At 60.0% G+C, this 111,389-nt stretch carries 127 protein-coding genes, 2 tRNA genes and 2 pseudogenes (1 of these 131 running past the window's edge); 50 read left to right on the top strand and 81 right to left on the bottom strand.

From position 1 onward, the window contains the following. From HMPREF1219_RS01095 to HMPREF1219_RS01085, 3 genes are all read left to right on the top strand, one after another. Positions 1-224, top strand: partial view of an Rv1157c family protein gene (locus tag HMPREF1219_RS01095; RefSeq protein ID WP_016457158.1) — the end only. 421 nt of this gene lie to the left of the window's left edge; the window shows 224 of its 645 coding nt (coding positions 422-645); the start codon falls outside the window, past its left edge; it ends in the stop codon at positions 222-224. A 6-nt stretch (positions 225-230) separates the two neighbouring features. Beyond that, on the top strand, positions 231-773 hold the full coding sequence (locus HMPREF1219_RS01090) for a ribonuclease FAU-1 family protein (RefSeq protein WP_016457157.1): 543 nt from the start codon (positions 231-233) through the stop codon (positions 771-773). A 138-nt stretch (positions 774-911) separates the two neighbouring features. Then, complete coding sequence (locus tag HMPREF1219_RS01085) at positions 912-1,970, top strand: DUF808 domain-containing protein (protein ID WP_016457156.1); 1,059 nt, start codon at positions 912-914, stop codon at positions 1,968-1,970. Between the two features lie 44 nt (positions 1,971-2,014). On the opposite strand, the gene HMPREF1219_RS01080 is transcribed toward HMPREF1219_RS01085, so the two are convergent. The 4 genes from HMPREF1219_RS01080 to HMPREF1219_RS01070 all read right to left on the bottom strand — a co-directional run bounded on the left by HMPREF1219_RS01080 (position 2,015) and on the right by HMPREF1219_RS01070 (position 4,740). Further along, positions 2,015-2,764, bottom strand: coding sequence for an ABC transporter permease (locus HMPREF1219_RS01080; RefSeq protein ID WP_016457155.1), 750 nt, complete (start codon positions 2,762-2,764; stop codon positions 2,015-2,017). Next, positions 2,749-3,168, bottom strand: coding sequence for an ATP-binding cassette domain-containing protein (locus HMPREF1219_RS01075; protein WP_016457154.1), 420 nt, complete (start codon positions 3,166-3,168; stop codon positions 2,749-2,751). Before HMPREF1219_RS01075 ends, HMPREF1219_RS01080 begins: the two co-directional genes overlap by 16 nt. Then, complete coding sequence (locus HMPREF1219_RS13345) at positions 3,140-3,337, bottom strand: ATP-binding cassette domain-containing protein (RefSeq protein WP_281166640.1); 198 nt, start codon at positions 3,335-3,337, stop codon at positions 3,140-3,142. The genes HMPREF1219_RS01075 and HMPREF1219_RS13345 overlap by 29 nt, the downstream gene beginning before the upstream one ends. Before the next feature lie 629 nt (positions 3,338-3,966). Beyond that, positions 3,967-4,740, bottom strand: coding sequence for a MerR family transcriptional regulator (locus tag HMPREF1219_RS01070; RefSeq protein WP_016457152.1), 774 nt, complete (start codon positions 4,738-4,740; stop codon positions 3,967-3,969). Between the two features lie 51 nt (positions 4,741-4,791). On the opposite strand from HMPREF1219_RS01070, the gene HMPREF1219_RS01065 reads away from it, so the two are divergent. Beyond that, the gene (locus HMPREF1219_RS01065; RefSeq protein ID WP_016457151.1) at positions 4,792-5,286 is read left to right on the top strand and encodes a DUF1707 SHOCT-like domain-containing protein; all 495 of its coding nucleotides are present in this window, start codon (positions 4,792-4,794) and stop codon (positions 5,284-5,286) included. A 315-nt stretch (positions 5,287-5,601) separates the two neighbouring features. Here the strand turns inward: HMPREF1219_RS01065 and HMPREF1219_RS01060 are convergent. Further along, a pseudogene (locus HMPREF1219_RS01060) lies at positions 5,602-5,835 on the bottom strand (chromate transporter); the annotation flags it as partial. Between the two features lie 627 nt (positions 5,836-6,462). On the opposite strand from HMPREF1219_RS01060, the gene HMPREF1219_RS01055 reads away from it, so the two are divergent. The 10 genes and pseudogenes from HMPREF1219_RS01055 to HMPREF1219_RS01030 all read left to right on the top strand — a co-directional run bounded on the left by HMPREF1219_RS01055 (position 6,463) and on the right by HMPREF1219_RS01030 (position 14,124). Beyond that, positions 6,463-6,798, top strand: a complete 336-nt coding sequence (locus HMPREF1219_RS01055) for a hypothetical protein (protein ID WP_040426710.1) — start codon at positions 6,463-6,465, stop codon at positions 6,796-6,798. Between the two features lie 233 nt (positions 6,799-7,031). Further along, positions 7,032-7,454, top strand: a complete 423-nt coding sequence (locus tag HMPREF1219_RS01050) for an FUSC family protein (RefSeq protein WP_016457147.1) — start codon at positions 7,032-7,034, stop codon at positions 7,452-7,454. A 53-nt stretch (positions 7,455-7,507) separates the two neighbouring features. Further along, positions 7,508-8,086, top strand: coding sequence for a hypothetical protein (locus HMPREF1219_RS13120; protein ID WP_016457146.1), 579 nt, complete (start codon positions 7,508-7,510; stop codon positions 8,084-8,086). A 198-nt stretch (positions 8,087-8,284) separates the two neighbouring features. Next, the gene (locus tag HMPREF1219_RS13115) at positions 8,285-8,851 is read left to right on the top strand and encodes a hypothetical protein (RefSeq protein ID WP_245554361.1); all 567 of its coding nucleotides are present in this window, start codon (positions 8,285-8,287) and stop codon (positions 8,849-8,851) included. Between the two features lie 276 nt (positions 8,852-9,127). Continuing rightward, positions 9,128-9,277: pseudogene (locus HMPREF1219_RS13110) on the top strand (alternative ribosome rescue aminoacyl-tRNA hydrolase ArfB); the annotation flags it as partial. Positions 9,278-9,548: 271 nt separating this feature from the next. After that, the gene (locus tag HMPREF1219_RS13105) at positions 9,549-9,695 is read left to right on the top strand and encodes a VOC family protein (RefSeq protein WP_245554360.1); all 147 of its coding nucleotides are present in this window, start codon (positions 9,549-9,551) and stop codon (positions 9,693-9,695) included. Continuing rightward, on the top strand, positions 9,638-9,895 hold the full coding sequence (locus tag HMPREF1219_RS12385; RefSeq protein WP_245554359.1) for a VOC family protein: 258 nt from the start codon (positions 9,638-9,640) through the stop codon (positions 9,893-9,895). Before HMPREF1219_RS13105 ends, HMPREF1219_RS12385 begins: the two co-directional genes overlap by 58 nt. A 216-nt stretch (positions 9,896-10,111) precedes the next feature. Next, a complete protein-coding gene (cmtR, locus tag HMPREF1219_RS01040; protein WP_016457144.1) occupies positions 10,112-10,471 on the top strand; it encodes a Cd(II)/Pb(II)-sensing metalloregulatory transcriptional regulator CmtR in 360 nt (119 codons plus the stop codon). Next, positions 10,468-12,360 carry a heavy metal translocating P-type ATPase gene (locus HMPREF1219_RS01035; RefSeq protein WP_016457143.1) on the top strand — a complete coding sequence of 631 codons (1,893 nt, stop codon included), beginning with the start codon at positions 10,468-10,470 and terminating at the stop codon, positions 12,358-12,360. The genes cmtR and HMPREF1219_RS01035 overlap by 4 nt, the downstream gene beginning before the upstream one ends. 564 nt (positions 12,361-12,924) lie before the next feature. Beyond that, a complete protein-coding gene (locus HMPREF1219_RS01030) occupies positions 12,925-14,124 on the top strand; it encodes an IS110 family RNA-guided transposase (RefSeq protein WP_016457142.1) in 1,200 nt (399 codons plus the stop codon). Between the two features lie 163 nt (positions 14,125-14,287). On the opposite strand, the gene ychF is transcribed toward HMPREF1219_RS01030, so the two are convergent. Beyond that, positions 14,288-15,367: a redox-regulated ATPase YchF gene (gene ychF / locus HMPREF1219_RS01025; RefSeq protein WP_016457141.1), complete on the bottom strand. Its 1,080-nt coding sequence runs from the start codon at positions 15,365-15,367 to the stop codon at positions 14,288-14,290. Positions 15,368-15,410: 43 nt separating this feature from the next. On the opposite strand from ychF, the gene HMPREF1219_RS01020 reads away from it, so the two are divergent. Genes HMPREF1219_RS01020 through HMPREF1219_RS13100 form a run of 3 tightly spaced genes read left to right on the top strand, consistent with a single transcriptional unit; the run spans position 15,411 to position 19,326 of the window. Further along, on the top strand, positions 15,411-16,856 hold the full coding sequence (locus tag HMPREF1219_RS01020; protein ID WP_016457140.1) for an AI-2E family transporter: 1,446 nt from the start codon (positions 15,411-15,413) through the stop codon (positions 16,854-16,856). A gap of 50 nt (positions 16,857-16,906) precedes the next feature. After that, the gene (locus HMPREF1219_RS01015) at positions 16,907-18,034 is read left to right on the top strand and encodes a DNA recombination protein RmuC (protein WP_016457139.1); all 1,128 of its coding nucleotides are present in this window, start codon (positions 16,907-16,909) and stop codon (positions 18,032-18,034) included. 59 nt (positions 18,035-18,093) lie between these two features. Then, positions 18,094-19,326, top strand: coding sequence for a DUF6542 domain-containing protein (locus HMPREF1219_RS13100; RefSeq protein WP_245554358.1), 1,233 nt, complete (start codon positions 18,094-18,096; stop codon positions 19,324-19,326). 150 nt (positions 19,327-19,476) lie between these two features. On the opposite strand, the gene HMPREF1219_RS01005 is transcribed toward HMPREF1219_RS13100, so the two are convergent. Then, positions 19,477-20,454 carry a 4-hydroxy-3-methylbut-2-enyl diphosphate reductase gene (locus HMPREF1219_RS01005; RefSeq protein ID WP_016457136.1) on the bottom strand — a complete coding sequence of 326 codons (978 nt, stop codon included), beginning with the start codon at positions 20,452-20,454 and terminating at the stop codon, positions 19,477-19,479. 133 nt (positions 20,455-20,587) lie between these two features. Between HMPREF1219_RS01005 and xseA the strand changes: the two genes are divergently transcribed. Together xseA and HMPREF1219_RS00995 are read left to right on the top strand one after the other, a co-directional pair. Continuing rightward, on the top strand, positions 20,588-21,823 hold the full coding sequence (gene xseA / locus HMPREF1219_RS01000; protein WP_016457135.1) for an exodeoxyribonuclease VII large subunit: 1,236 nt from the start codon (positions 20,588-20,590) through the stop codon (positions 21,821-21,823). A 122-nt stretch (positions 21,824-21,945) separates the two neighbouring features. Next, on the top strand, positions 21,946-22,245 hold the full coding sequence (locus tag HMPREF1219_RS00995; protein WP_016457134.1) for an exodeoxyribonuclease VII small subunit: 300 nt from the start codon (positions 21,946-21,948) through the stop codon (positions 22,243-22,245). Between the two features lie 8 nt (positions 22,246-22,253). Here the strand turns inward: HMPREF1219_RS00995 and HMPREF1219_RS00990 are convergent, their stop codons facing one another. Beyond that, positions 22,254-22,805 carry a DUF4245 domain-containing protein gene (locus HMPREF1219_RS00990; protein WP_211212591.1) on the bottom strand — a complete coding sequence of 184 codons (552 nt, stop codon included), beginning with the start codon at positions 22,803-22,805 and terminating at the stop codon, positions 22,254-22,256. Positions 22,806-23,208: 403 nt separating this feature from the next. Between HMPREF1219_RS00990 and glpX the strand changes: the two genes are divergently transcribed. Together glpX and HMPREF1219_RS00980 are read left to right on the top strand one after the other, a co-directional pair. Continuing rightward, positions 23,209-24,225 (top strand): class II fructose-bisphosphatase, encoded by a 1,017-nt coding sequence (glpX, locus tag HMPREF1219_RS00985; RefSeq protein WP_016457132.1) that lies wholly within the window; start codon positions 23,209-23,211, stop codon positions 24,223-24,225. Between the two features lie 133 nt (positions 24,226-24,358). After that, positions 24,359-25,765, top strand: coding sequence for a class II fumarate hydratase (locus HMPREF1219_RS00980; RefSeq protein ID WP_016457131.1), 1,407 nt, complete (start codon positions 24,359-24,361; stop codon positions 25,763-25,765). Between the two features lie 133 nt (positions 25,766-25,898). On the opposite strand, the gene HMPREF1219_RS00975 is transcribed toward HMPREF1219_RS00980, so the two are convergent. Beyond that, positions 25,899-26,594, bottom strand: coding sequence for a GntR family transcriptional regulator (locus tag HMPREF1219_RS00975; RefSeq protein WP_245554357.1), 696 nt, complete (start codon positions 26,592-26,594; stop codon positions 25,899-25,901). Positions 26,595-27,019: 425 nt separating this feature from the next. Between HMPREF1219_RS00975 and HMPREF1219_RS00970 the strand changes: the two genes are divergently transcribed. From HMPREF1219_RS00970 to HMPREF1219_RS00950, 5 genes are all read left to right on the top strand, one after another. Beyond that, complete coding sequence (locus HMPREF1219_RS00970; protein ID WP_016457129.1) at positions 27,020-28,318, top strand: NRAMP family divalent metal transporter; 1,299 nt, start codon at positions 27,020-27,022, stop codon at positions 28,316-28,318. Positions 28,319-28,468: 150 nt separating this feature from the next. Further along, positions 28,469-29,221 (top strand): LamB/YcsF family protein, encoded by a 753-nt coding sequence (locus tag HMPREF1219_RS00965; protein WP_016457128.1) that lies wholly within the window; start codon positions 28,469-28,471, stop codon positions 29,219-29,221. A gap of 1 nt (position 29,222) precedes the next feature. Further along, on the top strand, positions 29,223-29,888 hold the full coding sequence (locus HMPREF1219_RS00960) for a 5-oxoprolinase subunit B family protein (protein ID WP_016457127.1): 666 nt from the start codon (positions 29,223-29,225) through the stop codon (positions 29,886-29,888). Continuing rightward, a complete protein-coding gene (locus tag HMPREF1219_RS00955; protein ID WP_016457126.1) occupies positions 29,881-30,846 on the top strand; it encodes a 5-oxoprolinase subunit C family protein in 966 nt (321 codons plus the stop codon). Before HMPREF1219_RS00960 ends, HMPREF1219_RS00955 begins: the two co-directional genes overlap by 8 nt. A 182-nt stretch (positions 30,847-31,028) precedes the next feature. Further along, on the top strand, positions 31,029-32,657 hold the full coding sequence (locus tag HMPREF1219_RS00950; protein WP_016457125.1) for an MDR family MFS transporter: 1,629 nt from the start codon (positions 31,029-31,031) through the stop codon (positions 32,655-32,657). A 13-nt stretch (positions 32,658-32,670) separates the two neighbouring features. On the opposite strand, the gene phoH2 is transcribed toward HMPREF1219_RS00950, so the two are convergent. The 3 genes from phoH2 to HMPREF1219_RS00935 all read right to left on the bottom strand — a co-directional run bounded on the left by phoH2 (position 32,671) and on the right by HMPREF1219_RS00935 (position 35,963). Then, positions 32,671-34,059 carry an RNA 5'-3' helicase PhoH2 gene (gene phoH2, locus HMPREF1219_RS00945; RefSeq protein ID WP_016457124.1) on the bottom strand — a complete coding sequence of 463 codons (1,389 nt, stop codon included), beginning with the start codon at positions 34,057-34,059 and terminating at the stop codon, positions 32,671-32,673. A 333-nt stretch (positions 34,060-34,392) separates the two neighbouring features. Continuing rightward, complete coding sequence (locus HMPREF1219_RS00940) at positions 34,393-35,037, bottom strand: LGFP repeat-containing protein (protein WP_016457123.1); 645 nt, start codon at positions 35,035-35,037, stop codon at positions 34,393-34,395. 152 nt (positions 35,038-35,189) lie between these two features. Further along, positions 35,190-35,963 (bottom strand): hypothetical protein, encoded by a 774-nt coding sequence (locus HMPREF1219_RS00935; RefSeq protein WP_016457122.1) that lies wholly within the window; start codon positions 35,961-35,963, stop codon positions 35,190-35,192. Between the two features lie 18 nt (positions 35,964-35,981). On the opposite strand from HMPREF1219_RS00935, the gene HMPREF1219_RS00930 reads away from it, so the two are divergent. Both HMPREF1219_RS00930 and HMPREF1219_RS00925 read left to right on the top strand, forming a co-directional pair. Further along, the gene (locus HMPREF1219_RS00930) at positions 35,982-36,380 is read left to right on the top strand and encodes a DUF5997 family protein (protein ID WP_016457121.1); all 399 of its coding nucleotides are present in this window, start codon (positions 35,982-35,984) and stop codon (positions 36,378-36,380) included. Then, a complete protein-coding gene (locus tag HMPREF1219_RS00925; protein WP_016457120.1) occupies positions 36,377-36,646 on the top strand; it encodes a hypothetical protein in 270 nt (89 codons plus the stop codon). The genes HMPREF1219_RS00930 and HMPREF1219_RS00925 overlap by 4 nt, the downstream gene beginning before the upstream one ends. A gap of 158 nt (positions 36,647-36,804) precedes the next feature. On the opposite strand, the gene glyA is transcribed toward HMPREF1219_RS00925, so the two are convergent. Further along, on the bottom strand, positions 36,805-38,106 hold the full coding sequence (glyA, locus tag HMPREF1219_RS00920) for a serine hydroxymethyltransferase (protein ID WP_016457119.1): 1,302 nt from the start codon (positions 38,104-38,106) through the stop codon (positions 36,805-36,807). Between the two features lie 366 nt (positions 38,107-38,472). Between glyA and coaA the strand changes: the two genes are divergently transcribed. After that, positions 38,473-39,402 (top strand): type I pantothenate kinase, encoded by a 930-nt coding sequence (gene coaA, locus HMPREF1219_RS00915; protein ID WP_016457118.1) that lies wholly within the window; start codon positions 38,473-38,475, stop codon positions 39,400-39,402. Positions 39,403-39,415: 13 nt separating this feature from the next. Here coaA and HMPREF1219_RS00910 read toward each other — a convergent pair whose 3' ends face one another. The 4 genes from HMPREF1219_RS00910 to mca all read right to left on the bottom strand — a co-directional run bounded on the left by HMPREF1219_RS00910 (position 39,416) and on the right by mca (position 42,538). Next, positions 39,416-39,973: a flavodoxin domain-containing protein gene (locus tag HMPREF1219_RS00910; protein ID WP_016457117.1), complete on the bottom strand. Its 558-nt coding sequence runs from the start codon at positions 39,971-39,973 to the stop codon at positions 39,416-39,418. Positions 39,974-40,150: 177 nt separating this feature from the next. Next, positions 40,151-40,921, bottom strand: a complete 771-nt coding sequence (locus HMPREF1219_RS00905; RefSeq protein ID WP_040426701.1) for an isoprenyl transferase — start codon at positions 40,919-40,921, stop codon at positions 40,151-40,153. Positions 40,922-41,087: 166 nt separating this feature from the next. Further along, positions 41,088-41,414 (bottom strand): hypothetical protein, encoded by a 327-nt coding sequence (locus tag HMPREF1219_RS00900; protein WP_016457115.1) that lies wholly within the window; start codon positions 41,412-41,414, stop codon positions 41,088-41,090. A 260-nt stretch (positions 41,415-41,674) separates the two neighbouring features. Then, entirely contained in the window at positions 41,675-42,538 is an 864-nt protein-coding gene (mca, locus tag HMPREF1219_RS00895) for a mycothiol conjugate amidase Mca (protein ID WP_016457114.1), read from the bottom strand. A 448-nt stretch (positions 42,539-42,986) separates the two neighbouring features. Here mca and HMPREF1219_RS00890 point away from each other — a divergent pair, with 448 nt between their 5' ends. Both HMPREF1219_RS00890 and greA read left to right on the top strand, forming a co-directional pair. Next, positions 42,987-43,460, top strand: coding sequence for a DUF4307 domain-containing protein (locus HMPREF1219_RS00890; protein WP_040426699.1), 474 nt, complete (start codon positions 42,987-42,989; stop codon positions 43,458-43,460). A gap of 147 nt (positions 43,461-43,607) precedes the next feature. Further along, positions 43,608-44,147 (top strand): transcription elongation factor GreA, encoded by a 540-nt coding sequence (gene greA / locus HMPREF1219_RS00885; RefSeq protein WP_016457112.1) that lies wholly within the window; start codon positions 43,608-43,610, stop codon positions 44,145-44,147. A gap of 204 nt (positions 44,148-44,351) precedes the next feature. Here greA and HMPREF1219_RS00880 read toward each other — a convergent pair whose 3' ends face one another. Next, complete coding sequence (locus HMPREF1219_RS00880; RefSeq protein WP_016457111.1) at positions 44,352-45,158, bottom strand: Bax inhibitor-1/YccA family protein; 807 nt, start codon at positions 45,156-45,158, stop codon at positions 44,352-44,354. 747 nt (positions 45,159-45,905) lie between these two features. Between HMPREF1219_RS00880 and HMPREF1219_RS00875 the strand changes: the two genes are divergently transcribed. The 8 genes from HMPREF1219_RS00875 (at position 45,906) to HMPREF1219_RS00840 (ending at position 50,201) form a co-directional block, all read left to right on the top strand. Continuing rightward, entirely contained in the window at positions 45,906-46,097 is a 192-nt protein-coding gene (locus HMPREF1219_RS00875) for a hypothetical protein (protein ID WP_016457110.1), read from the top strand. Positions 46,098-46,209: 112 nt separating this feature from the next. Next, a complete protein-coding gene (locus HMPREF1219_RS00870) occupies positions 46,210-46,554 on the top strand; it encodes a GNAT family N-acetyltransferase (RefSeq protein WP_016457109.1) in 345 nt (114 codons plus the stop codon). Positions 46,555-46,672: 118 nt separating this feature from the next. Next, the gene (locus tag HMPREF1219_RS00865) at positions 46,673-46,885 is read left to right on the top strand and encodes a hypothetical protein (RefSeq protein ID WP_156823189.1); all 213 of its coding nucleotides are present in this window, start codon (positions 46,673-46,675) and stop codon (positions 46,883-46,885) included. Between the two features lie 85 nt (positions 46,886-46,970). Then, positions 46,971-47,252, top strand: coding sequence for a hypothetical protein (locus HMPREF1219_RS00860; RefSeq protein WP_016457107.1), 282 nt, complete (start codon positions 46,971-46,973; stop codon positions 47,250-47,252). Beyond that, entirely contained in the window at positions 47,253-47,660 is a 408-nt protein-coding gene (locus HMPREF1219_RS00855; protein ID WP_016457106.1) for a hypothetical protein, read from the top strand. A gap of 104 nt (positions 47,661-47,764) precedes the next feature. Then, positions 47,765-48,400, top strand: coding sequence for a hypothetical protein (locus HMPREF1219_RS00850; protein ID WP_016457105.1), 636 nt, complete (start codon positions 47,765-47,767; stop codon positions 48,398-48,400). Positions 48,401-48,603: 203 nt separating this feature from the next. Further along, the gene (locus tag HMPREF1219_RS00845; protein WP_156823188.1) at positions 48,604-49,329 is read left to right on the top strand and encodes a hypothetical protein; all 726 of its coding nucleotides are present in this window, start codon (positions 48,604-48,606) and stop codon (positions 49,327-49,329) included. Beyond that, positions 49,317-50,201 carry a tyrosine-type recombinase/integrase gene (locus HMPREF1219_RS00840; protein WP_016457103.1) on the top strand — a complete coding sequence of 295 codons (885 nt, stop codon included), beginning with the start codon at positions 49,317-49,319 and terminating at the stop codon, positions 50,199-50,201. Before HMPREF1219_RS00845 ends, HMPREF1219_RS00840 begins: the two co-directional genes overlap by 13 nt. Before the next feature lie 73 nt (positions 50,202-50,274). Here HMPREF1219_RS00840 and HMPREF1219_RS00835 read toward each other — a convergent pair whose 3' ends face one another. The 51 genes from HMPREF1219_RS00835 to HMPREF1219_RS00590 form a co-directional block, all read right to left on the bottom strand. After that, positions 50,275-50,631 carry a hypothetical protein gene (locus HMPREF1219_RS00835; RefSeq protein ID WP_016457102.1) on the bottom strand — a complete coding sequence of 119 codons (357 nt, stop codon included), beginning with the start codon at positions 50,629-50,631 and terminating at the stop codon, positions 50,275-50,277. Continuing rightward, complete coding sequence (locus HMPREF1219_RS00830) at positions 50,615-51,028, bottom strand: hypothetical protein (RefSeq protein ID WP_016457101.1); 414 nt, start codon at positions 51,026-51,028, stop codon at positions 50,615-50,617. Before HMPREF1219_RS00830 ends, HMPREF1219_RS00835 begins: the two co-directional genes overlap by 17 nt. Before the next feature lie 10 nt (positions 51,029-51,038). Beyond that, positions 51,039-51,434, bottom strand: coding sequence for a hypothetical protein (locus HMPREF1219_RS12120; RefSeq protein WP_016457100.1), 396 nt, complete (start codon positions 51,432-51,434; stop codon positions 51,039-51,041). Then, the gene (locus HMPREF1219_RS00820) at positions 51,427-52,854 is read right to left on the bottom strand and encodes a peptidoglycan DD-metalloendopeptidase family protein (protein ID WP_016457099.1); all 1,428 of its coding nucleotides are present in this window, start codon (positions 52,852-52,854) and stop codon (positions 51,427-51,429) included. Before HMPREF1219_RS00820 ends, HMPREF1219_RS12120 begins: the two co-directional genes overlap by 8 nt. A gap of 4 nt (positions 52,855-52,858) precedes the next feature. Continuing rightward, complete coding sequence (locus HMPREF1219_RS00815) at positions 52,859-53,218, bottom strand: hypothetical protein (protein WP_040426696.1); 360 nt, start codon at positions 53,216-53,218, stop codon at positions 52,859-52,861. 200 nt (positions 53,219-53,418) lie between these two features. Next, a complete protein-coding gene (locus HMPREF1219_RS00810; protein WP_016457097.1) occupies positions 53,419-53,751 on the bottom strand; it encodes a hypothetical protein in 333 nt (110 codons plus the stop codon). 19 nt (positions 53,752-53,770) lie between these two features. Further along, a complete protein-coding gene (locus tag HMPREF1219_RS00805) occupies positions 53,771-54,106 on the bottom strand; it encodes a hypothetical protein (RefSeq protein ID WP_016457096.1) in 336 nt (111 codons plus the stop codon). 432 nt (positions 54,107-54,538) lie between these two features. After that, positions 54,539-57,022, bottom strand: coding sequence for a hypothetical protein (locus HMPREF1219_RS00800; protein ID WP_156823187.1), 2,484 nt, complete (start codon positions 57,020-57,022; stop codon positions 54,539-54,541). An 80-nt stretch (positions 57,023-57,102) separates the two neighbouring features. Continuing rightward, entirely contained in the window at positions 57,103-57,936 is an 834-nt protein-coding gene (locus HMPREF1219_RS00795; RefSeq protein WP_016457093.1) for a hypothetical protein, read from the bottom strand. A gap of 53 nt (positions 57,937-57,989) precedes the next feature. Continuing rightward, positions 57,990-58,772 (bottom strand): hypothetical protein, encoded by a 783-nt coding sequence (locus tag HMPREF1219_RS00790; protein ID WP_016457092.1) that lies wholly within the window; start codon positions 58,770-58,772, stop codon positions 57,990-57,992. Beyond that, a complete protein-coding gene (locus HMPREF1219_RS12710; RefSeq protein WP_016457091.1) occupies positions 58,773-65,198 on the bottom strand; it encodes a transglycosylase SLT domain-containing protein in 6,426 nt (2,141 codons plus the stop codon). It lies immediately after the preceding gene. A 17-nt stretch (positions 65,199-65,215) separates the two neighbouring features. Then, on the bottom strand, positions 65,216-65,569 hold the full coding sequence (locus HMPREF1219_RS00775) for a hypothetical protein (protein ID WP_016457090.1): 354 nt from the start codon (positions 65,567-65,569) through the stop codon (positions 65,216-65,218). Positions 65,570-65,586: 17 nt separating this feature from the next. After that, a complete protein-coding gene (locus HMPREF1219_RS00770; protein WP_016457089.1) occupies positions 65,587-65,877 on the bottom strand; it encodes a hypothetical protein in 291 nt (96 codons plus the stop codon). Between the two features lie 152 nt (positions 65,878-66,029). Then, positions 66,030-66,767 (bottom strand): hypothetical protein, encoded by a 738-nt coding sequence (locus tag HMPREF1219_RS00765; protein ID WP_016457088.1) that lies wholly within the window; start codon positions 66,765-66,767, stop codon positions 66,030-66,032. Between the two features lie 15 nt (positions 66,768-66,782). Next, positions 66,783-67,190, bottom strand: coding sequence for a hypothetical protein (locus tag HMPREF1219_RS00760; RefSeq protein ID WP_016457087.1), 408 nt, complete (start codon positions 67,188-67,190; stop codon positions 66,783-66,785). Further along, positions 67,190-67,489: a hypothetical protein gene (locus HMPREF1219_RS00755; protein ID WP_016457086.1), complete on the bottom strand. Its 300-nt coding sequence runs from the start codon at positions 67,487-67,489 to the stop codon at positions 67,190-67,192. The genes HMPREF1219_RS00760 and HMPREF1219_RS00755 overlap by 1 nt, the downstream gene beginning before the upstream one ends. Further along, the gene (locus tag HMPREF1219_RS00750; protein ID WP_016457085.1) at positions 67,490-67,825 is read right to left on the bottom strand and encodes a hypothetical protein; all 336 of its coding nucleotides are present in this window, start codon (positions 67,823-67,825) and stop codon (positions 67,490-67,492) included. After that, a complete protein-coding gene (locus HMPREF1219_RS00745) occupies positions 67,822-68,259 on the bottom strand; it encodes a Gp19/Gp15/Gp42 family protein (RefSeq protein WP_425387081.1) in 438 nt (145 codons plus the stop codon). Before HMPREF1219_RS00745 ends, HMPREF1219_RS00750 begins: the two co-directional genes overlap by 4 nt. A 6-nt stretch (positions 68,260-68,265) precedes the next feature. Further along, positions 68,266-68,520, bottom strand: a complete 255-nt coding sequence (locus HMPREF1219_RS00740) for a hypothetical protein (RefSeq protein ID WP_156823186.1) — start codon at positions 68,518-68,520, stop codon at positions 68,266-68,268. Positions 68,521-68,588: 68 nt separating this feature from the next. Continuing rightward, positions 68,589-69,515, bottom strand: a complete 927-nt coding sequence (locus tag HMPREF1219_RS00735) for a phage major capsid protein (protein WP_016457082.1) — start codon at positions 69,513-69,515, stop codon at positions 68,589-68,591. A 22-nt stretch (positions 69,516-69,537) separates the two neighbouring features. Next, positions 69,538-69,918, bottom strand: coding sequence for a DUF2190 family protein (locus tag HMPREF1219_RS00730; protein ID WP_016457081.1), 381 nt, complete (start codon positions 69,916-69,918; stop codon positions 69,538-69,540). Positions 69,919-69,933: 15 nt separating this feature from the next. Further along, on the bottom strand, positions 69,934-71,334 hold the full coding sequence (locus HMPREF1219_RS12110) for a head maturation protease, ClpP-related (protein ID WP_016457080.1): 1,401 nt from the start codon (positions 71,332-71,334) through the stop codon (positions 69,934-69,936). Further along, positions 71,331-72,743 carry a phage portal protein family protein gene (locus HMPREF1219_RS00720; RefSeq protein WP_016457079.1) on the bottom strand — a complete coding sequence of 471 codons (1,413 nt, stop codon included), beginning with the start codon at positions 72,741-72,743 and terminating at the stop codon, positions 71,331-71,333. Before HMPREF1219_RS00720 ends, HMPREF1219_RS12110 begins: the two co-directional genes overlap by 4 nt. Positions 72,744-72,759: 16 nt before the next feature. Beyond that, the gene (locus tag HMPREF1219_RS00715) at positions 72,760-74,355 is read right to left on the bottom strand and encodes a hypothetical protein (RefSeq protein ID WP_016457078.1); all 1,596 of its coding nucleotides are present in this window, start codon (positions 74,353-74,355) and stop codon (positions 72,760-72,762) included. 17 nt (positions 74,356-74,372) lie between these two features. After that, positions 74,373-74,702 (bottom strand): hypothetical protein, encoded by a 330-nt coding sequence (locus HMPREF1219_RS00710; RefSeq protein WP_016457077.1) that lies wholly within the window; start codon positions 74,700-74,702, stop codon positions 74,373-74,375. A gap of 8 nt (positions 74,703-74,710) precedes the next feature. After that, positions 74,711-75,499, bottom strand: a complete 789-nt coding sequence (locus HMPREF1219_RS00705) for a hypothetical protein (RefSeq protein WP_016457076.1) — start codon at positions 75,497-75,499, stop codon at positions 74,711-74,713. Between the two features lie 270 nt (positions 75,500-75,769). Next, positions 75,770-76,147: an HNH endonuclease gene (locus tag HMPREF1219_RS12375; protein WP_211212589.1), complete on the bottom strand. Its 378-nt coding sequence runs from the start codon at positions 76,145-76,147 to the stop codon at positions 75,770-75,772. A 117-nt stretch (positions 76,148-76,264) separates the two neighbouring features. Beyond that, complete coding sequence (locus HMPREF1219_RS00700; RefSeq protein WP_016457075.1) at positions 76,265-76,903, bottom strand: hypothetical protein; 639 nt, start codon at positions 76,901-76,903, stop codon at positions 76,265-76,267. Beyond that, on the bottom strand, positions 76,900-77,064 hold the full coding sequence (locus HMPREF1219_RS12705; RefSeq protein WP_016457074.1) for a hypothetical protein: 165 nt from the start codon (positions 77,062-77,064) through the stop codon (positions 76,900-76,902). Before HMPREF1219_RS12705 ends, HMPREF1219_RS00700 begins: the two co-directional genes overlap by 4 nt. Further along, positions 77,061-77,456 (bottom strand): RusA family crossover junction endodeoxyribonuclease, encoded by a 396-nt coding sequence (locus HMPREF1219_RS00695; protein WP_016457073.1) that lies wholly within the window; start codon positions 77,454-77,456, stop codon positions 77,061-77,063. Before HMPREF1219_RS00695 ends, HMPREF1219_RS12705 begins: the two co-directional genes overlap by 4 nt. Continuing rightward, positions 77,453-77,791 (bottom strand): HNH endonuclease, encoded by a 339-nt coding sequence (locus tag HMPREF1219_RS00690; protein WP_016457072.1) that lies wholly within the window; start codon positions 77,789-77,791, stop codon positions 77,453-77,455. Before HMPREF1219_RS00690 ends, HMPREF1219_RS00695 begins: the two co-directional genes overlap by 4 nt. Before the next feature lie 78 nt (positions 77,792-77,869). Next, a complete protein-coding gene (locus HMPREF1219_RS00685; RefSeq protein ID WP_016457071.1) occupies positions 77,870-78,136 on the bottom strand; it encodes a hypothetical protein in 267 nt (88 codons plus the stop codon). A gap of 116 nt (positions 78,137-78,252) precedes the next feature. Then, positions 78,253-78,567 carry a hypothetical protein gene (locus tag HMPREF1219_RS00680; RefSeq protein WP_016457070.1) on the bottom strand — a complete coding sequence of 105 codons (315 nt, stop codon included), beginning with the start codon at positions 78,565-78,567 and terminating at the stop codon, positions 78,253-78,255. A gap of 902 nt (positions 78,568-79,469) precedes the next feature. Beyond that, positions 79,470-79,877 carry a single-stranded DNA-binding protein gene (locus tag HMPREF1219_RS00670; protein WP_016457068.1) on the bottom strand — a complete coding sequence of 136 codons (408 nt, stop codon included), beginning with the start codon at positions 79,875-79,877 and terminating at the stop codon, positions 79,470-79,472. Then, entirely contained in the window at positions 79,878-80,066 is a 189-nt protein-coding gene (locus HMPREF1219_RS00665) for a single-stranded DNA-binding protein (protein WP_016457067.1), read from the bottom strand. Then, positions 80,067-80,918 carry a recombinase family protein gene (locus HMPREF1219_RS00660; RefSeq protein WP_016457066.1) on the bottom strand — a complete coding sequence of 284 codons (852 nt, stop codon included), beginning with the start codon at positions 80,916-80,918 and terminating at the stop codon, positions 80,067-80,069. Then, positions 80,918-81,322, bottom strand: coding sequence for a hypothetical protein (locus tag HMPREF1219_RS00655; RefSeq protein ID WP_016457065.1), 405 nt, complete (start codon positions 81,320-81,322; stop codon positions 80,918-80,920). The genes HMPREF1219_RS00660 and HMPREF1219_RS00655 overlap by 1 nt, the downstream gene beginning before the upstream one ends. Further along, entirely contained in the window at positions 81,319-81,498 is a 180-nt protein-coding gene (locus HMPREF1219_RS00650; RefSeq protein ID WP_016457064.1) for a hypothetical protein, read from the bottom strand. The genes HMPREF1219_RS00655 and HMPREF1219_RS00650 overlap by 4 nt, the downstream gene beginning before the upstream one ends. Then, the gene (locus tag HMPREF1219_RS00645; RefSeq protein WP_016457063.1) at positions 81,495-81,842 is read right to left on the bottom strand and encodes a hypothetical protein; all 348 of its coding nucleotides are present in this window, start codon (positions 81,840-81,842) and stop codon (positions 81,495-81,497) included. Before HMPREF1219_RS00645 ends, HMPREF1219_RS00650 begins: the two co-directional genes overlap by 4 nt. Positions 81,843-81,852: 10 nt before the next feature. Beyond that, positions 81,853-82,854 carry a YqaJ viral recombinase family protein gene (locus HMPREF1219_RS12105; RefSeq protein ID WP_016457062.1) on the bottom strand — a complete coding sequence of 334 codons (1,002 nt, stop codon included), beginning with the start codon at positions 82,852-82,854 and terminating at the stop codon, positions 81,853-81,855. 97 nt (positions 82,855-82,951) lie between these two features. Next, positions 82,952-83,266, bottom strand: a complete 315-nt coding sequence (locus HMPREF1219_RS12700) for a hypothetical protein (protein ID WP_016457061.1) — start codon at positions 83,264-83,266, stop codon at positions 82,952-82,954. Positions 83,267-83,668: 402 nt separating this feature from the next. Beyond that, positions 83,669-84,055, bottom strand: a complete 387-nt coding sequence (locus tag HMPREF1219_RS00630; RefSeq protein ID WP_016457056.1) for a hypothetical protein — start codon at positions 84,053-84,055, stop codon at positions 83,669-83,671. A 10-nt stretch (positions 84,056-84,065) separates the two neighbouring features. Next, the gene (locus HMPREF1219_RS00625; RefSeq protein ID WP_016457055.1) at positions 84,066-84,323 is read right to left on the bottom strand and encodes a hypothetical protein; all 258 of its coding nucleotides are present in this window, start codon (positions 84,321-84,323) and stop codon (positions 84,066-84,068) included. A gap of 151 nt (positions 84,324-84,474) precedes the next feature. Beyond that, positions 84,475-84,864: a hypothetical protein gene (locus HMPREF1219_RS00620; RefSeq protein WP_016457053.1), complete on the bottom strand. Its 390-nt coding sequence runs from the start codon at positions 84,862-84,864 to the stop codon at positions 84,475-84,477. Next, positions 84,861-85,001: a hypothetical protein gene (locus tag HMPREF1219_RS12695; RefSeq protein ID WP_016457052.1), complete on the bottom strand. Its 141-nt coding sequence runs from the start codon at positions 84,999-85,001 to the stop codon at positions 84,861-84,863. Before HMPREF1219_RS12695 ends, HMPREF1219_RS00620 begins: the two co-directional genes overlap by 4 nt. A gap of 175 nt (positions 85,002-85,176) precedes the next feature. Then, positions 85,177-85,638, bottom strand: a complete 462-nt coding sequence (locus tag HMPREF1219_RS00615) for a hypothetical protein (protein ID WP_016457050.1) — start codon at positions 85,636-85,638, stop codon at positions 85,177-85,179. Further along, positions 85,635-85,826, bottom strand: a complete 192-nt coding sequence (locus HMPREF1219_RS00610) for a hypothetical protein (protein WP_016457049.1) — start codon at positions 85,824-85,826, stop codon at positions 85,635-85,637. Before HMPREF1219_RS00610 ends, HMPREF1219_RS00615 begins: the two co-directional genes overlap by 4 nt. Positions 85,827-85,867: 41 nt before the next feature. Next, positions 85,868-86,062, bottom strand: coding sequence for a hypothetical protein (locus tag HMPREF1219_RS00605; RefSeq protein ID WP_016457048.1), 195 nt, complete (start codon positions 86,060-86,062; stop codon positions 85,868-85,870). 84 nt (positions 86,063-86,146) lie between these two features. Continuing rightward, positions 86,147-86,326: a helix-turn-helix domain-containing protein gene (locus HMPREF1219_RS00600; RefSeq protein ID WP_169455877.1), complete on the bottom strand. Its 180-nt coding sequence runs from the start codon at positions 86,324-86,326 to the stop codon at positions 86,147-86,149. A gap of 14 nt (positions 86,327-86,340) precedes the next feature. Further along, positions 86,341-87,222: a phage antirepressor KilAC domain-containing protein gene (locus tag HMPREF1219_RS12100; RefSeq protein WP_016457045.1), complete on the bottom strand. Its 882-nt coding sequence runs from the start codon at positions 87,220-87,222 to the stop codon at positions 86,341-86,343. Positions 87,223-87,240: 18 nt separating this feature from the next. Next, positions 87,241-87,474: a helix-turn-helix domain-containing protein gene (locus HMPREF1219_RS00590; protein ID WP_016457044.1), complete on the bottom strand. Its 234-nt coding sequence runs from the start codon at positions 87,472-87,474 to the stop codon at positions 87,241-87,243. A gap of 160 nt (positions 87,475-87,634) precedes the next feature. Between HMPREF1219_RS00590 and HMPREF1219_RS12095 the strand changes: the two genes are divergently transcribed. From HMPREF1219_RS12095 to HMPREF1219_RS00570, 4 genes are all read left to right on the top strand, one after another. Beyond that, a complete protein-coding gene (locus HMPREF1219_RS12095) occupies positions 87,635-88,108 on the top strand; it encodes a hypothetical protein (protein ID WP_051120460.1) in 474 nt (157 codons plus the stop codon). Further along, positions 88,101-88,478, top strand: a complete 378-nt coding sequence (locus HMPREF1219_RS00580) for an ImmA/IrrE family metallo-endopeptidase (protein ID WP_016457042.1) — start codon at positions 88,101-88,103, stop codon at positions 88,476-88,478. The genes HMPREF1219_RS12095 and HMPREF1219_RS00580 overlap by 8 nt, the downstream gene beginning before the upstream one ends. Beyond that, positions 88,468-88,860: a hypothetical protein gene (locus HMPREF1219_RS00575; protein ID WP_016457041.1), complete on the top strand. Its 393-nt coding sequence runs from the start codon at positions 88,468-88,470 to the stop codon at positions 88,858-88,860. The genes HMPREF1219_RS00580 and HMPREF1219_RS00575 overlap by 11 nt, the downstream gene beginning before the upstream one ends. Before the next feature lie 95 nt (positions 88,861-88,955). Beyond that, a complete protein-coding gene (locus tag HMPREF1219_RS00570; RefSeq protein ID WP_040426996.1) occupies positions 88,956-90,056 on the top strand; it encodes a tyrosine-type recombinase/integrase in 1,101 nt (366 codons plus the stop codon). A 28-nt stretch (positions 90,057-90,084) separates the two neighbouring features. Here HMPREF1219_RS00570 and HMPREF1219_RS00565 read toward each other — a convergent pair. The 6 genes from HMPREF1219_RS00565 to HMPREF1219_RS00540 form a co-directional block, all read right to left on the bottom strand. Further along, positions 90,085-90,158 (bottom strand) — tRNA-Leu (locus tag HMPREF1219_RS00565). 67 nt (positions 90,159-90,225) lie between these two features. Continuing rightward, entirely contained in the window at positions 90,226-91,182 is a 957-nt protein-coding gene (locus tag HMPREF1219_RS00560; RefSeq protein WP_016457039.1) for a Ppx/GppA phosphatase family protein, read from the bottom strand. A 6-nt stretch (positions 91,183-91,188) separates the two neighbouring features. Further along, the gene (locus HMPREF1219_RS00555) at positions 91,189-91,749 is read right to left on the bottom strand and encodes a DUF501 domain-containing protein (protein WP_040426995.1); all 561 of its coding nucleotides are present in this window, start codon (positions 91,747-91,749) and stop codon (positions 91,189-91,191) included. 23 nt (positions 91,750-91,772) lie between these two features. Then, a complete protein-coding gene (locus HMPREF1219_RS00550; protein WP_016457037.1) occupies positions 91,773-92,249 on the bottom strand; it encodes a septum formation initiator family protein in 477 nt (158 codons plus the stop codon). A gap of 314 nt (positions 92,250-92,563) precedes the next feature. Next, positions 92,564-93,838, bottom strand: a complete 1,275-nt coding sequence (gene eno / locus HMPREF1219_RS00545) for a phosphopyruvate hydratase (RefSeq protein WP_016457036.1) — start codon at positions 93,836-93,838, stop codon at positions 92,564-92,566. A gap of 349 nt (positions 93,839-94,187) precedes the next feature. Then, on the bottom strand, positions 94,188-95,003 hold the full coding sequence (locus HMPREF1219_RS00540) for a lytic transglycosylase domain-containing protein (RefSeq protein WP_016457035.1): 816 nt from the start codon (positions 95,001-95,003) through the stop codon (positions 94,188-94,190). Positions 95,004-95,161: 158 nt separating this feature from the next. Here HMPREF1219_RS00540 and HMPREF1219_RS00535 point away from each other — a divergent pair, with 158 nt between their 5' ends. After that, entirely contained in the window at positions 95,162-95,548 is a 387-nt protein-coding gene (locus HMPREF1219_RS00535; protein WP_016457034.1) for a hypothetical protein, read from the top strand. Positions 95,549-95,821: 273 nt separating this feature from the next. Here HMPREF1219_RS00535 and HMPREF1219_RS00530 read toward each other — a convergent pair whose 3' ends face one another. Genes HMPREF1219_RS00530 through HMPREF1219_RS00520 form a run of 3 tightly spaced genes read right to left on the bottom strand, consistent with a single transcriptional unit; the run spans position 95,822 to position 100,940 of the window. Next, the gene (locus tag HMPREF1219_RS00530) at positions 95,822-96,565 is read right to left on the bottom strand and encodes a MazG nucleotide pyrophosphohydrolase domain-containing protein (RefSeq protein WP_040426684.1); all 744 of its coding nucleotides are present in this window, start codon (positions 96,563-96,565) and stop codon (positions 95,822-95,824) included. 20 nt (positions 96,566-96,585) lie between these two features. Then, on the bottom strand, positions 96,586-100,242 hold the full coding sequence (mfd, locus tag HMPREF1219_RS00525; RefSeq protein WP_016457032.1) for a transcription-repair coupling factor: 3,657 nt from the start codon (positions 100,240-100,242) through the stop codon (positions 96,586-96,588). A gap of 38 nt (positions 100,243-100,280) precedes the next feature. Then, positions 100,281-100,940 (bottom strand): TetR/AcrR family transcriptional regulator, encoded by a 660-nt coding sequence (locus HMPREF1219_RS00520; protein ID WP_016457031.1) that lies wholly within the window; start codon positions 100,938-100,940, stop codon positions 100,281-100,283. 96 nt (positions 100,941-101,036) lie between these two features. Here HMPREF1219_RS00520 and HMPREF1219_RS00515 point away from each other — a divergent pair. Next, positions 101,037-101,107, top strand: a tRNA-Gln gene (locus tag HMPREF1219_RS00515). A gap of 83 nt (positions 101,108-101,190) precedes the next feature. On the opposite strand, the gene HMPREF1219_RS00510 is transcribed toward HMPREF1219_RS00515, so the two are convergent. After that, complete coding sequence (locus HMPREF1219_RS00510; protein ID WP_245554356.1) at positions 101,191-102,780, bottom strand: multicopper oxidase family protein; 1,590 nt, start codon at positions 102,778-102,780, stop codon at positions 101,191-101,193. A 154-nt stretch (positions 102,781-102,934) separates the two neighbouring features. Between HMPREF1219_RS00510 and glmU the strand changes: the two genes are divergently transcribed. After that, a complete protein-coding gene (gene glmU, locus HMPREF1219_RS00505; RefSeq protein WP_016457029.1) occupies positions 102,935-104,347 on the top strand; it encodes a bifunctional UDP-N-acetylglucosamine diphosphorylase/glucosamine-1-phosphate N-acetyltransferase GlmU in 1,413 nt (470 codons plus the stop codon). A gap of 27 nt (positions 104,348-104,374) precedes the next feature. After that, positions 104,375-105,355: a ribose-phosphate diphosphokinase gene (locus HMPREF1219_RS00500; RefSeq protein ID WP_016457028.1), complete on the top strand. Its 981-nt coding sequence runs from the start codon at positions 104,375-104,377 to the stop codon at positions 105,353-105,355. An 86-nt stretch (positions 105,356-105,441) separates the two neighbouring features. Here the strand turns inward: HMPREF1219_RS00500 and HMPREF1219_RS00495 are convergent, their stop codons facing one another. Further along, the gene (locus HMPREF1219_RS00495) at positions 105,442-106,551 is read right to left on the bottom strand and encodes an HNH endonuclease (protein ID WP_051120459.1); all 1,110 of its coding nucleotides are present in this window, start codon (positions 106,549-106,551) and stop codon (positions 105,442-105,444) included. Positions 106,552-106,730: 179 nt separating this feature from the next. On the opposite strand from HMPREF1219_RS00495, the gene HMPREF1219_RS00490 reads away from it, so the two are divergent. Both HMPREF1219_RS00490 and HMPREF1219_RS00485 read left to right on the top strand, forming a co-directional pair. Then, entirely contained in the window at positions 106,731-108,380 is a 1,650-nt protein-coding gene (locus HMPREF1219_RS00490) for a phytoene desaturase family protein (RefSeq protein WP_016457026.1), read from the top strand. A 171-nt stretch (positions 108,381-108,551) separates the two neighbouring features. Further along, a complete protein-coding gene (locus tag HMPREF1219_RS00485) occupies positions 108,552-109,199 on the top strand; it encodes a 50S ribosomal protein L25/general stress protein Ctc (RefSeq protein ID WP_016457025.1) in 648 nt (215 codons plus the stop codon). Between the two features lie 261 nt (positions 109,200-109,460). Here HMPREF1219_RS00485 and HMPREF1219_RS00480 read toward each other — a convergent pair whose 3' ends face one another. Then, entirely contained in the window at positions 109,461-109,742 is a 282-nt protein-coding gene (locus tag HMPREF1219_RS00480) for a hypothetical protein (RefSeq protein ID WP_156823183.1), read from the bottom strand. A 657-nt stretch (positions 109,743-110,399) separates the two neighbouring features. On the opposite strand from HMPREF1219_RS00480, the gene HMPREF1219_RS00475 reads away from it, so the two are divergent. Next, entirely contained in the window at positions 110,400-111,257 is an 858-nt protein-coding gene (locus HMPREF1219_RS00475) for a S1 family peptidase (RefSeq protein WP_342662171.1), read from the top strand. Positions 111,258-111,389 lie beyond the last annotated feature (132 nt).

Here is a 111,389-nt window from a genome sequence, read left to right as displayed (position 1 = left end):
CGACGGATTCCGACATTACAGTCCGCTGGATTAACCTCTCCACCTTCGCGTCATCCACCACGCGGCTCGCCCCCTCGAAGCACCTCAATCCTTCCGGTCCCGCCACCGTGGTCGGTGACGCACCCACCGGCAGTGGCCCGGTTCTCGCGCTTATCGACGGTCACGTCAACGGCTGCTACTTCCCTCCCACTGTCGCCTCCTTCTCAGTACCGAACCAAGGATAAACAGCCATGACCGATTTGCACCCAGTTAAAACTGAAACGTTCGACCCCCATGCAGGGATCAACGTCGACCCCAAGGGTTTCACCCGTAAGGTAGACTCATACACGGATGCCGGCACCGCGCTCTACATGGCCCGCGGCGCCGACCACAAGAACTTTGGTTACCTGGAAAGCTGGCTGCTGCCGGAGCTGAACCTGCGCTTCAACGTCTTCCACTACCGTGCCGAGTCCGGCATTCCCGACGGCATCTACATTGACATCGCCGATATCAGCGAGGAAGACGGCGTGTGGCGCACCCGCGACCTGTACGTTGACCTGTTCCTCCACGACGGTAAACCCGTCGAGGTACTTGACATCGACGAGCTCGCCGCCGCTACGTCGGCGCACTACATCACCGCCGAGGAGGCGGAGCTCGCCATCGAGACCACTCTGCGAGCCGTCGAGGGCATCACCCGCCACGGTGACGATCCGATGGCGTGGCTCGAATCCCTCGGTGTGAACATCTCTTGGGCAAACAAGGACGACATCACCCTCACCCCGGCGAGTGTGTAAACCGGTAGTCCCCGACCCCGCCCACCGCTATCGGCGCGCGCTGCCACTAGCAGGGATTCTTCTCGGTCACCGAAGATAACCGCACGTTGCTAGACTGGCACACGATACCTTTTTCCAACGACAGAAAGTGGTGACCCCATGGCTGGTGGCCTCGCTGCCCTCCTGGACGACGTAGCCCTCATCGCAAAAGCTGCCGCATCGAGTGTCGATGACGTAGCGGCGGCGGCAGGCAGGACCTCCATGAAGGCGGCCGGCGTGGTTGTCGACGATACTGCGGTCACCCCCCAGTACGTACAGGGCATCACCCCTGCTCGCGAGCTCCCCATTATCTGGCGTATCGCCAAGGGCTCCCTTTTTAATAAGCTCGTCCTCATCCTCCCCTTCGCACTTTTCCTGAGTTGGCTCGCACCATCCTGGTTGACGCCGATCCTCATGCTCGGCGGCTGCTACCTCACCTACGAGGGGATGCACAAGGTCATCGCAAAGATAACGGGCACCGACGACCAGACCGATACCGTCCAGGTCAAAGGCGCCGCCGCGGAGGATGCCCTGGTGAAATCTGCGGTGACCACCGATCTCATTCTCTCCGCGGAGATCATGGTCATCTCCCTTGGCGAGGTGACAAATCAGCCATTTTGGACCCGCCTCGCTGTGTTGGTCATCGTGGCGATCGGAATCACGGCGCTCGTGTACGGCGCTGTGGCGATCCTGGTGAAGATGGATGACCTGGGCATGAGCATGGCCGACTCGTCCAGCGAGTCCACGCAATCGATGGGACGCAACTTGGTGAACGCCATGCCCAAGGTGCTCAACGCCATCGCGGTCATTGGTACGGCCGCGATGCTCTGGGTCGGCGGGCACCTCATTGTCAACGGCGCGAACACCCTCGGCCTCCACCAACCGGCAGAATTCATCCACGGGCTCTCCGCAGCCGTCGGTGGCGGCGCAGTCGGATGGATCGTGGATACGGTGTGCTCGATGATCGTGGGCGCGATCATCGGCACTATCGTGGTTATCCTCGTCACTATCTTCCACGCTTTAACAGGCAAGGCCGACGAGGAGCAGCACAACGGTGTGAAGTACTACCTCAACGAGGAAGAGCAGCGGCTTGTGGAGGCGTACCGGTCCAACCAGGACGATAACCCCTACACCTACACCATCCCCGCACCCCGCAGTAAAGATTCGTCCCGGGATTAGACAGAGAGGAACTACTAGCGCCGAGCCCCTGCGCGCCCCGGTCGCTAGTCAGTGGCCCGCCGCATGGTCACAGGTGCAAGAACCAGCGCTGCAAGAGCCACAGCGGCGAGGCCAGCAAGACGCACCCCGCTCCCACTACCGAGACTATCGGAGCCGAGTACCTCGACTACGACATCGACCGCCCACGTCATGGGCAGCACGTGGGCGCAGGCTTCCAACACCGCGGGTATGTGCTCCACCGGCACAAAGAGGCCGCAGAGGAAAAGCTGAGGTGCCACAAACACGGGCATGAACTGCACGGCCTGCAACTCATTTTGCGCAAAGGCACTGGCCAGTAGACCACAAGCGATGCCGATGAGCGCGCACAGGAATGAAAGAAGCAGGAGAACGAGTGCGCTGCCTGCAATTGTTGCGCCGAACGGGTACAACACCAGCCCCGTGAGAATGCATGATTGAATGAGTGCCAAAACCCCGAACACGATCGCGTAGGCGCTAACAAGTGACAGCGTTGTTGCCGGTGTTGTGAACACCCGCTCCAGCGTTCCCGTTGTTCGCTCGCGGAGCATGACCACCGATGTCACGATGAACATGAGCACCATGGGCAGGACCACCACCATGATGGGCCCCAGCCGGTCAAAGACCGGGGTACCGCCCGGTGGCACGGGTAGATCGACAAATACGTAGTAGTGCAGGGTGATGAGCAAGGCGGGGACAACCAGGATGAGCGCTACCGTCCGTGGATCGTGGCGGAGCTGGCCCGTGATGCGAATGATGGTGGCTAGTGTTGCGCGCATGATCCGTCCCTCCTAATCAATTCAACAAAGGCATCCTCCGGCGTGGCCGTCGAAGTCTCCTTCATAATCTGTTCCATCGGCGCGTGCGCTAGGAACTGTCCTTCCCGCATGACCAACGTTGAGTCACAGCGCATCGCCTCGTCCATGACATGGCTGGAGATGAAGAGCGCCGTGCCCCGGTCGGCTAGCTCGCGGAACTGGTACCACAGTGCCTGACGCGTGAGGGGGTCAAGGCCGACCGTCGGCTCGTCGAGAAGCAAAACCTCCGGATCCCCCACCAACGCGCACGCAAGAGAGGCCCGGTGTGCCTGGCCGCCGGAGAGCGAAGCGATGGTTTCATCCGCCCAAGTAGAAAGCTCAACCTGCTCGCTTGTGTCACCAACATGGGGAGGCAGGGGCACCATCCAGGCGCGCGAAGTAACTCACGTTTTCACGGACAGTGAGGTCCTTGTAAATGGACAAATCTTGGCTGGAAAAAGCAAGACGCGTGCGCAGGCTGGGGGTTCCCGCAGGGCTGCCTAGCACCGTGATGGAACCCGCGGTGATCTTCTGCACCCCCATAATGGAGCGAATGAGCGTAGTCTTCCCGCATCCAGAGGGGCCAATGAGTCCCGTTATTTCACCGCGATTTCACCGCGCGCGAGCGTGCAACTAGGTTCGCGCACGATGACACGCCCTCCCCGTTTTACGGATACGTTCTCACACGTCACCGAGGCGGGTGCTGTAGTCCGATGAGAATGAGAAACCATGAATTTAGCCTAGCGCTCGCGCGTGCCTGCTCGTGGCGGAGTGAGCCACGATAAACACAAAAAGGGGCTCCCAGCCGACCTCACCCAGGTGTAGTAGCTGGTAGCTCCTTGTCCAGGCAGCCAACCACCAGTGTTCAGTGGCGGCCAGCCGCACTTGCGACTTACACGTTGAACTTGAATTCGACCACGTGTCGTTGGTAAATAACCATTCCGCGAAAGACAGTAGGTAAATCCAGAGAAGTACCGCAGGATGCGGCCATGGCGCTACCGCTCCGGGAACCTCTAGCAACTCAGGAAGCAACAGGGCACGGTGTGGTGTCTGCTGCGCGGTTTCGTAAAAATACGCAAAAAAGACGTGGTGCTCGCTGGTCATCGCATAGGCGCGACAACACTAGACCTAACCAAACCGTGACCTTTGCTCCAGCAAGAGTTGGAAGGATCACTGCTCCGTTTCTAACCCCACTGCGGGTTGCCCACGTCCACACCTTCGGCCGCCGCGTGGGCGGTGACCAGCTCGAGCAGGTAGTCCTGCGCGCCGCCGTAGGCTTCGTGGAAGCGCGCGTCGTCAACGTACATGCGCGCGAGGATGAGCTGACGAGCCGGGGACACCTCGTACCACTGGGCGATGCTTGCGCGGTGGCGCTCCACCAGTGCTTCGGCTTCCTCGGAGCCGGGGTCCACGCCGGAATCGCGTGCGGCGATCAGATCCGCGGCGAGCGCGTCCTGTTCTTCCTGCAGGCGTTTGAAGTCACCTTCGCCCATTTGAGTGAGCTTTTTCTGGGACTGCGCCCACTCCGGGGTATCACCCCAGCGCTGCTCAGCCTCCTCCTGGTAGGCGGGCATATCTTCGCCGAGGTACTTCTTCATTGCGTCCATGTCGATCGATCCTTTCGTTGCGTTGTCAATGAGGTGCTGGACAGATGTGAGTTGGGCGTCGAGCGTGCGCCGTCGAGAAGCGAGTGCTTCTTGGTGGTGCTTGAGGGCGCGGGTGAGGGCGGCTCCGGAGGCGTCGAGAAGCTGCGCGATCTGCGCAAGCGGCACGCCGACTCCACGGTAGAGGGCGATGGCCGCGCCGCGCTCGAGGTCCGCATCGCTGTAAACGCGGTGGTCGGCCCACGTGCGCGCGGGTGTGATGAGGCCGAGCGCCTCCCAGTGGCGCAGCGCCTTGGTGGAAACGCCGAGGGCCTCCGCGGCCTCGCCGATCGTGTATTCGATACCATCTACCATGGTTACGATTGAACAGCTTGCCGCAGGGGCAAGTGCAAGTTGGAAGCATTAATGGACGAAATCCGCGTGGGCGACGCCGAGCGTTCGGAAGCTCTGGACCGGCTGGGCACACTGTTCGCAGACGGTCACCTGGACGTTGGGGAGTTCGAAGAACGCACAGGTCAGGCCGCGGTTGCGCGCACGCGCGGGGAGCTTTCCATGCTTTTCGAAGCCCTCCCGGCCGAACCGGTCTCACTGAAGAAGCGGACGCCGTCCAAGCTCGAGCTGGATGAGAAACTCGCGGCGAAGCGGAAGCTGGACACCGCGATCTACACCACCCTCATCGGCGGTTTGGCGGTATTTTTTGTGCTGCAGCTTGGGTTCGACCTGGACTACGCCTGGGTGGTGTGGCCGGTGATGGGCATGCTCGCGGTCGGTTGGTACACCGTCTTCGACATCTCCGACGAGGAGGACGAGATTCTCGAGGAATTGTTAGAGAAGGAACGCTCCGATCGCGCCGAGCGGTCGAAACTCGCCGCCGAGCGACGCAAGGAGCTTGGGAAGTAGCCGAGAATTCCTGCGCGCTCCGATTAGAATGGGAGCATGCGTTTTCGTCGTGCGGTCGCGCTTGTTGTAGCTAGTTCTGTCGGGGTGGTTACGGGTTGCGCCGGAGGTGGCGTGCCGAGACCGTGGTGGTCACGTCCACGCAGTGGGTGGACCCGGATTCGGGCGCGGTTGTGGAGTCTGCGGAGGTTGCAGAGCCTGGCGGGGAGGCTGAGGCGTCGGCGGGTACTGCGGAAGACGCGCCGGTAGTCTTCGACTCGAACGGTAACCTCCTCGTCACCGGCAACGTGGAAGTGTGGTCGACGGAGCAGGCTCGGAAAGGCCGATTGCCATGCCGACCTGGCTCGACGCGGGGTCCGGTATGAACTGGCACAGGGCGACGAGGTCGGCGTACTCCTCGTCGGTAAGCCACTTTCGTCTCTCCACGAACTCGTCCGGGAAGTACCTCAGGTGCGCCGTCGGCCCGCCAAACGATGTCAAGCCAAGGCGGGTGAATATGTGTAATACCTCAAGCACAAGCGCGATGGTAGCGGAGGGGTGTGCTTGGGGCATTGGATGCGGAAATTTCCGCTAGGGCGCCAAGGCAACACGACTACGACTTCGAAATTCCTTTCCATGGCTGGCCGTCCGACTTAGTTTTAATGTAGTGCCCGTCGCGGGTGAACTTGTCCCACTTGTCAGTCAACGGATTGTATTTCTGCACCCGGTTTGAAACTGCACCGCTTCTGCCTCCGAGACCCGTATTTTTAGCCATATTTTTCTCCGTTTTAGTGTCCGAACAATCCGCGATTCTAGATTTGAGAAACTAGTAGAGTGGCTCACCACAGCTTGCGCAATACTCTTCGCCCTCTTCGTAAATACCACCGCAGCAGTATCGCGGGCTGCTGCTTACTTCAAAACACGATTCATGCCACGGCTCGCCATTAAAGTCGATCCCACCTGAAGTAATCTTCTCACCGCAACCTTCACAGTTTGGTGTAGACGCACACGTCCGAGAATTGTGCCCTTCAGCACCGCAAACACCACATGCCATATGAGAATAATAATTCACCAGTGAAGGTTGCTGCAACATCTGCCAGGAACTCGGACAAGACAGCCCAGAATGCCCTATGGAAGTGAAACCCAAACACCCCGGTCGGCACCCAGGGAGGAGAAGCTTGCACCACTTCAGCCCGCTGCTTGAGATGGGATCCTGCCCGGCGCGACCACATCCCTGCCTTCCGCGTCGCGCTCGGGGTGGCCATCTACGCGAACTTCGGCGCGTTCACCGGCGTGTACGGCAGGCACATGACCCGCCAAGTGCGGCTGAAGCACCACGTCCTTGCAGACATCGCCCTGACGACGTCGGTGACTGTGGGCGCCATCATGGCGTGGCTGGATCTTAGCCCGTGGGCGCTAATGATCGTCACCGCGCTCGTGTCCTCGGTGTGGGCGACCATCGCGCTGGCCGCAGACATGAAGCACCGAGTCGGTGTTTGCGATCTTCTCCGTGGCTGCCACCGGGTCCTTGAATAATCCGGTCCACCCGGCGCTCGCCTTCGCCATCGCCGGTGTCGCCGCACTGTTGTGCCTGGCGCTCGGCCAAATCTCCCACCTCATCGGTGAGGGGCCAGGCGGTGACGCGAAGGAACCGGAGCGCCCCTCCTGGTCCCCCGAGGCGGGCCAGATGCCGTGGCGGCGCCTCCGGGTCGAAGCCAGCCGCTTCTTTTTCTCGCCTCTGCTCGCCGGGGTGCTGGGGCTGATTTTCCGTGACTATTTTCGACCCCCTGACCCACTCCTACTGGGCCATGGTCGCCGCCGTCGCGCCGCTGGTGAACTCCCGGTTCAAGATGCAGTACTCCCGCGCCATCGAGCGAGTCCTGGGCACCCTCACCGGCTTCGCGGTAGTCGGCTTTTTGCTGTCCCACCCGATGCAGGGCTGGCAGATCGTCGTGTGGATTGTGATTCTGCGGTCCCCCACCGAGATGTACGTGACCCGCAACTACACCATCACCGCCAGCTTCATCACCCCGACCGCCCTGCTGATGGTGCAGACGGTCGAGGCCTCCCCCATCTGGCCGATGCTGCTCGCCCGCACCGCGGAGACCGTCATCGGCGCGTTCGCAGCGCTCGCCGTCATCGCGGTCGGCGACGTGCACAGGTACCTAGAGGTCGTGCTGCCGCGGCGATAGGCGCAGGTGCTTTGCGACGAATTTGCCGCCCGCCAGGACTACAGTTTCTGGTTATGGAGACTTCAAGCAAGGACCTAGCTTTCCTGGCAGATGAAGAGGGTCTGGTGATCCTTAGCGAGGAAGATCACTTCCCCGCCACTTCCGCACCCGCATTTTCGCTTGCATCACCGCAAGTGCTTTTCCGCGCTAACAATGTGTTGAGCACGATTTCCAACCGGCAGTTCAAATCCGGAAAGTATTACAAGGCAACGGACGAAAGTGCGAAGCTGCTCCAGCATCGCACGTCGTCTGGACCGGTTCCTGGAGTCCTACGCCGAAGCGATCTTGGGCTCGCCGACAATCAAAGTCGATTCTTCAAACACATCTCGTTTCAAGAGGTGAAGTTTTCGCCCGCCATGGCTTCGACCGCCGCTGGCATCGCAGCTCAGGCCGCAATTGAGGCAGCAATTGCTGAAATCAAGGAGTATCTAGAGGTCATCGATGAGAAGCTCGATACTCTCCTCCGGCAGCGCAAGGTTGATGCACTGGCACTGCTTGGGGGTATCCAGTACACGATTGAAGAAGCGGACGAACTTTACCGGCGCAGCAGTAGCGTCTCCGCAACTACTTGGTCGAAGGTCGACCACCTCTGATCAGCACTCAACGGCATCGAGTCTTACGCCATCGAACAACTCGATGATGCCGTTGATCAGCTCCGGAAACAGAAGAACAACTCCAAGAAACTTGATACTTTCTTAGCTGGGCTGAAAGGCGATCTGCCGCTTTGGCTGGGTGTGGCCGCTCGGAGCATCTACCTCCACGATCGGATGTATGTCCTGGAGATCGCCCACGTGAATGAGTTTGAGCCTCGCCAGCTGGATTCTCACCGTGAGGGAATCCACGACGCGCGCAAGGATCGATTGGAATCGACCACCCGACGTCTGCTCGAGATGGATACAGCCATCCGTGAGACAGCCAAGTTGAGCAATCAGGTCTGGGTGACAAACCCGATTCGTGCTCGCCATATCACCGCGCACGCGAACGAAATTCACGACATTATTAGTGCGTTTGCTCAGCATTTGCGGATGACCGTGGAGGACGCAGAGCGTCTCCACGTCCAAGGATGGCGTCAATCTGTGGTGTCGCTAGCGGGCGACACCATCGATGCCGCGAACCGCGCACGCCAATCGGCGGTGGGTCAAGCGCAAAAAGCCACCGAGAAAATTCGCGACATGAACGACGACCGGCTGCTTGCAAAGGCCGCAGAAATCGAAGCGCGACGGGAGCGGGGGGGAGCAAAAAGCGCTCGAGTCGACCGGCGACGAAGATCAATCTGCGACAGAAACCCGCACAACGCGACGCGGTTTACGTTTCCGTCGAGACGAGAAGAAAGCATAGAGGTTTTCTCCACGAGATAGGTAGCAGTTATGTTCCTGAGAATCCGTCTGAGCAGCGAGGAAGCATCACTCGTAACGAAGCTTGCACGTGCTGAGGGCGTAACTGTTTCCGAGTTTTGCTCGATCCGCCATCGCGGAAAGAATCGAAGATCTGCAGGAACTTCGCTCAGCCATCGAGATTGACTCCGGTAGGAAGTTCACGATGGATGAGATTTACCGGGAGGTCGGTCGCTGAGACTTACGTTGCAACTGGGCTGCGGTCTGGGTTGGTTGACGCAGGACGCAAGAACGTAGTACGGGCGGCATGCAGGACTTGACCATCGCGCCCGGCCCGGGGATCCCCGGCGGAAAACGAAACCGACGCGCGGCTCGGTGCGGCGCCGTCTCGAAGCGAAGAAGCGGCGCTCGGAGTTGAAGTCGATGAGGCGTAAGCCCCGGCTCCCGTAGATCTGGTCGGCTGGCTCATACGATGAGGGCCCGCGGACATCAGATGGTCAGGTGGGTAAGCGGAGCAACAGACGGCTAATACGTGGATGAATCCACCAATCCCCGTCGAGATCACCGGCCTCAGCGGATATGCCACTAAGCACGGCATCACGCCGCAGGACTCCAGCACTGCAGCGACCTCAGGCTGCGCGTTTCTGCCTCCGCTCAGTAAAGGCCCGAAAGCGGTGCCAGAGCCTGCTCGACTCATCGAAACAGAAATACAATGCGGACTATGCGTGACTCAACTTTCGCTATCCGCCAGATAACCTTCGACTGCAACGATCCCTCTCGGCTCGCCGAATTCCGGTCCTCCGCGACAGGGTGCGAGATTGTCGCCGACTACGGAGACTTCGTCATGGCGGTTCCACCCCGGCACTAGGTTTTCAGCGCGTTACCGACCCCCCGGTTAAAAACCGCGTTCACATCGACGGCGGCGGCACTGAACGCGAAGCCCTAGTGGAGCGCCTCAGGATGTTGGGTGCCACTGAACTCGGCAGTCATGAGGCACCGGGACTCGTTTGGACCGTTATGCAGGATCCAGAAGGCAACGAGTTTTGCGTGGGCAGCCCCGAAGCGTAACTACACGTTGAACTTGAACTCGACGGTATGTAGTTGCAAAGTAACTTTCTCGAGAACCTCGCCGCCCACGTCGCTCCCGCGTTGGGTGGCAGCCGAACCACAAAGGATCAGTCATCTGCTATCCCATCGACTAATTCTTGCAGGTCGCAGGACCTTCGCGTAACTGTCAGTTCAGCACACTTTGAATAGTTCAGCACACGATGTATTGTTCAGCACATGCTGACTATTGCTTCACGCCTCGACGTCATGAACCGGCTCGGCCGGGCCATGGCGGATCCGACGCGTTCCAGAATCCTGATGACACTACTCGACGGCCCGAGCTACCCGGCCGTACTCTCGCGCGACCTGGGCCTGACCCGCTCAAACGTCTCGAACCACCTGACCTGCCTGCGTGACTGCGGCATCGTCGTTGCCGAGCCGGAGGGCCGCAAGACACGCTACGAAATCGCCGATCCGCACCTCGCGGCAGCGCTCAACGCGCTGGTGAACGCGACGTTGGCTGTCGACGAAAACGCCCCGTGCATCGACTCTGAGTGCTCGGTGCCCGGCTGCGGCGAGAAGGGAGAGGACGCATGAGCTCGGCGTGTGGATGTGAACACGAACCCGCCACGGAGATCGAAGAACTCGATCGGCCATGGTGGAAGGACCCCGAGTTGCTACTGCCGATCTTCTCCGGCGTAGCCCTCTGCGTAGGCCTGGTGCTGGGCTGGTCCGGGCTAGCGACACCCGCGACAGTACTGTTCTGGGTCGGCCTGCTGCTAGGGGCGTATACGTTCGCGCCCGACGCGATCCGAAACCTTGTCACGAAGCGCAAGCTCGGCATTGGTTTGCTGATGACGATCAGCGCGGTCGGCGCGGTAATCCTCGGTTACGTCGGGGAGGCCGCGGCGCTAGCGTTCCTGTATTCGATCGCCGAGGCGCTGGAAGACAAGGCGATGGACCGGGCGCAGGGCGGACTGCGGGCACTGTTGAAGTTGGTGCCGCAGACCGCGACGGTGCTGCGCGACGGCACGTCGGTCGAGGTCGCAGCGAAGGACCTCGCGGCTGGTGAACTGATGCTCGTGCGCCCCGGAGAGCGGATCGCCACGGACGGCATCATTCGGTCTGGGCGCTCCAGCCTTGACACCTCAGCGATCACCGGAGAATCTATTCCGGAGGAGGTTGCGCCCGGCGACGAGGTGCCCGCGGGAGCGATCAACTCCGCCGGTGTGCTGGAAGTCCAGACGACCGCAGCTGGAACGGACAACTCGCTGACCACACTCGTGGACCTGGTCGAGCAGGCGCAGGCGGAAAAGGGCGACCGCGCCCGGATCGCCGACCGGATTGCCCAACCCCTAGTGCCCGGGGTGATGATCCTGGCGGTGCTAGTCGGCGTGATCGGCTCGCTGCTGGGCGACCCCGAGACGTGGATCACCCGTGCGTTGGTGGTTCTGGTCGCAGCGTCGCCGTGCGCGCTGGCAATCTCCGTGCCGCTGACGGTCGTGGCCGCGATCGGCGCGGCCAGCCAGTTCGGCGTGGTCATCAAGTCTGGCGCGGCGTTCGAGCGGCTCGGCGGCATCCGTCACCTGGCGGTGGACAAGACCGGAACCCTCACCCGCAACCAGCCCGAGGTTACCGGCGTGGTCCCGGCAGACAGGTTTGATCGGGCGCAGGTGCTTACTTTCGCGGCGGCAGTTGAGCAGCAATCGAGGCACCCCCTCGCCGCGGCGATCGCGGCAGCGGGGCCCGAAGCGCCCGCCGCCCAGGACATCAGCGAGGAAGCCGGGCACGGCATCAGCGGCACCGTCGAAGGCCGACGGGTGCTGGTCGGCAGCCCCCGGTGGATCGACGCCGGGCCACTGAAGGCAGACGTTGAGCGCATGGAGTCCGAAGGCCAGACCTGCGTCCTAGTCACCGTCGATAACGCCCTCGCCGGAGCGATCGGGGTCCGCGACGAGCTGCGGCCCGAGGTTCCCGAAGCCGTGCAGACCCTGCGCGCCAACGACGTGGAAGTGAGCATGCTCACCGGCGACAACACTCGCACCGCCCGGGCGCTGGCTGAAATCGCCGGAATCGACGACGTGCGCGCCGAGCTGCGCCCTGAGGACAAGGCAAGCATCGTCGCCGAACTCTCCTCCAAGACACCGACGGCGATGATCGGCGACGGCATCAACGACGCGCCGGCACTGGCGGGCGCAACGGTGGGCATTGCGATGGGAGCAACCGGCTCTGACGCCGCGATCGAGTCCGCTGACGTCGCCTTCACTGGCCACGACCTCCGACTGATCCCGCAGGCGCTGCAGCACGCCCGCCGAGGCAGCAGGATCATCAACCAAAACATCGTGCTGTCCCTGGCCATCATCATCGTGTTGATGCCACTGGCGATCAGCGGTGTGCTGGGCCTGGCCGCCGTCGTGTTGGTTCACGAAGTCGCCGAAGTCATCGTGATCTTGAACGGCCTGCGGGCTGCACGAGCGAAACGCTGAGGCTGTGACCGGCAAGTCTTATAAGAGTTAAACCACGCGCCGAGCGCACACACGTTGGACCAGGCGAGTCATTCGAGTTCACCACCTGGTCCTTCTCGATGCGTGCAGGCACGGGAACTGTGGGTGAACCTAATAGTTCAACGGCCCGATACCGCTTGCAGATTCTACACACGAGGTAGCGGAATGGACCGAGACCGAACGAAAACCGGAGTTAGAGACAGCGCTCTTCAACCTCCCCATTACGGTTTAGGCAGTTCCCTGCTGGGGACCCGAGGATTCATGGTTTCTCCCCTTTTGGGGTGGGTTATGTTTGTTCCGGTCCCTGCTTAGCAGCGGGACTCGTCACTGGCTTCGGTATGGCTTGTTTTTGTCCCTGTCTGAAAATGATCCGGGGGGTGATGCCGCCGAAGGCAGTGACATACTTCAACTGCTAATAGGAACCTGACTCGCCGGAATCCCTGGTGAAGTCTCAAGTAATGTGGATGCCAGCGAGAGTATGTCCGACGAACCCAGTGACGATATCTGTCCGTTTCACACTCATATCGCACATGGAGAATCGTCCTCGTGACCTACGATTTCGTCATCGGCATCGATGTCGGTAAATACTTTCATCACGCTTGTGTCCTCGACAAAGATGGTAAACAAGTAAAGTCAAAACGCATTGACCAGTCAGAACATGCTTTACGCAGGTTCTTCGACCTTTTCCTCGCCCTGTCCTCGAAAATTTTGGTTGTGGTCGACCAACCCAACAATATTGGCAGGCTTACTGTCGCGGTTGCCCAAGACATGGGGATTACCGTTAAATATCTTCCTGGATTGTCGATGCGACAGCTGTCGAGGGTTCATGTCGGAAATGCGAAAACTGATGTTCGCGACTCCTACGTCATCGCCCACGCCGGCGCTAACCTCCCTGATGCCTTGCGCAATGTTGACCGCGTCCAACAAGTCTTCAATCAGCTGAAAGTACTCAACGGTATCGACGAAGACCTCGCCCGGTCCTACACCAGGCTGATCAACCAAATCCGCTCCTCCCTTGTGGGCACCTACCCAGAGTTCGAACGGGTACTTCGTGGCCAAAATATCCACAGACGGTGGGTGTTGCACATGCTGGCCAAATATGGTGGCCCCACAAAAATCAAACGAATGGGGCGCGCACGCCTGATCGCGTTCGCGAAGAAGTACAAAGCACGAAACCCCGAGAAAATCATCGATGGCCTGCTGGATGCCATCAAGAATCAAACCGTCGTCATCCCTGGATCTGAATATGTCGAACTCGGTGTCGCCATGTCCGCCACTGATGCCTTGGCAAAGCTTGACCACCGAAAAGTCATCGAAGAAGAGGTATGCGCCCTCATTGAGGACATCCCCCACACCCACATCCTCTTGTCTATGCCCGGCATCGGCCCGAAAACCGCAGCCCAGATCCTCATGACCGTCGGCGACTTCTCGGACTTCAAGACAGCTTCCCACATGGCCTCATACGCAGGGTTATGTCCTCAGACCAACCAGTCAGGCACATCCATCAACACGAAATCACCGAACAGGGCGGGAAACAAGAAACTAAAGAACGCCCTATGGCAATCCTCATTTTCAGCGATCAGATACCACGAGCGTTCACGCCAATACTACGAGCGGAAGCGTAAAGAAGGCAAGAGACACAACGCCGCAGTCGTGGCCCTAGCAAGAAGACGCCTCACCGTCTTGTTCACCATGATGGCAAATCACAGCCTCTACCAAGAACCAGAAGAGCAGAAAATAGCCTAGCCGGCTAGGCACCACCCCAGCCGATTGGCAATACGCCAATCGGCTCCTAGGCGTACCCAAAAACAACCCCACATCGAACGTCACCCCCATCCAATTACCCCCTCAGGTTGACGAACTATATAGGAACACCCCCAATAACGCGAAACGTCATTAACGCTCCGCGTTACACATTAAATTTGAATTCAACTACATCGCCGTCTTGCATGATGTAGTCCTTGCCTTCCTGGCGAATCTTGCCGTGGGCGCGAGCTTCGGCGATGGAGCCGGCTTCGACCAGGTCATCGTAAGAGACGATCTCGGCCTTAATGAAGCCACGCTCGAAATCAGAGTGGATGACACCGGCGGCCTGCGGGGCTGTCGAACCCTGCTTGATGGTCCACGCGCGGGCTTCCTTCTCGCCTGCGGTAAGGAAGGTCTGCAGGCCAAGCGTTGCGAAACCGGCTTTAGCTAGAGTGGCAAGCCCGGGCTCGTTCTGCCCGACAGAGGCTAGTAGTTCTGCTGCCTCGTCCGGCTCAAGCTCAAGCAGCTCAGTTTCGGTCTTTGCATCGAGGAACACGGCATCGGCGGGTGCAACCAGGTCACGTAGCTCCTGCTTCTTGGCCTCGTCGGTGAGCACAGCCTCGTCCGAGTTGAACACATAGAGGAACGGCTTTGCCGTCATGAGGTGAAGATCGCGCAGGAGCGACAGGTCGATCTCGTCCTGTGCACTGAAGAGCGTCCGGTCATCTTCGAGGATAGCCTGCGCCTTTTGAGTCTCCTCGGCTTGTTCCCTAATGTCTTTGCTCTTGCGGCCTTCCTTTTCCAAGCGCGGAAGCGCCTTTTCAATTGTCTGCAAGTCAGCGAGGATCAGCTCCGTCGCGATGGTGGCGATATCAGCAGCGGGATCGACGCGACCGTCGACGTGGATCACGTTCTCATCGGAGAAAGCGCGCACCACCTGGCAGATTGCGTCCGCTTCGCGGATGTTGGAGAGGAAGGCGTTGCCCATCCCCTCCCCCTCGGACGCGCCCTTGACGATGCCGGCGATGTCGACGAAGGACACGGTGGCGGGGAGGATCCGCTCAGAGTGGAACATCTCGGCGAGGACCTTGAGTCGCTCGTCCGGGAGTTCGACCATGCCTTCGTTCGGGTTGATCGTGGCGAACGGGTAGTTCGCGGCGAGGACATCGTTTCGGGTCAGTGCGTTAAAAAGGGTTGATTTGCCCACGTTGGGCAATCCGACAATTCCAAGTGTAAGGCTCACAGCTCATTATCCTAGCAACCTCCTTTTAAGGCAGAATGGGGGTGTGACAATCAATCCCACCGACCCCGAATCCGTAGTGTCAGATTCTCAGTCATTAAGCGCTGAGGAGGCCGCGCATCCGTCCTCCGACGGCAGCGCGCTTAAGGCCCCTACGGGATCCGTCGCGATCGGGGTTGGCTCCCCTGAATCAGCAGAGACGCAAGAGGCGATCGCCACGTTCCAAGAGCTGCAGGAGGGCGATGCCAGCGACCGTTCCACCATCCTGGCAGAGGGCGTCATCACGTTTTCTCGGTGGTGCCTCCGCCTGCTCATCATCGGTGTTACCGTCTACGCCGGTTGGCGGATCCTTGGCGCACTGTGGCAGGGTGTGCTGCCGGTCGCCCTGGCGCTCCTTGTCTCGTCGGTGTTATGGCCACCGGTATCGTGGCTCAAGCAACACCGCGTCCCCGGGTGGTGCGCAGCACTCCTCACCATGGTGCTGCTCATCGGATCGTTTTCCGTCATCATCGCGCTCATCGCGCCGGGTGTTGTCCGGCAGTCGCAGACGCTGTATTTCCAAGCGATTGACGGTATTCAACGCCTCCAGCTGTGGTTGCAAGGCCCGCCTCTGTCTCTCAAGAACGAGGATTTCAACCGGTTCTTCGGCGAAGCGGTGGGCTGGGTTCAGCAGCAGGCCGGCAACATTGCGGGTGGAGTATTTGCTGGTCTTGGCGCAGCCTCCTCGGCCCTCGTCCTGGCGATGATCACGCTCGTCATCACATTCTTTGTGCTGAAAGACGGGGAACGGTTCATGCCCTGGGCGCGCGCATTCACCGGCCGACAAGTGGGATGGCACCTCACGGAACTCCTCGCCCGCTGCTGGAACACCCTCAGTAATTACATCCGAGTGCAGGCCCTCGTGGCGCTCATCGACGCAGTACTCATCGGCCTCGGACTCGTGGTGATGAAGGTTCCCATGGCGCTGGCCTTGGCAACGCTCACCTTTGTCGCGGGGTTCGTTCCCATCGTGGGTGCATTCGTTGCGGGAACCGTTGCCGTCGCCATCGCCCTGGTCACCCTGGGGATAACAAAAGCGCTCATGGTTTTGGTTCTCATACTGGTGGTTCAGCAAGTGGAGGGCAACATCCTCTCGCCGATGTTGCAGTCCAAGGCAATGAACCTTCATCCCGCCGTAGTCATCATTGTGGTGACGGTGGGCGGTGGCATGTTCGGCATCGCGGGCGCGTTGCTGGCGGTGCCGATCACAGCCATCGTGGCCGTCGTCCTGCGCTATCTGTCAGACATGGTGGCCTTGCGCGCCGGCGAGAAAACTGCGGCGGAGATTGAGTTCGCCACCATGGCTGGCTCCATCACCGGAATGCAGGGCGAGGAGGCGGCACGCAGGCGCTCGACCGCGCGGGCCACAACCGATGACCCTGATTCCCTTCTTTCCAAAGCGCAGGAAGCGACCTCTCATCTCGCACACCTGTTCCATAAAAAGGACTCCTAAGGCTTTCGCGACACCGTTGACGTAACCACCGTCGACTACCGTAGGGAGCCATGACTGCAACAGGGTTGATTTTGCTCCTCGTCGGCGTGGTAATCGGCATCTTCGTCGGCTTTTTCCTGCGCGACCGCCAATCCACCGCACGGGATACCAGACAACCACAGCTCCCCACAGCGGAACAGTTAGCCACCGCGATGGACGGCATCTCGTCCAGGCTTCATGCCCTCGATGTATCTCGCGCAGAAACCTCCGCCAGGCTCAACCAAGAAATGCAGCACCTCACGCAAACGAGCCTGGCGTTGGCGGGGAAAACGGACAAGCTCCTCACCGCGCTCGGTGGTCCCGGCCTTCGCGGCCAATGGGGCGAGATGCAACTGCAACGCGTAGTGGAGCTTTCGGGGATGATGAAGCACTGCGACTTCGACACACAGGTTTCTACCACTTCCCAGGGCTTGCGAAAGCGCCCCGATCTCGTCATTCACCTCTCCGGTGGGCGGGACATCATCGTCGATTCGAAAGTTCCCCTCTCCGCCTATACCGACGCGCTTGAGGTAACGGACCCAGAAGAGCAAGCAGGCTACCTCCGTCGCCACGCCTACTTGGTGCGACAGCACGTCTCCCAGCTGGCTGCAAAAGACTACGTCCGCAGCTTCACTCGTACCCCCGAGTTCGTGGTCATGTTTATCCCGGCCGATTCGTTCCTCGATGCCGCCCTCAAATGCGATTCGGAGCTACTGGAGTTCGCCTTCGACCACAACGTCATCATCGCCACCCCGTCCACTCTCATGGCGCTGCTTCGAACGGTTGCATTGGGTTGGCAATCAGCCGACGTGGAAGAAAAAGCAGCAGAAATTCACGCACTAGGAAAGCAGCTCTACCGGCGTCTTTCCACGCTCAATGACCACTACGCCCGGCTGGGTGGCCTGCTGGATAAGACCGTTGAGCAGTACAACGCCACCATTGGCTCGATGGAATCGCGAGTTCAGGTGACGGCACGAAAACTTGCCGATCTTGACCTTGACAGTGGCGGAACGCAGGGGGAGCTTCCTGCGGTTTCCCCCGTCGATCGTCGCCCGCGGCACCTCTCCCCTTACGGGGACCAAGCGTCCATCACTCCACGTGAGTTCGGAACGAGTAACCCCTCGGGCACGCAATACCACTCGATGGACAGTGAGCAGTGAAACGCTGGATACCTATCTGAGTTCACCTTTATACCTTTAACTAGGTAACATTAGTTTCCGTGTCAGACAAACCGCTGCAAAACCGACGACGTACAGCCTCCAGCTACGGCGAGGCTCGCCACCAGTTTGGCACGCCATCTCACTCTTCCAGTGAGACGGAGCAGGACAATGCGGGCAGCAATGCCAACGAACAACGCGGGCGATCCAAGTACTCGTTCACTCCTACAGCCTCGGCCCTCTTTTCTGACAAGTGGGATGTGAATTACCAGTTCCCCAAGGCAAGCCAGGATAGGCCCAAGGCAAGCCAGGATAAACCCGATGATCTCCAGCGAACGAGGGCGATCAGGAAGGTACAAGACTCAGGAGTACCTCAGCGGCGGGAAAAATCGCAGCAGAGGGTGGCTTCTAGTGGCTCGACTCGGTACCGACGCGAGCGTAAAGAAGCCTCGGCACCGGCTCGTCAATCCAGCCCAGCCCAGCCAACGGCAGCTACGGCTACGTCGTCGGCGACACGTGCTTCCGCAGCTCCGCAAGAACAGCGACACACCACGCGAAAGAGCTCTCGCCGCACGGCGCAGTCCCGTTCGGCAGAACGCCATCAGACCACAGCGCGACTGGCGGAGGAAGACAAGCTCCACGGTATCCCGCTTTGGCTGGTGCCCCTGCTAACCATCGCCGCTCTCCTCACGGGGGCGGTGCTGTCAATGGACGCCGGCTCCTTAGGGTGGATGTACCTCACCGCCTTTGGTCTCATTTCTTTGATCATTGCCCTGTTTGTGGAGCCACGCGGGATATTCCTCGCGGTGACACAAATTCCGCTTGTGTTCTCCGTGGTCACCCCCATCGCAGGATGGATGGTTGCCCAGACTCACACCACGAACAATTTCTCCACCACCGTGTTATTAGGCTCCGCCTACCCTTTGTTCCAACAGTTCCCGTTCCTTCTTCTGATTACCGTTGGGGCGGCTGCAATCGGATACCTGCGATGGCTGCAGCTGCGCAGGGCTGAGCGTGGCGAATTGACTGAACGGACCAAGGCCGTGCAGTCGCAACGCAGTTCCGACGAGAAGAATCGTCGGGTGGCGCAGCGTGCGCGGAGAATTTCCACCTCTACCTCGAGGCCACGAAATAAGGACCGGGATTCATCGTCCTCGCTGACGGTGCAGGATTTGCTGCGGCGTCAGGAAAGTGGCACGCGCGGACGGCACGGCCGCACGAGTGGTTCCGAACCCTCAACAGAGACCACAGGTTCGCATGGCACCCGTTCCGTCGATGACGATCTTTACCAGTAAAAACACAGTTGAAGGGCACAGTCAGACGACTGCGCCCTTTCAGTTTGTTTTGGTGGCTTTGCCGGGCACGGTAGCCTCGAGTGGCACCCGCGCGAGCGGTCTCACCAACGGCACCGCTCTACAGCACCCGTCGGGGTTTTCTCCCCTGCCCTAGCGCTTGGCCCTGTTCGGGGGACGGATCTCCCTTGGAAGCCCGAACACCAGCTTCTCGGTAGCCGTCTGGACGGTATCCACCTCGGTGAACCCGTGGCGCGCGAGAGTTTCTAGAACATCTTTCACCAAGATTTCGGGAACGCTCGCACCGGACGTGACACCAACGGTGGTGACGCCTTCGAGCCACTCATCCTCGATCTGGTTGGCGTAATCGATGAGGTAGCCGGCGGTTGCCCCGGCCTCCACGCCCACCTCACGGAGACGTTTAGAGTTGGACGAATTCTGCGAGCCGACGACGATGAGTAGATCGCACTGGGGAGCGATGGCTTTGACCGCACTTTGCCGGTTCTGCGTGGCGTAGCAAATGTCATCGCTCGGCGGATTTTCCAGCTGCGGGTAGCGCTCGTGAAGCTTGTTGACGATTTCCATCGTTTCGTCCACGCTCAACGTGGTCTGCGACAACCAAATGAGCTTGGCATCTGGATCAAAATCTGGCAGCTCATCCACTCCAGCGGGGCCGTCGACAAGATGGGTTGTGTCGGGGGCCTCCCCCATCGTGCCTTCTACTTCCTCGTGTCCCCTGTGGCCGATGAAAAGGATTGTGTACCCGTCACGGGCGAACCGTTTCACCTCGTTATGCACCTTGGTCACGAGAGGGCACGTAGCGTCCAGTGTTTGCAGGCTCAAGTTATCTGCCTCCCCGCGAACCGCAGGGCTCACGCCGTGGGCGGAGAACACAACGTGGGCACCCTCGGGAACCTGTGTGGTCTCGTCAACGAAGATGGCTCCACGCTTGGCCAGCGTATCCACAACGTACCGGTTGTGGACGATCTCCTTGCGGACGTACACGGGAGTGCCGTACTTATCCAAGGCACGTTCAACGGTCTCTACTGCTCTGTCCACGCCCGCGCAGTAACCACGGGGGGCGGCTAGAAGGACTTTCTTTCCTGACTGTGTCTCGTTGCCTACTGACATAAGTTTAAGGCTACCGGTTTTGCCAGGCTTCGTCACAGTAGGGCCACATGGCGAGCAATCCTACCAGCCGCTCGTGACCGCCACGCGGTAGGCTTCGTTTTAACGTCATTGTGCAAGTAGGGGAAAGGACGATATGGCACGGCAGAGCACGAGCCCCGAACACCCGTTTTCTGTGTCCACAATCAATGATCTTGTGGGCGATTGGATCGGCCGACTTGGGTCGGCCTGGGTAGAAGGCGAACTCATCCAGATCAGCATGAAGCGCAACTGGGCGTTCTCCTACCTGTATCTCAAGGACTTGAACGATGACGTTTCCATGGAGCTCACGTGCCCCACGAAGATCGCCATGTCCGCCGAGATTTCCAACGGCGATCGTGTGCTCGTTCATGGGCAGCCACGCCTGTACAAGCGCAACGGGCGCTACTCCCTCATGGTGAGCGAAATCCGCCACGTGGGAATCGGCGAGGAGCTAGCCCGAATTGAAAAACTTCGCCACGATCTCGCCACTGAGGGATTGTTCAATGCAGACAGGAAGCAACCGCTGCCCGTGCTGCCCAACTGCGTGGGGCTCATCACGGGGCGGGACTCTGCTGCGGAACGGGATGTGCTCAAGGTGACCCACGACAGGTGGCCCGCAGTTCAATTCCGCATCATCAACACCGCGGTGCAAGGTCAGCGCGCCGAGCCGGAAATAATCGCCGCGCTCAAGAGGCTGGATGCCGACCCTGAGGTCGATGTCATCATCATCGCCCGCGGCGGCGGCTCAGTAGAGGACCTGTTCCCCTTTTCTAGAGAACAACTCATTCGCGCCGTGGCTGCCGCGTCCACTCCCGTCATCTCCGCCATCGGGCACGAACCCGACCACCCCATCCTGGACAATGTCGCCGATTTCGCGGCGAAGACGCCGACGGACGCGGGAAAGAACGTCGTACCGGATGCTACCCAGGAAGCGCTCATGATCCAGGAGATGCGCTCCCGCGCGGCGGCCGCGCTGCGTGGCTGGGTGAAACGGGAGGAAGAGGGGCTTCACAATCTTCGTTCCCGGCCGGTGCTCAGCGATCCGTACACGATCGTCACCGAGCAAGAGGACCACCTCCACGATGCCGTGCAACGCATCCGCAGGTGTGCAACATCGCTCCTCACACAGGAGGATCGGGAGATCGTTAATCTGCGTGCGCGGGTGACCTCTCTGGGCCCCGCAGCAACCCTGAGGCGCGGGTATTCCGTGGTACAGGTTGTTCCTCGCGATGGGACCGAGACTCATGTTGTGACGAGCATTGAAGAGACTCCGCCCGGCAGTCAGCTGAGGATCAGGGTCACAGACGGATCCATCACCGCGGCAACGATGAGCGCTACACCCGCAGATTAGGGGCACCGTGTGATTCTTCCAACGCACGCCGCAGTGGCCTGGAACCACGCAACAGCTGGACAATTCACGTAAACAATATCCACACCATTTACCACAAAAAACGATGAGTAGGAGCAATAACAATGGCAAATGAAGTTATCGGCGCAGGAAACCGACCCGAATTTATACCGGTTGAGGAACTGAGCTACGAAGAGGCCCGCAGAGAGCTGGTGAACGTGGTGCGGGTGCTCGAGCTGGGGCAAATGGGCCTCGATGAGTCGCTCGCCTACTGGGAGCGCGGCGAGGCTCTGGCGAAGCGGTGTGAGGAGCACCTGAGCGGTGCGAAACGGAAGATTGAGCAAGCGCTCGGTAACGCAGAATCAGAGGGGAATGAGTCCTCCCCCGATCTCCAGGAAACTGATCCCTTCGAATCCGAGTACTAGCTCGGCGTTTAGCGGTCCGACACCTTCATCGTCGCGGCGATGAGCTCGTCGATCTCCGAGACATCGGCCGAGCCTGTAAATACGAGCCTGTGCGAACCGAGGTCCACGACGCGCAGGTCGCGCTCCCCTTCGGCCTGGAAGAGTCGCACCTCGTGGCCTTCCACCGTGCTGGCGCCGACTTCCTCGTACGGCGCGTCGTATGAATCGATAATCTCTTCTGTGGTGGCTGCGGTCTGCATGAGCTGGGCGAAAGCACCGTTAGGGGTAACCCAGCCGACGGTCGGGGCGGCGTTGCCCGCAAAGTCCGAGCGACGCGCGGAGTTCGGTATCCACTCGTCTCCCAACTCGGGCAGGACGATGGGGAACGTCGAGTTGGACTGCTCCTGCTGCACAAAATTTGCTGCATCGACTCGTTGCACCGGCCCGTTTTCCGGCACGCCGGGATTAAAGGAGCACAGTCCGGTAAACCCTACGGAGATGAGCATGATGATCACGATCACGACCATGGAGAGGACCATGTCCGGCATTCCTTGATAAATCCGGGGTTTCTTTTCAGCCACGGCTCTGATTGTGCCAGACGCTCTTTACCACGCACCATTCACGGTTACGATTGCGGTTGCGGTTGCCGGATCGGCGAGGCGTACTTTGCTATCCGTGAAGCCGATGGCCGTCTCGGCGAAAACAGCCACGGCGCGTTTGACGTGTGTCAGATGTGGATATTCGGGCTTGCCGGGATGCCATTCACCCCCGATTTAGCACCACAATCTGGTTGGTTCTCACGCGTCTAACTGCGCGTTCCCTCAAGCGGGCGAGATTTTCCGTGTGGTCATAACCATATCGTCATTTCTACGGTTCGACAGTAGTAACCTGAGAGTTAAGTATTCATAACTCTGGTACATACGCTGGTGTTTTGCGCCGGCATGGCACCGGAGTCTCCCAATCGCCCGTAGGAGGCATTATCTCATGACTGTTAACCACCCCGAAGCACCGGATCGCAACCTCGCCCTTGAGCTCGTCCGAGTGACCGAGGCGGCAGCTTTGGCAAGTGGCCGGTGGGTCGGCCGTGGCGAAAAGAATTCGGGCGATGGCGCTGCCGTGGATGCGATGCGCAAGCTCATCAACTCTGTGGAGATGCGCGGCGTTGTGGTCATCGGCGAGGGCGAAAAGGATAAGGCCCCGATGCTCTTCAACGGCGAGGAGGTCGGCACCGGCCGTGGCGCCGATGTGGACATCGCTGTGGACCCCATCGACGGCACCACGCTGATGGCTGAGGGCCGCCCGAACGCCATTTCTGTTCTCGCCGCCGCCGAGCGTGGCTCGATGTACGATCCGTCGGCTGTGTTCTACATGAAGAAGATCGCCGTTGGCCCGCTGGCTGCTGGTGCGATCGATATTGAGGCACCGGTGAAGTACAACATCGAGGCAGTGGCCAAGGCGAAGGACAAGCCTGCCTCCCAGATCGTCGTGTCGGTTCTGGATCGTCCCCGCCACGAGGGCCTCATTAAGGAAATTCGTGAGGCCGGCGCTAAGGTGCGTCTCATTCACGATGGCGATGTCGCAGGCTCCGTCGCTGCCGCTCAGTCGCAGACGATGAACTCCGTCGACATCTGCATGGGCACCGGCGGCACCCCGGAGGGCATCATCACTGCGTGCGCAATGCGTTGCATGGGTGGCGAGATTCAGGGCATTCTTGCTCCCCGCAACGATGAGGAAAAGGCCAAGGCACGTAACGCCGGCCTCGACCTCGACACCGTGTTGACTACCAAGGATCTCGTCCGTTCCGATAACTGCTTCTTCGTTGCAACCGGTGTGACGAACGGCGATATGCTCCGTGGCGTGACCTACAGCCCGGATGGCGCCATCACGCGTTCCGTGGTCATGCGCTCCAAGTCCGGCACTGTGCGCTACATCCAGTCCGTCCACCAGCTGAAGAAGCTGCAGGAGTACTCCGTGGTGGATTACAGCCCCAAGTCTGTCTAGGGTTTTACCTCCTTCAAGCCCCGGCCTCGTGCCGGGGCTTTTTCGTGCCGCCCATGTTCCCTCAGATGGCGCACTGGAACGCCGAAAACAGCTAAGGTAGTAGGTGTTTACATAGTCGAGACAAGGAAGTGAAATGTCAGACCAGGAATTTCGGATTGAACATGACACCATGGGCGAGGTTAAGGTCCCTAAGGACGCACTGTGGCGCGCACAGACCCAGCGTGCCGTGGAGAATTTCCCCATCTCAGGTCGTGGCCTGGAATCCCCGCAGATTTCCGCACTCGGACAACTGAAGGCTGCATGTGCACAGGTGAACAAGGACCTGGGCCTGCTTGACGCAGAAAAGGCCGATGCCATCATCGTCGCCGCCAAGGAGATCGCCGCCAACGAGCACGATGACCAGTTCCCCATCGACGTTTTCCAGACCGGTTCCGGTACGTCGTCCAACATGAACACCAACGAGGTTATCGCCTCCCTCTGCCACAACAAGGGCGTGGAGGTGCACCCCAACGATCACGTGAACATGGGCCAGTCCTCCAACGATACGTTCCCCACCGCCACGCACATCGCCGCCACGGTGGAGACGGTCACCGATCTCATCCCGGGCCTCAAGGTACTTCACGAGGCACTCGCTGAAAAGGCAACGCAGTGGGAAGAGGTAGTCAAGTCCGGCCGCACCCACCTCATGGATGCCACGCCGATCACCCTCGGCCAGGAGTTCTCCGGCTACGCCCGCCAGATCGAGGCTGGCATTGAGCGCGTCCAGAACGTTCTCCCCCGCCTCGGCGAGCTGCCGATCGGCGGCACCGCAGTGGGCACGGGGCTCAACACCCCGGCCGAGTTTGGCGAGAAGGTCACCGCTGAGCTGGTCAAGCTCACCGGCGTGGAGGAGCTTCGCCCGTGCAAGAACCACTTTGAGGCGCAGGCCGCCCGCGATGGCCTCGTCGAGTTCTCCGGCGCGATGCGCAGCGTCGCCGTGAGCCTGAACAAGATTGCCAACGACATTCGCCTCATGGGGTCCGGCCCGCTCACCGGCCTGGCCGAGCTTCGCCTCCCGGAGCTGCAGCCCGGTTCGTCCATCATGCCGGGCAAGGTCAACCCCGTGCTGTGCGAGACTGCAACCCAGGTCGCAGCCCAGGTTATCGGCAACGATGCCGCTGTCGCCTTCGGTGGCGCGCAGGGCCAGTTCGAGCTCAACGTGTTCATTCCGATGATGGCTCGCAACGTGCTGGAGTCCGCTCACCTGCTTGCTAACACCGCACGCGTGTTTGCTGAGCGCCTGGTCAAGGGCACCGAGCCCAACGTGGACAAGCTGCGTCACTCCGCAGAGCGTTCGCCCTCGATCGTTACCCCGCTCAACTCCGCGATCGGCTACGAGAACGCCGCCAAGGTGGCAAAGACCGCCCTCAAGGAGGGAAAGACCATCCGCCAGACGGTCATCGACCTCGGCTTTGTCGACGGCGACAAGCTCACCGAGGAGGAGCTGGACAAGCGCCTTGACGTGTTGAGCATGTGCAACACTGACCGCGACGCCCGCTAATTGGGATTTATTTCGGTAGGCCTAGCCTTTAGGCAACTGTCGCCCCAGAGAACTGGTTCCCTGGGGCGACAGTTTATTTTTCTATTGTTGTTCACCACCCACCGGCTGGGGTTCGGACTGAGGCGACGGGGGTTTAATCGTCGAAAAGCTCAGTCTTGTAAAAACCGAGACCCATGAACAGCTCGTTGTGCGCGGAGATGAGGTACTGATCCAGGAGCTCGGTGGCATCCTTCATCGCCCCACGCTCCATGAGCGAGAGCAACTGCCCGTTAATCTTGGAGTAGTGACCGTGGAGGCCGGGGATATCGTCGTATTGGAGGAAGGCGATGCGGGAACGGGCGTTGATCGTCTGCATCGCCTCGCTCAGCGTTGCCGACCCGGCAGCATCGACGATGGCCTGATGGAACCGGCCGTTGGCGGAACCGACCGCCATCCAGTTGCTATCACGAATAGCGGATAGCTGTTCCGCGTAAATAGAACGCAATAGCGTGAGGTAATGCTCGTTGCCTTCGAGGAAGTGCAGCGCCCCCACCTCCACCACCCGCCGGAACGAGTAAATGTCATTGAGCAGCGCGGGCGTGGTCTTGAGCACGAACACGCCCCTGTTGGGCAGGTGCACCACGAGCCCGGCATGGGCGAGCAGCCGGAACGCCTCCCGGAGCGTGTTTCGGGAGATTCCTAGCTCCTCGGCTAGCGCCACCTCTGCGAGACGCGTACCGGGCTCAAACTGGCCGTCGAAGATCTTGAGAGTGAGGGAATCGGCCGCAATCTCCGCGGTGGTCCGCACGTTTGGGGTGGCGGAGTTCGAGGCGGTTCTCTCTTCGTCCACGTTCGATACCACGAAGTCAGAACGTCGGAAAAGGTTTTCTCCCCCACTTTCGGGGGTGGATCCGGGGGTGTCGGCGAGAGAACGCATGATATTTATCTTTCTTCCATTTAACGCAGCTTATGGCTCTTAAGTGAGATTAACCACATGTCGAGCACGAAAAAACGCTTGAACGAAGTTTATGTCGAATTTATACTTTGATTATAAAGCATCGTTCAACAACTTTGCTAAAGAATTTCCGGGTCGACCCCCTCTCGCACCGCCGGATTGACAATCAACATGCTGCTTATTACGCGCTCGGTCGATCACGCTAGCCAAATGATGACGTTCGCAGCCAGTATGGGATGCACCCGAGGTATTCACGGAGGGGAATATTTTCCATTCCGAAGCCTCCGGCGTACTTCACAACACCGCGAAAGGAGGCGGACGTGGCCACACAGTCGCACCGCAACTTCAACGAGAATGACACAGGGACCCCCGTTGCCCCCGCAACTCCCCCACATGATGTAGCTCAAGGCGGCAAGAAAAGGAAGAAGAAAAAGGAAGCCTCGTCGGCGATCGTGGGAGCCATCTTCCTCATGGCCACCTCCGCCATCGGGCCAGGCTTTCTCACCCAAACCGCGGTCTTTACCGCCAAACTCGGCGCGGCGATGGCGTTCGCCATCGTCATCTCCATCATCATCGACATCTGCATCCAGCTCAACGTGTGGCGGATCATCGCCGTCTCCGGCAAGCGCGCCCAGAACCTGGGTAACGCGGTGCTCCCCGGGCTCGGGTGGCTTCTCACCGTGCTCATCGCCCTTGGTGGCATCGTGTTCAATATCGGCAACATCGCCGGAGCGGGGCTTGGCACGGATGCAATGATGGGCCTCGATGTCAAGGTAGGTGGCGTTCTCACCGCCGCCATCGGCTGCGCCCTGTTTATGTCCAAGCGGGCGGGCATGGCGCTCGACCGGTTGCTCGTCATCCTCGGCACGCTCATGATCCTTCTCACCACCTACGTCGCCATCGTCTCCCAGCCTCCGGTAGGAGAGGCGCTCAAGAACGTGGTGCTCCCCTCCACCATCGATGTGGTTGCGATCACCACGCTCGTCGGCGGAACCGTGGGCGGCTACATCACCTACGCTGGTGCCCACCGAGTTCTTGACGCGGGCAACACCGGGCCGGAATCCGTCCCCAGCGTGACGAGGAGCTCCATCACCGGCACTCTCGTCACCGGAGTCATGCGCATTCTCCTCTTCCTCGCCGTGTTTGGCGTGGTCGCCGGCGGTGTCACGTTGAGCACGGACGGCAACCCCGCCGCCGAGGCCTTCCAGGCCGCTGCTGGTGACCTGGGAATGCGGTTCTTCGGCGTGGTGCTATGGGCGGCCGCACTATCGTCCATTGTCGGCTGCTCCTACACCTCCGCCACGTTCATCGTCCCCACCGGCGAGGAACACCGGAAGAAGCAGAACCTCATCACGATCGCCTTTATCGTTTTGTCGTGTGGCCTGTTCATTGTGCTGGGCACGGCGCCTGCGAAGCTGCTCGTCTTCGCCGGGGCGTTCAACGGGTTGGTTCTCCCCATCGGATTTACGCTCATGCTCTACATCGCGGTATTCCGTCAGCACGATCTGCTCAAGGGGTACAAGTACCCGAAGTGGCTGGTGAGCCTCGGATGCGTGGCGTTGGTGGCCGCGTGGTACCTGGCGTTCCGGAGCTTTTCCGGCATCTGGAGCATCCTCTAACGGGCGCGGAGCACACGGCCACACGGGCAGGTGCGGGCAGCCCACTGCCCACGGCGGCCAACAGAAAATACACTTAAGTAAGAACAACGTGGGTAGCACAGCGATCACTTACGGATCCTTAAGCCCGCGTACATGAAAAGGAACGTTTAGGTGGCTACTATCGACCTCAACTGCGACCTCGGGGAGAGTTTTGGAAATTTCCGCGTCGGCAACGATGAGGAGGTTCTCAGCCTTGTTACCAGTGCTAACGTGGCCACGGGTTTCCACGCCGGTGACCCGCTCGTCATGCTCACCACCGTCCGCAACGCCAAGGCGAACTCCGTGCGCATCGGCGCGCACGTGGGCTATCGCGATCTAGCAGGCTTTGGCCGACGCTTCATCGATTACGATCTCGACCAGCTCACCGCCGAGGTGTTGTACCAGATCGGGGCCCTCCAGGCCGCCTGCCGTGCCAGTGGGACCGAGGTGGAATACGTCAAGCCCCACGGCGCCCTGTACAACCGCATCGCCCGTGACGCAAAGCAGGCCCAGGCGGTGATCGCCGCCATGAAGCTCGCCGATCCACAGTTGGCCCTCATGGGGCTGGCCGGTTCCCCGGTCCTCGCGTGGGCAGAGGAAGCAGGGCTGTCCACCATTTCCGAAACTTTCGCAGACCGCGCCTACGAAAACGACGGCTCGCTCGTCCCCCGTTCCCAACCCGGCGCGGTGCACGAGTCGGTGGACGAGGCCGCAGGCCAAGCGCTGAACTTCGCGTTGGGCGAGCCGATCACCGCGGTGGACGGAACCAAGGTGTCCGTGGCTGCAGATTCCATCTGCGTCCACGGAGACAACCCGCACGCACTCACCGTGGTGCGCACTATACGGGACACGCTGACAAAGAACGGGATCGCGGTGAGTTCCTAGTATGAAGGCCAGACCATGTGGCGATGCCGCAGTGCTCATCGATTTTGACGAGGCCGAGGCCGAGGGTGCCAAGATGACCGTGCAGGATGCTGTGCTTTCCATCCACCAGCGGCTGAAGCAGGCTCAGGAGGCGGGGCTGAAGGGGATTGTGGATATGGTGCCCGCCGCCCGCACCCTCCTTATCATGCTGGATCCCAAGGTGCAGCCACCAAGGACTTTTGTGGCCAAGATGGAATCGCTCTCCGTGGAGCGTTCCGCCACGGCGGATGACAAGGACGAGGCGGACGTGGTGGTTGTCCCGACGGTGTACGACGGCCCGGATTTGGAGTCGGTTGCGGCCATGTGGGAGACGACCGTGGAGGACGTCGTTGCTCGCCATTCCGGCATGCTGTGGCGCGCGGCCTTCGGCGGTTTCGCGCCGGGCTTTACGTATTTGCTCCCCACCGGTGAGTTCCCCACCGTCGCCCGTCTGGATTCTCCCCGCCCCCGCATTCCCAGCGGGTCCGTTGGCATGGCGGGCGCGTTTTCAGGTGTCTACCCGCAGCAAAGCCCTGGGGGCTGGCAGCTGTTAGGCCACACTGATTTGCAGATGTGGGACACGTCGCGCACCCCACCGGCTCTCATCCAGCCCGGCCAGCTTGTTCGCTTCGAGGTGCGCAATGACTGATCACAAAGTACAGGGCACACACGTAGGACAGGATGGTAAGGACACTCTGGTGCACACGAGTTCGCAGGACACTTCCCCGGCGCTGACCGTGATCAACCCCGGAATGCTTGCGCTCATAGAGGATCGCGGCCGGTTCGGCTACGCGGGGATGGGAGTTACCCCGTCAGGTTGCTTCGACCGCCTGAGCTTTGCGCGTGCGAATCACGTCCTGGGCAACAGCCAGGACGCGCCGATGATCGAGATTTTGCACGGCGGTTTTGAGGCCAGGTTCGAGTGCGCCACGACGTTTACGATTCTCGGCACGCGCGCCCCGGTGGAGATCACCCACCCCGGCGAGCGTCCGCGGATGGAGTACACCCAGGCGGTGTACGACGCTGTTCCCGGCACTGTGGTGCGTCTTTCCGGTGCGGAAGCCGGGATGCGGGCCTACTTTGCCATCCGGGGCGGGTTCGACGTCCCCACCGAGTTGGGCAGCGCGTCGAGGGACACGATGAGCAACCTGGGGCCCGCTCCTTTGGCGGCTGGGGACGTTGTGAACGCGGGGCATTTTGTGGAGGAGGACCCGTGGGTGCCACGCGTGCGGGCGATACCCCCGGTGTGGCCGAAGCGGTCGCAGGAGCTGCTCACGGTGATTTTGGGCCCGCGGTCGCACTGGTTCACCACCACGGCGATCTTCGATTTCCTGTGGCAGGAATACGTTGTGAGCGGCAACTCGGACCGCATTGGCGTGCGGCTGGAGGGGCCTAAGCCGCTCACGAGGTCGATTAATGACGAGCTTGCCAGTGAGGGAACGGTGCGGGGTGCCGTCCAGATTCCCGCCAACGGGCAGCCCGTCATCTTTGGCCCGGACCACCCGGTCACAGGTGGGTACCCGGTCATCGGTGTCCTTTCGGCTCGTTCCGCCGACCGTGTGGCCCAGCTTCGGCCCGGGGATACGGTCCGGTTTACTGTGCGCTAGCTTCTCACTTGTCGACACCCACCGCCCGTCCATCCTCGGTTGGGGCCCGCGGAAGCGGGCCCCTGCCTGGGGTTTAGCCCTCACGTTTGCAAAAATTCTGGTACGGCGTAGTATCGCTTAGTCATTCGTTATCAGCTATTGATAATATCAAAACTTTTGCATTGCGTAATAAGTGAGGTTACGTGGACAACGAACGCCTAGAAAACCCTCCGTCGACACCCGAGTCGAAACGTCAGTCTACAGACCAGTCGAGCACCGCCTCGGCCTCTAAGCACCACCACTCCCCATCGGATAACCAGCGGGTGTGGTTCGCGTTCATCGCCCTCATGCTCACCATGCTGATGAGCTCGCTGGGGCAAATGATCTTCTCCACCGCACTGCCCACCATCGTCGGTGACCTCGGCGGCGTGGAGCTCATGAGCTGGGTCATTACCTCGTTCATGCTGGCCCAAACGATCGCGATGCCGATCTTTGGCAAGCTAAGCGACCAGATGTCCAGGAAGCACCTCCTCATCGGTGTCATTGTCGTGTTCATTGTGGGTTCGATCATCGGTGGTTTTGCCCAGTCGATGACAATGCTCATCGCGGCGCGGCTCGTCCAGGGCACAGCGGGTGGCGGACTCATGATCCTCTCCCAGGCGATCACCGCCGAGGTGGTTTCCGCCCGCGACCGTGGCAAGTACATGGGCATCATGGGTGCGGTGTTCGGCGTGAGCTCCGTGCTCGGTCCGGTGCTCGGTGGCTGGTTCACCGACGGGCCGGGCTGGCGCTGGGGCCTGTGGCTCAACGTCCCCCTCGGCATCGTCGCCATCGCCGGTATCGTCTACTTCCTCCACGATTCCGGCGTGCACGCCCGTGTCAGCGTGGACGTGTGGGGCGTTTTGACTATGGCAGTGGCCACCTCAAGCCTCATCCTCATGTCCACGTGGGGCGGGAACACGTACGAGTGGAGCGACCCGATCATCATCGCCCTAGGAATCAGCGCGGCAGTCTTCTACGTCGCCTTCTTCTTCATCGAGCGCAAGGTGAAGGACCCCCTGGTCCCGCCGTCGGTGTTCTCCGTGCGCAACTTCAATCTCACTACCTTGGCCGGCATCGCCACCGGTGTGTTCATGTTCGGCACCCTGGCGTACCTCCCCACCTACATGCAGATGGTGCACATGATGTCTCCCACCAAGGCGGGCCTCATGATGACCCCGACGATGGTGGGCATGCTCATGACCTCCACGCTCGTGGGCAACCTCGTCACCCGCTACGGGCGTTACAAGTGGTACCCGGTGGTGTCCATGGTTGGCACGTTCTTTGCCATGGTGGCGCTGAGCTTCATGGAACCGGACACCCCGCTGTGGGTGGTGGGAATCATGCTGCTCGTCCTCGGTGCCGTGCTCGGCATCGGGATGCAGATCCTCGTCCTCATCGTGCAGAACTCGTTCTCCCTCTCGCAGGTGGGAACGGCAACGGCCGCCAACAACTTCTTCCGCCAGATCGGCGGCACCCTGGGCTCCGCCCTCGTCGGTGGTCTCTTCACCGGCGCGCTCACCGATAATCTCAAGGAGCGACTACCCCAGGCGATCGCGCAACTGCCTCCCGAGGTCCAACAGCAGATGGCACAAGCAGGCGGCGGACCCGCCATCGAGAACCTCACCCCGGGGATGCTTTCTGGGCTTCCCGAGGCGATCCAGATGGCGGTCCAGCAGAGCTACTCCGATGCCCTTACTCCGATCTTCTTCGTCCTGTCTCCGCTTGCCCTCGTCGCGGCCCTTATCCTTGCCTTTGTCAAGGAAGAGCCGCTGAAGACGGAAATTAAGTAGACGCTCTCGCTGGCTAGTGGCTCTCGAGCAGATCCGTCACGAGCTCGGCGATGGGCGAACGCTCCGACCTGGTCAGCGTGATGTGGGCGAACAAGTCGTGCCCCTTGAGCTTCTCAATGACGGCTTGCACGCCGTCGTGACGGCCCACGCGTAGGTTGTCTCGCTGGGCGACATCGTGAGTGAGAACCACCCGCGAGTTCTTGCCCAGGCGGGACAACACGGTGAGCAACACGTTGCGCTCAAGGGATTGCGCCTCATCGACGATGACGAAGCTATCGTGCAGGCTCCTGCCGCGAATATGCGTGAGGGGAAGCACCTCCAACAGCCCGCGGGATTCCACTTCCTCCAGCACGTTGTCGGATACAAGCCCCTCCAACGTGTCATACACCGCCTGGGCCCACGGGTTCATCTTCTCGTCCTCCGACCCCGGCAGGTACCCCAGGCTCTGCCCGCCCACGGAGTAGAGAGGCCGGAACACCACGATGCGCTTGTGCTGGCGCCGTTCCAACACACTTTCCAACCCGGCGCACAGCGCCAGCGCCGATTTTCCTGTGCCGGCCCTACCGCCGATGGAGACGATTCCCACCGATTCGTCGGACAGCAAATCGAGGGCGATCCGTTGCTCGGCGGATCGCCCCGTGATACCAAAGGCTTGCTGGTCTCCGCGGACGAGCCGGACGAGCCCATGCGGGGTGACCCTGCCCAGCGCCGAGGAGCTGCCCGCAGTGAGGGAAATGCCACAGTGAACCGGCAGGCTGGACACCGGCTCCTTGGAAATTGTGTCGATGGCATCCACTTCCACCACGCCGTCGCGGTACAAAGCATCGATGACGGACTTCTCCACCTCCGCGTGGGCCATTCCCGTGTAGCCCGAGGAGACAACGTCCTGGGCGTGGTACTCGTCGGCCTCGAGGCCCACGGCACCAGCCTTGACGCGCAGCGGAATGTCCTTGGTAACCAGGGTCACCCTGTGACCTTCCTTCTGCAGGTTGAGGGCGCAGGCGAGGATGCGGTGATCGTTTTGGAAGTCCTTGGCAAACGCGGACGGGAGGATCGATGGGTCCTGGTGGTTGAGCTCCACACGGAGGGTGCCACCCTCCTTGCTCACCGGGATCGGCTGGTCGAGCCGGCCGTAGGTGCTGCGGAGATCTTCCAAGAACCGGAGCGCCTCCCGCGCGTACCAGCCCAGCTCAGGGTGGTGACGCTTCTGCTCTAGTTCGCCAATGACCGCAAGCGGGACCACAACCTCGTGTTCCGCGAATTTTCGCAACGCCCAGGGGTCTGAGAGCAGAACGGACGTGTCCAATACGTAGGAGGTGGTGGGGGTTGGGGTGTGGCCGTCAAGAGCCGGGTCAGAAGCAGTAAGCGACTCGGTGTGTGCTATGTAGGTTGATGAAACCATTGCGGACAATCCTTTTTCAGCGCGACGCGTGACACGCGCGCCGAGTTGTAGTGCAGGCAACTTTCGTGCCGAGCGAAACGCGACTGTCCTTTCTTTCTTACCGATGGCCGACTCACCTCACCCGGTGCGCTCACAAGCAAGAAGCGCGGGGTTCATCGAGTTCCTCTCGGCTACTGCCCACCGTAGCAACCCTGGGTTAAAATCACAGCGCTGTAAGCTGAACACCAGGTTAACTTTGCCCCCGCGCGGCGGACCACCGCAATGGGCACACAAAAAAGTGGCACGCGGAGATTCCGCGTGCCACTCAATGCTTTATTTAGTTACGCCGTCAGGCTACTTGGCCTCGACAACACCAGAGAAGGTGCCAGCCGCGTCCTTAACCCAGCTGATGGTGCCGGAGACGAAGGACTGCTCCCAACCGGAGCCGTCGGTCAGGGCGACCTCTTCGTCGGTGGGGGCACCAACGGTGGATGCGAACGCACCAGCGTCGAGCCACTGCTTGGCGATCTCACCGTGGATGAGCACCGCACCAGTCTTGGGGGTGTAAGCAAGGTAGTGGTTGTAACCGTCGCGCTCGAAGGTTGCGAGCCACTGGCCGTCGCCGTAATCCTTCACCTCGTTGACGTGGCCGAGCTTGGAATCGGCGCCACCGAGAGCCTCGTACTTATCGGCGATGGCCTCCGGAACCTTGACCTCGTTACCGTTGGCATCGGTCAGGGTGGTGGTAGCAACCTCAGCACCGGTGCCCTCGCCGGTAGCGGAAGCGGTCTCGGTGACCGTGCCGGTGGTGACGTTGGTTTCGGTGACCTTGTTGGCATCCTCGCGTGCCTGCTGCTCCTCAGAAGCCTTGGCATCTGCGGACTCGACAGCAGAGCTGGAGGCCGGATTCTCGTTAGCCGGGGAGCAGGCGGCCAGGCCCAGTCCCAACATGGCGGTAGCAGTGACAGCGGTGAGTTTCTTCAGCGTGGTTGTCTTCACAACAATTCCTCATTTCAATGCAGTAACAATTTTCAAATTACTCAACCATTATGCGGTTGTTTACTTAAATTTTCAATTATTGCAACAAAACTACCAGCGGTTTTTCACGCTCTTCCTGCACTAATACAACAATGACGGAGTAATTGTTCCGGTCACCGCCGTCTGTTATTGCGTCGTCCCCGGTCGTTTTTCCTCCGTCGAGAGGCCCGGCGGTCACCGCCGCCACCGCCTCGTGTGCGTTTTGTGGAGGCCGTGGCCGCCACGGACCCACGTTTCGCCCCGGACTTTGAACCGGCAGCCGCGTTCGCCCCCGCCTTCACGCTTCCGCGGGACGAGCCCCGCGTGCGACCTTTCATCGTCCCAACAAGGTCCTGGATCGCATCGCAGTCGTCGTCGACAAGCCAGACGAGAGCAATGTCGGTCGACCGATCGGAGACAAACGGAAAGTGACGGATCTGCTTCTTGGACAGCACTTTGAGGAGGGGGCGAGGGGCAAGCACAATACCCACGCCCGCAGCGGCGACGGCGAGGGCGTCGCGCACGGCGGGGACATCCACCTGCCGGTCCTCACTGATCGCCCAATTGACAATCTCGCCCTCGACCTCTGCAGGAGACACCCGCTCGGGCTCCATTTCAGCCAGCTCGGTCTCCTTCCCCACCGCGATACCCGGCTGCTCAGTGTAGAGGACAACCCGATGCATCTCATCGGTGAGCCGTACGTCCGGGAGGCGCACGAGCGCCACCGGCACCGGGGCCGACGCATCGCTTGCCTCGCCACATGCGCGCTCCTCCACCCTGGTAAGAAAGGCACCCAACGCGTCATCGACGCGGGTGGTGATGAGCTCGGGGTGCGTCGTGTTCTCGTGGTAGCGGTCAAACCACTTACCCGGCTCCGTGCCAGTACAGAAGAAAACTTCCATGGTCATGGTGCAAATGATACCGTTATGCACGTGAGTGAAAGCGATAGCAATGTGCGCCGCGAACCGTCTTCGCAGGCGATGAAGCCGCAAACAGCGGCGAATAAACTCGGCATCTATCTCCCGGCGACACCACCGGAGTTCCAGGAGAACGCGTTGACACACGCCGAATTCGTCGAGCTGCAGAAGAATCCCCCGGAGTGGCTAGCCACCCTGCGTCGCGAGGGGCCCCACCCCCGCAAAGTGGTCGCCCAGAAACTCGGGATTTCCAACACAGCCCTGAAAAACAGTGGTCTCACACCACCGTTGACCACGGCTGAGATCAAGGAACTCCTCGCGCAGCAGCCGGAATGGTTGGCCAAGGCCCGCAAGGACATGGCGCTGAAGCGCGCGGAGCACAGCGCACCGAAGGAGGAGGGTAAGTGAGCCCCGAAGGACACGAGGGATACCAAGGTTACGAGGAGCACCAGGAGCGGCCCCGCCGCCAGGTAGACCACGTCCACTCCTCCCCCTTCAACCCACACCTGGACGACGGGCACGAACTGGATGCCGCCAGCGAAGACAGCTTCGACCGCCACGGCGGGATCTCCAAGCTGACAATCGCAATGTGGGTGATGATCTCACTCATCGTGGTGATCTCCGCGGCGTGGATGCTCATCAGCTACCTACGTGGTGAGCTCATCATCGGCTAACGCCGGCCACAGGCCCCACATCCGCAGTCGCAACGCACGTGGCGACTGCACGCGGGCCCGCACCGCCTACAGAAACGTTCACACCCCGGCACCGTCAATCCGATGGTGCCGGGGTGTGCTGCTACGTCCTGGCGCGCGCAGTCGCTCGCGTGGCGCTTCTAGCAGATGGTCCAGTTCTCATAGCCTTCGTACAACGGGTACTGCTCCGCCAGCTTCTTGGTGCGTGCGCGAAGCGACTCAATATCCGCGCTCTCGCCGGCGGCAAGGGCGGTGCCGATGATATCTGCAACCTCACGGAAACCGGCCTCATCAAAACCACGCGTGGCCAGTGCGGGCGTACCGATGCGCAGGCCGGAAGAGACCGCCGGCGGACGCGGATCGAACGGTACGGTATTGCGGTTGATGGTGATTCCCACCTCGTGGAGAAGGTCCTCACCCTGCTGGCCGTCCATCGCGGAATTACGAAGATCAACCATCACCAGGTGGACATCGGTCCCGCCGGTGAGCAGCTCGATTCCGGCCTTCTTGCAATCCTCACCGCTGAGCCTCTCAGCGAGGATCTGGGCACCGTCGAGTGTGCGCTGCTGGCGCTCCTTGAACTCCTCCGTGCCGGCAATCCCCAGGGCCACGGCCTTGGCCGCGATGACGTGCATGAGTGGCCCACCCTGCTGGCCCGGGAACACCGACGAGTTGATCTTCTTTGCCCAATCCTGCTTGGCCAGGATCATGCCCGAGCGCGGTCCCGCCAGCGTCTTGTGCACCGTGGTGGACACAACGTCCGCGTACGGTACCGGGCTCGGGTGAAGCCCTGCGGCGACGAGACCTGCGAAGTGGGCCATGTCCACCCACAGCTTCGCACCGATCTCGTCGGCGATCTCACGAAAGGCCTTGAAATCCAGGTGCCGCGGGTAGGCAGACCAGCCAGCGATGATCACGGCGGGGCGCTCCTTGAGAGCCATCTCGCGCACCTGATCCATATCGAGCCGGTGCGTCTTTTCATCCACGCCGTAGGCGACAACCTCGTAGTTCTTACCGGAGAAGTTGAGCTTCATGCCGTGCGTGAGGTGCCCGCCATGGTCCAGCTTGAGGCCCATGATCTTGTCACCCAGATTGGCTAGCGACATGAGGACGGCGGCGTTTGCCTGCGCTCCGGAGTGCGGCTGTACGTTGGCAAAATCAGCGCCGAACAGTTCGCGAGCCCTGCTACGAGCGAGATCCTCGATGACGTCGACGTTTTCACAGCCACCGTAGTACCGGCGACCGGGGTAGCCTTCTGCGTACTTGTTGGTGAGAATTGATCCCTGTGCTTGGAGCACCGCACGCGGAACGAAGTTCTCCGAGGCGATCATCTCAAGCATGTCGCGCTGGCGATGTAGCTCGTTGATAATTGCCTCGTACACCTTCGGATCGAGTTCTTTGAGCTCTCGATAGCGTACGTCGTTGGAATTCGGTGCAGTCATAACCTAGTCCGAAACCTTTCTTCAGAGCGATTGTGGGTTATCCGATTACCGGCGTGCAAACCACTTGCGGAGGCCACATGGCCTGTTGTCACTCATTTTAGGGAATGTGACGTGTCGGCGTTGGTAAAAATACTACGTTTTATCTCACACTGGTTAATACCAGCAGCTTATACACTTTCCACACATCTCGCGCAGTTCAGATGAATATGACGTGCATTATTGCGCCACATTTTCATTACCGCTATCATTTCCCCCACCCCTTTCCGGGGGTTGACCTCCACGCCGGCTCTCGCTGTCTACCGTGACATTGACACGTTAACTCCCCCAGGTGCTCCACTACCGGATGACAACGGGCAAAATAGGACCATGGCTAAACGACCCCCGGACCCGAGCCCCTACATCGACTTCGGCCGTGAAGAATGGCGCGAACTGCGCCAAAATACCCCCCAGGTGCTCACAGCCGAGGAGGTAGAAAAACTACGGGGCATCGGCGACATGATCGACCTGGAGGAGGTCTCCGATGTGTACCTTCCCCTTTCCCGCCTCCTCTATCTACAGGCGAAGGCGCGACAAAAGCTCACGGATGCGACCGCTGACTTCCTCGGAACGCCCACGTTCCGGGTCCCTTTCATCATCGGGATCGGTGGTTCCGTGGCAGTGGGGAAATCAACAACGGCACGTGTCCTCCACGTCCTCCTGCAGCGGTGGACATCGACTCCCCGGGTGGACCTTGTCACCACCGATGGGTTCCTCTACCCCAGCGAGGAACTGCAGCGGCGCGGGATCATGAACCGCAAGGGGTTTCCTGAATCCTACGATCAACGCGCGCTTCTGCGGTTTGTTACCGATGTGAAGTCCGGCAAGGAGGATGTGCTCGCACCCGTGTACTCGCACCTCAAATACGATCGGGTGCCGGGCGTGTACACCCACGTGAAGAAGCCGGACATCCTCATCCTGGAGGGGCTCAACGTGCTTCAAACGGGACCTACCCTCATGGTGAGCGACCTGTTTGATTTCTCACTCTTTGTGGATGCCGCGGCGCAGGACATTGAGCGCTGGTACATCAACCGCTTCCTCGCCCTCCGGTCGACCGTGTTCACGGAACCAGATGCCCACTTCGCGCACTACTCCCGCTTATCAGAGGAGCGTGCCCGCGCGGAAGCCCGCGAGATCTGGCAATCCATTAACCTCCCCAACCTGGTGGAGAATATCCTCCCCACACGGGTGAGGGCCTCCCTGGTCCTATGCAAGGGGCCCGACCATCGCGTTCAACGCGTGCGCATGCGCAAACACTGATTTGGGGCTGAGGCTACCTGGTTTCGGCCCACTTGATAACGGGCGCCGCCAAGGAGACATCGACCTTGTCAAAGCCGATGGCCCCCGATGCGACGAGTTCTCGCTCGAACGCAGTGGCTCCCGGCTTGGACGAGTAGTACAGCAGCATGGCTTTAATGGCCGTCCGATGGGCAAGCTTGAGCTTGGGGTAATGGATGCGCCCGGGCACATAGAACCGCTCAACGCGATCCTTCTCATCGCCGAAGAACTTGGCGGAGCTATCCTTTTTCGCCGCCTTCTCCGGGTCAGTCAGCCCCACCGAGACAAACGCGACGTGCTTGGCAGACCCCTGTGAGATGAGCGCCTTATCCAGCTCCCGGGCGACGCATGCGGCGTTTTCTGCCCCGAGGAGCTTCACCCCGTAGACCGGTCCCACGAATATCAGTGGAGCTTCCTCTACCAGGCCCTCGCTCGGCAGCTCCACGTCGGTGATATCCACCGCTTCTCGCCCCAGCTGCTTTGCGATTTCTTCGGCGTAGGCCTGTGATGATCCGTACACCGAGGAGAAGAAAACCCTTTTTTCTGCCGGCATCGTGGTCCCTGTCACCCTCTCATCGATTGTGGTCGCACCCCGTACGTGCAATGGTTGTAACCCGAACGCACCTTACCAGGCCCCCACTGCCACACCAATGCGTGTGCCTTTCGCTCCACAGAAAGCGGGCGTTCCAGCCGGGGCTCTCACAGGGCGACTGGCACGATCCTGCGGGTGTTATTTTCCAAAGCGCCGGTTGCGGGAGGAAAAGTCGCGCAGCGCACGTAGGAAGTCGATCCTGCGGAACGCCGGCCAGTAGGTGTCTGTGAACCAGATTTCGGAATACGCTGCTTGCCACAGGAGGAACCCAGAGAGCCGCTGTTCCCCGGAGGTTCTAATGACGAGATCCGGATCGGGCTGGTCGCGGGTGTACAGGTGCCGCGATAGGGACTCGATGGTGAATGCATCGGCGATTTTATCGGCCGGGGTGTTCTTTTCTACTTCCTCGTGAATGAGTGCTTGGACCGCATCGACGATTTCTTGCCGTCCGCCGTAGCCCACCGCGATGTTGACCTCAATACCGGTGTGGTCCTTGGTCTTTTCGGCTCCCCGTTCCATCCTGGTGGACACGTCCTCCGGGAGGAGATCCATGTGCCCCACGAGGCGCAGCCGGCAGTTGAGGTCTGAGGTGGAAAGCTCGTCGACGACATCGGCAATGATGTCAAAGAGCAGGCCGACCTCCTCCGCACTGCGCTTCAGGTTTTCCGTGCTGAGCAGGTAGACGGTGACGATTTCTACCTTCGTGTCCTCGCACCAGCGCACGAGTTCACCGATTTTCTTTGCCCCCACCCGGTGGCCGTGGGAAACGTCAGCGAAACCGGCCTCCCGTGCCCACCGTCTATTACCGTCGCACATGACCGCGACATGGCGCGGTTGCGGGCGTTCCTTGATGACGCGCCGTAGGTGATTTTCGTACAGCGGATACAGCAATGTGGGGAGCAAATTCACACTTCAAGTCTAGCCACGCAACGGGCAGTTTCACACATGGGCGCGCCCCCGGTACTTCTGCCCGCACACGCAACGCATGCAGTCAATCGACTTTCCACCAATTGACCATCAGCTACAAACTTTCCCCCGAAAAATTCTGCCGTGGTTTGGCAATCTCCGCCGTGTGCTAGATCAGCGGGCGACGCTTGGGAATATCCATCCCGGCTTCACGCATCGCTTTGTTCAGGGTCTCCTCATCAAAAACATCGATACCGTGCTCCTCAGCAAACGCGCGACGGCGGTTGAGGCGGGCGATGCGACGTGCCAGACGCCACCCCAAGAACAGGATCGCCAGCATCATGACGGCAACGACGAGCAGACCGATTGGGGAGGCTTGGCTACTGTCTGCATTTTCCGGCGACGGCCCACCCGATTGGGCTACCACGGCCACAGCTTGGTTAAAACCGGTCACTACCGACGCGTATGCCCCTTGAACAACCCCACTAGTAAGCATGTGCGCTTCCTTTCATCTTCCAAACCTGCGAACCTAGCCCGTTGCACCCGGGTCAACACCGGGAACCTGCTGCGGACAACCTCACCCGTTGGCGGGCTACTGGCAGGACAACCGCTGCGAGGGTCTTAGCTACATCGTAGTAGTCGCACCTCGCGTCTGTGCCGGTTGACCCCCACCGCGTGAGCATCCCGTTGCACAGCCAGGCTGTTTCTGCCCACTTCGTCCATGCCGGAATGCTTCGCGCCGTGTCTCGGCCTTGTCTAGCTCAGCCCAGCGAGAAGATCGGTCTCCGGAATATCCGTGGACACCCGCGTTTTTGCCAGCTCAAACTCCTCTGTTGGCCAGAGTTGCTTCTGCATCTCAAGCGGCGCGGCAAAAAACATGCCGTCCGGATCGATCTGTGTGGCGTGGGACAACAAGGCTTGGTCACGGTTTTCAAAGTATTCAGAGCACGGCACCTGGGTGGTCACCCGGCGCATGAGATCGAAGTTGCGGCTGCGCATCCGCTCCACGTAGTCGGCCACGGGGCTCTCTTTTCCAGTGGCGAGGAATGCTTCGTGGAATTTCTCAATCCTCTGGCGGATGAACCCGTGCGTGTAATACAGCTTCTTCGGCTCGTAGGCCTCCCCCAGTTCCGGCTTGTAGCTGGGGTCCCCGGCACGGTCCCACGCGATCATGCTGATCTTATGCACCATGATGTGGTCCGGGTGTGGGTAACCACCGTTTTCATCGTAAGTAACGATGACGTCGGCCTTTTTCTCCCGGAGGACCCTAATGAGGCTGTCGGCTGCTTCCCCCACATCCTGCAGCGCAAAGCATCCTTCTGGCAGTGGTGGGAGCGGATCACCTTCGGGCAACCCCGAGTCGACGTAGCCGAGCCACACGTGGTCGGCACCCAGTGCCTTAATGGAACCAGCCATCTCTTTGCGCCGAATCTCGTGCATATCGTCCGGCAGGCTATCGGTGTCCAGGTGCGGATTCAAGATGTCGCCTCGCTCGCCACCGGTGCACGTGACGATGCACGTCTGGTGCCCCTCGGTGGCGTATTTTGCCATGGTTGCGGCCCCCTTGCTTGCCTCGTCATCGGGGTGAGCATGAACGGCGACGATTGAATAACGCTTCATAGATCCTCTGTAATCTTCCTTTTCCGTCCGGCTTGGGGTGCGAACCAACGGTACCAACGTTAGTTTAGTGGTGCACCATATACTACTGAGGCTTCTTGCACACGGCCCGTACCACCGCTCCCCGCAAGCATCGCGGTGACATCCCAGGCGCACTGCGTTAGTGCAGCGTGAACAACCCGCTAACGGGGCGGTTAAGCCACCTTCACACACTGCGGCCCACCTATGCACGTGCCTCATCCCGATTCGTGCCACGCACAGAGATTTGTCGCCCGGTACCGGGCACGATGCCTCCCGTCGTACGCGTGGCGTACCTATCCTGCACCTCAACCACAGGAACCACAGGATGCAACCACAGGAAGCGGGGGATGGAACCACAGGACGCAACTACTGGAACCACGGGATGGCCTCAATTCTCACCCCACACAGAAGGCCACTAAGCTGTGAAAGTATGACTACGCAGAGCCGGCTTGATGCACGCTATAACCGACAGCGTGAGGACAACAACATCGCGGGAAAGATCATTGTGATTGGAGCAATCCTCTTCCTCATCGCCGGCGCTTACGTTGTCTGGCAGTATTCCCAGTACCAGGAGAAGGACAAAGTCACCGCGGAGAAAGTGGAATACACGCGCCTGCAGGACAACACGTTGAGGCTCACGTTTGATTCCATCCGCGACAACCCTGAATTGGATTCGTACTGCATTCTCCTCTCGTGGGACTACAACCACGCTGAACTCGGGCGCAGAGAAGTTTTGATACCGGCGGGAGGAGACAAGAAAACCCGACACACGGTGGACATCCCCAGCCGTGGTGTCCCGGTGCTCGGCGAGATTTACGGGTGCTCGACGAACATTCCTTCCTACCTCACCGAGGAGCCTGAAGAACTTTCGTCCGTCCCGATTGATCCGACCGCGCGCGACTAATGCGCCACCCGGCCCGCGCCAGTGGTAGAATTCACTCGAATTGTGGCATAACCTGCCACGTGACCAGACTTAAACGCAGAAAACTTGTCATTTTCTTTGAATTTCGGTGTTGGGGCCCATAGTCCCAATACCACGGGAAGGATCTCAATGGCTGAGGCACAAAAGACATACATCACCCCGGAATCAAAGGCTGCTCTGGAGCGCGAACTCAAAGCACTCATTGATAACCGCCCAGTAATCGCCGCTGAGATTAACGAGCGTCGTGAAGAGGGCGACCTCAAGGAGAACGCCGGTTACGACGCCGCTCGTGACCAGCAGGCGCAGGAAGAGTCCCGCATCCGCGAGATCGAGGAGATGCTGAAGAACTCCACCACCGAGCGCACCGCCCTCAAGGAGGGTGAAGCCCAGGTGGGATCCGTCGTTCACGTGTACTACAACGGCGACGAGGACGATAAGGAAACCTTCCTCATCGGTACTCGCGCTACCGCCTCCGACAACCCCGACCTGGAGACTTACTCCGAGCTGTCTCCTCTGGGCGCTGCGGTTCTCGGCGCTACTGAGGGAGAAACCCGCGAGTACACCGCGCCCAACGGTGCGAGTGTGTCCGTCACCCTCGTTTCCGCCGAGCCCTACGACTCCGCTAAGGCGGCTGCTCTGCGCGCCAAGCGTCTCGAAGAGAGCAAGTAACCACTCCACGCTCGTTTAATCCCGCCGGCCACCCCGGCGGGATTTTTCAACTCTTGAGGGTAACCGACAGGTCCCACTCTCTCCCCGATTTTCCGGCGCGAACGTAAAAAGCCACCGCCGAGGACTAGTACAGCCTGACGATGGCTAGTTCTGTGACCGGACTACGCACACCCGCCTGAGCGAATGCGCGCCACGCGGTCGCGGTTAGTTTCTATTGAAGTAGCTGAGGAAACGCAGAATCTCCGTGTACAGCCACACGATGGACACCGCAAGCCCCAGCGCAATGCCCCACGCGTACTCGGCGGGTACACCTGCTCGAACCATGTGGTCTGCGGAATCGAAATCCAGGAGCAGCGTGAACGCACCCAAGGCAATAACCGCAAGCGAGAAGATGATGGCGAGCATTCCGCCGTCGCGAAGCGGATTGAAACCGAAGAAGATGGAGCCAATGAGGTTCCCCAACACCAAGGCCAGGACGCCGAACAGCATCGCCGTGACAACCCGGCGCATCTTCGGGGTCACCTTCACCGCGCCGGACTTGTACACGTACAGCATGCCAGCAAACACACCGAAGGTACCAAGAATTGCCTGGCCGATGAGGACACCGCCGTTAGCGCCCGAGATTTGGAAGCCCGTGAAGATCCCCGAGAAGCCACCCAGGAACAGGCCCTCGAAGACCGCGTAGGCGATAGTGACGGCTGCCGACCCGTACTTCTTACCAAGAGTTGAAATGAGGACGGTTACAAGGCCACCGATCGCACCAACGAAGGTGAGGATCATCGTGGGCCCGCCCGTACCCAAAATGGGAACGAGGGCGAAGTTCGCGGCGGCGAACAGGACGATAATGCCGAGGGTGATGCCCGTCTTGGTGACGATGTCATCCACCGTCAGCGGCCGGCTTCCTCCCATTCCGTATCCCTGCTGCATGGGTTGACCATAGCTAGGCTGGCTGTACCCGTTCCGGGTTTCATCGCGTTCTAGGGAAGTGAGAACCGGGTTATTGCTTTGCACAGTAGAATCTCTTCCTTTATTACGTCGTATTGTATCACAATATCTATTACGCGGTGGCAGCCACCGCCAACGCGCACCCATGCACGCGTCAGTATGCTTGTAGGGCTACCTACCGGTAACCACTACCACCTCGCCACTGCAGCTCGGGTGCGCTCCGAAACGGCACCAGCCATTCCCTATTGACGCATTCGAACTTCAGCGACTCTCACTATTACCAACGCCCTGTGGCACAAAATAGTTCCATGCGCCACACGTTGTTGCTAAAAGTTTATGTTTTGGCTGTGCGCGAGCTCACAGTGGGTCTCCCCTACCATGGCACGAAAGCGGCACAGCGTTCTAAGGACGGCCTAGGTAGGAGGGCGCGGTCGCATCTGAGGCTAGCGTGTACGCGGCACCAGCATGTACGGACGGGCCTTTCTCGTGTACGGACGGGCCATTCTTCGGCACGCTACCGTCTGGCGCAGCCGTAATCTTTAGACATTTTTTAGACACTTTACGCAAAAAATCGACCAGCCACACCACTCAAAACGTGGTCTAGCTGGCCGTATTGTCCCCCTGGTGGGACTCGAACCCACATGTGTCGAATTTTTGTGCAGTGGTTGAACTTGGTTTTTGCTGGCGTTCGCGTTTTCGATTAATGGGCACATAGGATTAAATACGGCCATTTATGGCGATTTGTGGTGTCGCATGTCGTGGAATTGTCGTGGGATTCTCATGTAACACCCCGACGCGAGGCATGATGAAGTCATGGATGAGATTCTCTTCGTGGACGTATTCGACGGTCGCCATGATTATGTGGGCACGCGTCGAGAGATCGTGGCGGCGTTGCTCGCTGCTGTGGATCCGGAAACAGTTGATCTCATGGCGCTTGCGGCGGCAGTGCATGATGTGGAGCCGCTTGATGTCATGGTGACGCAGGTGGGTGACGAACCTTTCTAACCCTACCCCCTGTTTAGGGGTGGTTAAATGTTAACCCGGTTGACATGTAATACAGGGTGACATATACTAAAGGCATCAGCAAGAAAGAAAGCTCAGAAGAAAGGAAACCAAAATGAGCACCATCGAGACCCGCACCGGCACCTACTACGACGAGCCCGACGAGATGCGCATCATTGAAAAATTCGACGAGGACGGCACCATGATCGCCGAGCTGTACGCAGACCTCACCACCTGCCAAATCATGCAGGTCTACACCGAGCCGGAATACCGTGGCGAGGGGCATGCCACCTCCCTTGTCGAGTGGGCTACTGAAAACGGCATCGAGCTTCTCCACTCCCCAGAGTGGTCATGCACCGACGACGGTAAGGCTTTCGCCGAGGCTTGCGACATTATCGATACCATCGAGGACGAGGATGCCTATGGCTGGGAAGATTTCCAATCCACGTTCACAGCATAGCACACCCCCGCTTGGGGGCACGTTAGCGTCAACCCGGTTGACATGCCATGTCGGATGACATATACTAGAGACATCAGCAAGAAAGAAAAGCTCACAGAAAGGACGGAACACAATGTTCATGGCTTACATGTCCACCACGGACGGCGAAACCGAAAGTGTGAACCTTACGAGCAAGGCAGGCGGTGCCTACTACGAAGTAGAACCAGCCATTGAAAAACTCGCACCGTGGCTAAACGCGGAACAGGTCGAAACCGTTGTAATCGCAATCGACGACGGCGAAACCGTGGAAATCAACGGATACACGTTCTGGTCTGATCTTCCAGAGGGCTAACCCCTAACGGTGGGGCGCGCATACCCTAATCACGCGCACTGCACCACAATGGAGCAGGCAACGAGACAGTACGAAAGGAAAAATCATGTTCACACTAACCGCCACCAAGCAAGGGATTATGGGCATCCAGGCCGATACGCTCACGGCAACGGACCTCGAGGACCTCGCATCGAAGGTCATTGAGGGGGATTATTCGCGTTCCGCGAATACGCACGCAGATGGGCATTGGTCATTCTTCTACTGGGCTGACCCGGACGCTTTCGAAGATGACGAAGCCCCAGAGAAGCCGAATTACACCATTGAGACGGTCACCGACTTGGCTCGCAGCGTTTTCGACACGAGCAACATCGTCATTGAGGAGGTGTAAATGTCTACTACGCTTTTTGCCCTGGCTGGCAGGCTAGCTGAGGAGCATGACCTCACCCGCGGTGCGGTCATTGATGCTTTCGCGGTCTATGTGCCGCAGATTGAGGCTCTCGACAGCGCCACTATTGACGAGGATAATGTGACCGACGCGCAGGCGGAGGCACTAACGGCTGCGGTTGAGGGCTGGCTGGAGAATGATAATCCGCGCCGGGTTGATGAGCTGCTCGATGGGATTGCCGAGGTGTCGGAGCGGGTGGCGGAGTCGCAGTCGCAGGCAGAGATGCTGGCGAGTGTGCGGGATACGGCGATTTGTGACGCGTTGGCTGCGGGTGCTGCCGTGACCGATGTGTCGCGCGCGTCGGGGTTGTCGCGCACGTCGATTTATAAGATCCGCGACCGCTACAATTAACCCTATTTGGGGGTATTGTAGTGTAAACCCGGTTTGCACTTTAATTCGAGAAAAACTACAATATAAATATCAGCAAGAAAGAAAGCTCACAGAAAGGAAACAAGATGAGCACCACCACTGATCTTCTCCCCCAGGCCGAAAACGGCACCCTCACCAACTGGGACCTCGCCCAGGCCCTCCACCACGAAATCGAATGGCTCGACGACTACGACGAGGCGTCCCCCGCAGATGACTCCATCAAACTCACCCGCAGGGACGGCCAAATCATGTGCTTCACCCTCGAGGAGGACATCGACCCCGACGAGGACACCCGCGAGATTACAGGCTGGACCTACTGGACCTTTGACAGCGAGGACGATTTCCTCGCGGATCGTGGCGCTTCGGTCGATGGTGACCCCGCCGACAACGGCATGGAATGGCTCCTCGGGCGTATCAAAGCCACCGTCACCAAGTGGGCCGAGGGTAGTGTGAAATTCCGCTTCACCGCCGTCGCAGACCCAGACGGTGACTGCGTACCAATGGACTTCTCCACCACCCCGACCACATTCGACGAGGCCGTCGACGCCATCACCAACTACATCTACGAGGCGACCGGCACCGACTGGGTGGAGACACTCAGGGAGGAGACAAATGAGTACGGGGAGCAGACCGTCAGGCTCGGATACCGCGACCCGGAGCACGACGAGGACTGCGTGGTTGATATTACCTCCGTGCTGCTCGACCCGAGGTGGCTCGCCTAAAACCCCAGGCCCCGGCCACGCTAGCCGGGGCCTCAACATTTCGTGAGGGCATTATGTTGATTACGCTTTTGCAGCTGCCTGAGCTGCGGAAAACGCTGGTAAAAAAAGAGAAGTTGCTACCGCCACCGCCTCCGGGGGCGGGGGTTACGGAGCGGCACGTTGCCACCCTAAAGAACGCGTCTTTGTGGTGGGTATCGCGGGACATGACGAAGCTTGCTTTGGATACGGCACCAGATCTGCCACCGTGGACCCCGACAATCGCCGCCCCCGAGACCTCCGGGCTAATGTGGTTCGACCACCCGATCGGCACCACCCCAGCGGACCCCGGCGAGGGATTCATGGCAGATGGGCGGTGGGCCGAGTCAATTCTCGGCTCCGCTGCGGTGCACGGGGTACACTGGTCCATCACTGGCGACCTGCTGAATTTCACCTTCTACGGCGCAGTCTCGGACCCCGTGCAGAGGGCACGCACCGCACCATTATGGCGGGACGTATACGAGATCGCGATGTACACCGTCAGGGGTGATGTGGAGTACTCACCGCAGGTGACACAGCTGCGGGAGCCGTGGGCTGCGCATGTGGTGCACACGATTGGTGCGGCGTGGCTTTTGATGCAGCAGCCGAGGGTAGCGGAGAAGCGCTCACGACGGGCGAGTCTGCACACAGGAAACAAAAAGCGAAAGCCAGGAAAGGAGCAGCTCATTCAGGTGATTGACCTGCGCCGGTTGGCACATAATGATGCAGAACGCGAGCAGAATTACGGCCAGTCACGGGAGTTCCACACGCGGTGGATGGTGCGCGGGCACTGGCGGCAGCAGCGGGTAGGCCCGGGCCGAAAATACACGAAACCTGTTTTCGTCTCCCCTTATCTGAAAGGGCCGGAGGGGGCCCCAATCAAGACGGACCGAGTCAACGCATGGAGACACTAGGCCCGGTGCCGCCCGGACGGGAGCACTGGGTCGTCGCCCCCGTGGTGGCGGCAGCGGACTTCATGGCAGGATACAAGCCGACGACGGCCCGCTCGTATGGGCCGCAGCTGCGGCGCTGGCTGCATTTTTGTGAGGATTCACACCTCGACCCGTGGGCGGTGGCACGTGCCCATATTGAGGGCTACCTGCAGCGCCTGCCCCCATCATCAGCTCAAGGGGCAGCGACGGTGATCTGCCAGTTCTACAGCTTCGCGCACCTGCACGGCCTCACCCAGACCGATCTGGGCTATGGGGTGCGCCGTCCCCACACGGGCCGCCACCGGCCCGGCACCTTTGCGACCCGTAAGGAGCTCACCCGGATGCTCACCATCGCACACGCCGACGGCGGCGACACCTGGGGGCTGCTGACGATTCTCATTCTCATGGGGACACGTGTCGGCGAAACCTGTGCCCTCCGTGTCACCGATGTTGAGCACGCCGGGGACGGACTGCGACTGGTGCTGCACCGCAAACCCAATCACATTGACGCGCTGACAGCCCCTGAGGGGGTTGTGGAGGCCCTTACCCCACTCCTTGCAGCTCGGCATGAGGGCAGGCTCCTACGCTGGCAGGGCCGGGCCATGACCACACAGGATGCCCGCCGGATTGTAGAAGCAGTCGCAGACCGCGCGGGGTGCGAGCAGCACATTACCCCGCACTCCCTCCGCCGTTCTTTTGTCACCCTCGCCCGTGACCTGGGGGTCGATGATGAGGACATCATGGCGATGACAGGGCACTCTGATGTGACGATGATCGCCTACTACGACCGGGGCCGCAGGCAGCGAGGCGGGGCTGCTGGGAGCGCGGTGGACCGGGCACTGCGGGGCAAGTGAGGGCATAAAAAATGGGCCCCAGGGTCTGCCTGATTTGGCACCCTGGGGCCTATTTTTGTGTGTGAAAACCATCTTAATCCGAGCGGTGCCTGTCCTGCTCATTCAGCCAGGCGTAAAAGCTCATGGGGGGCGGGGGCGGCCAGTGCATATCCTGGTCCTCCAGCCAATCCTCGACCCTATGCATCTCGGCGATGGCGTAGGCGGCGTAGTCATCATGCGAGCCGACCTTTGCTTCCAGGTCGGCGACGCGCTGGCCTAGGCGGGTGATGTCGTCCTGCAGCCGCTCAATGGTGGCAGCAGCGGTGGTATCAAGCGTGGCGCGGAGATTCGTGTGGCGTGATTCACGCGACGCGAGCCACGTCCCGCCGGCTGCGATGATCGCAGCCATGAGCGCGTCGGCCCGGTCGAAAAACTCAACGAGAATCCCCACGGGCGAGCACCCCCTCGGCCAGGGTAGCTGCCCCGGTGATCACCACCGCCGCGATGAGCAGGTAGTTTTTTGCGGACACCCATCCCCGTGCCATGTCACCGGTCACCCAAGCACTGACGTAGATGAATGCGAGTAGGAGGGTCAGCCCCATTGCGAGAGCTGTTCCCCACCTGCGGCACCAATACCACCTCAGCCCTGCGAGCATGAGCACCCCGGCGATAATCCACGCTACCACCCACAGGCGCGGGGGGATAATGCTCACCACCATCGAGAGGGTGCTTGGCACATCGCCGAGAATAGGGTCATAGGCGATGCCAGTGAGCACACACCACAGGGCGACGGCGATGATGAGCCCGCGTGCCGCCAACCTCATGCGGGCGGACAATTTCACGCCCATACCTGACCCCCTATCGCTTCAGCAGCAGCGTGTAGTCGCCCGGGAGCTCAGCCACCTTAGACACCTCCGGAGCACTGGAGCCCAGGCCTGCGAGCATGTCCCGAACATCATTGAGGACCATTCCCAAATCGCCGGGCGCGCCGGGTAGTGGCGTGCTCGCTTTGGCCACCTCGGTCACATCACGCACCGTGGTTGGGTCATCGGAGCCGTGATGGGTTTTCGTCGCGGCGATACCCAGGCCGACCGCAGCCAGGATGGAGATGATGTTATCGGCTTGCGCGAGCCACGTGTCGGCCTGTGTGTCGGTCACCCAGCCGCCACCGACGGCGATGGTGAGACCAAGCGCGAGCACCGCGTAGATTATGCGGCGTATCCACCAGGATTCTTTCCAGTTCGCTTTAGGCATTCTCGGCCCCCTTGGTCATGAGTGCGGTGGTGAGCTTGTCGACGGCTTGGGTGAGGGTGTCGAGCTGCTGCTGCTGCCGGGCCACATCCTCACGCGTCAACGCCACCAGCTCAATCATGGTTTTTCCGCCCCCCTCACGGGTGCGGGCTGCTTCGCAGATGGAGTGCTCGTCCCAGCCGTTGAATGCTGGGGTGCCGTCGGGGTGCCTGCCGGGTCCGGCAAGCTGATCCATAATCAAACTTTCTAACATCTTCTTCCTTTCATCATTGGGGGTTTCTACTGGGTGGCCTGTGAAAATGGCCTGTAACTGCTGACGAGTGCCACGGTAGGCGTTGACATCAACCGCCTTAAACCCGGCCACCTTGCCATTGGAGCCGAATTGGAGAATGTCGGGGGTGCGGTCACCCAATGGGTATTCCCACCCCTCGTGATTGTCTCCACCATTGCCCTGGTACAGGTCGCGGGGGCTACCATTGCGGTTCCGTCCATAATTCGATACCCACAGGTGCCCCAGTCCGGCCATTGGCGGTTCCCCGCCCGGCATGCGCTCCCAGTACCACGCACCTGAATAGATGCCGGGCACGTGATAGCCACGCCGCTCAAGCTCCTGCTTGGCTGCCCACACATCGGCCTTGCTTAGGAGCGGTGTGTCCTCCCCCTTGACGGATTCCACATCGATCCACACGCCCAAATCGCGCCTACCGGCCATTTGCTGGTCGATGACATCGACCTGCTGGGCGATGCTGGTGCCCTCTGAGGGTGCCCTGAGGTACCAGTAGGTGGAGACGAGCATTCCGGCGCGCTCCGCATCCTCCAAGTGGGAGCGGAACACAGTATCGCGGTGCGTGCCATCGCATAGGCGGAGGATAGCGAACTCTATTCCCTCCGCCCGGGCGCGTGCCAGGCTTAGCCCATTCTGGTGCTCGGAAATATCAATCCCCATCAGCGTGCCGGCCCCGGCTTGGGTAGGGGCCGGATTGACCGTAGGCCCCGGGTGCGGGTGCGAGTTTAGCCAGCCCATCGGGTCCTGATGGCGGCCACCGATACGGCCCGGCGCTGTCCACACCTCGAAATGCAAGTGCGGGCCGGTGGACTGACCCTCGGAGCCGACCACACCGATCTGCTGCCCCGCTTTGACCACATCACCTGCGGTCACCATGATCCCGGGGTGATGGACGTGGCCGAAAATGAAATCATGCCCACACGACTTTTGCGCATCGAGCCAGATCCATGACCCAAACCCAGACACACTGCCCTGCGGCCGGTCACGGCCTTGGATAATCACCCCATCGGCGGGGGCATAAATCGGTGTGCCCTGTGGGGCTGCCAAATCCACACCCGCATGAAATGTGCCCCAGCGGGGCCCGTATCCGGAGGACAGCTGGAAACTGCCGGCTGCCATCGGGTGATACTCCGCCATAGGCCTACGCCTCCTCATTCTCGGGTGCGTGCTGGTACAGGCCGGTGACATCGAGCCATTTATCTGCGGTGAAATCGACGGGAGGCATGATGATGGCCTGTGCCTGGAGGATGCGCCCATCCACGAGCACGAGGTCACCGGTGATGTACACGAAGTCATTAACCGGCGTGTACAGCTCACCCGGCACGGTCAGCCCTTCCGGAGCCTTGGTGGTCGGTGGGGTGGGTAGCATCTTATTGGCACGCATGGTGCGGTATGCCTTCACCATGGCGGTGTCGGCGGATTCAGCCTGCCTGATCTCCTCGATGTAATCGACGACGAGCCAGGTTCGGAGGTCGTTCGCCTCCTGTTCACTGAGCTTCATCTTTCGAATGTTAGTTTTCACGATGTCTAGCTTGGACTGCAATTTTTTTCCTTCCTGCCTGTTTTCTCGTATCCTGCCCTAATCTGGGCAGCGGTAAGGGGCAGCACCCTTTACAGGTACTGCCCCTTGGTTTCGTGTGGTTATGTTTCGTCGAGCGGGGATGGGATGATCCGGATTTCCAGGCGCTGCCCCCGCCAGGGCTAGGTGGTGAGCGGTATGAGTGCAATGCGGAGGATCGCGCCTTTTTGGTCGGGGCACACGTCGCTGTTGACACCGATTTTCATTTTCTCCTCGATGGACACCACCCGCGTGAGGGACTGCGCCGTATTGCCGCGCAGCCTGCCGAATTCCGGCCACTCCGAGGAGCCTGAGCGATTCAGGGTGAGTGACACCGTGCCCGGATAGACCGCAGATGCGACGAGCACCCACATTCCCGCAGGCGGCGCGGCCACATTCGTGCCCGTGTCCGAGAAAATAAAAGCCGACCCGTTGTAAATGGCTGTGATCTCCCGCGTATCCAAAGGGGTGCTCATGCTGCCACCCCCGTGCCTGCTAGGTGGTGGCCTCGTAGGTGAGGGGTATCAGGGTGAGTGCCAGTGGGGTGCCCTTGAATGTGGCGAGCCGCACATTTGTGTTGATGCCGATACGCGCGTTTTTCGGTGCCGTGATCACCTGCGTAAAGGTTTTCGCCCGTGTGCCCCGCAGTTTCCCCAGCTCCTGCCACGAATCCGGGGCGTAGGTATTCATCGTGACGGTGATGTCCTCCGGGAAAATCGCGGACACAATAAGCACCCAGGTACCCTCGGGGATGATCGTATTGTTCGAATCTCCGCTCCTGACGAATTTTGCTCCGTCGTAGGTGAACGTCTCCTCGAAAAACCCGGTCATTTATGCCACCCCCACCGGGGTGGTTAGGATGCGTCCATCCCGATGACCGTGACTGATCCGATTGCTGAGGATTCGACCTGTGCCACATCGTCGAATGACACGTAGATATAGTCCTCTGCGGATGTGGCTGGGACGATGAAGCTCCGGGAGCGTACCCCCCCCCCCGCTAGAGGCGGGTACAACCCCCACCCTGCGGGATACTGCCCCGTTTTCGCGCTGGTAGGTGAGGATCGCCTGTTCCGGCCCATCCCACGTGATCTTGACAAGATTTTCCCCGGGATAGAGCGAGCACCGGACATGCTCTTGCCATTTCGTGTGTATCCGGTGGCGGTATTCCTCCGGGATGATGGATTCTGTGCTGCCGACTCTGCGACGGATTGGCACACTGTACATTGCCTGTAAAATAGGCTCACTCATAAAATTATCCTTTCCTTATTGTTGGAATTCCTTAGGCATCGGTGGAATCGGCTCCAAAACAGGATCCTGGGGGATCACCGGCTTCGTGCCATCCGGCAGTGTGATCGGCGTAGCGATGATCTCCACACCCCGCACCTCCTGCCCCGCACCGCCCGTAATCCCCGCGATCCGCTTTTTATCGTGCCCCGCGTAGACAGATTCCGTCCGGCCACCTGCGATACTCCACTGAGCAAAATCTGTCAGACCAGAGCGCATGTAAAGCGTAATTTTCAGGTGCCCGTCCCACGACCCTTGCAAGTTCACATAGACGGAATTTGCCCCGTAGCTGGTATTGAGGGTGAAATATTTTTCATAGTCTGAGGACGCATTCGACCCGCCGCCGCCCTGCATCCATTCCACCGGCCTTTGCATACGGAGGGTGTCCGCCGTCCATAGCAGAATTTTATCAATAAAATCTTGTCGCCGTTTGCTGTTCTCAATCGCCACAGAATTGACCTGGCTAGCGTATTTGGTAGCCAGGGCTATTGCCCTAGTCCCGGTGGCGACTGATTCAGCATCTTTCGCCACCGCCAACGCTTTAGCGTTCACCTCTCTCTGAATCCTCAGCGATTCAGTGTTCGCTGCGGCGGCATCCAGCGCATCACGGGCCGTTTTCTGCGTATTCTCCTGCGACTCCTGCATGTAGGCCAGTGACCCGGCCATAGCCCCCACAGATCCACCCAATGCACGCACAGCCCGGTTCGTGGTCTCCTGCGCCACCGTATTGTTATCCACCTGTTTCTGAATCAGCGCATTGGACTGCTTCAGCTGGTCATCAGTCTTTTTCAGGTTTGCCTGCGTCGTAAGAATCGTCGCATTCGTCTCAGCCAGTTTCACCTGTGCTTTTTGCAGCTCCGTGGTCATCGCAGACAGTTCACGGATTGCCTTTTCGTGCATCCGTTGAATCTCGTCCAGCCTGCGAATCGCCTGACGGTTCGATTCAATCGCCGAATTGGCCGCATCAATCGCCCGCTGTGCAGCCTCAAGTGCTTCCTGCAAATAGGCGAGCGTGCCAGCCATCGCAGCCTGAGAACCAGCAAGCGCTTTGACAGCCCGTGCGGTGACTTTAATCGCCTGCTCATGCGCTTCCAGAATCGCCTGCTGCTTGGCGTTAATATCGGCCTGGACGGCCAGCATCTCCCCATGCAGACTGAGGATCGCCTGGTGTTTGTCCACTATCTGCCGGTACAGCGCAGCCACAGCGTCCTTATCGGCACCCGTCGCCCTCGCCGCAGCCTTAGCCTGATCCAGTACTCCACCAGCATCGGTGACAGCCTGCCCAGCTTTTGCCTTAAGGTCACGCACCTCCACAAGCGCTTTATCGACCTCAGCGGACTTACCAGCGACCTTTGTAAGCGTAGCCTCGGCCTGTTCAGCCATCACACGCGCTTTCTCAGCACCGGCCACCGCATCGACCTTTGACCGTTCCGCAGCCTCAGACAAACGCCGAGACTCGGCCAAACTTTCCCGCGATTCTTTCACATACCTGGCCGTATCCTCCAAAAGGACAGCAACCTGGTCGTGCAGCTCACGGGTACCCGCCAGTGCCTCCTTAGCCGCCGCACCATGAGACGCAGCCTCCGCGCTCGCGGTTTTCGCTTCATCATTCAAACGGCGCGCCTGAACCAGTTGTGCGTCAATTTCTTTGCCGGTTTTCTCCACCCCGGCACGGATCCCCTTAACGATCTCCGCAAGTGCCTTATTCTCAGCGAGCTTCGCATCCGACTGCGCCAACAGCCTCTCAACCTCAGCAAGCTTCGCAACCGCAGAATCAAGCTTCGTACGCGATTCCACCAGTAACTTCTGCGCCGCCTCATCAGCCACACGCCCATCAGCCACCGCAGCCTCAGCCCGATCAAGCAGCTTCCCCAGCTCGCCGGCCTTATCCCGCACCTCGCTAAGCGCAGCATCAGCCTTAGAATCAGCCGCCGACGCAGCCGACTTAGCCTCCGACGCGGTTTGACGCACCTCATCCAGCCGGCCACTAGTCTCACGCCGCTCCTGAGCAATCGTGCGCTCCACCTCAGACGATGCCGTGCGCAAAGCATCAGCATCATAAATCAGCTGGTCACCCACATGCACACGCCACCCCACAGGCTCCGACACAGAACCGACATGCGTAACCTTTGTGACCAGCTGCCCGTGCAGCACACGATTCCACACCCTCACAGGCACCAAGTCACCGACGGTGAAATCCTCACCCGGCACCTGCCCCGCGAGACCGGCAGTCTCAATATCCCGCGAGAATCCGACATCTCCTGAGACGCGTTTTTCCGCCGTGTCGAGGATCTTCTCCACATTCGACACGTGCTGCACAGCATCAATTTGCGCATCGGCACGCACGAAGGCACGCCCAAACCTTTCGACGGGCCTGTGGCCGTCGCCGAGTTTGGCGATGAAACCAAGCTCACGGTCATCCGCAGGCGCGGGGGGCGCGTCGTAGCCCTCCGGCCACGTCACAGCCCAGGACCCCCAGGTGAATGCTGCCATCCTGGAAGCGATCGTCAGCGACCCACCGGGTGCAATAAGTGGTGCTGTACTCACGCAACCACCCCCTGTAGAACATCAACTACCATGATCGGCTTCTCCCACGTCCTCTCCACCGTTGTGTCACCGTCACGCACCCGTACAGGGCCATCACCGGGCAGCCACAGGCGTACATCAATATTCACGCCCGCATTCGCGGCCACCGAAGCGACCGTGTCCCACAGGGTGCCATCATTTTTCCGCACCGTCACCGACAAAGGCGACGCGTGCCCAGATTCTGCCCAGTCCACCACCATGTCCGGATCATCTGTCCACCCGTAGGCAGTGTTGACCGCGTCGAGGGAATCCTGAATGACGGTACGGATCACCGTCTCAGGGGCACCACCCACGGTGTAGTGGGTGGCTTTCGTGGCGAGCTCGACACCCGCATACACCCGCGGCGTGACGTAGCGACCTGCGGCATCCTCATGCCACGTGTCAAACCGCGCCTGCCATGACGGCGGATGCGACGGGCACGGCTTCAACTGGAGCAGTGACCGAATGTGCACGCCCTCGATAGTGAGCTGATAGGGCCGATCCATGCCCCCCTCAGCCACACGCGACACCACCATGTAGGTGGAAGTCCGCTCCGGTGTCGCCACCATGACAAGGAAACGCCGGTCAGTGTCCGGGGCGAGCTGGCCTGTCTTATCGAACCGGCCGACCCCCTCACCGATGAGCACATCCGCCACGGGGTGAATATCACCCGTCGAGGTGGCCGTCGGCACCACAAGGTTGAGGGGGGAGTCTGCTTGCCCACGGGTGTCCTCGGCACTCAGCTCGCTAATGGCAGTGATGTCCATTATGAAGTTGCCGTCACCATCAAACAGCCCAACCCACCTCCCCATATTCGTCACAGTGACGACAATATGGTGATGTAGTTGTACCCACGAAAAAGCCATCAGAACCACCCCAGCACAGAAAAATCACACACCATCCGGGCCCCACCAGGAATCCTAAACACACCCGACGCACCCGGAGGCACACCCTCAAAAACAGTGCCCCGCAGTGAGCGCCACAACGACACATCACGGACACCATCCACATCGGTGACCTCACCCCCAAGCCACGGGTCAAAATTCAGCACCCTGACAGCAGACACAGGCGGCAGCTGCACAGCAGCACCTGACGGCATCACCAAAGACCCAGCCGCAGACCACGTCACACGCGGCCACACCCAGTCGACACCATCATTCACAACCGTGGCACCACCCACGTATTCGCGGGTGACAACAGCCACCCCCCGATCGCACACCAACCGCATAGGCAACTCCATGAACCCCACATCATCGGGCTGGACCTCCGGCATCCCCGGCGTGAAATCAGCGACCAACCTCACTCCAAGGGTACGGGGCTCACCGTCACCCACACGGGCAGTCAGCACACCCGGCACAGTCGTCGACCACGAACCCAGCCACTCAGCCAGCACAGCACCCATCGACTTGCCGACCATCGAACCATCGACCACCACAGTGAACTCCACACTCATCGGGTCGAAACCGGCCTGGAAGTCCGCCAGCCGCTGCCCCGACAAGCCCGCAGCTTTCACCACAGTCTCAGGACGCGACGGCCACAAAACAGGGACCGTCCCCTCCTTCACAAACACCCCGCGGGGCGGGGTGGCCCCCATCAAAGGCCACACCACCCCCGATGGCGACTCATAAACCAACTCCCACGTAGCCATCTATTTACCTCCCATCGCAAGCGCACGACGCAACCGCTCCTGACCATCAGACAGGCTCCGCGCCTCAATCCGATCCACACGACCAACAACTCCGCCGAGCTGCTCCACAAGGGCCAACATGTCATTGACATACTGGTCAGAGGACACAGCCAGCCCCTCCGCAGGCGCAGTAATATTCACCACCTGCGGGCGACCCTGCTCACGCGCCAACTGATTAGCACGCACACCCTGAGCCCGAGCAACATCAGCGCGAGCCGCACGCACCACAGCATCCGACTCCACCAACGCTTCAGCAGACCCACGCTCATACGCAGCACCAGCCTTAAGAGACTCAGAGCGCTCACGCAAACGCTGCAAATACTCACTCTCCGCAGCCTCACGCTTCGCATCCTCAATCTTCCTTTTCAGGCCGATCTCTTCATCGTCGACCTGATCCAAAGACCGCTGGAATTTCTGATTCTCCACCCGGCGCAAAGCCTCACCGAAAGCAGACCCCTCAATGATTTCCTTACCGCGCTCATCATGCTTAAAGAAGAACTCGTATTGCGCCGCCTTAATCGTCTCCGCCATGGAGTCCTGCAGCTCACGGTATGGTTTACCGGCCTCGGATGCCAAAAGCTCCGTGATACGCGCCTGGGTAGCGTCGTACTCTCGGGACGCACCATCATAAATACGACCCCAGTTCCCGACACCCCTACGCCAGCCGGAATCCTGCATCCGCGCCCGAGCCTTAGCAGCCACCTCCATGAGGCGGGCGATCTCCTGACCCGTCAGGGCCTCAGACTGGCTCATCGTGCCCTGGCCTTGCAGCTCAGCAAGGCGCTTTTCAGCCTTGAGCCGATCCTCACCCAGGCGTACAAGGTCGCGCTGTGCCTTAATCTGGGCGAAAACCGACTCCGTCAAAGCAATCGACGCATCAACCTGCTTTTGGAGTGCCTCGAGCTGCGCAGCATCACGCTGGTGCTGCAAAGCCAAAAGCTTCGGGGAAACCTTAGCGTAGAGATCGATCTCGCGCTCGAGCCCCATTTGTTTCGCGGTTTCGAGCTTGTCGAGCCAGGCAAGTTGCTCATCAATCGATGCACCGGTCAGCTTACGGGCAGCATCAGCGCCCACAAGTTGCTCAGCGATCCGATTCCGCTCCACCTGCTGGAGCCCCTGAGCCGCGCGGATCATCTGCTCATTCCAACCCACATACTCCAAGGACAAGTCCCGGAATGCCCACGCCCGGCGATCCTCGAGACGCTGGCGTTCGTCGGCTAGTTCTTTCTCAGCCTGGGCAACAGCCACCACACCATCGAGACGCGCCATACGCAGGTCGAACTCCGCCGTGCGGGTTTTCCACACCGCAGCCCTCAGCGCCGTTTGCGCCTGCACAATCTGCACAGAGGTCTCCACCACGGTTTTACGGAATCCGGCAGCAATATTCGCCAGCTCCACGAATCCGCCCATGGCCTCATGGATAGCCTTCGCGGATTCGATCCGCATGCGGTTCACGCGGTCGATGATGTCCTTCACCAAATCCACGATGAAGGTCATGACCTGGATTGCCATTGCGATCTCGGCATGTCCCGCAGCAGCCGCAGCCTGGGCAACCACATCACGGGCACTCGACAGGTCAAGTTCCGCTTTCAGCACCTTTTCCTGTGCTTTCTGCACAGCGTCAGCGCGCTTATCTTCAGCATCGCTGGAGTGATCCGCAATATCCTCACGGACGCGGCTCAGCTTCTCCTCAGCTTTCGCCACCTTCTCATTCGCGGCGGTAGCTTTATCACCTGTCGCTTTGGATGCTGACTCACGCGCCTTAGCGAGCGCATCCTCAGCATCCTTGAGCTTGCGGGCATCCTGTTTCGACATTTCCGCCGAATCGGACTGCGCCTCGGCTAATTCTTCCTGCGCTTTTTTCAAAGCGTCGGCTTTCTCAGCCAGCTTCGCAGCCGCATCACCCTGCGCCCCGTAGGAGGCTTGGAGTTTGTCCCAGCCGGACACCAGCCCAGCGGTCTTATCGGCAACCTCCTTGAAAATACCCGGCAGGGAACCGACAACCTCATGCCACTCCTTGACAGTGGCAAGGTCAGCAAAAGCCGTCACATTCGGCAAATACTGCTCGAAGAGTTTCCGCGCCCCAGTCTGTGCTGCATCCCCTGCACCACGATAATCACCCTGCTTGACAAGGTCAGCAACACGATTCGCCAATGCCCCCACATTATTAGCGAGGGCGTTGAGCGCCTGCAATTGCGGGGCGTTGACCACAACCTCGTCGAAACCGGAGAAATTAAATGCTGCACCACCGGCGGGCAGGATACCACCAGCGTCGTACACACCCGCGAAGGACGGCAGGATACCACCGTCGGCGTAGCCGTGGCCATGACCCCACATGGAGGTCAAATCCGTGCCATAACGGCTGCGGTAGTACCTCAAAGCGGCGTTCATGTTCGCCCACGGGTCCCGACGGTCATCCGGCAACTCCGGATCACGGTTCGCTGCGAAAGTTCCCGGAATGATCTGCAACAGACCGACACCAGCGGATTCACCCGTACCGTTCACATCCACGATTTGCTGAGCGATACCGGGATTACCGCCGGATTCGGACTGAATCTGCGCCAACATCGCATTCACCTGCGCCGGATCATCAGCATTAAATCCCTGGCGACGCATCGCAGCCATCGCCATATCACGCCACGACTCCGCACTCCCAGAGGTACCAGCCGACCCGGAAAATGTGCCGGCCTTTTTGGACACAAAATCCCACGCCGCTTTCGCCACGGTCTGCAACGCAGCAGCAGGGAGGCTACCCATCATGCCAAGCGTGTCGGCACCAGGGAACGCCCCAATAGTGTTAATAGCCCGATCCCAGATTCCCTTGACCATCGCCATGAGATTGAAGCCGGAGCCACCCGTAGCACCCGGCAGATACTCGCCCAGGATGGACGCGAGGGTGAGCTTCGTTGGGAAATACGAGTGCTCGGAACCCCAGGCGGAGCCACCCCACAGAACACCATCTCCGCCACGGGATTCAGCATTGGTGCCCGCGAGGGTACCCGCCATGTGATCGGAGGACACGCCGACCGTCACGGGGCCACTCAGACCCCTGACGAAGCCCCACGCCTCCGGGTTTGCCATCAGCGAGGTCGTATTGAACAACCGGCCAGCGCGCCCGTCACGCCCGTTGATCTCGTTGAGAATACCCGACCACAGGCCGGAGCAGTCCCACGATGGGTCACCGACACCACCCCACTGGTAGGGCTTGCCTGCTTCACGCTCCATGAACGCGATGGCGCGCTCAATGTTTGCGGACTGCTCCTCCTTGCGGGCAGTGTCACCGTTGGGGAGGAACATCCCGCCACGGGCGAACCGGAATTGGGCACCCTCGCCGATAAGCTTCGCAACAGCCGAGCGGCCACCCTGGCGGGCAGCCTTATTAATCGCGTCGATCGCATTCGGCCCAAACGCCTGCGTCGCTTCCGGGCGCAGAATCGACTCCCCACCCGAAAGCCCAATCGCCATGCCAGTGCGGGGGTCGACAAAATTGTAAATGTCCCTGCCAGGTGTGTAGCCAGGGAGGATACCACCTGTGGCGAAGCCCAGCTGGACGGGCTGCATTTCATCCAGGCCGACGAGCTTCGCTACGCCATTCCACGCTTTGAGGAGCCCGTTATTCCACACGGTTTCCACCACGAATTTGATGGGCTTAGCGGCAAGGTCACGCAGCTTCCCGAACGCCTCCCCCATCGAATCCATCGCCTTGTGCGTTTTATCTTTGAGGAAATCAATCGCACCCTGGAATGGCGCAAGCACTGTGTCTTTGATTTCCGCCCAGGCCTGGTACATGACCATCTTGTAGTGCAGCCACGCCTGCTCCATCGCGTCGGAATTGCCTGAGAAAAGCGCCCGCACGAGGTCCCACACGGCCATAAACGGCTCGATAAACACGGTGCGGAGCTGGTCCCACACGTCGAGAATGCGGTCACGCCACCCCTCAACATCGACACCCAGTGATCCCAGCACGCCTGTGACGAAATCGCCCATTGCGCCGAAAACATCAGAGAAACTCTGAATACTGCCAATTGTGTTATTGAAAAGATCGCCCATCTGGGAGAACCAATCCACAAGCGGGGCCACAAAATTGTCAAGGAAGTCCTTGACAACGCCGGTCACCCACTCAAAGGCATCAGCAAGCCCACGGATGACCCCAACCACGAGCATGATCGCACCACCGAGCACCCCACCAAGGATTTCCGCCACAGTCTTGAAAACGGGGATGAGCACCGGGGACAGTACATTCCACACAGCCTGCAGGGCGGACACGAGCGTGGTTACCGCAGTCCAGAGCACATTTCCCACAACCTGGGCGAGCTTCAACGCAATCCCCGCAACATTCCCCAAGATGCCACCCACAGAGGACAGAATCGGCCCCAGCTGCGACATCAACATGCCGCCAAACTGCGCCAGAATCGGGGACACCTGCTGCCACAGATTCCCCAATGTCTCGAAAAACGTCCCCAACGCGGACTTAACCCACTCAAACGCTTCACCCAAATGAGTTTTCAACCCCATGAACGCGTCACCGGCCTTGTACGCGAAATCCAGAATCGCAGCAGCCCGCTCCTCACCAAACCACTCCGAAAGCTGGCCCATGCCGAAATCTTCACCGTGGAACGCAGCGGTAATCTCCTGCCACGCGACCTGAACTGCCTCCACGAAGATTTTGATTTTCCCCGTGAGCGCGTCCCAGGTTTCAGTCAGGAATCCTGTGAGTTTCTCCCACGACTCGCGCATGAAATCAACGAGCTTGCCCCACAGTTCCCGGCCTTTTTCCGTCTTTGTGAAAAAAGCCCACAGGGCGACACCCACAGCGGTCACAGCAGCGACAACAGCCAGAATGGGGGCAGCAGCAGCCGCAAACCCGCTAACGAGCCCACCGATGTCAGTGCCAGCGGCCAGCGCAGCAGCCGACAACGCACCCATCACCTTCGACACCTGCGCCACAATCAGCACACCACCAGCAAGCGCACCAATAGCCGCAGCGATCCCCAAGAAAAGCTTCGGGTGCTTCTCCGCAGCCTGCGCGACCTTCCCCATCGCATCAGACACCGCCCCCAAAATCGGCAACAGCGCCGTCCCTAAGGCTTCTTTCATGTTGTCCATGTGCGCCTTAGCAACCTGCACCTTATGCGCCGCAGTATCCGTCTCACGACCAAACTGCCCCTGCGCAGAACCTGTCTGCTCCGTCAAAAGCGCCAACAGCGCCTGCGTTTTCGCCTGCTTCTCAGCCTCGCCCGTCAGCCCCGACATGCCCATCTCGGCCATCTTCGCATTAATGTCCGCCTGCTTAATGGACACACCATAGCGCTCAATCGGGTCGGTCTCACCACGCAGAGTCGCCCCCAAAGCTTGCACCGCGTCCTCAGTCGGGCCACCAAACGTTGCTGCTAGGTCAGCCCCCATCTTCACCAAATCGGCAGACTTATCCGCCAACTCGTCCATCGGCACACCCTGGTTTTTCAGCATCGCGCCAATGTAGGATGCCTGCTCACGATAGGCGTTACCAGATAGGCCCACAGAATCAGCTGCGCTCTTAGACAGGTCATTAATCTTCTGGGCATGATTCTCAAAAATCGACTCAGCGGCCCCATAGGACTGCTCAGCATCGGCTGCATAATCCGCAGCCCCCTTACCAAGCGCCGTCAACCCACCAAGCGCCACAGTGGCGTGCAGCTGCATCTTCTCCGCAGCCTTTCCAACCGCAGAACCCACCTGCTTCGAGGAATACCGCACCTTCTCAAACGCCTCAGACAGCTTCGACGTGGACTTAACCGCGACTTCCTGCATCTTATCCAGCTGCTTCGTCGACGCGATCACATTCTCGGAGGCCTCAGCCGCTTCATTCTGCGCCTTAGTGAGCTTCTCCTCCGCAGCTGTCACACGGTCCGCGGTCCGAGCTGCAGACTGGCGTGCCTTCTCCAGAGAATTCTCTTTGTCAATGACCATCGTCGTGGCCTGATTACGAGCCTTCTCCAGGTTCGCCTCAGCATCTGCGAGCTGCTTCGCCGTCGAATCCGCATTGCCACGCACATCAGCGAGCTTCTGCTCGGCAGCAGCGACCTTTCGGCCAGCGTCCTTACGGGCTTGCTCGAGTTTGATCTCCGCAGATTCAACAGCCTTCGCCTTAATCTGCGCGTTATCCCGCTCAGTGGCAAGCTTCTTCTCACAGGAGGCAACCCACTCTGCGGCTTTCGCTTCCCGCTTGCGTGCCTTCTCCACCCGTGCGGTAGCCTGCTCCACAGCCGAAGCCATCCCATCCCCGAAAGCGGTACCCGACGACTCGCCCACCTTCTTCAGGGTGGGGATAAGCTTCTCCTCGAGTTGCTTCCTCACCGCGCCGAAAGAAGGCACGATCGGAAGTGACGCGTAGCCCACAGATGCCATTTGCTGCTCCTTTTACGTTATAACCCCTCAGCCTTGAAAAACGCCTGCCTACGTTTCTCAGCGGCACGAATCCTCGCTTTTTTCTCCTCCCTCAACCGCTCCCGACGCGCATCCTCCCGCATCGTCATCAGAGGGTGCTCACTCTCCGTCAACGCGTAGAAAATACCCCCGAGAATGATCTGCTCATGAGACATCGGGTCACGGTCGAGGATTTCTGACCAGAAATGGGACCCGAAGCGGTCGAGGTGTTCAGCAATGAGCAACACACGCCGGGTAGACAATCGCCTACCCGGTGGGGTGCGCCACCAATCCCACAGGTCCAACCCCATCATGAGCAGATCGAATTCGAGCGCGTCACGGTGCTTCAGCACCAGAGGAAGAAGCGAGGTTAATCTTCCCCCTGGCCTGTGACCTCGTTGTATGCGGGCATGACCTTATCAACAAGCTCGCGGGCCGTAAGCCCCATAAGCGTCGCACGGCGACGATCGTTTGCCGTGAACAGGCCCAGGGTGAACGTCATGAAATTGCCCTGCTCCGCTGCAGTCATCGTTTCCACCGACGCGTCCATCGGGTCGGCGAACATCTCAAACTTTTCCTTCTTGCCTCGCAGCTCCACTTCGACGGTGACGGTCTCCGGCTCGTACTCACTGCGGGTTGTGGTTTTCTTCGTTTCGGCCATGATTTTGTGGTCTCCTTTTCGCTCAAAGCCTAAAAATTGTTGGTGTCGTCGTTTTTCACTTCACCCACACCCAAGGAGAACATGCAGGTCAAGGGGTGGGTAGAGGAGGAAAAGCGACCAAAAATATCCCCTACCCACCCCGCTCACATCAGCTAGTGAGACTCGGTACCAGATGCGCCGGACGGGTTCGACGCGACAGAGGTGCGGCTACCCGCCTCACCGGACGGTGTCGCCGTCTCATCAGCGGGCTTACCTTCACCAAGCTGGTAGGTGTCCTTACCTGCAGTCTTAGTGATGTCAGCATCCTTTACAAAGCGACGCACATCGAGCTCCACGAGCTTGCCCTCCTCAATCTTGAATCGACGCTCCTCAAACACCGCCCGCTGCTTATCGGGACGGTACCCAAACGTCACGGTGGTAGCCTTCGGTGCCGAGCCACGACCCTGCTCATCCACACGAGCGGTTGCCTTCTCACGGGTAGCACGCAGCGACACGGTGCCATCCTGGTTAACATTGACCGTCAGGACATGCAGCATCGCCACCTTGTTGGAATTGACGACAATGCGGGTGCCATCCTTGACCTCAGACTCGGGCCACTTGATGTAGTCCAAGACCTCATTCTCATCAAGGACCTCCACCTGGCCCGTCACAGCACCAGCCTTGTACTGGTAGCTGATGACACCGAATCCGGTACCGGCAGCGGTGGACTCATCAATCGTACGGGTCAGACCAACCTCGGAATCATCATTGAGGATGCCGATGACCTCCCAATCAGGCCCAATAAGGCCCTTGTAGCCAACCTTTGGATCATCCGCGCGGGACACAAAGACCAGCTGGTCCTCGAGGGGCTGCACCCCAGCCGGGTCGCGCAGGAAATTCGTTTCTGTCATTTTTTCTTCCTTCCTTTAGAAGTGATCGAACGTTTTTGTTTGCATCCGTATTCGTGGGGTTCTCACCCCGTAGGTGGCAGATGCCACCCACCCACCGAGTTTTGAATCTTTCGTCACAATGAGGCCCCCACCTGCGGTTACGGACAGGCCTGCGAAGTGCAGCGGGGAGAGGATCGCCGCGTCAAGCGCCGCCATTATGCGCCGGACAGTCGGCCCGTCTCCTCCATGCACGGTGACGATGACCTGCTCCTCAGACCACGCCCCCGCAGTGACCGGCGTACCATTCGGCAACACTGTTACTACGGGGTTGTTTTTGGGTGTCCATTTGGGGGGCACCTCCGTCCGAATCAGCTCGGCCTGCGTGCCGAGGACACGTCTCAGCCGGTCACGCATCATCTGCGGCGCGTCTGCCTGCACCCACATCAATCGCGTGACCTCCGAATCGTCAGCCCCCGCTTCGCTGCAGCACCCGTGAGGATGCCATGCTTCGCCTGCCTAGCCAGCCCCGACGGGTGCCGAATGGTGACAACCTCCACAGGCCGCCCTTGACCACCCGAGGAGGACCACACCCCAACCTCAACATCGGAGTCACCAATACTCTTGCGAACATCGTCGGCAATCCCCTCCGCGTGCTGCCGCAGGACGGGGCGGAGTTCCGTCTCAGTCCACTTGCTCAGCTTTTTGAAATCCAGGAAAATCTTCGGCTCCTGTTTTTGCCCCACTTAGGCCTCCTTCCGCTCGAGAATGAACTCAACCCTCGGCACGTGCCAAGGGTTCCACGGGATCCGGCCCACCGCCCAATCAAAAGGCACATGGGCCACCCTGTATGGGATTCCGCGCCAGGTGACTTCCTCACCCTCCGCGATGATGGTGCCCGGTGGGGCGAAAACCTGTAGGCGGGTTGTGTCCCCGGCGGTCACATCATCGGAATCAACCTTCGATCTACCCGCAGGCTGCACCATGCAACCAGGAATGTCACGCGATTCCACCGGGGTGACAATGTTGCCGTCCCAATCGGTGACCGGCTCCCCACCCGTCACAGTTATCGTTTCGCTCAAAGCGGCACCTCCGGCCACCTACCAGGCTGAGGAAAACACCCAGACGGAGCGCCGTCGACCAGGCCCAAATATTCGGCCAGCTCATCAGTCAAGGTGACACCACCCCAGTCGACGTGTGCCACATCGGCGTAGGTCACCGAATCGGACACCTGCCCCGTCGTCGACGACACCGACCGCACACCTACATTCACCCCCACAAGCACGGGGGCAGATACCATTTGGCGCACCACACGACGCACCGCAGCAGGAAGCCATGGCACACTCCGCAGCTCCTCACCTAGCACACGACCACGACGCGCGAACTCCAGCTCGATGATCTCGACCGCATCCTCAATGAGGACTGCGACGCGCTCACGCTCCAAGGCCGTCAGCGGTCGTGGTAGGCGCTTCTCAATATCCTCGGGGGTCACACCAATCAGGTCACCCACAGGCATCACCTCTTACGCTTTTGAGCAGGCTGCAATAATCTCCCGCACACTCATGCCAGATGTCTTAATGCCCAGCTGCTTCGCGTAGGCCTCCCATTCGGCTTTGGGCGCGGTTTTCCGTGGCCTACGAGCAGCGGGCGACGCAGGCTCGACAGGGGCAGGTACGGGGGTTGGGGTGGGGGTGGGGGTTTCGGCGGGTGCTTCCTCCACGCCCTCCGGAACGATGACACCCCGCTCCACGGCTTCCGCCCACTCGGGCAGCGTCATGTTCACCTTTTCCCCCGGTTGGTGCAACGTGTACCCCACCCGAAAAAACTTGGTGAAAACGCCGATCATTAGGCCATCAGCCCAGTCAAATGCACCGCGCTCTTCGGGTTATCCACCCCGTAGGCACGACGGTGAACCACATCCGAACGGTAGGACATGTTCGAGCCACCCAGCTTCGAATCGCCATGCTCAGCGTAGAAGTCCGTGATCTGACGCGGCTCACGCTCCGCACAGAAACCGGTCACGCCCTCCTGCGCCAACCAGGCCTCACCCTTCGGCAGGGACGGGTCCTTCACGATGCGGATACCACCAAAGATGGTCGGATTCTGAGACAGGGGCTTAAACAGCGGATTCTCGCTCGCCATGTCGCCGATATAGAGCTTCTGGATCTCCTCATTGCGGAGCAGCGCGGTCACCGTCGCCGGGTGAATCCACAGCAGGTCCGGAGCGTAGGTGAACTGGAAACCACCCTCCTCAGCGCCGAGGATGATTTCCTGCGCATCCCACATGTCATCGGCGGGCTTACCACCCTTATTCCAGGGGGTTTTCGCAGCCAGCTCGGGGATTGGTGCGGCCTTCAGCGCCTTGATCGCATCCTTCACCTCACGGCGCTTCACTGTGTTGGCACGGCCCTCAAGCTCGAGGGCAACCTGACGGGTGAGGTTATCCTGACGCTGCTCCCAGGACACACGAATACCGATACCGACCTTCTCAATCGCGGCCGTGTGCTGGGTGCCCTTAACAGGGTCACCGATCGGAATCTCCGCGAATTCCGCCAAGTCCTCCATCTCCTGGTCAAGCGCATTCGGCTTCGCATCATCCCACGCGATGACGCTGGAATCGGCCGTCACGGGGCGGAAGAACAGCTTCTGAGCCTCCTGCCCATCAAGGAGCAGCTCCTTGAACTTGGTCGGCAGGTAAGTCGGGTTGGACAGCATCTCCTCGACCGTCAGGCCGGAGGTGATGTCAAAAATAGAGCTAATGGTATCTGCCATGATTTATCTCCTCTCTTCTTTGTCAGGCACCCACGGTGGGGAGCTGATTGACGACAGTGACGACAGTGCCTGCGGCACCGTCTCGGGCGGCGACGCCAATGAGCACGGTGCCAGTTGCGGCGCACTTGCCGTCCTTCGCGGCGTACACGGCCTGGCCTGCCTTGATGGCGGTGGCATCCCCGTCGACGGCGATCTTCACACCAGCGGTGCCGTAGTGGACCGCAACGTTCGTCGGCAGAGTGGTGACCTTCGGGTCAGCCTTCTCACACACGACACCGAAAACCGGGCCGGTCGCATCGGCATACTTCACAACCCCATTGTCAATCTTGACGAGGCGGAACTTGTCCAGCGCCTGGCCTGCGGGGAATGTGATTGCCCCGTGCTTAAAAGTCGGATTACTCATTCCGAAAATTCCTTTCTACTTGTGAGTGCGCTCACGCACAAGCGCATCCAAATCCTCGATACTCGTTCCAGTGGAGATGGCTTTTTCCACATCCGGGGCAGCCCCATGACCCAACTCCCCCATCGGGATCGTGTTCTTCGGGATGCCGGAGTACAAGGCCCGCGCCTGCACAGGATCACGGCGCATGTGGTCGATGTACTGGGCACGCCGCGCAGCGTTAATCCGCCCCTCAGCAATCCAGGTATCAACCTCGGCGACGAGCTTTTCATCGTCGGCCTGCTTCTTCGCCTCCCAGCCACGCTGGGCGGCATCCACAAGGTCCTGGTAGGTGCCACGGTCAAGGGTGATTGTCGCCCCGTCCGGGGTGCTGGTGGCGTCAGGGGCGGGCGCGTCCGGCTCCTCCTTATCCGCAGCCACGACCGTCACCGTCACGGCACAGTCGATGCTTTCTTCGCCGGAGGTCACCGTGATGACCACATCGACGGTGGTGTCCACCTCGGCGGCGGGCGCGTGGACTGTGACGATGCCAGTCTCGGCCACATCGGCGGTCCACCCCTCGGGCAGGTCACCCACGGTGACCTCCACCCCCTCAGGGAGCTCACCGACAGGAGCAATATCCACAGCCCCCGTCGGGTTCACCTCCACAGCCTCGGGATACTGCACATCGACCTCCGCAGTGACCTTCAGTGCTTCGTTTGTCATTGTTGCCAGGTGGGCACGCAGTACCCCCGCGTCTACACCCAGCTCACTCGCCAGATTCTCAATTAAATTCACAGGATTCTCCTCCTTTTTCAGATTCCTAAAAAGCTTCTCGGGCGGATCACCACGACGACCCCGATAGTGGGCCACCACACGCGACCGCTCCCACGACGCAACCATCGCAGGCGCACGCCCATCCTCAACCGCATCAGCCAGACCACACGCCACAGCCTCATCAGCCGTGAACCACGTTTCATCCCGCATCGCAGCACGCCACGTCTCCGGGTCACCGCCGGCCTTACCGGCATAAATCCCGGCAAGTTTCCCACTGATACGCTCCAAATCCGCGACCTGACGCTGCAGCTCCTCCGCGTTCCCGGCAGTCATCGTCAGCGCATCATGGATCATCATCTCCGCATCGGGGCGCATGATCACACGATCCGCACCACCGACCACAATGAAAGACGCCGCGGATGCGGCCAGGCCCTCCACGACGGCGGTTACCTCACCATCGAAAACCCGCAGCGCGTTCATGATGGCGAGCCCGTCGTACACATCCCCACCGGGCGAATTCACACGAAGCGTAATTTTCTGACTGTCGACGGCCTGTAGCTGCTCAACGAAAGCCTTCGCCTCCACATCCCAGCCAATTTCGCCATACAGTAAAACCTCCGTGTAATCCACGGAGGCACCATTAGCCACACGACTCAATTTCATTCATCCCCTTTCACAGGCACAACCACATCCCCATCCAGTACCGGATCCAAACCAACGAAACGCATCGCGTCCTCCGCGCTGAATCCCATTTCGATGAGGTCTTTCGCGGCCTGCGTCTTTTTCGCCATCTCATCCGCAGACGGGGCACCAAGCTTCGGGTTTTCCTTCTTCGCCTCAGACAACGGCCGCTTACCCGGCAGAGAGTACCGTCGGCGCGTGTCCTCCTCCAGATCCCGATCTGGAAGTAGCACGCCTTTATCCACCAGCGTGGATAGCGCCTCGGCAGTGAGTTCCTTCTTCGAGGCAATCGGGTCGAACACGATCCTCGGTGCCAGCCCCTCGTAGTCAGGGAATGCGACATCGACGAGGTCCTCAACAATGTGCTGGGTGGCAGTATCAGCGATGGATTCCGCGATGGTTTGCAGGGACTGGACGAAAAAGTCCGCTTGGGTGTCCGCCAGCGCGTAGGAGCCTCCCTTGCCTTCAAGATTGAGGAAGTGCGCCAGCACCGAGCGAGCGATCATCGAATCGTGATAGGCAATCGCCTCGCGCGGGGACACAATCTGGCCCGACACCCCCATGAGTGAAAGCTTCGCACCTGCCGGGATTGCAGCCCCAGCCTCAGCACCAGCACGTAGTGCTGTCGCGATGTTCTGTCCCTCATGCAGGTCAGATCCCGGCTTCTCCAGAAGCCCAGACCCCTCATAGACAGGCACTCCCATGCCGTTGCGCTCAAGGGTCATGGCCTCCAACCGCAGCAGACGGTCTTTCAAAACCCAATGTTTGTACGCGGGCCGCAAAACACTTGTTCCCGTCCAAGACGTGTCATGCGGGTCATGGACGTAGGCGACGAGCCGGTTGACGGGGATTGTCACCTCCGGGAAAGTCCCCTCCGATGTTGTCACCCCCGACTGCACGATGGATACAAGCCCACCGTCGCGAGCAACGTTGATTTTCCGGATCGACCCCGGCAGTCGTGGCGCAAGCTTCCTAAGCCGGACACGACCACCACTGATTTCGTACACCTGCTCAAAAAACATGTGCCCAAACTGCAGGCACAAAAGCGCCATGTGGAGGTGCTCTGACCACGACACACGACCAGCACGTCTAGGTAACGGACGCGAAGAATCATCACCCCGAACCGGCAGACGCAGGTCCTCAGCTACTAGACGAACAACCTCCTCGTCGGCACCGTTCGCATCGACATACCAGGAAGCGCGCTCAATCGGCAGAGTGACAGCCTTCAACACGGAGGCGACCTGTGCATCCTCACGCCCCAGCTTCGCAAATGTTCGCACACTACGCGGATACCGCAAAGCCAGATTGTCATCACGGGTTGCCGACAGCGCGGAGGTCACACCATGCCCCAGCTCGCGGGTCACAGCCAAAGACGGCTCAATCTCGACCACTTTTGCCCCCTCCTTTCTAGAAGCTCAACGCAGCCACCGGATTGACCGGCACCTGCACATCAGAATTGCTAATCCCCACGGGGACACCCGCACCAACCTTGCGAGAAAGTTTCTCAGGCTCCACGTCCTCCACTGACAGAGACTGCACCGCCCACACCGCGAACGACGCAGCAACCAGCGGAGTTATATCCCCCTCCCTCGATGGGGTAAACGCTCGACCTCCGGACGTTTCACGAAACCCGGCACACAGCAGGGCTCGTTCCCACCGCTCATCCCCGTCGTGGCTGATCCGGCCCTCATTCCACAAGGTGAGGAACTCCTCCGTCGCAGCTTTCACGGTGGTCCAGGTCATTTCGTCACACCGCACCCCCACCAGCTCCAGGGGCTTCACCAGTGTGGACGCGGGCGACTTCGTGTCAACCATCACCCCCGACGGGTCCACGACCTCCACGGTGCCAGCAACACCATTCACGAGAGCGTCACGGTCAAACCCCACGTCTGGGGCAATCGACAGGAAAACTCCACCAGATGCTGTGCGAGTGGCGGACACCACCGACGCGGTCTTAGCGCCCGGTGACACATCCACAGCCAAAAAAACATCACCCACATCCCCAGGCCACACCACCGTGTGTTTACGCCAATCCTCAACCGGGATTATCGGCACAAAATCAAGGTCCTCACCATCACGCGGCACCCAATTACCGGTCCCCAAATTCTCCACGATGAACGCATCACGAAGCACCTCAGACGTTTTCGCGGATGCCGCCTTATTCTCGATCTCCACAAGCTGCACACCCGGCTTCGGAGCGTCCACAAGCGACGGATTCGTTTTAGCCCACGTCTCCGGGTCAAAAGGATCAGCCCCCGGCTCCATCGACCACTCCTTGTACAGCACGTTTTCTGCACCGTCACGAGCAGCCCACCGCTTCGCGGAAAATACCGCACCATGAAAATGCTCAAACCTATCAACCGGCGACGAAATATACACCCGCTGCGCATTCGGCTTCGCCAACGTCAACGACTCCAGGCCAGCGTTAATCTGATTCGGCAACGAGAAACACTCATCCAACACGAGCAGCTCTACCGACAAGCCACGACCCGTTTTCGGGGTGCGGGTACGGAACTGAATCTGAGCATCATCACCCAGGCCAGGGAATTGGATCGATTCCTTCCCGTTGCCTTTCATGCGCCTGGGCTGTTTGCCATCGCCCCAGAATCCCATCAGAGCCGGATTCTCAGAAATGACCTCCCACAGTCGGCCCGCAGCATCCAGAGCTGTGTCCAAGAAGTGCGCGGTGTGCAGGATCGTTTTCTCGCCCAGCAGGTACACGCCCACTAGCTCGCGGGCGACCAGCACCTCGCCCTTGCCGTTCTGGCGGGCCAGGGGGACGACGACCTCGCGGGCAGAAAAAAGCTCATCGCCACCAACCCGATGTGTCCGCAGCATGTCCAGCAGCAACTGCTCCTGCCACGGATACAAGGTCATTCCGGCGAGACGGCAGAATTTCACGGCCTTCTCCCCCAGACGGGTATCCCCATCCGGCACCAGCTCGAAGACAGGCTCCTGGCGGCCCACCAACCAATCAGGGGTATCACACACCGTGAATGCCATAGTGGGTCACCACCCTTCTAAAGCTCTTCTAGCTGCCTCCGGAATTCCGCCATCGGGTCCTGCTCCGGTCTGTCCACGCGCGGCGGACCAAACAAATCCGGCCGGTCCTTCACCCAACCACGAAGCTCAGCCGACGCACGCTTCTCCACAAGAAGCGCCGGATGCTCAACCGGAAAACCCTTCCCATCATCCACAATGATCTGCCCCCCGGAGGCCACAATCGCAGCCCGCGCCGCCCTTAGCCGCATAATCAGCCCCGCGACCGTCTGCATCGCCTCCATGTCAAAAGGCGAAAGCACCCGACCATTAGCCAGGTGCTCCACAAGCTCACTAATATCCTCAGACACACGACCTCCTAACCGGCATCAAGCTCAATGCTCCCCATCGGGATCTTTCCTGTGAAACGATGCACATCCGGGGCAGCGACCACAGCGCGTGCTGGGTCCACAGTCTCCAATCCTGGCATTGTCCGACCAAAAGACCGCGACGGCGGGCACTCACGAAAACCAGCTTCCACAAAATCAAGCAGCATCTCGCACCGCTCCCTATCATCCGTCAACTCAAACTGCTCACAGCGGATGTTCTTGTTCAGATTCATCGACGAGGTGATGCACACGTTCCAGTCCTCGTTTTGAATCACCACAAATTTCGCATGAGTCCGAATCTGAATGAAGCAATCCTCGCCGAAAATATCACGCACATCATGCACCCCAGCCTGACCCCGCTTCGCACGACCCGAGTCCAGCACAAATTTGATAGACCGAATCAGTCCACAGTCACGGAAATGCTCCGCAGCAGCCAGGTCATAGAATCCTGCCGACCAGGTAGCAATCACCACATCCGCAGGGCCGGTTTTCTCCAGAACCGTCTGAATGATGTCGATGAGGGAGAATTGGCCGTATGTCAGACCGAGGATGTCGACCCCGTGGTCGAAACCTGCCAGTGATTGGCGGGCGGTTCCGGCACGGTTGAACCGGGCGTGCGTTTTCTTCTTCTCACGCGCGTGTGGTTGGTGGTTATCGACCGTAGCTTCAATGGATTCGAGAATGTTCCGCAGTTGCGCGGCACTCAGCTTCACCCCCGATGTACGGAGGGACTGAATCGCGGCATCGGCGGCAGCACTGATGGTGATATCCTGGGTCATGGCAGTTCATTTCCTTTCAAATCGTGTGGACTGCTCTGGCCGGGGGCGATGGCAGTCGCTACCCGGCCTTCATACACCCCCATTTTACACCGTGACCTGCGGAAACGCAACATTTTCACCCCTTTTTCTCCTCCCGTTTTCGGAATCTTCTTTCCACTCCGGGGAGAGAGAGTTTGAGAGGCACCAGCCCGAGCGGGGGTCGCGGACGTACTACCTCTAAGATTTTGCGATTTTTGTTTTTGGATATTCTTAACACCCCCTAGGGGGTGCCTATTCCCGCTGGCTGGGGGTGAATCCTGTCCATGGGAAAACTGTTTCTACCTGCGCCGTTTTCGGCTTATCGGAGCCGTCGTTCATGAGTATCGGTAGGGGTTTAAAACCTCCTGGAACGCCGAGCGTTGGCCTGCGATGATCATTGGAGCCGTCTCCGCGTTGCCGGTTGCAGCGGGCGTGTAGTAGTCGGCCAGCTTGGGTACCCCCTTTGGATGCTGCCTGCACGTGGTCAGCGTCTAACGCCTGATCGTGTGCCATTGGTCGCCCGCACCACCAGCATAGTTCTCCATCGTGGAGGTGCATGAGGAGGCGTTGGCGGTTGATGCCGTGAGAGCGTCCGTAGCCACGCTGTGTGGTGGTTTGCTTGAGTTTCATGACGCTCACCTGCCTTGAACATGAGTGAAGCCCCAGCGGGTTTGTTCCTGCAGGGGCTAGTTTCTTACTCATGCGCAAGCATAGCACACTAGTGGCGAATGGTGAATGTGGTCTTGGTCACTCTTCTTTCTGGAGGCAACGAACCACATCATCAAACCGGTAACACGTCGTCCCGCGCGGTGTCTGATAGGTTGTGACCTGCTTCGAAACCCCAAGGTAGCTGATGTGCTTGCGGGTGACCTCACGGCCAACAAACACCGACACAAGCGGGGCCAGTTCACTAGCGGTCCCGAAGCCTTCCCCCGTCGACTTGTCAGCACTCAACGCAGGCGGATCAGGCACGTGTGACCTGCGGTTAATCCACTGCCCAATGTAGTGCTCCTGCTCGCCACACAGGTGGATAAGCTCCTCCACATACGGGAAACGCGACTCGATACGCTCCGCGTTCTCCTCAAGCATCGCCGCCAACTCCACGCCGCGGCAGGCACCACCACCGAGCACCCCGACTGCCTGGAGTGCCTGGTCGGCGATTACCGCCAATCCTGTCGGCAGCGTAGCCGACGGCCGGTCGCTGAGGAGTTGCTCCTCGAGGTTGAACGCGGCATCCCCGTCGGGAGTGGGTGATTGGGGGCCGAAATGAGGTGGCGTTTTCCGCCCTGTTTGGGGTGCTGGTTTATACCAGCGGGAGGCCCGCAGCACCCGGTAGGCAATCCCCAACCTGTGCGCCGCACCCCCCAAGCCTGCATCTAAGGTCATGCTCCCTCTTTCCATGTTTCGTCGATGGCTGATTCGAGAAGCTCGTGGACCTCGTCGAGGCCGTCGTGCTGGTCGAGGATGTCCTCCGCTTTGCCGAGGAGGATGCGGATTGTTTCCATACGTGTGGGCACGGTGGGGGCCAAGTGGTCTAGGTGTCTCATGCGGTTTCCTTGATGGTGATGCGTGCTCCGGTTGGCTCACCTTGGTACAGTGCGCGGCGTTTCGAGCCGTGTACACAGGTGACGTGAGAATCATCGGGAATAATGCCGGAGTTGGTCAGCCCGTCGAGGGTGGAGCGTAGCAGCTTATCCACATCGGGGCGCTCAGTCATGGGGTCCTGCCGGTTTTTACCCCACGCTTTAGGACGTGGCATGACAAACTCGCAGGTGACTTCCACGGGGCCACGGTAGTGTTTGTGCTGCGAGCGGGCGATAAGCTCCACGGCGCTACGCCACGCGGGGACCTTTTTCGACGATTCCACCATGCGCCCGTTGCCCACATAACGCTTAGATCCCTGCGGGGCGGGTATTCCCGGCACAAAAAACCTGATCACTTGACCTCCTCATCGATGGGGAATTGTGGTGTGATTCCGGTCTCGATGATGAGGCCGTGGGCTTTCGCCAGCCTGTAGGTCATTTGCCGGTCCAGCCTGTGAGGAATGAGGGACAGCTGTGTTCGGAACTTTTCCACCGAAAATGTATCTTTGTAGCGGTTACAGATACGGCAGGCGGGCACCAAATTCTCAGGGGCATCTGTACCGCCCAGGTATCGGGGGTGAAGGTGATCCACCTGGAATGCAAGGTCGCCCTTACGGCCTAGGTCAAGCGTCCTGCCGCAGTATGCGCATCTGCCGTCGAAGCGGGCAAGAACCTTAGCACGATTAATCACGGGGCACCCCCATCTGCCCGTGCCCCACGTAGCGCTTGGAGCCTTGTGGGGCTGGCACACCCGGCACAAAAAACGTCGTCACTGCTGGTCCTCCTTGAGGTGTTTGCGGTAAATGTGGTGTTGCTTGTAGGCGCGTTCGAGAATGTTTTTGAGTTGGTTCGCCTCCCAGTACAGGTCGAAAAGTAACTCTCTATGAGTGTTCATTTCGGCTTCTGTTTGTGGCTCGCTGGGTGGTGGGATGAGGCTCCGCTCGCAGGCGGTAGAGAGCTCCCTGGACAGCTCCCTGGCTTCATTCAGGGCGCAGTTGACGCGCCTACGTGCATTCCTAGCATCACGGGAGATCATTTCTGTTCCTTTCTGCGCATGTCTAGGTGTTTGTGGGCTTGTAGTGGGTGGTCGATGATTTGGCAGCAGGATGTCCCTGAGTGTGCACAGCGTTTGATTGATTCCCTCTAGCGGGGTCATTGCTTTTGTTCCTTGTGTAGGTTTTCGAGGTCTTGGAGGATGTCGGCTTGCCATTCGGCGGGTTCGACCCCGATCCGCTCGAGGTAGTGCTCTAAATCCCAGGCGAGGTCTCGGCAGGCGCGCATGATGCTCATAATTGCGTAGGGGAGCCGGTTGAGGCGTTCCCACATGTGTGGGTGGAGGTCTTCTCCGGGGTCGAGGGCTCCGGGGATTCCGGTTTCGAGCATGGTTGCCGTGTGGTTCAGGAACCAGACAAGATCTTCGAGGTCGAGTTGGAGGGAGTAAGCGTCGCGCAGTTCGTCGTCGTTCATTGTTGGTTCTCCTTGTGGTTGCAGCGTGTGAGTGTTCCTTCGGGGGTTTCGCGTAGGCCGTTTTGGTCGCAGTGGGGGCAGTTGTCGATGGCTGCCCGACGCTGAGCGGTGCGGGCCTTGGTGGCCTCGACGATGGCCTCCTCCTGGTCCAGGTACCATTGGCGGGCTTTTGCACAGTCGCGGCAGGGGGGCACATCCCAGCGCTGGAGGTGTTCGTGTTGGGGGCAGCGTGGGTCGTCGGGGGTTCCTCTTACCCAGTCGGGGCGTGGCGCGTCAGCGCCTGTCGCCCCGGATGTTTCAGAGGAGGGGGTTGAACCTTGTTCAGAGTTATCCACAGGCTGTGGATAAACGTGGGATGGACGGTTCCCCTCCCCTGTTCCCCTGTTCCCCTGTTCCCCTGTTCCTAGCACCACTTCGCGGGCACTATCCGCCGAATTTCGGGCACTATCCGCCGAATTTCGGCGACTTTCTCCGATTGTGCCGATGACCTGCATTGTTTCCGGGTCGATCTCGTTGCAGCCCTCCGGATCGGGTAGTTTCGACCCGGAATGTTTAGCGTGCTTTGATTGGTGCTTTTTCCACGACGGAATGCTGTAAAAATATCGTCCGGCGGACTCGTAAAAAAGTACGGCGCACTCGCGCCTAACTTCGGCGCATAGCCGCCGAAATTCGGCGACAGTTATTTCCTCGTCATTCGGGAAGGTAAAACCTAACAATTCTCGGGGGATAAAAGTCCCCCTTCCCGTATCATCCGCCCAATTCCACATCGCTATAAAAAGCAGCCGCGCCCACGGAGACATCGCAGTCACAGACGGCGACGACCAGAACTCCGGCTTAATCGTCCTGATACGAGCCACAAAACTCACCTCCTATCACGTTCACGCAGATCCTTGAGAGCATCATCAGAACGGCGCCTGCCCTGTGTCGCCGAATCCGCCCATGCCGTAGCCCTGTTGGGTTTGGTGCTTGCTGATGTTCACGTCCTGGAAGGTGAGGTCCACGGCGACGCTATTCGCCCTAATGGTGAGCTCCGTGGAGATCTGGCCTTGTCTGTCGGTCCACTCCTCGGGGGTGATGGTGCCGGACACGGTCACACGGTGGCCTTTTCGGATGTTGCGGGCGACGGATTCCGCGACCTTGCCGAAGCAGGTGACATGAATCCACACGGTCGGGCCTTGCTGCCACTGGCCTGACTTGTCCTTCTGGCTCTCGGCCCAGGCGAGTGAGAAGCGGGAGTAGGAGGTTCCGGACTGGGCAGTGTTGATTTTCGGGTCGGAGCCCAGGTTCCCGGTGACGGTGATGGTTGCCATTTACCTTTCCCCTTCTTTGAGTTCCTCGTAGCGGGAGTTGAGTGCGGGGCGTAGGTCCTCCCATTGGCCTTGCGGGTTCTTCCGGCGCGGCGTGTGCGCGATACGCAGGTTCGCTACCGGCTGTCCACTGCCCGTAAACCGCAGGTCGGGGTCGGCCGCAAGACGGCCACTGATCGTCACAACATTCACTTATTTGGCCTCCTTGGTGAGGCGCTCCCAGTTCACGTTCAGGGTCGATGTGAGCGTGTTGTAGCTGTCCCCGTCGAGAGCATCTTGCGCCTCGTCACTGATGGCGTTGAGCTCGTCGACACTGGTGGCGTTGTTGGCTCGGGTCACGAAATCATCAAACCCAGGTGCCGGGGTGGTGGGGGTTTCCGCCACGGTGGTGTTGTGGGTGTCACCGACACCCAGTGCAGCAGCCAGAGCCGACTCACCACGCCGAGCAGAAGGCACCGAATCCGTACGCGTCGCAGTCATCTTGATGGGCTCCAGTTGCAGCTCCTCGGCGGTGTAGGTGATGCCGAGCAGCACGTCCGGGGCAAGCTTCCTACACACCTCGGACAGGGCTTTGGCGTACAGCATGGCCTGGGGATCCGTGAGGTATTTTTTGTTGGTTGTGTAGCCAGCGGTTTTGGCTCGTTCGATGGTCCAGGTTGAGGTTTCTTCCTCGCCACGCGGTGAGACACCGTGTACGGTGACGGCTTGTGGGGTGTCCTCCACGGTTTGGAAACGGTACCCCTTGGCTTTGAGTAGGCCTGCCATGGTGCGGGCGTAGATCGCTGGTTGGCCGTGGATCACAAAAACCTGCTGCAACGCCTGCTGTGGCTTCAAACCAAGCTCAGCGCCATACAGGATCGCGGCGGCCCCATCGTCTGGTTTTCCCCGAAACGTGGTGGGCACCATGGATGTGTTGCAGAGGGCGGTTGCGAGCTGGTGCGCAGCGTCCATGGCTTTCGCCTGCTTCACCAGCAGCTCAAGACCATCATCCGACGTGGCGGGTGTGTGGGTGGTTTGGTCGATGTGTGCGAGTTCGTTAGACATTAGATGTTCTCCTTTTTGTGGTTGAGGATTTCGCCTGTGAAATCGTGGATTTTTTGGATGTCGTCGAGGGTGATCGGCTGCTCTTGGATGATTTCGTCCCCATCGGTGATGATCACGTCGGAGAGGACTTCCTCCATTTGCACAATGAGGAGGCCGATACCGCTACTGAGGACCACGCCGTGAGGGGCGACAGGCACGGGTGTGTAGTCATTCATTTGGTTTTTCCTTTCCGCGTAGTCGGCGGCTTTTGTGATGATTTCGGCGAGGGCGCGCGCGGCATTCGGGGTTATCCAGTCCTCTTCGTTCATGGTGCCGATCATCACGTTGCCGCCAGGTTCTGATTCGACTCTGATTGGGGCGATTTCTGATGTCGACCAGTCCCATGATTCGGACTCGTAGATCATTGTTTCTTCCCTTCTGTGTAGTCGGCAGCTTCGAGAATGGCATTGGCGATGGTGCGGGCTTCTTTGGCGATCATCCAGCCAGGTTCTAGGTCGGTGAGTTTTACCGAGCCTCGCCTGTCTGCTGTGATGTGGATGTCTCCATCTCCGAGTGGCTCCCAGTGCTTGTAGCCGCTCATTTCTTCTTCCCTTCTGCGTGGTCGGCGGCTTCGCGTAGAGCGTGGGCGATGGCGCGGGCGTCTCCGGATGCGATGGTGCCTGGGGTTTCGCCGGTGATGGTGACGACGATGTGGCCTTCGTCGGCGGTGATGGTGAGGGGGTTGCGTTTGCCGAGGGGGTGCCAGGTGCGTGTTTCGGCGTTTTGGAGTTTTTCCACGGTTTTTATGAGCTGTGTGCCTTTCGGTGTGAGCGCACCGTTTTGGTTTAGGTATCCGTCGCGGGTGAGTTCCTCATGTTGGGTTTTGGTTGGGTGCTGCCCCGCTGCGATTTTCTGCAGCAGGTGGAGTGGGTAGGCGGTTTTCATTACGTTTTCCTTAGAGGTTGAATCGGTAGCTGGGGTCACCGACAGCGGATGCGTACGCGTCGGGGTAGGTTTTTTTCAGCTTGGCGGAGTCAAAAGTTTGTTTTTGCAGCTCCGGCAGTCGTAGGAGGTATTTGAGATCATCGGGGAGGTTCGTTTTCGAGAATCGGCCTTTCGCCTTCGTGACAATCGCATGACCTGCCGGGTCTACGAGTTTTTGGTGTTTCCCAAGCGCGGTGATGGCCTCCTGCTTCACCGAGTCGAGGTTGGTTTTAGCGGCTTCGAAATCCTGATTCGCCACGGTGAGACGCCCAAGCAGATCCGGGTCGATGTCCGCCACACCGTCATCCTTTTTCGGCTGTTTCAGCTCCTGTTGGTGCCCAGCCCAGATGATCGCATCCCAATCAATGGGGAGCATCTCCCCAGACTCCACGTGGGCATAAAAATCGGTGACGGTTTGGCAGATCGCCTTATAGAATTCCTCATTCCACTCCACTTCGTAGAGGCGCGGCCATACGGGGAAATCCTGCGCGACGAGGGCGATGACGGTTGCTTCGTGGATACCTGAGACACCCATCTGGAAAATCACCTGCGCCAAAACCCCGGTGGGGATTTCGTCACCTGGGTCACCCCAGATGCGACGCGACACGGAGGTTTTGCATTCGAGGATGTGCTTACGGGATCCACGGCGCGCCCTACGATCCAATGTCACCAGGTTCGGGAATGGCAGATCCGTATCCGTGTAGGCGACCTCACCTTTTGAGGCCTGCCAGCCAGGATTCCGCCACAGCCAGTTATTGACAAGGGCGTCCTCCGCATGGTGGCCCCATGCAAAGATTTTCTCCTGCACCTCATCGAGTATGGTGGCGGGTTTTTGGGTGGTCATCTCCAGCCAGGTATCCCCAGCGGTGGAGAATGGTGAGATACCCAGGATTGCAGGGATCTTCGAAGCCGTGACCACCCCATACCACTCCGGGGTCCCCGGCGCAGGCGGATTCTTCACAAGCGTACTCATTCCTCTTCTTCCCCTTCGTCTTGTTCTTCTTCTGGTTCTTCGTTGATGGCGATGCGTAGCCATTCGCCTTCTGGCACAAAGCTCGGTCGGTATGGCATTAGTCGGCCCTTCGTGTATTGACATGGTTGTTGTATCTGAGCACGACATCAATGAATATCTCCATGTCCTTAGTGAGGCCCGCATATTCAATTCGGGCTTGATCAAGCTCAGCAAGGTTGAAGATCTCGCCTTCAATGAGCCTGTCAACGGCCTTATCAAGTGCTGTTTCGAGGTCGCTGAGACGGGTTTGGATGTTCCCGTAGGTGTGGCGGATGTTCCCGTCCAAGCGGTGGATTATCTGTGCATCCTGCTCTGCGGGGGTGAGGATCTGTTCTCCACGGGCGTGCTCATGCGCCCAGTTCTTGTTGGTCATTAGTCAGCTTCTCCTTTAGATTGTGGTGACGTAGATGGCGAGGACGATGACGATCAATGCCCAGATGGCGAGAATGGCGATGAGTAGCGCGGTTTCGCGGTCGTTGCGGGGGTCACGCATAGAGTCCTGCGATCATGATGATGATGCCGATGAGTGCGAAATTGTTGACGCAGAGCAGTATGAAGATTTGATCTTCAACGGGCGGGATACGCATGTTAGATCCTTTCCAGCAGCTGGACGATGTGGGTGAGGAGATCGAAAATCGGGTGGCCACCGAGATACTGGGTGATAGCGACGTAGGGCACGACAGGCGGGGTCATGGCTTCACCCCGTATTTCGTGACGAATGGCAGGAATCTAGCGGAGACGGTGAAGTCCTCGAGGGAATCCGGGTTTGTGATGCTCATTTTTGGTCTCCTTTTTTGAGTGTGGTGGTGATTATTTGGAGGATGCTGAGGAGGTTGTAAGCCTGGTCTTGGGTCAGATTGAGATGCGCGTCCACATCGTTTGGGGCACTGAGGTGGAGGGTTGTTTTCCCCTCGTGGTGTGCGTTGATGCTAGAGCCGATGTAGATGGTCGTGTAGAAATTCTCGTGGGTGGATTCACCACAGATCACTTTTTCCAGGGCACGGGCATTGTATTCAGCATTGATGCTTGTCATTTCTCCGAAATCCGCCTCAACGAAGCAGTCGCCGGAGTTTGCGGAAATGTCGATGCTGAAGGTGTTTCGGTCTTTGCAGTGGTGGAAAAAGATTTCCACATCACCGAGGTAGAGAGTGTGCGATGTCATTGGGTTTTCCTTAGCAGTTGGTGAGTTTTTTTCTGTTGTTGAACGCGTTTTGCTGCGACCATTCGATTTCTTCGCGGCGATCCTCATTGATGCGCGTCACCCAGTCTTTTTCTCCCCAGCGCTTGAGGGAGCTCATGAGATTTTTGACGGTGATGCCTTGCGCGTCGGCTACACGTCGTGCTCCGTCGGATGCACCGAGCATGAGGGTCATGAATTCGAGTTCTTCGAGGATGTTTCGCCGGCGTTTTTCCGTCATGTGGTTATTCATTTGCTGTGCCTGCCTTGGTAGCTTTTGGTGATGGTGATGGGGCGGTTTTCGCGGTTGAGGATGTATGGGGCGCAATCCCGGACACGCGGCTCAATGAAAAAACGGTGATCGGATGCGCCATAGCGGTATTCGCGTTTGCACACAGGGATGCTCATGCGCCCTCCTCAATGGCCTGCGCGAACGCCTCGAGCTGCTCAGCGAGCTCCAAAAGCGCGGTTTTCGTCAGATAGCCGGAGCCGTAGAAGCCGTCCACATCGAGGTGAAATTCCGCGTCATCCTCACCTGGGAGGCCACGCACCTGAATTTGTGCGTTGCTGGTGAAAATGGGGCGGCACCAGTCATCTGTGGTGATCCCGGCGCGGATCTGCCCCGCAATCCATGTGAGGGCGCTGGCGTCGCAGGTGCCGAGGGTGAAATTCATGCGGGTATCATTATCATTCCAGTACTCGAGACAGAATCCGCATGTGGCGCCAGGGGCGTCGATGACGTCACCGTAGATCGTCCACTCGGTGTTGAATGCCTGCTCAGGAATTTCGCTCATCGTGGTTGCACCTCCGTGGGTATGCCCGTGGCGGGGTCTGGCTGCCATGTGGGCTGCTCCGTGACGGCGAGGACAAGCATCAACGCGAAGGCGATACACACCGCGATGCCGGCGACGGTTTGAATAAGCTTGCTCATGCGGCCTTCTTCTCCTCATCAATTCGTTTGGTTAGTAGTGGGTAATCATCAAGCGTTTTTCCTGCTACACGGTGCTCGCGCACGTGGTTGTAGCAGCATTTGCACAGGCCACGCGCTTCATACTTTTTGAGGTTCCTGCAGCGCAGGCACAGGGCGATTCGGCCTTTCCGGTGGCTCATTCCCACCCCTCCTGGAACAGGCGGTCGATGTCTTCATCCGTCAGGGTGAACGTGTCCACCCGGTGGACAACCCGTTTCACCGGGTTCACGCCTGTGAGCTGACGGTGTACGGTGCGCAGATTCACCTCGGCCATAAGCGCCGCGGTTTCATCCAATTCGAGTACGAGTAGACGGAAGTGATACAGTTCTGTGGTTTGCAGTGGGGTGAGGCCACTGGTTTGTAGGAGCCGGGCTGTGTAGATGCCGGTGCCGCCGAAGGGGTCAATGATCCGCACGTCAGGGTCCGCCAGCGTTTTCCCCATGGTTGCGAGTTGGTTTTTGATGGCGCGGATTTGGAAATCCACGATCTCCACAGGGGTGACGACAACACCATCACGCTGGCCACGCATCTTGTCTGCTGTTTCCTGGTACAGGCGGGCAAGACGGGCCTGCTCCTGCTGTAGCGTGTCGAAGCTCATGATTCCACCTCTCGAAGCTCGCGGCGGAGCCTGCGGAGCTCCTCCACATACATGTCGATCCGGGTTTTTTGCTCCGGGTCGTCCAGTAGAAGGTCGCAGATCAGAGCGCGCATGATGTCCATTTGCATACGGAGCTTTTCTCGCTCATCGAAGCGGGTCATGAAATCAGTCACAGCATCGGGGTTCATGCTGTCTCCTTGGGTTCGACCCTGCAGCTGCTGCTCGTGTGTCATTCCTGCACCTCCCTCAGTGCCTTCTTGCCTAGCGGGGTTAGCCCCTGTGGTATGAGCTTTGCTTGCGCGATCGTGGCGACCACAAGCCCTGACCGGACGAGCTCCACGAGGATTCCCTGGGGAACGTGCTGTCCTCGGGCCACGGCCTTGAGGGCCTGCAGTTCGAAGGCACTCAGAATTTCATGGCTCATCGTGAATCACACCCTCTTGCTCTTCATCCGGGTTGGGACGGTTAATGAGGGCCGCTAGTGGGGTTGTTGGCCAGTGGAATTCGGTCATGCTGCTGTTCCTTTCATGAGGTAGGTGTCGCACCAGTCGGTGCGGGTGCGCCACGTGCCCCCGGTTTTCACACCCTTGAGGTCCCCCCTGCGGAGGAGGGTGCGGACGGTGTCGGGATGCATGGCGAGATAGTTGGCTGCCTGGTTAACGAGCAGCCACGGGGTTTCCATAGTCATAGCGGCGCTCATTGTTATGCCCCTTTTCGCTGGTCGCAGGTGGCTTCATCGAACATGGCGACGTCTTGGATGCCTAAGCGTTTCGCAAGGTCCTCCATGCGGAACGTTTTAACATACAAAGTTTGACGTACTTGCCCGTTATGCAAGCGTGGAGCGTCGTGTTGAGGACGAAGCTCGAACCAGTCATAGGAGGCTCGCCCGGCGCGTGCTCGCCATTCGCATTCCTCGACCATGCGACCTTTGGAGTCGGACCATCGTGCCCCGACTTTGTGACGGAAGGCGACGTTCTTGTCGATGAGGAGGGCGCGCACTTTGGGGCCTGTGGTGCCGTAGACGCGGGCGAAGTCGTCGATGGTGGTGAGGTCGTCGTTTTCTGCTACGAATTTTTCGTGGTACTCCAGCGCGGGGGTTGCAGCCTCCAAAGTGGCTTCTGCAGTATTGGCCCGGACCTCTAACTCTTTGATGGTCGAGTCTGCCTGTAACAGTGCTTTTGCCATGAGCTGCTCGGGCGTGAGCTCCACTGGGCGGGTTTCTGCTTCGCGGGTGCGAGTGGCGAAATAGGCTTGTGCTGCTGCCACCTCCGGCTTGTTCGGATCGCCGTTCATGGCGACCAGGTAGGCCGCGAAGCGAGTAAGGCGGAAATCGACGCGCTCGGTGCTTCCATCGCCTGCCTGGACGCGCTTACGGGATCGCGTAAACGCGCTGGTCTGGCCTTGATTCTCCGCTGATTTCATTGCCCTTTTGAGGGGAACTTCAAATGACTGCCATTTGCCGTATCCCATGAGGGGCATGAGTTCGCGGGCAGACCAGAATTCGGTTCTTTCGGGGCTGGTATGCTTAATGCTGTCGAATGGCGAGGTGGTGTTGCCTTCGACTGGCTCCAAATGCTTACTCATTTGGGGCCTCCTTTCTTCTTACGCTGTTTTCTTGGTGGCTCGCTCGTCGATGAGGAGCATGGTGCCGTAGGGGCGACCTGTGAGGAATTGCAGCTTCACTAGGTCTTTTGTGGACGGGGTTGTGACTCCCCGGTACCAGTTTCTGACGGTGTGCGCCGACTTCCCGAGCTTGCCTCCGGCTTGCTCGAAACTGGTGAGTCTGTGGCGCTCTCGAAGCTGGTCGATGACGGTGGGATCCAATCGCACTGCCATGCAAACTCCTTTCGTGAAAACCGTGTGCCATTCTGGCCCGGTAATTTCATTCTGGCACATGCGACCCATTTGCGCAAGTTTTTTGACACTTTTTCACGTTCTCCCAGCGTGTGACATGTGCCATATTGGCACAGGTGGTAAATTCTGGTACACTGAAGGCATGAAAGAATCGCACACACAATGGCTGCGGCGCATCACCCGAGGCGACTCGAATCGCCAGATCTGCGACCTCGCCCACCTGGCCCCCTCCACCCTGGGCAGGCAAATTCGAGAAGGCCGACTTGATCCCGCGATCATCATCAAGGTCGCGCAAGCCTACGAGGAGTCGCCCGTCATCGCGCTAGTAGACCTCGGTTATATCTCCGCTCGGTGGATTACCGAGCCAGGGATTGCGACAGCGCTTTCCCGCGCGACTGACGAGGAGCTGACAAACGAGCTTCTCCGCAGACTCCAACTCCTCCCAGATGAGCCGGTAGATGAGCTTGTCGAGCAGCGACGTTCGAATAAGCCATCATCGGCGTTGCCTGATGATGGCGTAGTGCGTGACTGGGATGATTCCATCCCCCACGCTGCGGATAGCTCCCCTGACGAGGATCTGCTACGCGAGGAGGAGGGGGAGGGACCTATTGATTGACGCGCTCATCGCCACGGCTGAGCGCCGTGGCTACAGGGTGGCGTGGCACCGCGGTGGACCCAAGGCCGCGTGGATGCCACCCGTCACCATTAGTCTGCGACTGGGCATGAGTGACACGCAGACACTGTGCGCTCTGGCACACGAGCTAGGGCACGCTGTCCACGGCGATCCGCCAGGGCATACAGGTGCGTGCGAGCGCCGCGCGGATCTCTTCGCGGCCCGTCTGCTCATCGACCCCGACGAGTACAGGAGGGCGGAGGCCATTTATGGGACCGCCCCGGCGCGCCTCGCCGAGGAGCTGGGAGTCACCCAGCACCTTTTATGCGTATGGAAAACAATTTTCGAAAGGACGAAAATTAATGTTCGGTAAAAAGAAAAATAATGATCCGATTTACGACATGCTTGTTACTCACCTGGAAAAACTCGAGGTGAAGAAGCACGGCGACCTCATCAACGCTGCGGCGAGGCAGCTTGACGGTGAGCAAATTCTCACAGCTGCCACAGGCAAGGTTGATGGCAACCCGGCGCTCATTGTGGCGTGCGAATCGGGGTTGGTGCTTTTCAGCGGGAAGCCGAAAAAGCTCACCCGGCGCGATGTCTCATATTCGGATGTCCGCCACGTGGAGGACGGCTTAGCATTCGCCGGGAGGTGGCTCGTCCTCCAAATGACAGACGGGGCAATTCGGATGGACAAATCACATTCCAAGATCCTGCCATCGTTGACAGAGCTTATCCAAGCTCGGATGGTGTAGGCGCATAGAAAAGCCCCCGACCTGTGGCCGGGGGCACCATTCTTAAAAATCCCATCAGCAAGAAAGAATCTCAGAAAGGTAAGGCCGAGTATATCATGGCTTCAGTCAAGAAGTACAAGACCGCACGGGGGTCCGCGTGGCGGGTGCAGTACCGCTCCCCCGATGGGAGGTCCCGCACAAAGCAGGGCTTCCGTACGAAAGATGCCGCGACGGCGTGGGCGGAGCGCAACGCCACACTCGCGCGCGACGGTCAGTGGGTAGCCCCCGAGGTCCAGCGCCGCACCGTCACCGATCTGTACCCGATCTTTAGGGCCTCCCAGGAGGCTCACCTAAAACCGTCAACACTGCGGGTGAATCGTATCGCGTGGGAAACTTATGTGGAACCCATGTGGGGCGGCCGTCTGGTGGGATCAATTCGACCGTCAGAGGTACAGGCCTGGGCGGATGGTATTCGCATGTCCCGTACCACAGTGTCTAGGGCTGTGGGCGTTCTCAAGGGCGTGCTGGATGTGGCAGTGGCCGATGGGGTTATGCGGGTGAATCCGGCAGCGGGGGTAACGATGCCGAGGAAGGGTGCGCCCCGGCATGTATTTTTGACGGCAGTTCAGGTGAGGATGCTAGCGGAGGAGTCTGCTTATCCGACGGTCGTGTGGGTGCTTGCCACGACGGGGCTGCGGTGGGGGGAGTTGGCGGCGTTGCGGGTGGAGGATGTGGACCTTGTGCGTCGACGGTTGAGCATCACTAAGTCGGTGACGTATGTGGCTGGTGAGGGGATGGTGGTGTCGTCGCCAAAGACGCATGAGGTGCGGTCGGTGGCGGTGTCGAGGTTTGTGGCGGCACGTCTTGCGGGTGAGGTGGAGGGGAAGACTCGGCGTGCGTTGGTGTTTCCGGCTCGTGGGGGCGGTTATATGCGGGTGCCGGATCATAGGTCTTGGTTTGCGGGGGCGGTGGGGCGTTGCCAGTCGCGTGATGACGGCTTTCCGCGTGTGACTGTGCATGGTTTGCGACATGTTGCTGCTGGGTTGTTGGTGCAGTCTGGAGCGTCGGTGAAGGTAGTACAGCGTCAGTTGGGCCATAAGTCTGCTGCGATGACGTTGGACCAGTATGCGGATCTTTTTGATGGGGACCTTGATGTGGTGGGCGAGGTGATGGATTCCGTTTTCGGATGTCGTGGAAATGTCGTGGGGTTGGGGTGATTTGTTGTGTTTGCGCTGGTCAAAAGCGTCCCCCTGGTGGGACTCGAACCCACACTGAATCGATTTTAAGTCGACTGCCTCTGCCGATTGGGCTACAGGGGGACCACCGCTACGAGGCGGCACGCGTTAAACAATATCGAACAGTGGGGGCAAAGTGATAATTGCGAAGCTACTGCACTTCCTTGGCCAAGCCCGCGACGATTCCATCCAGGATGTCATGCTCAGAGATGGTGATCTGCGTGAGCCCGGCCTCGCGCGCCATGAAGTCGATGATCTCCTCCACTACGATGCACCCGCCACCGATCACGTCGGCTCTGCCTTGGTGCATGACCGGGAGCATGGCTCGCTGCGCACCGGTTTGCGCCAGCAGATCCTGGGTGACGAGCTTGAGGCCCTCGGTGCGCAGAGTGGACATATGGATTGCCTGTTCGTCGTAATGCTCCAGCCCCTGGGCGATGGCGGACAGCGTGGTGAACGTCCCCGCGCACCCCACGTACACGGTGGCCTGCCCCACGGGCACGGATTCCTTCACCTTGGCGAGCTCTCCGCGGACGTACTCACGGGCTTCGGCGATCTCGTCCGGTGTCGGCGGCTGGGTGTGGAGGAACCTCTCGGTCAGGCGCACGCACCCCATGCGGGTGGAGTACGCCCCGAGGATCTCCCCACTTTGCTTCCCGACGATAAATTCCGTCGAACCGCCTCCCAGGTCAATGACGAGGATGGGGTCATCCGTCGGCGGCAGGTCCTTGACCGCACCGATGAAGCTCAACTTGGCTTCCTCCGTGCCGTCGATGACCTCCGCACGCGCACCCGGCTGAACCTTGCTCAGCACATTCTCCGTCATGTCGAAGAATTCCTCGCGGTTTTCCGCGTCCCGTGAGGCGGACGTAGCAACCATGCGCACCGCACGCACGTTTTCGCGCGTCATGTGGTCGGTGTAGTTTTGCAGAACGACGCGCGCCCGCTCGATCGCCTCGGGGCTGATTCGTCCGGTCTCGTCTACTCCCTCACCTAGCCGGATGATTTCCATCGTCCGGGTTACCTGGCGGATGTCCCCGTCGCCGACATCGGAGACGAGGAGACGAAGCGAATTCGTTCCGCAATCAACGGCTGCAATACGTTTCATTGCTCGCTACGCCTCCGCGTTGGTGAAGTCGAACTGGGTGGGGTCTAGCTCCAGGTCCTCCACAGTGGGCCAGTCGGCGGGGAGCGCCGTGCCACTCAGCGCGGGATCGTGCCATGCCGCCAATGCAACCGCCTCGGTGCCCAAGCGCACACGCTCCGGCCCCTCGGCCAGAGCGTAGGCCATGAGGACGTGCAGGCACTTGACGCGGTCGGGCATCCCTCCTCCTGAGAACGTGGTTCCCAGATCCTCCATCGCGTTGCGGGTGGCGAGGTAGTGCTCGTGTGCCGCACGGTAGTCGGCAGCCAGGTCCTCGTCGTGGGCAAGGCGCTCGGTCATCCAACGCATCACGTGGGCCACCTCTAGCTTGCTTGCCTCCGCCGTCAATCGGGGATCGGTGAGGTAGTACAGCGTGGGGAAAGGTGTCCCATCTGGCAGCCGCGGGGCGGTCTTGATCACCGCTGGTTCTCCGTCTGGGGTGCGATAGGAAACCTCGACTACGCCGCGGGGCTCGCGCCCTAGCTGTTCAGCTACACGAGCCAGGTCTTTCGCGTCGGGTGAAAAAGTCATGGCACTATTGTGCCACAGCACCCCTATTCTTCTGGTTGTGCTGGTACCGTCACCGAGCGCCACAGCTCCTCGTACCACGGGTACTGGACAACCAGGTCTGAGGCCTGGCTGGTGACTGAATCGTCGGCCGTCATCCGCGGATCATTGATGCGGTAGGCCTGCTCCCCCGGTTTCGTCACGCCAAAACGGTTACGAGCGAGCTCGTCCTTATAGGCGTTGTTCGAGTACTTATCCATCTCCGCGGCAATCTCCCGCTGCTGCTCCTCCTTTGCAGCAATGGAGGTTTGCAGACGCGCGATCTCTCCCCGTTGCTGAAAATAATTCCGCAGCGGGATGGCGATGGCGACGAGGACGATGATGACGGTGAGGATGACGATCACCCAGTGTCCGGGGGTTAAAACGATCCCCGTTGAGGCCCCGCGCCCACGCCTGCTACGCCCGGCGTGCGAATCTTCGTCAGCCAAGCGGCGGGTAACAGGTACGGAATTCTTGGGTTTCATCTACAGGCAACATCCATCTGGTCGGCATCGATCAATCGATACCCTCATGATAGCGTGCCCACGCCCCGGTCCCGGGGACCCGCGCTTGCCGTGGACGGATCAAACCCGTCACACGACAAAACCGCGCCTCCTCCCTGGTGGGTGAACCACTTTAAGGAACAGAGACGCGGTTTGACGAGGCCATCCTGGGCCCCCACACGAATCACAGCGTGCCTACGCATTGTGGGCAGCGCCGTGGGCAGCGCGCTGATTTACTGGCGAGCTCGCTCGCCAGCTACTCGCCACTAGCTCGCCGGCTCGCCGGTGCGCACGATTTACTTGTGGCGCGGGAAAGCCTCGGCGCCAGCGTAGTGAGCGGAGCTACCGAGCTGTTCTTCGATGCGGAGCAGGCGGTTGTACTTGGCAACGCGCTCGGAACGAGCGGGAGCACCGGTCTTGATCTGGCCGCAGCCGAGGGCCACAGCAAGGTCCGCGATGGTGGTGTCCTCGGTCTCGCCGGAACGGTGGCTCATCATGGTGTGGTAGCCAGCGCGGTGGGCCAGCTCGACGGCGTCGAAGGTCTCGGTGAGGGTACCGATCTGGTTTACCTTCACCAGGAGGGCGTTAGCTGCCTTCTTCTCAATGCCTTCCTTGAGGCGTGCCGGGTTGGTGACGAAGAAGTCGTCGCCGACGATCTGCACCTTGTCGCCGATGGCTGCGGTGAGAGCGGTGTAGCCCTCCCAGTCATCTTCCTGCAGCGGATCCTCGATGGAGACGATCGGGTAGTTCTCGATGAGCTCCTCGTACACCTTGGCCATCTCCTCGGCGGTGTGCTCGCCGCCCTCGAAGTGGTACTTGCCGTTGTCGTAGAACTCAGAGGAAGCAACGTCGAGGGCGAGGGCAATGTTCTTGCCAGGCTCGAAGCCGGCCTTCTTGATGGCCTCGACGATGAGGTCAAGGGCAGCCTTGGTGGAGTCGACGGACGGGGCGAAGCCACCCTCATCGCCGAGACCGGTGGACAGGCCCTTCTCCTTAATGACGGACTTGAGGGTGTGGTACACCTCAGAGCCTGCGCGCAGAGCCTCGCGGAAGGAATCGAAGCCGATCGGGGCAATCATGAATTCCTGAACATCGACGCCGGAATCGGCGTGTGCGCCACCGTTGAGGATGTTCATCATCGGGACGGGGAGGACGTTGGCGGTCGGGCCACCGATGTAGCGGTACAGCGGGAGCTCAGCGGAGTCGGCGGCTGCGCGGGCGACGGCCATGGACACACCGAGGATAGCGTTGGCACCGAGGTCCGACTTGTTGTCGGTTCCGTCGAGCTCGATCATCGTCGTGTCAACGAGGCGCTGGTCGGTAGCGTCGATGCCGATAATGGCATCGGAAATCTTCTCATCGACGTTGGCAACAGCCTGCTCCACGCCCTTGCCCAGGTAACGGTCGCCACCGTCGCGAAGCTCGTGAGCCTCGTGGACACCAGTGGATGCACCGGACGGAACGGCCGCGCGACCAACGGCGCCATCTGCAAGGATGACATCAACTTCGACGGTCGGGTTGCCACGGGAATCCAGAATTTCGCGTGCGGTCAGGTCCTCAATGAAAGTCATGTGACAGGCCTCCTAGCCATGTTCTTAAGGTTTCGTCGTATTTTCCAAGTAACTTTTATCACGGAAAACGCGGGTCTTGCTGTGCACCGTATGCCGATTCGCGCGGAACCACAGGGCAGCGTCACGTGCTGCCGGAAAGGTCACTTCCGGGGCGTTTCGGTCCGGATATGCAATCCGCCACCCATAGTACCTGACATTTTCCAAAAGAACGGACACAAACAAACATTTTTTGGTGGGATTGCTCACATATCAATCACCCGAAAACAGTTATGCAAGGTCACAGCACTTCCGCACCAGACAGAAACGGACTTTCAGGTGCGCAAACTGAACCGAAAAATTTTTTGGACTACTACAGAAATGGCGCGAGGGTGCCGGTTTTATACGCCGGCTGCCCCTGTGCATACGCTGCCGCGGCATCGCGCACGTCGCGGATGTACTCGCCGGACTGGTTATAGGACCGCACGGCTCGCGTCCACCCCTCCGGCGTGGACAAGTCCCCACCGTTGGTGCACAGCATGACGGCGGTGGTGAGGGCCGCGTCATCGATCTGCTGAGGATTAGGCACCCCATCCCCGTCGGCGTCGCGGGAGAACCGTCGCCACGTTTCCGGAATGAACTGAAGTGGTCCGACGGCACGGTCGAGCTCCGCATCGCCGTCTATCTCACCGTCGTCGGTATCGTGCACATGGGCGAAGCCCGACGATCCGTCGAGGGCGGGGCCAAAGATCGGAGGGGCAACTACCCCGTCCTCTCCGATGCGGGCGCCGTCGAAAATGCGGCCCGTATAGGTGCCGTGTCGGGTTTCCACGAATCCGATCCCCGCGATCGTATTCCAGGAAAGGTGGCAATCAGGAAACGATTCGTTGGCAATAATCTCCGCGTTGCCATAGGCCCTAAGAGCAGCCGAGGAAAAACCCAATTCCTCCGCCAAGGGGTCGGCCCAAAAGCCGAGCTTGTCGGAGGTGCGCCCGGGCGTGTTTGTATCAATGCGCGGTGCCGGTTCCGCCGCTGCCGGAGGCACATCTGACGGGAGGGGCTGCAACCCGCGAATCGACAGCGGTGAGCCGAGAACCTGCACGAGGAGGCCGACGCCCACGATGATTGCAATAAGCGCCACTGCGAGCCCACACCCGCACCCTGTCACAGCCTTCGCGCTTTTTGCCATAGCCCGAGATTCTACATGGACGAACCGGCGGGCTGGGGTCCGCCCCGCAGGGCTCCGGCGACTATCAGGAAATTCCTAGGCGGCAAACCTCTTCCGTCACTTCAGTAACAGTAGTAACATTTGATTAGTTCCTGTTTTCCTCCAGAAAGGCCTTCACCATGAAGAAGATTCTGTCCACCGGGCTGGCGCTCGCCACGGCGCTCGCCGCCGGCACACTTGTCGCCCCCGCCGCTAACGCCGCGGTCTCGCCGGAGGAGTGCGACGCGCTGCGCGCGGGTCTCCCCCTCATCGTCTCCATCACCCCGGAGACCACCCGCGCCGACCTCCAGGGGCAGTTGGATGCAAAGTCCAACCTGCTGTTTAACGGCCCACTGAAAAATATTGAGGGGCTCAAGTTCCTCCAGGCCAAGACCACCTCAGATATCAGTGGCAAAGCCCAGGAATGTGGCATTGTGAAGCCGGATCCCGTTGAGGACTTCCTGGCTTCCATCGGCTCCAGCCAGCTCGCCCAGTACCTGCCCATGGTGAAGTCCCTCAGCTCCTAGGAGCCTCACCCCGCAGCCACACTCCGCACACCGAAGACAATGAGGTGTGCGGAGTGTTTTTTGCGGTACTTCTACGCCGCGGAACGCCCGCTACACCGCCGCCTGGTTATGAGGAAGGAACAATCGTGGTGGGGTGGGCACCATCGTGGCGCAACCAGGCTGTGGCTAAACGGGACATTCCGCCAGGTACATGGCTACACAGGAGCACACGCGCTGATCGCACGTGGCCTGTGCGCGGCCTGTGCGCGACCTGTGCTCTTCTACTCGTGGTGCTTACTCGTCGCCGGAGGATGCCGTTGATTCCTCGGCTGCACCTTCCGGTGCTTTAGCGCTGTCAGCTGGTTGCTCCACGGCAGGGGCGGCTTGCTCCGCAGGGGGCTGAGCAGGGTCTGCGGCCGCGCGCTCCCGGCGCTTGCCCTCCTGCCACATCTCCTCCTGCGCGCTCGTGGTCACGTGCCCGGTCGAACCGTCGAAGAGGTACGGAGCGCGCGAGTGCATCTTGTCCGTGAACGCCTGCGCCACGTCCCCCAGGTCGAAGGCACCACGCTCGCTGGCGATCTGCGCGTGGAAAAGAACCTGCAGGAAAATGTCCGACAGTTCCTTTTTTATCTCCTCGTCGCTGGCGCCCGACCGGACCGCCTCGATGAACTCGTCCACTTCCTCCGTGAGGTACGGGAGAAGGCTCTCGTGGGTTTGAGAAGCCTCCCACTCGCCACGGTGCCGGGCGGCAGCCATGACATCGGCGGCCGTGGTCACCTCCGGGTAGCGGATTGTCGCGGTGGGAACCTTAAACAGCTCGTGGCCGCCAGCGAGCCACTGTGAGGCCTGCTCCCCTTGAAGATCCGTGGTGATGAGGAGATCCGCCTCCTCATCCGATGCTGTGGGGAACGTGTCGCACAGCGCCCACCGCACGCTGACGGGCACCTCCGCGGTGTACGTTGCGGTTTTACCCTCCATCGTGGCCACGGCGATGGGCATGACATCGGGAAAACGGGGATCAAGCAGTAGCACAGCCATGGAACTAGTGTAAACCACTCCTACTTCTTGCGAGCATGTCCTCCGCCTACGGAGATCACCTTCTTCGTGGTGCCCTCGCCGCCACCGGCGCCACCGGTCACGTCGATGTTCTCCTGGTCGCACAGGGAGGCGATGACATCGGCTACCCACTGCACAACGCTGGTGTCGCGCAGCTGGCTGTCGCCCACCCGCTGCGCGCCCTGCTTGGGCACCTTAACCTGGACTGTTTTCGCCGCCGCCCGGTAGGACGAGCCCGGGTACAGACGCTTGAGGCGTACCTGCTTAGAATCGGCAAGCTCCACGGGGTGCAGCTTGACGCGGGTGCCGGCGAGTTGAATGTCCGAGATCCCCGCCCGGCGCGCCACGTGCCGCAGCCGCGTGACCGAGAGGAGCCTAAGGACGGGCTCAGGCAGCGCGCCGAAGCGGTCGGTCATCTCCTCGATCACCTGCGCGAGGTCCTCCTCGGTCCGGCTTGCCGCGAGCTTGCGGTAGATCTCCAGGCGCAGCCGTTCGGAGTTGATGTAGTCCTCCGGAATGTGCGCATCCACGGGCAGGTCGACGCGGATCTCCGTGGGCTGCTGGTCCGTGGCATCGAGGGGCTTGCCGTCGGCGAGCGCCCTAAACGCCTCCACTGCCTCTTCCACAAGTCGGACGTACAGATCGAAGCCGACTCCGGCGATGTGGCCGGACTGCTCGGCACCGAGCACGTTGCCGGCTCCACGCATCTCCAGGTCCTTCATCGCCACGGCCATGCCGGCGCCCATGTCGTTGTTCTGCGCGATGGTGGTGAGCCGCTCGTACGAGGTTTCCGTCAACACCTGCCCCTTGGGGTAGAGGAAGTAGGCGTAGGCACGCTCGCGGGAGCGCCCCACACGCCCGCGCAGCTGGTGCAGCTGGGAGAGCCCCATGTGGTGGGCATTTTCCACGATGAGCGTGTTGGCGTTGGCGATGTCCAGGCCCGTCTCCACGATGGTGGTGCACACGAGCACGTCGTACTCGCGGTCCCAGAACCCTTGCACCGTCCGTTCCAGCTGTTCCTCGCTCATCTGCCCGTGGGCCACCACGATGCGCGCCTCGGGGACGAGCTCGCGCAGCTGGCGCGCGCGTTCCTCGATGGACTTCACCCTGTTGTGAACGTAGAACACCTGGCCATCGCGCAGGAGTTCGCGGCGGATCGCCGCCGCCACCTGCTTATCCTCCTGCGCCCCCACGTAGGTGAGCACCGGTCGGCGGTCCTGCGGCGGAGTGAGGATTGTCGTCATTTCACGGATCCCGGACATGCTCATTTCCAGGGTGCGGGGGATGGGCGTTGCGGACATGGTGAGCACGTCAACGTGGGCGCGCAGCGCCTTGATGTGTTCCTTGTGCTCCACGCCGAAGCGCTGCTCCTCGTCCACGATGACGAGCCCGAGGTCCTTCCACTGCACACCTGTTTGGAGCAGACGGTGAGTGCCGATGACAACGTCCACCGAGCCGTCGACAAGCCCTTTTAGCGTCTCCTTCGCCTCCTTGTCGGGGGTGAAGCGGGACAACTGCCGGATGGTGACACCGAAACCGTCCATGCGCTCACGGAACGTCGCCTCGTGCTGCTGCGCCAGAAGGGTGGTGGGCACGAGCACAGCGACCTGTTTACCATCCTGCACCGCCTTGAACGCGGCGCGCACGGCCACCTCCGTCTTGCCGTAGCCCACGTCGCCGATGATGACGCGATCCATGGGTACTGGCTGTTCCATGTCGTGTTTGACCGCGTCGATGGCGAGCATCTGGTCCTCGGTCTCCACGTATGGGAAGTTGTCCTCCATCTCCGCCTGCCACGGCGAATCAGGGGCGAAGGCGTGCCCCGGCGAGGCCCGCCTTTTGGCGTAGAGATCGACGAGCTCGGCGGCGATCTCCTTGACCGCCCCGCGGGCCTTCTTCTTGGTCTTCTTCCAGTCCGACCCGCCCATCTTGGACATCGTCGGCTTCTCGCCACCGACGTACTTGCTCAGCAGGTCGAGCGACTCCATTGGCACGTACAGCTGATCGGGTGGTCCCCCGCGCCTGCTCGGCGCGTACTCGAGCACGATGTACTCGCGCCTCGAGGTGTCCTCACCGGTGCGCACCTCGCGCTCGGTCATCTTGACAAACCGGCCGATGCCGTGGGTTTCGTGCACCACGTAGTCGCCCGCCTTGAGAGCCAACGGGTCCACTCGGTTGCGCTTTTTGGCTTTTCGACGCTTCGCCCCCGCGATGTCCCCCACCCGGTTACCGGTGACATCCGTCTCCGTCACCACAACCAGGGGTGTGGCGCTCTCCTGCGGGTTGAACACCGCACCACTGTGGGAAAACGCCTGGTAAATTGTTACTTTTCCGGCGACCGGTTTCATCCCCGGGTTCGCCTTCACGTTAGCGATGCCACGCTCGTGGAGCTTCTCCGCAAAACGGGCACAGTTCGCCTTCTGCGGCGAAATGTACGCGGCTGCCCCACCAGCGAGGGTGTGGGCGAGCAGCTGCGACATGAGCGCGGTGATCTTCTTTTCGTCCCCCCGCGGGCGCACCGGCTCGGTGCATTCCAGGGGCAGGGTGTGCGCGTCGTCGCCCACCAGCATGCCGGGGGGCGTAAGCGTCCACAACGGGTGACCCGTCGTGTGGGCCGTGACCTCCAACGACTCCAGTGACCTGTAGCTCGTGGGCTCAAGGTCCAAATCCTTGTGCGCCACCGGACCCTCGCCACCCATGGCTGCCAGCTCCCAGCCAGCCTCGAGGAACTCTGTGTCCGTGGCCCTCAGGTCCTCCACTCGGGTGCGGATCCGCTCCGGGTCAACGAGCAGGATGTGCGCCTTTTTTGGAAGCTTATCCACAATCGTCACAAGCGGTGAGTCCGTCAGCACCGGGATGAGCGTCTCCATCCCATCGGCGGCGATCCCCTCGGCCACCTTGCCCACGATCTGCGCGAGCGCCTGGTTCCCGCCGTGGGTACGCGCGAGCTCGGCAGCCTTCGCTTTCACCGCGTCGGTGATGGGCAGCGCCCGGGCCGGGTACAACTCAACCTTGTCTAGCTCACCGTCCTGGTACGTGCGCTGATCGGCGACGGCGAAGGTGGTGATGTCTGTTACCTCGTCGCCCCAGAACTCCACGCGGACGGGGTTGTCCGCCGTTGTGGGGAAGATATCAATGATGCCGCCACGCACGGCGAACTCACCGCGGGCCGCCACGAGGTCGACCCTGGAGTAGGCACGGAAGACGAGGGATGCAACGAGCTCGTCAAAAGGGTAATCCTCCCCCACCTTGATGGTGACGGGGTCGCGCCCCTCTACCTCGGCGACGAGCGGCTGCGCGAGCCCCCGGGCCGCAGTCACCACAACCTGCGCGGTGGGCAGCTTGTGCAGAACCCTCGCCTGCGCGCCGATGATATCCACCCCCGGGCTCAGACGCTCGTGCGGAAGAGTTTCCCACGCCGGGTAAAAGAGGGCTTTCTCCCCCATCATCGCTTTGAGCTCTGCCGTCAGATCCTCGGCCTCCCGCCCGCTGGGGGTGACCACCAGCAGCGGGGTGTGAAGGGCCAACGCCCCCACGAGCCACGGCTTGACATCCTCGGGCGCGGTGAGATGGAGATCCTCCTCACCGATGCTCTTGATGGCTCCACTGATCGCCCGATCGGCTGAGACAATATCCAGTACTCCGCTCAGCGTCGACACGGTTCCCACTCCCCTTCTAGGCTCGTTACTGGATGTCACTATACGGCAGCGTCCGGCCCAGAAATATGGCCTTCGCCGGTCACCGCATCGGATTTCAACAGCTTGAGGCTCGGGTTTGTTTCCATATCTTTAAGTCCGTTCCAGCACAGGTTGACAATGTGGGCTGCCACAACCTCCTTATCCGGGGTGCGGGCATCCAACCACCACTGCGCGGTTCCCGAGATCATCCCCACGAGCGCCTGCGCGTACAACGTGGCAAACGACGGGTCGAGATTCGTCCTGCGGAACGATTCCGCCAGGTAGTCCGAAGCCCGCGTGGTGATCTCCCCCAACAAGGTGGAAAAACTGCGCTGCTCCTCCAACGGCACATCGCGCACAAGGATGCGGAACCCGTCCGGGTGCTCCTCAACGTAGGCGAGAAGGGTGAGCGTCACTTTCTCGATGCGGTAGCGGGAGCTGCCCTCCACCATCGCCGCCTCCGTCAACTCTCTGAGGCGTCCAACTTCACGCTTAACAACCTCGGCGTAGAGCTTCTCCTTCGAGCCGAAGTGTTCGTAGACAACGGGCTTGCTGACCTTTGCGCGAGCCGAGATCTCTTCCATGGAAGTCCCGTCGAGCCCCTTTTCAGAAAACAGCGACAAACCAATACCAAGGAGCTGTTCGCGACGTTGCTCACCCGTCATCCGCTTACGTGTCATGGTCACAAATTATAGCCGTGTCCATTTATGTTCCCCGAACGTGCGGGGCGATGTGCGTTCACGACCCCCATGCGGTAACGTATGAGTGCGCTGTAATTCCCCGTGGTGTAATGGCAACACTTCGGTTTTTGGTACCGACATTCTAGGTTCGAGTCCTGGCGGGGAAGCAACAAAGGCCCCGTCAGGGGCCTTTTTCTTACGCTTGTACCCGGTGGATTCTGGGGGCCGTTCACCGCCGCCCGCCCCGGCCCTAGTGGCGGTGGCGGGCGTAATCCGATTCGCCGGTGCGCGCCGCGAGCTCGGAGTTGCCCGTGTCGCCGTTGCCGACGATCGGGTCGGGCACCTCGCCTGGCTTTGTGACGAGGAACTGCCCCATCATGCCCATGTCCTCGTGGTACAGCATGTGGCAGTGGTACATGTACGGCCACTTGGTGGAGTTGTTGCGTGGGTCGAACCGCACCGCCACCTTGGCGTAGGCGTTCGGTGGCAACAGGATGGTGTCCTTCCACCCCCGGGTCATCACCTGGGCCTTCGTGTTCTTCAGGGAGAGGATGCGGAACTGCGTGTCATGGACGTGCATGTTGTGCAGCCAGTCCGTGTCATAGTTGGAGAAGGTCCACACCTCCCAACCACCGTGATCCACGGTGAAGTCGATCCGCTGCATGTCCATGACCTCGTCGTTGATGCGGAATCCTTTGAGGCCAAATTCACGCGACGGCGCGTTGGTGAGATCCGGCACCTCGTCGGCGCTGGGGTTCACGTCCCTGGGAAGCTCCCCCGGCAGCGGCGCATCCTCGGCCGGGCCGGTGATGGTCAAAAGGGTGAACTTGTCTTTGAGGCCAAAGTCCGGGGTGCCCTTATCGTCAGGCACATCAAGCTTGTCCGGGAACGGGGTGGCGCGCAGCTCCAGCTCCTCCCCCGGTTCCAAATCGACGACAACCTCGACGCGCTCGCCGGGGCTCATGGGGATCCTCTCCACAACGAGGGGGTTATTGAGGTAGCCCCCGTCGGAGGCGATAACGGTAAACGTCTTGTGCTTTGTGAGCTCCAGGTTGAACATGCGCATGGTGGAACCGTCAAGGATCCGGAACCGGATGCGCCGTCGAGTAGCCGTGAAGTGAGCGTTGGTGATCCCGTTGACCACCGGAACGTTGCCCAACAGCCCAAGGTCGGGCAGGTCCGTCTCGTCACGGGTGCCGTCCTCGTTGAAGCGGATATCGGTGAGCACCAACGGAATATCATCAACCCCATACTCATGGGGTAGCTCCTCGGCCGCGGGGTTGTCATCATCAATAATGATCATTCCCGCCAGCCCGCGGTAGGCGTGCAGGCCGGTGACGCCGTGCGGGTGGGGGTGGTACCACACCGTGGACGCGGGGTTCAGCACGTCCCACGACGGCGACCACGTTTCGCCCGGCTCGATGGGAATGTGGGGGCCGCCGTCGCACTCGCCGGGAACAAGCATCCCGTGCCAGTGGATTGTGGTCATCTCATCGAGGGAGTTGGTGACGTGGACACCCACCTTCTTGCCCTGCTTGAGCCTCAGCGTCGGCCCCAAAAACGGCCCGTTGAAGCCCCACGTGGGAGTCTTCACATCGGGCAGGATGTTGAACTCGCCGGCCTGCGCGTCGATGGAATACCACGTCACGTCGTCCGTGACGGTCGGTTCCGCCAACGGGGGAATGGGCAGTTCCCGGGGGTCGCCGCCGTAGCCACGCACCTGGGGTGCGCAGCCTGCAAGCCCCAACAGAGGAATGGCGCCGATCGATTTCAGCACTGAGCGCCGGGTGAGCCCGCCCGGGCGGCCTGTTGCCATCTCGTTCCCTTGTGTAGTACCCATAGCTACTTCACAGTCTAAACCTTTTCATCGGGTAGGCTGACATTCCCACCCAGACTCTGTGAGGGTTCCTCCAAATGTTGGATATTGCTACTCTCTTCAACCCAGGTCGTACAATGGGGACGATTTGTTTCGAACCCCGACTGAAAGGCCCCCCGTGTCAGACATCGCCGTCATCATCCTCGCTGCTGGGCAGGGTACACGAATGAAATCCGCCCGCCCCAAGATGCTCCACGAGGTCGGCGGCAGGAGCATGCTTTCCCACGCACTCCACGCCGCGGGCGGGCTCAAGCCGGCCCACCTTGTCACCGTCATCGGCCACGGGCGCGACATGGTGGAGGAAGCTATCAAGGCCATCGACATTCCCACCACCACTGTGGTGCAGGAGGAACAAAACGGCACCGGGGACGCCGTGCGCGTAGGACTGACGGCCATCCCAGCAGGTTTCGCCGGCACGGTCATCGTCACCACCTCGGATGTTCCCCTCCTCGACACGGCCACGCTCGCCTCCCTCGCCGAGGCCCACACCTCCGGCGCCACCGTTGTTACGACAACGGCCACCGACCCCTACGGTTACGGTCGGATCGTCAGGCTTTCCGACGGCTCCGTCGACCGCATCGTGGAAGAAAAGGACGCCACCGACGAGGAACGCTCCATCAACGAGGTGAACTCGGGAGTCTATGCGTTCGATGTCGCATTGCTGCGGGGGGCCGTCGACAAGCTAGATACCAACAACGCGCAAGGCGAGCTGTACCTTACCGACGTTGTCGGACAGACCACCGATGCCCACGCCTTCCACCTCGACGATGCGCTCCTCGTTGCCGGCGTCAACGACCGCGTGCAACTGGCCGCGATGAACAAGGAATATAACCGGCGCCGGCGCGAAGAAGTCATGCGGGGCGGCGCAACGCTCATCGACCCGGACACCACCTTCATTGACGCCGATGTGACCATCGGCAAGGACGTCACCATCTACCCCGGCACTCAGCTGCGCGGTACAACGAGCATCGCCGACAACTGTGAGATCGGACCCGATACAACGCTCACCAACATGACCATCGACGAGGGGGCGCACGTCGTGCGCACCCACGGGTTCGACTCCCACATCGGCCCCGGCGCCAACGTGGGACCGTTCACCTACATCCGCCCCGGCACCGACCTGGGCAAGGACGCGAAGCTCGGGGGCTTCACCGAGGCGAAGAAGGCCACCATCGGCGAGGGCTCCAAGGTGCCACACCTGACCTACATCGGCGACGCAACCGTCGGCAAATTCTCCAACATCGGCGCCTCCAGCGTCTTCGTCAACTACGACGGCGTGAACAAGCACCACACCACCGTTGGAGACCACGTCCGCACCGGCTCCGACACCATGTTCGTCGCGCCGGTCAACGTCGGTGATGGCGTGTACTCCGGTGCGGGTACAGTAATCAAAGAAGACGTGCCAGCAGGAGCCCTCGTGGTCTCCGGTGGCAAACAACGAAATATCGAAGGTTGGGTCCTTGCCAAGAGGCCCGGAACCCCAGCCGCCGAAGCTGCCACGCGTGCAGGAGCACGTAAAGCAGAGAACTAACAACGAGGAAGGCAACCCCCAAACACCATGTCAGGTTCCAGCTGGAGTGACAACAAAAAGGCGCTGATGCTCTTCTCCGGGCGCGGCAACCCCGCTCTCGGCGAGGCCGTGGCCAAAGAGCTCGGCATCGAGCTAACCCCAACCACCGCACGAGACTTCGCCAACGGTGAAATCTTCATCCGATTCGAAGAATCCGTTCGTGGTTCCGACGCATTCGTCATCCAATCTCACACGCAGCCCATGAACAAGAACGTCATGGAGCAGCTCATCATGATCGACGCACTGAAGCGCGGTTCCGCCAAGCGCATCACCGCAATCGTGCCGTTCTACCCCTACGCACGTCAGGACAAGAAGCACCGCGGCCGTGAGCCCATCTCCGCCCGCCTCATCGCCGACCTCCTCAAAGTCGCCGGGGCTGACCGCATCGTTGCGGTCGACCTCCACACCGACCAGATTCAGGGCTTCTTCGACGGCCCCGTGGATCACATGCACGCCATGCCAATCCTCACCGACTACATCAAGGAAAAGTACGACATGGCTAACACCGTTGTTGTGTCTCCTGATGCCGGTCGCGTGAAGACCGCCGAAAAGTGGGCCAACACGCTGGGTGATCTCCCCCTCGCCTTCGTCCACAAGACTCGTTCCATCGACGTGGCCAACCAGGTTGTCGCCAACCGCGTTGTTGGTGACGTTGCGGGCCACACCTGTGTGCTTCTCGACGACATGATCGATACCGGCGGCACCATCGCGGGCGCCGTTGGCGTGTTGAAGGAAGCCGGCGCCAAGGATGTCATCATCGCTTGCACCCACGGCGTGTTCTCGGGTCCGGCGCGCGAGCGCCTCAACGCCTGCGGTGCCCGTGAAATCATCACCACGGATACCCTTCCCCAGAACACTGAGGGTTGGGACAACCTGACGGTCCTTCCGATCGCCCCGTTGTTGGCGAAGACCATCCACGAGATCTTCGAGAACGGCTCCGTCACCACCCTCTTCGAGGGCCAGGCGTAGTTTCCCATTTTTGGGCATGACAAGGAGGCCTTGCGGCATGGTGCCGCAGGGCCTTTCGTGCGTCTGTGGAGTGACGCGCGGGAGGACTAGAGCCCTAGTTCTGCCTCGATGATGGCCCTCCCCGATCGTTCAACACCCGGCGTGGTGTTGTAGTGGAATTCTTCCTCGTGGGGGCGTTTGCTCCCCGCCTTGCCGTGCTCGTCGCGCCCGGTCCACCCGTTTTTCTCGGTGCCGTCGATGTAGCGGTCGTCGTCGTTGGCAAGGTTGTGTGGTTTGCAGGCGAGCACGATGTTGTCGCTCGTTGTTTCGCCGCCGGCCTTGTGTGGCCATACGTGGTGGCCTTGGCTGAACGCTGCCAGCGTGGTGCATTGTTCGTGGGCACAGTAGATTTGGTCGATGGCAAGGGCGGCACGGAGTTGTTTGGTGGCGAAGCGTTCCTGTTTGAGGAGGTAGCAGCAGCCGATGTTGCCGTCGCCGTCGTAAATGGTGACGTAGCCGTACTCGGATAGTGTGGCGTTGGCGATGTCGACACCGGTGAGGATGTCGCCGGAGGTGGTGATGAATTTGCCGTCGCCGACGTATTTCGACCCCGGGAGGGCGATGGGGAAGGCTGGTGTGAGGGTGATGTCCCACGGGTCACCGCCGTCGACGCTTGTCGACGCCAGGAGGTTGAGGAATCCGATTCCGTTGCGGAGGGACTCTGTCATGTGTTTCGCCTCCTTACCGGTGGGCCAGTGCTTGCGCACCAGGGCCTGCAGCTTGTTCATCTGCAGGGACGGAAGCGCAAGCTGGGCAAACTTCGTGCCGGTGCCGTCGGCGCGGGTGGAAAAGGTGAGCGCCGTGCGCGGCTTCTTGGGCTGATTCTCCTGCACCGCCTCGTCGGCTTTAATTTTCAGTTGGTCGCAGGTGAGTCCGCGGGAGGTAGCGTCGATAAGCGTGGTTCGCACCGCCTCCGGGTCGCGGGACTTGTTCATGGCCCGGGAGATGATGGCTAGCTGTTCGATGGTGTAGGCGGCCACGCGGTCGGCGGTCTCCTCGTCGACGGTGGCCCAGTTGCGTGCGGTGGCGATCCACGACCCCACTGTCCGGCTGGTGTAGCCGAGCTCTGCTGCGAGCGTTGTTGCTGGGTCCGGAAGGTCCGCGGCCAGTGCGTGGATGTGCCGCAGGAATTCCAAGCCCGTTGGTAAAAGGTTCATGCCCCGCACACTATTGCTTCCCAACGGGGCGTGTCGCGCGATGGCCAAAATCTGTGGATAACTCTAAAATTTTGGGAAAAGTTATCCACAGGCCGGGTGGGAGGCGAAGGGGTGCATTCCCACCTGAGCGGATTTCCCAATGCCCGTTGCGGGCCCCGATTCGTTGGTAGGCTGGTGCCATGACTACACGCGACTTTGTAATTATTGGTGGTGGCATCAACTCGCTCGTGGCGGCAGCCCATCTGGCCGAATCGGGCCGCGACGTCCAGATCCTCGAGCGCAACGACCAGGTCGGCGGCGCACTCCAGTCGTCGGAGATCCTGGGCGAAGGCATCGAGGCCGACCTGTACGCCACCAACCTCAACCTGTTCCTGGCCAACCCGGGCTACGAAAAGTGGAAGGATAAGCTCCGCAAGCTCGGGTTCGAACCGGCGCACACAACAAAGCCGTACTGCAACGTCTTCCCGGACGGCAAGGCCATCAAAGTCTACGGCGACATTGAAAAGACCCGTGCCGGGTTGCGGGAGCACTCGCCGGAGGATCTCCGCGGGTTTGACGAGCTGTACTCCGAGTACAAGGCCTTCAACAAGGCCATGTTCCCGTTGTACAGAGCCCCCATGCCCACCGCCGAAACGGTGAGCCTGTTGACCTCCGGCATGGCCAAGGTCGGCTTCAACAAATTCATGGAGGTTGGCCAGATCGTTTTGAGCTCCACTCGCGAGCTCGGCGATCAATACTTCCACACCAAGGAGATGAAGGCGCTCATCTCCACGTGGGGTCTCCACATGGACTACGGCCCGGAGGTCTCCGCCGGCGCCATGTTCCCCTTCATGGAGACGTTCGCGGACATGGAAAACGGCATGACCCTGGCCAAGGGTGGCGCACAGAACCTCATCAAGGCGATGGTCGCCCTCATTAAGGAGTTCGGCGGCGTTGTCACCACCAACGCCGAGGTGGTGGAAATCCTCACCGAGGGCGATAAGGCCACCGGTGTCAGGCTCGCCAACGGGGAGGTCATCGAGGCCCGCGAGGGCGTTATCGCCTGCACCGGCCCCAACGCGCTATACAACGAGCTGTTGGGCAAGTCGAGCGCCATCGACCACCACGTGCGCTCTAAGGCGGCCCGCTACCAGTACGGACCGGCGACGATGATGGTCCACCTCGCCCTCGACGCACCCGCGCCATGGAAAGCGGGAGACGATATTAAGGACTTCCAGTACGTCCACATCGGACCGTACGTGGATGACATGTCCCGCACGTACACGCAGGCGATCCAGGGCGCGCTGCCCGATAGCCCGACGCTCATCGTCGGCCAGCCCACGGCGACCGACCCGTCGCGCGCGCCCGAGGGAACCCACGTGCTGTGGGTGCAGGTGCGGTGCCTGCCGTTCGAGCCGACGAGTGACGCCAAGGGCGAGATCACCCCGGGCAGCTGGGACGATATGAAGGAAGCGTACGCGGACCGAGTCGTCGACAAGCTCGAAGAGTACGCACCGGGACTCAAGGACCACATCATCGCGCGCGACGTGCGGTCCCCCCTCGACCTCCAGCGCCACAACCCGAACCTGGTGCACGGCGATTCCGTGGGCGGGTCCCACCACATCCGTCAGATGTTCCTGTTCCGTCCGTGGCTTGGCGGTTCGACGTACAAGACCCCGGTGGAAGACCTGTACCTCATCGGTGCCGCAACGTGGCCGGGCGGTGGCCTCAACGGGCTGTCCGGCTGGCACCTTTCCGACCACCTCGTTGGGGATTCCATCCAGGACCGCATCTCTGACAAGGTGGTGGACGGTGTCAACCGCGTCCGGGAGTTTGTCAAGCGCTGGTAATGTGCTAAGATTTCGCTCGTCTCGGCGAGGGCTGCGGGAGCAGCCGTTATCGACGCGATGAGCAGAACTTTGTTGGCCTGCGAAGACTCGACGAGCACGATGTCTTCGCAGGTTTTTTATTGTCCTCGCGGAGATTGTACGCAACTATTTTGACTTGAAGGAGCACATCTCATGGCACACAAGGCCCTGGATCTTGCCGCTAATCCCCGCAACGAGTTTGGTAAGGGTGCCGCACGTCGCGCCCGCCGCGCCGGCCTCGTCCCCGGCGTTATCTACTCCAAGGACACCGAGCCGGTTCACTTCACCACCGACCGCCTCGCGCTCACCGCGATTGTCCGTAACCACGGCACCAACGCCGTCGTCGACGTGGACATCGAGGGCGAGAAGCACCTCACCCTGATCAAGCACATCGACCAGAACGTTCTCACGCTCCACATCGACCACGTCGACCTCCTCGCCATTCGCCGTGGCGAGAAGGTTGAGGTTGAGGTCCCGGTCGTCTACGAGGGCGAGCCCGCCCCGGGCGCCCTGGTGTTCCAGGAGGTCGATACCCTCCGCATCGAGTCCGACGTGCTGTCCATTCCGGACGAGCTCACCGTCTCTGTCGAGGGCCTGGAGATCGGTTCCCAGATCACCGCCGCCGACATCGCACTCGAGGATGGTGCAACGCTTGTCGACGAGCCCGAGCTGCTCATCATCAACATCGTTGAGCCTGAGGAAGAAGAGGAAGAGGAAGAGGAAGAGGAAGAAGCAGCCGCCGAGGGCGAAGCTGCAGCTGCCGAGGGTGACGCCGAGGGCACATCCGAGGACAAGGAGTAATCTCCCCCTCCACCTTTTCACAGGTAGCAAAAAGCCCAGGTACGCACATCGCGTACCTGGGCTTTTTCACTGCCTGCAAAAGACCATTTTTTGTCAGCCAGCCGACACCGCTGGTACCGTCAGCGCTTCGTACGCACGGAGATAATCGTCGTTGCCAGACCACGCATGTCACCGACCTCGTGTTGTTATGCGTCTTCTGATGGGTGGCAGACACTATCGCCACTACCGCTGCACCCATGGGCCAAAGTCAGTCGCTAGCTCCTACGCGCCAGCTATTTCTAATCCTCTGAGCAAATCCAGATCAGTTTCGTTTTCAAAGTACCCGTCTTCACGCATTGTGATGCCCCAACGGATGAACCACAACCGCCGGTTCTCCGACAAGTTCGCCCACCCTGCTTTCGTGTCAATGATCTTCATTTGCTGGTCAGTGCCAATTTCTGAGGTATATGTGAGGCCGTCGGAGGTGTCAAAACACTGATAGTTCGAATCCATTGCGGCACTGTAGTTAATTGTGATTGTGATATCCGTTGAGCTTCCATTCACGCTCGGATTATACGTAAAACGGGGATTGTCTAAGGGTTTTTGAGCTGTGCCCTGGTTGGCCCCTTTGGTTTCTATGAAAGCCCGGCTAGACTGTGTCCTAGCTGGGGAAACGGTGTGTGGCAAAGTCTTAGATACATTTACGTATCCGGCGCGTACCCCAGGTGAGAGACCTTAATGAAAGTTTCTTAAAAAGCCTGCACACCACCACCGCTACCATAAAGATTCCCGCTGTTTCCTATCTAACCCCCACACACTAGGTGTGGGCTAGTTCACATTATAAAGTTTTTTCTTAACAGCTAAAACCATCTCATAGGGCGGTCAATTCTCACATTTTCACGGGATGAAACTGGGGGAAACGGTGCCTGGCTTTCACTGTTTTTTAAGGAAAAATACCCAAACCTCACGAATTTTCAGAAACCACCTCTGACCTGCACTGTTAAGTGGTTTTAGGGGCTTAGAGTTCGCTTAAAAGCACCCCTTAACCAGCACGGTTTACGACCCCTACCAGGTCTTTTACAGTTGAAGGTGCAGGGAGGAAATGATTCCCACTGGTCCTGGAAATCGACCTGCACCACAGTGAAAGGCACAAGAAAATGAGCACCGTCACACGAAAGGTCACCACGGCACTGGCAACCATCATCGTCGCCATCGCCCCCCCTGGTAGCACCCACCACCGCCTGGGCAATCACCGGCGGCACCGACGCTAAAGTTGGCACCATCGCCGACTCCACCGCCCGTGTCCAAATCGGCAACAAGAGTTGCACCGGCACGCTCATCGCCCCCACGTGGATCATCACCGCCAAGCACTGCATCGGCCGCGGCGATTACTCCTTCGTCTCCGTCGGTGCCCCCGAACACGGCGAAACCGCCCGTGTCAAAGACTACATCGCCCATCCCGACTCCGACCTGCTTCTGGTACACACCACCAAAACCATGCAGTCCCCCGTCGCCCCACTAGCCACCAGCTACACCACCGAAGGCCAAGCCGGCTACTCCATGGGCTGGGGCTCCTACCGCGAACAAAACAAAACCACCATCCAACAAGCAGAAGTCGAAGTCCAACGCCAAGTCACCAACGTCCCCGGTGCCATCAACCCTGCCGACACCTTCCTCGAAGGCAACGTCTACAACGGCCACCTCGGACAAGGCGACTCCGGCGGCCCCCTATTCATCAACGGCCAACTAGCAGGCGTAGCCTCCCTGGCCAACTCCGGCCCCGCCGACAACCGGCTCACCGGGGCGCTGGGCTGGTGGGTACCTGTGGCCAACCACTACGACTGGATCACCCAACACACCGGCATTGCCACCCCCACCCCCGCAGGCACCCAAGCCCCCCTCTACGACGCCACCGTCTTCAGCACCATCGCACCACCTGAGGAAGTACCCGCCTCCATCCAAATCCTCGAGGACCTCAAAACCATCAACACCAACACCCAAGAGCTCTACGAGGCAGTCCAAGACCTCCCCGCAGACGGAGGCCCCCTCACCAGCCTCAGCGCACAACTATCCTCCTAAAAACTTGCCCCATTACGGTTTAGGCAGTTCCCTGCTGGGGACCCGAGGATTCATGGTTTCTCCCCTTTTGGGGTGGGTTATGTTTGTTCCGGTCCCTGCTTAGCAGCGGGACTCGTCACTGGCTTCGGTATG

It is taken from the genome of Corynebacterium pyruviciproducens ATCC BAA-1742, from assembly GCF_000411375.1.
GTDB classification, from domain to species: domain Bacteria; phylum Actinomycetota; class Actinomycetes; order Mycobacteriales; family Mycobacteriaceae; genus Corynebacterium; species Corynebacterium pyruviciproducens.
Note: the sequence above shows the minus strand (reverse complement) of the source record. Positions and strands in the feature narration are given on the sequence as shown.

Bases quoted from the DNA above. Each gene is read 5' to 3' on its own strand.
- HMPREF1219_RS01070 (WP_016457152.1), bottom strand. From the start codon at position 4,740: ATGGTAGATGGTATCGAATACACGATCGGCGAGGCCGCGGAGGCCCTC.
- HMPREF1219_RS00555 (WP_040426995.1), bottom strand. From the start codon at position 91,749: ATGACTTTTTCACCCGACGCGAAAGACCTGGCTCGTGTAGCTGAACAG.
- HMPREF1219_RS00590 (WP_016457044.1), bottom strand. From the start codon at position 87,474: ATGGCAGTGCGATTGGATCCCACCGTCATCGACCAGCTTCGAGAGCGC.
- HMPREF1219_RS00810 (WP_016457097.1), bottom strand. From the start codon at position 53,751: ATGAGCACCCCTTTGGATACGCGGGAGATCACAGCCATTTACAACGGG.
- HMPREF1219_RS12095 (WP_051120460.1), top strand. From the start codon at position 87,635: ATGAAAGAATCGCACACACAATGGCTGCGGCGCATCACCCGAGGCGAC.
- HMPREF1219_RS00600 (WP_169455877.1), bottom strand. From the start codon at position 86,326: ATGACTATGGAAACCCCGTGGCTGCTCGTTAACCAGGCAGCCAACTAT.
- HMPREF1219_RS01015 (WP_016457139.1), top strand. From the start codon at position 16,907: ATGACTGCAACAGGGTTGATTTTGCTCCTCGTCGGCGTGGTAATCGGC.
- coaA (WP_016457118.1), top strand. From the start codon at position 38,473: ATGGCTAAACGACCCCCGGACCCGAGCCCCTACATCGACTTCGGCCGT.
- HMPREF1219_RS00900 (WP_016457115.1), bottom strand. From the start codon at position 41,414: ATGCTTACTAGTGGGGTTGTTCAAGGGGCATACGCGTCGGTAGTGACC.
- HMPREF1219_RS00850 (WP_016457105.1), top strand. From the start codon at position 47,765: ATGAGCACCACCACTGATCTTCTCCCCCAGGCCGAAAACGGCACCCTC.
- HMPREF1219_RS12375 (WP_211212589.1), bottom strand. From the start codon at position 76,147: ATGAAACTCAAGCAAACCACCACACAGCGTGGCTACGGACGCTCTCAC.
- HMPREF1219_RS00815 (WP_040426696.1), bottom strand. From the start codon at position 53,218: ATGAAGCTCAGTGAACAGGAGGCGAACGACCTCCGAACCTGGCTCGTC.
- HMPREF1219_RS00830 (WP_016457101.1), bottom strand. From the start codon at position 51,028: ATGGGCGTGAAATTGTCCGCCCGCATGAGGTTGGCGGCACGCGGGCTC.
- HMPREF1219_RS00620 (WP_016457053.1), bottom strand. From the start codon at position 84,864: ATGAGCGAAATTCCTGAGCAGGCATTCAACACCGAGTGGACGATCTAC.
- HMPREF1219_RS00855 (WP_016457106.1), top strand. From the start codon at position 47,253: ATGTCTACTACGCTTTTTGCCCTGGCTGGCAGGCTAGCTGAGGAGCAT.
- HMPREF1219_RS00550 (WP_016457037.1), bottom strand. From the start codon at position 92,249: ATGAAACCCAAGAATTCCGTACCTGTTACCCGCCGCTTGGCTGACGAA.
- HMPREF1219_RS00535 (WP_016457034.1), top strand. From the start codon at position 95,162: ATGAAGAAGATTCTGTCCACCGGGCTGGCGCTCGCCACGGCGCTCGCC.
- HMPREF1219_RS00715 (WP_016457078.1), bottom strand. From the start codon at position 74,355: ATGGCATTCACGGTGTGTGATACCCCTGATTGGTTGGTGGGCCGCCAG.
- HMPREF1219_RS00995 (WP_016457134.1), top strand. From the start codon at position 21,946: ATGGCAAATGAAGTTATCGGCGCAGGAAACCGACCCGAATTTATACCG.
- HMPREF1219_RS00790 (WP_016457092.1), bottom strand. From the start codon at position 58,772: ATGGCTACGTGGGAGTTGGTTTATGAGTCGCCATCGGGGGTGGTGTGG.
- HMPREF1219_RS13120 (WP_016457146.1), top strand. From the start codon at position 7,508: ATGGAGACTTCAAGCAAGGACCTAGCTTTCCTGGCAGATGAAGAGGGT.
- HMPREF1219_RS00980 (WP_016457131.1), top strand. From the start codon at position 24,359: ATGTCAGACCAGGAATTTCGGATTGAACATGACACCATGGGCGAGGTT.
- glpX (WP_016457132.1), top strand. From the start codon at position 23,209: ATGACTGTTAACCACCCCGAAGCACCGGATCGCAACCTCGCCCTTGAG.
- mca (WP_016457114.1), bottom strand. From the start codon at position 42,538: ATGAAGCGTTATTCAATCGTCGCCGTTCATGCTCACCCCGATGACGAG.
- HMPREF1219_RS00890 (WP_040426699.1), top strand. From the start codon at position 42,987: ATGACTACGCAGAGCCGGCTTGATGCACGCTATAACCGACAGCGTGAG.
- HMPREF1219_RS00650 (WP_016457064.1), bottom strand. From the start codon at position 81,498: ATGAGCGGCTACAAGCACTGGGAGCCACTCGGAGATGGAGACATCCAC.
- HMPREF1219_RS01035 (WP_016457143.1), top strand. From the start codon at position 10,468: ATGAGCTCGGCGTGTGGATGTGAACACGAACCCGCCACGGAGATCGAA.
- HMPREF1219_RS00490 (WP_016457026.1), top strand. From the start codon at position 106,731: ATGACTACACGCGACTTTGTAATTATTGGTGGTGGCATCAACTCGCTC.
- HMPREF1219_RS00935 (WP_016457122.1), bottom strand. From the start codon at position 35,963: ATGACCATGGAAGTTTTCTTCTGTACTGGCACGGAGCCGGGTAAGTGG.
- HMPREF1219_RS00625 (WP_016457055.1), bottom strand. From the start codon at position 84,323: ATGAATAACCACATGACGGAAAAACGCCGGCGAAACATCCTCGAAGAA.
- phoH2 (WP_016457124.1), bottom strand. From the start codon at position 34,059: ATGGTTTCATCAACCTACATAGCACACACCGAGTCGCTTACTGCTTCT.
- HMPREF1219_RS00660 (WP_016457066.1), bottom strand. From the start codon at position 80,918: ATGTCTAACGAACTCGCACACATCGACCAAACCACCCACACACCCGCC.
- HMPREF1219_RS12120 (WP_016457100.1), bottom strand. From the start codon at position 51,434: ATGCCTAAAGCGAACTGGAAAGAATCCTGGTGGATACGCCGCATAATC.
- HMPREF1219_RS00860 (WP_016457107.1), top strand. From the start codon at position 46,971: ATGTTCACACTAACCGCCACCAAGCAAGGGATTATGGGCATCCAGGCC.
- HMPREF1219_RS00770 (WP_016457089.1), bottom strand. From the start codon at position 65,877: ATGGCCGAAACGAAGAAAACCACAACCCGCAGTGAGTACGAGCCGGAG.
- cmtR (WP_016457144.1), top strand. From the start codon at position 10,112: ATGCTGACTATTGCTTCACGCCTCGACGTCATGAACCGGCTCGGCCGG.
- HMPREF1219_RS01075 (WP_016457154.1), bottom strand. From the start codon at position 3,168: ATGGTGCCCCTGCCTCCCCATGTTGGTGACACAAGCGAGCAGGTTGAG.
- HMPREF1219_RS00795 (WP_016457093.1), bottom strand. From the start codon at position 57,936: ATGGGGAGGTGGGTTGGGCTGTTTGATGGTGACGGCAACTTCATAATG.
- HMPREF1219_RS00730 (WP_016457081.1), bottom strand. From the start codon at position 69,918: ATGAGTAATCCGACTTTTAAGCACGGGGCAATCACATTCCCCGCAGGC.
- HMPREF1219_RS00820 (WP_016457099.1), bottom strand. From the start codon at position 52,854: ATGGCGGAGTATCACCCGATGGCAGCCGGCAGTTTCCAGCTGTCCTCC.
- HMPREF1219_RS00575 (WP_016457041.1), top strand. From the start codon at position 88,468: ATGTTCGGTAAAAAGAAAAATAATGATCCGATTTACGACATGCTTGTT.
- HMPREF1219_RS01080 (WP_016457155.1), bottom strand. From the start codon at position 2,764: ATGCGCGCAACACTAGCCACCATCATTCGCATCACGGGCCAGCTCCGC.
- HMPREF1219_RS00540 (WP_016457035.1), bottom strand. From the start codon at position 95,003: ATGGCAAAAAGCGCGAAGGCTGTGACAGGGTGCGGGTGTGGGCTCGCA.
- HMPREF1219_RS12105 (WP_016457062.1), bottom strand. From the start codon at position 82,854: ATGAGTACGCTTGTGAAGAATCCGCCTGCGCCGGGGACCCCGGAGTGG.
- greA (WP_016457112.1), top strand. From the start codon at position 43,608: ATGGCTGAGGCACAAAAGACATACATCACCCCGGAATCAAAGGCTGCT.
- HMPREF1219_RS00765 (WP_016457088.1), bottom strand. From the start codon at position 66,767: ATGACAGAAACGAATTTCCTGCGCGACCCGGCTGGGGTGCAGCCCCTC.
- HMPREF1219_RS00865 (WP_156823189.1), top strand. From the start codon at position 46,673: ATGGCTTACATGTCCACCACGGACGGCGAAACCGAAAGTGTGAACCTT.
- HMPREF1219_RS00955 (WP_016457126.1), top strand. From the start codon at position 29,881: ATGACTGATCACAAAGTACAGGGCACACACGTAGGACAGGATGGTAAG.
- HMPREF1219_RS12100 (WP_016457045.1), bottom strand. From the start codon at position 87,222: ATGAGTAAGCATTTGGAGCCAGTCGAAGGCAACACCACCTCGCCATTC.
- HMPREF1219_RS00870 (WP_016457109.1), top strand. From the start codon at position 46,210: ATGAGCACCATCGAGACCCGCACCGGCACCTACTACGACGAGCCCGAC.
- HMPREF1219_RS00520 (WP_016457031.1), bottom strand. From the start codon at position 100,940: ATGACACGTAAGCGGATGACGGGTGAGCAACGTCGCGAACAGCTCCTT.
- HMPREF1219_RS00495 (WP_051120459.1), bottom strand. From the start codon at position 106,551: ATGAACCTTTTACCAACGGGCTTGGAATTCCTGCGGCACATCCACGCA.
- HMPREF1219_RS00760 (WP_016457087.1), bottom strand. From the start codon at position 67,190: ATGTGGGTGCAGGCAGACGCGCCGCAGATGATGCGTGACCGGCTGAGA.
- HMPREF1219_RS00630 (WP_016457056.1), bottom strand. From the start codon at position 84,055: ATGACATCGCACACTCTCTACCTCGGTGATGTGGAAATCTTTTTCCAC.
- HMPREF1219_RS00680 (WP_016457070.1), bottom strand. From the start codon at position 78,567: ATGAACGACGACGAACTGCGCGACGCTTACTCCCTCCAACTCGACCTC.
- HMPREF1219_RS00700 (WP_016457075.1), bottom strand. From the start codon at position 76,903: ATGACCTTAGATGCAGGCTTGGGGGGTGCGGCGCACAGGTTGGGGATT.
- HMPREF1219_RS00530 (WP_040426684.1), bottom strand. From the start codon at position 96,565: ATGGCTGTGCTACTGCTTGATCCCCGTTTTCCCGATGTCATGCCCATC.
- HMPREF1219_RS00510 (WP_245554356.1), bottom strand. From the start codon at position 102,780: ATGGGTACTACACAAGGGAACGAGATGGCAACAGGCCGCCCGGGCGGG.
- HMPREF1219_RS01090 (WP_016457157.1), top strand. From the start codon at position 231: ATGACCGATTTGCACCCAGTTAAAACTGAAACGTTCGACCCCCATGCA.
- HMPREF1219_RS00910 (WP_016457117.1), bottom strand. From the start codon at position 39,973: ATGCCGGCAGAAAAAAGGGTTTTCTTCTCCTCGGTGTACGGATCATCA.
- HMPREF1219_RS00740 (WP_156823186.1), bottom strand. From the start codon at position 68,520: ATGACGCTGCCCGAGTGGGCGGAAGCCGTGGAGCGGGGTGTCATCGTT.
- HMPREF1219_RS00500 (WP_016457028.1), top strand. From the start codon at position 104,375: ATGTCAGGTTCCAGCTGGAGTGACAACAAAAAGGCGCTGATGCTCTTC.
- HMPREF1219_RS00645 (WP_016457063.1), bottom strand. From the start codon at position 81,842: ATGAAAACCGCCTACCCACTCCACCTGCTGCAGAAAATCGCAGCGGGG.
- eno (WP_016457036.1), bottom strand. From the start codon at position 93,838: ATGACTTTCATTGAGGACCTGACCGCACGCGAAATTCTGGATTCCCGT.
- HMPREF1219_RS00745 (WP_425387081.1), bottom strand. From the start codon at position 68,259: ATGCCTGTGGGTGACCTGATTGGTGTGACCCCCGAGGATATTGAGAAG.
- HMPREF1219_RS00560 (WP_016457039.1), bottom strand. From the start codon at position 91,182: ATGAAACGTATTGCAGCCGTTGATTGCGGAACGAATTCGCTTCGTCTC.
- HMPREF1219_RS01065 (WP_016457151.1), top strand. From the start codon at position 4,792: ATGGACGAAATCCGCGTGGGCGACGCCGAGCGTTCGGAAGCTCTGGAC.
- HMPREF1219_RS00570 (WP_040426996.1), top strand. From the start codon at position 88,956: ATGGCTTCAGTCAAGAAGTACAAGACCGCACGGGGGTCCGCGTGGCGG.
- HMPREF1219_RS00875 (WP_016457110.1), top strand. From the start codon at position 45,906: ATGGATGAGATTCTCTTCGTGGACGTATTCGACGGTCGCCATGATTAT.
- HMPREF1219_RS12700 (WP_016457061.1), bottom strand. From the start codon at position 83,266: ATGACCAACAAGAACTGGGCGCATGAGCACGCCCGTGGAGAACAGATC.
- HMPREF1219_RS01085 (WP_016457156.1), top strand. From the start codon at position 912: ATGGCTGGTGGCCTCGCTGCCCTCCTGGACGACGTAGCCCTCATCGCA.
- HMPREF1219_RS00735 (WP_016457082.1), bottom strand. From the start codon at position 69,515: ATGGCAGATACCATTAGCTCTATTTTTGACATCACCTCCGGCCTGACG.
- xseA (WP_016457135.1), top strand. From the start codon at position 20,588: ATGGCACGGCAGAGCACGAGCCCCGAACACCCGTTTTCTGTGTCCACA.
- HMPREF1219_RS00685 (WP_016457071.1), bottom strand. From the start codon at position 78,136: ATGATCTCCCGTGATGCTAGGAATGCACGTAGGCGCGTCAACTGCGCC.
- HMPREF1219_RS00610 (WP_016457049.1), bottom strand. From the start codon at position 85,826: ATGAACCCCGATGCTGTGACTGATTTCATGACCCGCTTCGATGAGCGA.
- HMPREF1219_RS00840 (WP_016457103.1), top strand. From the start codon at position 49,317: ATGGAGACACTAGGCCCGGTGCCGCCCGGACGGGAGCACTGGGTCGTC.
- HMPREF1219_RS12710 (WP_016457091.1), bottom strand. From the start codon at position 65,198: ATGGCATCTGTGGGCTACGCGTCACTTCCGATCGTGCCTTCTTTCGGC.
- HMPREF1219_RS00485 (WP_016457025.1), top strand. From the start codon at position 108,552: ATGGCACACAAGGCCCTGGATCTTGCCGCTAATCCCCGCAACGAGTTT.
- HMPREF1219_RS01005 (WP_016457136.1), bottom strand. From the start codon at position 20,454: ATGTCAGTAGGCAACGAGACACAGTCAGGAAAGAAAGTCCTTCTAGCC.
- HMPREF1219_RS00655 (WP_016457065.1), bottom strand. From the start codon at position 81,322: ATGATCTACGAGTCCGAATCATGGGACTGGTCGACATCAGAAATCGCC.
- HMPREF1219_RS00960 (WP_016457127.1), top strand. From the start codon at position 29,223: ATGAAGGCCAGACCATGTGGCGATGCCGCAGTGCTCATCGATTTTGAC.
- HMPREF1219_RS12705 (WP_016457074.1), bottom strand. From the start codon at position 77,064: ATGAGACACCTAGACCACTTGGCCCCCACCGTGCCCACACGTATGGAA.
- HMPREF1219_RS00805 (WP_016457096.1), bottom strand. From the start codon at position 54,106: ATGACCGGGTTTTTCGAGGAGACGTTCACCTACGACGGAGCAAAATTC.
- HMPREF1219_RS12695 (WP_016457052.1), bottom strand. From the start codon at position 85,001: ATGAGCAAGCTTATTCAAACCGTCGCCGGCATCGCGGTGTGTATCGCC.
- glyA (WP_016457119.1), bottom strand. From the start codon at position 38,106: ATGACTGCACCGAATTCCAACGACGTACGCTATCGAGAGCTCAAAGAA.
- HMPREF1219_RS00705 (WP_016457076.1), bottom strand. From the start codon at position 75,499: ATGACCCAGGATATCACCATCAGTGCTGCCGCCGATGCCGCGATTCAG.
- HMPREF1219_RS00670 (WP_016457068.1), bottom strand. From the start codon at position 79,877: ATGGCAACCATCACCGTCACCGGGAACCTGGGCTCCGACCCGAAAATC.
- HMPREF1219_RS13105 (WP_245554360.1), top strand. From the start codon at position 9,549: ATGCGTGACTCAACTTTCGCTATCCGCCAGATAACCTTCGACTGCAAC.
- HMPREF1219_RS00845 (WP_156823188.1), top strand. From the start codon at position 48,604: ATGACGAAGCTTGCTTTGGATACGGCACCAGATCTGCCACCGTGGACC.
- HMPREF1219_RS12110 (WP_016457080.1), bottom strand. From the start codon at position 71,334: ATGAAATTGAGTCGTGTGGCTAATGGTGCCTCCGTGGATTACACGGAG.
- HMPREF1219_RS00930 (WP_016457121.1), top strand. From the start codon at position 35,982: ATGCACGTGAGTGAAAGCGATAGCAATGTGCGCCGCGAACCGTCTTCG.
- HMPREF1219_RS00615 (WP_016457050.1), bottom strand. From the start codon at position 85,638: ATGAGCTTCGACACGCTACAGCAGGAGCAGGCCCGTCTTGCCCGCCTG.
- HMPREF1219_RS00605 (WP_016457048.1), bottom strand. From the start codon at position 86,062: ATGAGCCATGAAATTCTGAGTGCCTTCGAACTGCAGGCCCTCAAGGCC.